This is a genomic window from Vulcaniibacterium gelatinicum, from assembly GCF_008033445.1.
Lineage (GTDB): Bacteria > Pseudomonadota > Gammaproteobacteria > Xanthomonadales > Xanthomonadaceae > Vulcaniibacterium_B > Vulcaniibacterium_B gelatinicum.
Map to the genome: position 1 here is coordinate 1 of NZ_VNKO01000014.1, position 83,341 is coordinate 83,341.

Below are 83,341 nucleotides of genomic sequence, written 5' to 3' on the forward strand. Positions count from 1 at the left end.
CGCGCCGATCGCGGCGCCGCCGCCGGCGCGGGCCGAGGCGGCGCCGCGCGGCACCAGCCGCCTGCGCCAGCGGATCGAGCCCACGCTCGGGAGGACCGCATGAGCGCGCGCCCGGTCATGATCCTTGCCGGCGGCACCGGCGGCCACATCTTCCCGGGCCTGGCGGTGGCGCGCGCGCTGCGCGCGCGCGGCGTGGAGGTGTGCTGGCTGGGCGCGGAAGGGGCGATGGAGACGCGGCTGGTGCCCGGCCATGGCCTGGTCCTCGACACCATTCCGGTGCGCGGCGTGCGCGGCAAGGGCGTGCGCGCGCTGCTCGCGCTGCCGGTGCAACTGATCGGCGCGGTGCGCGCGGCGCTGCGCGTGCTGCGCGCACGCCGGCCGGCGGCGGTGGTGAGCTTCGGCGGCTACGCCGCGGGCCCGGGCGGGCTGGCGGCGCGGCTGCTCGGCCTGCCGCTGCTGGTGCACGAGCAGAACCGCGCGCCGGGCCTGACCAACCGGGTGCTGGCGCGGCTCGCGCGGCGCGTGCTCACCGGCTTCCCCGGCACCTTCGCGTCCGGCGTGGAGGAGGTGGTCGGCAACCCGGTGCGCGAGGAGATCGCGGCGGTGCCGCCGCCGTCGGTGCGCTTCGCCGGCCGCGACGCCGGCAGCCTGCGCCTGCTGGTGCTCGGCGGCAGCCAGGGCGCGCGCGCGCTCAACGCCGCGGTGCCGCAGGCGCTGGCGCAGCTGCGCGAGCTGCGCATCGAGGTCCGCCACCAGTGCGGCGAGGCGCTGCGCGCCGAGGCCGAGGCCGCGTACGCGCAGGCCGGCGTGCAGGCGACGATCGAGCCGTTCATCGCCGACATGGCCGGCGCCTACGCCTGGGCCGACTTCGTGGTCTGCCGCGCCGGCGCGCTGACCCTGGCCGAGCTGTGCGCGGTCGGCGTCGGCAGCGTGCTGGTGCCGTTCCCGCAGGCGGTGGACGACCACCAGACCCGCAACGCCGAATACCTGGTCGAGCGCGGCGCCGCGCGCCTGCTCAGGCAGGACGAAACCCTGGCCGCGCGCCTGCGCGCCGCGCTCGCCGAGATCGTCGCCGACCCCGCCACGCGCCGCGCCATGGCCGAGGCCGCGCGTGCGCTCGCCCGCCCCGACGCCGCCGCGCGCGTCGCCGCCGCCGTCCTCGAGGAGACCGCATGAGCCCGCTGCATCCGCGCCGCCTGATGGCCACCGGCGACCTCGCCAAGGCCTACCCGCGCGTGCACTTCATCGGCATCGGCGGGGTCGGCATGAGCGGCATCGCCGAGGTGCTGTGCACGCTCGGCTACCAGGTTTCCGGTTCCGACAGCGCCGACAACGCGGTCACCCGCCGGCTGGCCTCGCTCGGCGTCACCGTGCACCGCGGCCACGCCGCGGCCAACGTGCTCGACGCCGACTGCGTGGTGGTCTCCAGCGCGATCCGGCCGGACAACCCGGAGCTGCTCGAGGCCCGCGCCCAGCGCATCCCGATCGTGCCGCGCGCGGAGATGCTGGCCGAGCTGATGCGCTTCAAGCGCGGCATCGCGGTGGCCGGCACCCACGGCAAGACCACCACCACCTCGCTCACCGCGAGCGTGCTCGGCGAGGGCGGGCTCGACCCCACCTTCGTGATCGGCGGCAAGCTGCTCGCCGCCGGCGCCAATGCGCGCCTGGGCGGCGGCCAGTGGCTGGTGGCCGAGGCCGACGAGAGCGACGGCAGCTTCCTGCGCCTGAACCCGGCGGTGGCGATCGTCACCAACATTGACGCCGACCACCTGGAGAACTACGGCGGCGACTTCGCCAAGGTCCAGGCCGCGTTCGCCGAGTTCCTGCACCGGCTGCCGTTCTACGGCCTGGCGGTGCTGTGCGTGGACGATCCGGAAGTGGCCGCGCTCGCCGCCGACACGCCGCGCCACGTGATGACCTACGGCTTCGCGCCGCAGGCCGACGTGCGCGCCGAGGACGTGCGCCAGCAGGGCGCGCGCATGCACTTCACCCTGTGCCTGCCGGACGGCACGCGCACCGCAGTCGAGCTGGCGCTGCCCGGGCGCCACAACGTGCAGAACGCGCTCGCCGCGGCCGCGGTCGGCTGGCAGCTCGGAGTCCAGCCTGCGGCGATCGCGCGCGCGTTCGCCCAGTTCGCCGGCATCGGCCGCCGCTTCAACCTGCTCGGCGAGCTGACCACGCCGAAGGGCGCGCGGGTGCAGCTGGTGGACGACTACGGCCACCACCCGGCCGAGCTCGAGGCGGTGTTCGCCGCCGCGCGCGGCGGCTGGCCCGAGCGGCGCCTGGTGGTGGCGTTCCAGCCGCACCGCTACACCCGCACCCGCGACCTGTTCGACGACTTCGCCGCGGTGCTGTCCTCCGTGGACACGCTGGTGCTGACCGAGGTCTATCCCGCCGGCGAGGCGCCGATCGCCGGCGCCGACGCGCGCTCGCTGGCGCGCGCGATCCGCGCCCGCGGCCGCATTGATCCGATCGTGGTCGGCGGCCCCGGCGAACTCGTCCATGTGTTGCCCGACGTGCTGCAGGACGGCGACCTGCTGCTGCTGATGGGCGCCGGCGACATCGGCCAGGTCGCGCAGCAACTGGCCGCGCAGGGGTTCGAAGGAGCAGGCCGGTGAGCAACGCATTCCCGCCGCCGCGCATCGCCGATCCGGCCGCCTTCGGCCGGGTCGCGGTGCTGATGGGCGGCACCAGCGCCGAGCGCGAGGTCTCGCTCGACTCCGGCCGCAACGTGCTCGCGGCGCTGCGCGCGCGCGGCGTGGACGCGCATGCGGTGGACGGCATCCCGGCCCTGGTCGCGGCCCTGGTCGAGCGCCGCTTCGACCGCGTGTTCAACGTCCTCCACGGCCACCATGGCGGCGGCGAGGACGGCGTGCTGCAGGGCCTGCTCGAGGCCTTCGGCGTGCCCTACACCGGCTCGGGCGTGCTCGGCAGCGCGCTGAGCATGGACAAGATCCGCACCAAGCAGGTCTGGCTCAGCCTGGGCCTGCCCACGCCGCGCTACGCGCGCCTGCGCAAGGGCGACGACGTGCATGCCGCGGCGCGCGCGCTGGGCCTGCCGGTGATCGTCAAGCCGGCATGCGAGGGCTCCAGCGTCGGCGTCTCGCGCGTGTTCGACGAGGCCGGGCTGGAGGACGCGGTCGAACTGGCCGCGCGCTACCCGGGCGAGCTGCTGATGGAGCAGCTGATCGTGGGCGACGAGCTCACCGTCGGCATCCTCGGCCAGACCGCGCTGCCCTCGATCCGGATCGTGCCCAAGGGCGAGTGGTACGACTACCACGCCAAGTACGTCGCCGAGGACACCCAGTACCTGTGCCCGGGCCTGGAGGGCGCGGACGAGGCCGGGATCCGCCGCCTCGCGCTCGATGCCTTCGTCGCCGCCGACTGCCGCGGCTGGGGCCGGGTGGACGTGATGCGCGACCGCGCCAGTGGCCGGCTGTACCTGCTCGAGATCAACACCGCGCCCGGCATGACCAGCCACTCGCTGGTGCCCAAGGCCGCGGCCCAGCTCGGGATCGGCTTCGAGGAACTGTGCTGGCGGATCCTGGAACAGACCGTGGAGGTGGAGCGGCCGTGAACGCGCTGCTGCGCATCCTCGCGTGGATCCTGGCGCTGGCGCTGGTGGCGCTGCCGGTCGTGGCCGTGGTCAACGGCTGGATCGGCGCCGAGCGCTGGCCGCTGCGCACCCTGCGCGTGCACGGCCGCCTCGAGCGCGTGGACGAGGCGCGGCTGCGCGCGGCGGTGCTGCCGTACGCGCGAGGCGGGTTCTTCGCCGTGGACCTGGCCGGCGCGCAGCGCGCGGTGGCGCAGCTGCCGTGGGTCGAGCGCGCCGAGGTGCGCAAGCGCTGGCCGGACGTGATCGAGGTGACGGTGAGCGAACACCGTCCGTTCGCGCGCTGGGGCGCGGACCGGCTGCTGTCCGAGCGCGGCCGGCTGTTCCCGGCCCGCGGCGTGGCGGTGCCCGCGGACCTGCCGCGCTTCGACGCGCCGCAGGCGCGCATCGCCGAGGTGGTCGCGCTGTACAACGAGGCGCGCACCCTGTTCGCGCCGAGCGGCCAGGACGTGCGCGCGGTGACGCTCGACCGCCGCGGCAGCTGGTCGCTCACCCTCTCCGGCGGCACCGAGGTCGTGCTCGGCCGCGACGACGCGCGCCTGCGCCTGGCCCGCTTCGCGCGCCTGCTGCCGCGGCTGCTGGCGCAGGAACCGCGCCTGCTGGTCCGCGCCGACCTGCGCTACACGAATGGCTTCGCGCTGGCCTGGACCGCGCGCCCCGACCCCGACCCTGCCGCGCCGCGCGCGGCAGGCAGCAGTACCCAGGAAGGACAGGCATGAACCGCAAAGGCGACAAGTCGCTGATCGTCGGCCTCGACATCGGCACCTCGAAGGTGACCGCGCTGGTCGGCGAGTACACCCCCGGCGCGCCGATCGAGGTGATCGGCATCGGCTCGCACGAATCGCGCGGGCTCAAGCGCGGCGTGGTGGTGGACATCGAATCCACCGTGCAGTCCATCCAGCGCGCGATCGAGGAGGCCGAGCTGATGGCCGGCTGCGAGGTGCGCTCGGTGTACGCCTCGATCACCGGCAGCCACGTGCAGTGCCGCAACTCGCAGGGCATCGCCCCGATCCGCGACGGCGAGGTCACCTGGGCCGACCTCGACCGCGTGCTCGAGGCGGCCAAGGCGGTGGCGATCCCGGCCGACCAGAAGATCCTGCACGCGATCCCGCGCGACTACGTGCTCGACGATTCGCAGGAGGGGATCCGCAACCCGGTCGGCATGACCGGTGTGCGCCTGGAGGTGCACGCGCACCTGGTGGTGTGCGCGCAGTCGGCCGCGGCCAACATCACCAAGTGCGTGCAGCGCTGCGGGCTGCAGGTGGACGACCTGATCCTGGCCTCGCTCGCCTCCAGCACTGCCGTGCTCACCCCCGACGAGCGCGAGCTCGGCGTGGTGCTGGTGGACATCGGCGCCGGCACCACCGACATCGCGGTGTTCGTGCACGGCGCGATCGCGCACAGCGCCAGCCTGCCGATCGCCGGCGACAAGGTCACCGAGGACATCGCGCACATGCTGCGCACGCCCACCCCGGAGGCCGAGCAGATCAAGGTCCGCTACGCCTGCGCGCTGGCGCAGCTGGCGACGGCGGAGGAGAGCATCCAGGTCCCGAGCGTCGGCGACCGCCCGCCGCGGCGCCTGCCGCGGCACTCGCTCGCGCAGGCGGTGCAGGCGCGCTACGAGGAGATCTTCGAGATGGTGCAGGCCGAGCTGCGCCGTTCCGGCTTCGAGCCGCACGTGCGCGCCGGCATGGTGCTCACCGGCGGCGCCGCGAAGATGGAAGGCGTGGTCGAACTGGCCGAGGAGATGCTGCAGATGCCGGTGCGGGTGGGCATCCCGCAGCACGTCACCGGCCTGGGCGAGGTGGTCGGCAACCCGGTCCACGCCACCGGCGTGGGCCTGCTGCTGATGGGCAGCCAGATCGAGCACCCGCGGCGGCCGTCGCTCGCCGGCGGGCGCGCGGGCAGTTTCTGGAACCGGCTGAAGAACTGGTATCGCGGCGAGTTCTGAGGCTGCATCGCGCGCACGGAGGCGGGCGGCGGAAGCGGAAGGACGGCGGAGACGGAGACAGGCAGGGCAACGGGCGACACCCCGATTCACACGAGCAAGACATAACAACGGAGGACACGGACATGGCGCATTTCGAACTGGTAGAGAAGATGGCCCCGAACGCGGTCATCAAGGTCATCGGCGTGGGCGGCGGCGGCGGCAACGCGGTCGCGCACATGGTCAGCAGCAGCGTGGACGGCGTGGAGTTCATCACCGCCAACACCGATGCCCAGGCGATCAAGAACTGCGGCGCCAAGCTGCAGCTGCAGCTCGGCGCGAACGTGACCAAGGGCCTGGGCGCCGGCGCGAACCCCGAGGTCGGCCGCCAGGCCGCGCTCGAGGACCGCGAGCGGATCACCGAGGCGCTGTCGGGCGCCGACATGGTGTTCATCACCGCCGGCATGGGCGGCGGCACCGGCACCGGCGCGGCGCCGGTGGTGGCGCAGCTGGCCAAGGAGATGGGGATCCTGACGGTGGCGGTGGTGACCAAGCCGTTCCCGTTCGAGGGCCGCCGGCGCATGCAGGTGGCGCTGAAGGGCATCGAGGAGCTGAGCCAGCACGTGGACTCGCTGATCACGATCCCGAACGAGAAGCTGATCACCGTGCTCGGCCGCAACGCGACCATGATCCAGGCCTTCCGCGCCGCCAACGACGTGCTGCTCGGCGCGGTGCAGGGCATCGCCGACCTGATCGTGCGCCCGGGCCTGATCAACGTGGACTTCGCCGACGTGCGCACGGTGATGAGCGAGATGGGCCTGGCGATGATGGGCACCGGCAGCGCGCGCGGCGACGACCGCGCCCAGGCCGCGGCCGAGGCCGCGATCCAGAACCCGCTGCTCGACGACGTCAACCTGGCCGGCGCGAACGGCATCCTGGTCAACATCACCGCCGGCCCGGACTTCACCATGGCCGAGTTCGACGAGATCGGCCGGGTGGTGGACCAGTTCGCCAGCGAGGACGCCACGGTGGTGATCGGCACCGTGCTCGACCCGGACATGCAGGACATGGTCAAGGTCACCGTGGTCGCCACCGGCCTGAACCGCGCCGCTGTGCGCCAGCCGGCGCGCGGCACGGAGCGCGAGTTCGGCGAGGCGCGCCGACCGCAGGTGCAGCTGATCAACACCCAGGCGCGGCGCGACGGCACCACCGGCATGCTGCTCGACCGCGTGGACGCGCAGACGCCGGCGATGCCCAGCATCGCCAGCGGGCTGCGCAGCCGCAGCGCCGAGCCGGCGGCGACACCGGCCGCCGAGCTGCCGGCGGATTACCTGGACATCCCCGCGTTCCTGCGTCGCCAGGCCGACTGACCCTCCGGCCTCCCCCGCGCCGGGGGAGGCGATCCGCGCCTTCCCCCGCCTGCGGGGGAGGGACGGGGTGGGGCCCGTCGTCCGTCCTCCTCTTCCCGCCGGCCGGCCCGGGCCGGCGGGACTTTCCGGCCGGTCCGGCGCAAGCCGGCCGGCCGCTTTCCTTTCCCCCGCAGGGGCATGCCGCCCCTTCCGTTCAGGTTCAGCCAGCCGCGTGCTAGGCTGTGCCGCCGTAGTGTCCGGTTCAGGCGCGGCGTCCCGTCGTTCCGCCGGTTCTGCGTTTTCGTTTTCGTCCCCGTTCGTCGTCGTCCGGAATCCGCCCCGACCCGATGCTGCGCCAGCGCACCCTCAAGAACGTGATCCGCGCCACCGGCGTGGGCCTGCACAGCGGCGAGAAGGTCTATCTCACGCTGCGCCCGGCCCCGGCCGACACCGGTATCGTGTTCCGGCGGGTGGACCTCGACCCGGTGGTCGAGATCCCGGCCAGCGCGGCCCTGGTCACCGAGACCATGCTCTGCACCGGCCTGTCCTGCGCCGGCGCCAAGGTGATGACGGTCGAGCACCTGATGTCGGCGCTGGCGGGGCTGGGTGTGGACAACGCCTACGTCGAGCTGTCGGCGCCCGAGGTGCCGATCATGGACGGCTCGGCCGGCCCGTTCGTGTTCCTGCTGCAGTCGGCGGGCATCGCCGAGCAGCACGCGCCCAAGCGCTTCATCCGCGTGCGCCGGCCGGTGGAGGTGCGCGAGGGCGACAAGCTCGCCCGCTTCACCCCGCACGACGGCTTCCGGATCGGCTTCACCGTGGTGTTCGACCATCCGGCGATCCCGCCCTCGCAGTCGCGCGCCGAAATCGAGTTCTCCACCGCCTCCTACGTCAAGGAGGTCAGCCGCGCCCGCACCTTCGGCTTCATGCGCGACCTGGAGTTCATGCGCGAGCGCAACCTGGCGCTGGGCGGCTCGATGGACAATGCGATCGTGCTGGACGAGTTCCGGGTGCTGAACGAGGACGGCCTGCGCTACGCCGACGAGTTCGTGCGGCACAAGATCCTGGACGCGGTCGGCGACCTGTATCTGGCCGGCCGCCCGATCATCGGCGCGTTCGAGGGCTACAAGTCCGGCCACGCCCTCAACAACAAGCTGGTGCGCGCCCTGCTCGCCGACGCTGCGGCGTGGGAAGAGGTCACCTTCGACGACCCCGCGGCCGCGCCCGTGGCCTACGGCCTGCCGATCCCGGCCTGAGCCGGCGCGCCCGGCCCGCTTCCGGGCCACCCTCGCTCTCCTGAATACGCGCGGCCATCCGGCTGGGGCTCACATTGGTGAGCATTCTGTGAAACCGGCCGAATATTTAACAAAAAATTAACGATAGCCTGCTGCCGGTTTAACGAAATCCGGGGAGGGGGCCGGTAGCATGCCCGCTCGGCTCGTGACGGCCGGGTTGAGGGAAACGCGGTTCCCCGTCGTCACCGGCCAACTCAGGAGTCGTCTTGCGATCCCCCGGACGGGGGATCTTCCAGGGACGCCATGGCATCGCGCAGGGCATCGCGCGCTGCCGCCGACCGCGGGCCGGGCAGGGGATCGGTCCGTTCCGGCCGGAATGCCGGAGCGGTCGCCACCTTGGCGACCACATCGGTCACGTCGAGCCCGAGGGAACGGGCGGCGTCGAGCACCTCGGGTGCGGCCAGCCGCAGTTTGGCGCGCCACACCGGAGACTCGACGACGAACACGAGCCTGCCACGGCTGAAGTTGGCCAGCCGCGCATGCGCGGCCAGCGGCGGCGGCAGGCAGGGGCGCAACTTGCGGTCCAAGGCGTCGAGCCAGAGCGCGCGACGCAAGGGGTCGAACGCGGCATCGCCGAACAGCGCATCGAGCGCTGGACGTGCGGTCGCGGGGGACTTCCCGCCGGGCCTGGAACCTGACATCGCAATGACCTTCGAATTCGAACCACACAATACGCGCAGCCGCCTGTCCCTGCTCGGCCGGCGCGTCCACGCCCTGCTCCTGGCCCGACCGCTGGCCGCCTTCACGGCCGTGCTGGGCTGCGGCCTGGCGCTCGGCGCGGCGGCGCACGCCGCCTACGGCACGGCCGAGAACGCGCTGCTGCGCGCCGAGCTGGCCCGCCAGCAGGGCGAGCTGCGCGAGGTGCGCGAGGGCGCGCAGCGCGAGATCAACGCCCTGGCCGCGCGCGTGGGCGAGCTGCAGGCCCAGGCCAACCGCCTGAACGCGCTCGGCGAGCGCCTGACCCGGATGGGCCAGCTGGCCGAGGGCGAGTTCGACTTCGACCAGCCGGTGCCCACCGGCGGTGCCGGTCCGGTGCGCGACATGCCGCCCGGGCAGCTGGTCGCCGACCTCGAGGACGTGGAGCGCCAGTTCGCGGCCTCGGGCAAGCAGCTCTCGGTGCTGGAGGCGCTGTTGTTCGACCGCGAGCTCGACCGCAGCGCCGTGCCCTCGCGCGCGCCGATCAACAGCTACATCACCTCCGGCTACGGCGGCCGCGCCGACCCGATCCGCGGCGGCCGCCAGTTCCACAAGGGCCTGGACTTCGAGGCCGACGTGGGCGACCCGGTGTTCGCGGTCGCCGACGGCGTGGTCAGCTACGCCGGCCCGCGCGCCGGCTACGGCATCACCGTCGAGGTGGACCACGGCAACGGCTACGTCACCCGCTATGCGCACAACTCGCGCCTGAGCGTGCGGGTGGGCGACCTGGTCCGCAGCGGCCAGGAGATCGCCAAGGCCGGCTCCACCGGCCGCTCCACCGGCGCCCACGTCCATTTCGAGGTCTGGGAGCACGGGCGCGCGGTCGACCCGCGCAAGTTCCTCGGCCAGCGGCAGACGCGCGGCTGAGGGCCGCGCCGCGGGGCGCGGCCGGCCGGGCTTGATACCCCGGGGCCGCGTCTCCACGTACAATCCCGCGTTGCCGTGAAAGGGCGCCGTGCGCCCTTTTTTATTGCCAGGGCGCGCGCCCACCCGACCTTCCGCACCGGATCCGAAATGCTCAACAGCCTGCTCACCCGCGTCTTCGGCAGCCGCAACGAACGCCTGCTGCGCCAACTCGGCGTCGTGGTCAAGAAGATCAACGCCCTCGAGCCGCAGATGATGGCGCTGTCGGACGAGGCGCTCCAGGCCAGGACGCAGGAGTTTCGCGAGCGGGTGGCCGGCGGCGAGTCGCTGGACAAGCTGCTGCCGGAGGCCTTCGCCGTCTGCCGCGAGGCCAGCCGCCGCGTGCTCGGCATGCGCCACTACGACGTGCAGCTGATCGGCGGCATGGTCCTGCACATGGGCAAGATCGCCGAGATGCGCACCGGCGAGGGCAAGACCCTGGTCGCCACGCTGCCGGTGTACCTCAACGCGCTCGAGGGCAAGGGCGTGCACGTGGTCACCGTCAACGACTACCTCGCCCGCCGCGACGCGGCCTGGATGGGCAGGCTCTACAACTGGCTCGGCCTGTCGGTGGGCGTGGTCTACCCGGGCATGCCGCACTCGGACAAGAAGGCCGCCTACGCCGCGGACATCACCTACGCCACCAACAACGAGATCGGCTTCGACTACCTGCGCGACAACATGGCGCTGTCGAAGGAGGACCGGTTCCAGCGCGGCCTGCACTTCGCGATCGTGGACGAGGTGGACTCGATCCTGATCGACGAGGCGCGCACCCCGCTGATCATCTCCGGCCCGGCCGACGAGTCGCCCGAGCTGTACATCAAGGTCAACCGGATCGTGCCCTTGCTGACCCGGCAGCAGGTCGAGGACGGCCCCGGCGACTACTGGGTGGACGAGAAGGCCAAGCAGGTGCACCTGTCCGAGGCCGGCCAGGAGCATGCCGAGGAGCTGCTGCGCCGCGCCGGCGTGATCGCCGCCGACGACGGCCTGTACGCCGCGCACAACATCCACGTGGTCCACCACCTCAACGCCGCGCTGCGCGCGCACGCGCTGTACCACCGCGACGTGGACTACATCGTCCGCGACGGCGAGGTGATCATCGTGGACGAGTTCACCGGCCGCACCCTGCCGGGGCGGCGCTGGTCCGACGGCCTGCACCAGGCGGTGGAGGCCAAGGAAGGCGTGCCGGTGCAGCGCGAGAACCAGACGCTCGCCTCGATCACCTTCCAGAACCTGTTCCGCATGTACCGCAAGCTCGCGGGCATGACCGGCACCGCCGACACCGAGGCCTACGAGTTCCAGAGCATCTACGGCCTGGAGGTGGTGGTGATCCCGACCCACCGCCCGATGATCCGCGTGGACCACCCGGACCAGGTGTTCCTGAACAAGGCCGGCAAGTACCGCGCCGTGCTCGCCGAGATCCGCGACTGCTACCAGCGCGGCCAGCCGGTGCTGGTGGGCACCACCTCGATCGAGGTGTCGGAGCTGCTCAGCGCGGAGCTGAAGAAGATCGGCATCCCGCACGAGGTGCTCAACGCCAAGCAGCACGAGCGCGAGGCGCAGATCGTGGCCAACGCCGGCCGGCCCGGGGCGGTGACCATCGCCACCAACATGGCCGGCCGCGGCACCGACATCGTGCTCGGCGGCTCGCTCGAGGCCGACCTGGCCGCGCTCGGCCCCGACGCCGGCGACGAGGAGCGCGCCCGCGTGCGCGCCGAATGGCAGCAGCGCCACGAGCAGGTCAAGGCGCTGGGCGGCCTGCACATCATCGGCACCGAGCGGCACGAGAGCCGCCGCATCGACAACCAGCTGCGCGGCCGCTCCGGCCGCCAGGGCGACCCGGGTTCCTCGCGCTTCTACCTGTCGCTCGAGGACAACCTGATGCGCATCTTCGCCGCCGACTGGGTGCAGCGGGTGATGGCGCGGATGGGCCTGAAGGAGGACGACGTCATCGAGAGCGGGCTGGTGACCAAGCAGATCGCCAACGCCCAGCGCAAGGTCGAGGCCTACAACTTCGACATCCGCAAGAACCTGCTCGACTACGACGACGTCAACAACGACCAGCGCAAGGTCATCTACCAGCAGCGCAACGAGCTGCTCGAGGCCGACAGCGTCAAGGAGAACATCGACGGCATCCGCGAGGACGTGGTCGCCGACCTGGTGGCGCGCTTCGTGCCGCCGGACTCGGTGGACGAGCAGTGGGACCTGGCCGGGCTGGAGGGCGCGCTGCTGGAGGAGTTCGGCCTGGCGCTGGATCTGCGCAGGCTCGCCAGCGAGCGCACCGAGCTCGACGCCGAGCAGATCGCGCGGCACGTGCAGGACGCGGTGGCGGAGCTGTTCGCCGCCAAGGAGGCGCAGATCGGCGCCGAGAACATGCGCCTGCTGGAAAAGCACATCATGCTCAACGTGCTCGACCAGAACTGGAAGGAGCACCTGGCGCGGATGGACTACCTGCGCCAGGGCATCCACCTGCGCGGCTACGCGCAGAAGCAGCCCAAGCAGGAGTACAAGCGCGAGGCGTTCGAGCTGTTCGGCGAGATGCTGGAGAAGGTCAAGCGCGACGTGATCGGCCTGCTCGCCCGGGTGCGGATCCGCAGCGAGGAGGAGATCGCCCGCGCCGAGGCCGAGGAACGCGCCCGCGCCGAGGCGATCGCGCGGCAGATGCAGTACCAGCACGCCACCGCCGGCGGCTTCGGCGCCGACGAGGAGGCCGCGCAGCCCGACTACGCCGGCGAGATCCCGCGCGTGGGCCGCAACGACCCGTGCCCGTGCGGCAGCGGCAAGAAGTACAAGCACTGCCATGGGCAGTTGGCCTGACCCAGGGCCGGCCATCTCCCGCCCCGGTTCCGTCCCGCAGCCGGGGTCGGGCGATGCGAGTCTCCCCATCGTCCAGGTCGTCGCCGGCGTCATCACCGACGCCCGCGGCCGGATCCTGCTGGCCCGCCGCACCGAAGGCCGCGACCTGGCCGGGCTGTGGGAATTCCCCGGCGGCAAGCGCGAGGGCGACGAGAGCCCGGAGGCGGCGCTGGCGCGCGAGCTGCACGAGGAACTCGGGATCCGGATCGAGCCCGGCCCGCCGCTGATCGCCGTCCCGCACCGCTATCCGCACAAACGCCTGCGCCTGGACGTGCGCCGCATCGCCGCCTGGCGCGGCACCCCCCGGGGGCATGAGGGCCAAGCCCTGGCCTGGGTGCCGCCGCACCAGTTGCCACGCTATCCGATGCCGCCGGCCGACGTGCCGGTGGTGGCGGCGCTGCTGCAGCCGGACCGCTATCTCGTCACCCCGCCGCCGGGCGCCGACCCCACGGCGTGGCTCGCCGCACTCGAGCGCGCGCTGCTCGCCGGCATCCGCCGGGTGCAGTTGCGCGCGCCCGGCGCCGAGCCGCAGGCCTGGGCGGCGTTGGCCGCGCGCGCCGTCGCCCTGTGCCGGGCCCACGGCGCGGAGGTGCTGGTGAACGGCGATCCCGTCCTGGCCCGCCAGCTCGGCGCCGGCCTGCACCTGCGTGCGGCGCAGCTGGACGATTTCGACCGCCGCCACTGGCCGGCGGCGCTGCCGCTCGCCGCCTCCTGCCACGACCTCGAGGAACTGCGCCGGGCCGAGGCCCTGCGCTGCGACTTCGCCGTGCTTGGCCCGCTCGCCCCGACCGCCAGTCACCCGGGCGCGCACCCGCTCGGCTGGGAGGGCTTCGCCCGCCTGCGTGAGGAGGTAGTGCTGCCGCTGTATGCGATCGGCGGCCTGGGCCCGGCCGACCTGGCCGCGGCGCGCGCCCATGGCGCGCAGGGCATCGCCGCGATCCGCGCGCTGTGGCCGGCGGGCTGAAGCCCGCCCCTAGTTCGTCGCCGCCTGCGCCGCGGCCAGCCTCCGGTAGCGCGCGTCCAGCGCCGCCACGTGCGCCTCCAGCGCCTCGAGCGGGCCGTCGTTGACGATCACGTCGTCGGCGATCGCCAGCCGCTGCGCGCGCCCGGCCTGCGCCGCCAGCATCCGCAGTGCCAGCGCCCGGTCGGCGCCGTCGCGGCGCATCAGCCGCTCCAGTTGCGCCTCCTGCGGCGCGTCCACCACCAGCACCCGGTCGAGGAAGCGGTAGGCCTCCGGCGCGTCGGTCTCGGCCAGCAACGGGATCGCCGCGATCGCATACGGCCCCGGCGCCGCCGCGCAGCGCGCGCGCAACGCCTCGCGGATGCGCGGATGCAGCAGCGCCTCCAGCCGCTTGCGCGCCTGCGGATCGGCGAACACCCGCGCGCGCATCGCCGCCCGGTCCAGGCGGCCGTCGGCACCGAGCACCTCCGGTCCGAACGCGGCCACCACCTCGGCCAGTGCCGGTTGCCCAAGCTCGACCACCTCGCGGGCGAGCACGTCCGCATCCACCACCACGATCCCGCGCGCGGCGAAGCGCTCGGCCACCGCGCTCTTGCCCGAGGCGACACCCCCGGTCAGGCCGACGACGAAGCCGGCCATCGCCTAGCCGCGGATCCCGGCCAGGCGCAGGTAGCCGTCCACCAGCACCTCGCCCCAGAAGAAGGTGATCCAGCCGGCGATCGCCAGGAACGGCCCGAACGGGATCGGCGTGGCGCGGTCGCGGCCACGCACGGCGAGCCAGATCGAGCCGACGATGGCGCCGACCAACGAGGAGATGAGGATGGTCGGGATCACCCCGTTCAGCCCCACCCACGCGCCGATCGCGGCCAGCAGCTTGAAGTCGCCATGGCCCATGCCGTCCTTGCCGGTGAACTGCTTGTACACCCAGTACACCGACCACAGGCTCAGGTAGCCCGCCATCGCCCCCAGCACCGCGGGCTTGAGCGGCATGTACAGGTTCTCGATGCCGGCGATGATGCCCAGCCACATCAGCGGCAGGGTCAGCTGGTCCGGCAGCAGCCGCGTGCGCAGGTCGATGCCCGCCAGCGCCACCAGGAAGCCGCTGAGCACGATCGCGCCGAACCCCTGCCAGCCGAAGCCGAACCGCCACACGCTGGCCAGCACCAGCAGCATGGTCAGCAGCTCCACCAGCGGGTACTGCACCGAGATCGGCGCCTTGCAGGCGCGGCAGCGCCCGCGCAGCGCCAGCCAGCTCAGCACCGGGATGTTCTCGTACCAGCTCAGCCGGTGCTTGCAGTGCGGGCAGTGCGAGGGCTCGACCACGATCCCCGGCGGTGGCGGGTCGTAGATCTCCGGCTCGCCCAGGATCTCGCGGCTGTCGCGCTTCCACTGCCACTCCAGCCGGCGCGGCAGGCGCAGGATCACGACGTTGAGGAAGCTGCCGAGCAGCAGCCCGAGTCCGGCCGCGGCGGGATAGCCGAGGCCGGGATGCTGGTCCAGGAACGCCATGCGGGAGACTTACATCGCCGCCGCGAGCTTGAACACCGGCAGGTACATGCCGACGACCATCGCGCCGACCACGATGCCGATGAAGATCATGATCACCGGCTCGATCAGGCTGGACAGCGCGTCCACGGCGTTGTTGACCTCCTGCTCGTAGAACTCGGCGACCTTGAACAGCATGGTGTCGAGCGCGCCCGCCTCCTCGCCGATCGCGGTCATCTGCATCACCATGTGCGGGAACAGGTTGACCTGCTTCATCGCCATGTTGACCTGGTAGCCCACGGCCACGTCGTCGCGGATGCGGTGCACCGCCTTCTCGTACACGGTGTTGCCGGTGGCGCCGGCCACCGTGTCCAGCGCCTCGACCAGCGGCACGCCGGCCTTGAAGGTGGTGGCCAGGGTGCGCGAGAAGCGCGCGATGGCGGCGTTGTGCATGATCTGGCCGAGGATCGGCAGGCGCAGGATCAGGCGGTCCAGGAAGTGCGAGAAGGCCATCGAACGCTTCTTGAACCAGATGAAGGCGCCGATGGCGGCCATGAGGCCGAGAAACACCGCCCACCAGTAGGCGATCATGAAGTCGGAGGCGGCGATGATCATCTTGGTGAAGGCCGGCAGGTCGGCGTTGAAGGCCTTGAACACCTGCTGGAACTGCGGCACCACGAACACCAGCAGCACCGCGCTGACCAGGATCGCCACCGCGATCACCACCGCCGGGTAGAAGAGCGCCTTCTTGATCTTGCCCTTGAGGGACTCGATGTCCTCCTTGTAGCTGGCGATGGTGTCCAGCACCGTCTCCAGCACGCCGGCCGACTCGCCGGCCTTGACCAGGTTGCGGTACAGTTCGTCGAACTGGACCGGGTGCTTGGCGATCGCCTCGGACAGGGACGTGCCGCTCTCGATGTCCAGGCGCAGGCTGTCCACCATCTCCTTCATCCTGGGGTTCTTGTTGCCGCCGGCGATGATCTCCAGCGCGGTCGTGATCGGCACGCCGGACTTCATCATCGTCGCCAGCTGGCGGCTGAAGATGGCGATGTCCTTGGGGCTGATCTTGCGCCCCGCGCTGCCGAACAGCGGCTTGGGCTTGGGCTTGACCACGGTGGGGGTGATGCCCTGGCGGCGCAGCTCGGCGCGCAGCAGGCTGGCGTTCTTGGCCGCCTGCTCGCCCTTCATCTTCATGCCACGCTTGTCGGTGCCTTCCCAGACGAAGGTCACCAACTGCACGCCGAGGCGCGGGGGATGGGCGGGGGTCGCAGCGGCCTTCTTGACGGCGGGGCGGGTGGCGGCCATGGCTCAGTCCTTGGTCACGCGGTTGATTTCGGCGAGGCTGGTGATGCCGTTCTTGACCTTGAGCAGGGCGGACTGGCGCAGGTCGCGCACGCCGGCGCGCTGCGCCGCCTCGGCGATCTGCAGCGCGCTGCCGCCCTCCAGGATGATGTGCTGGATTTCCTCGGTCATCGGCATCACCTGGTAGATGCCGGTGCGGCCCTTGTAGCCTTCGGTGCAGTCGGCACAGCCGACCGCCTCGTAGATGGTCAGGCCGGCGCGGATCTCGTCGGTGGTGAAGCCCTCGGCCAGCAGCGCGTGCTCGGGCAGCTGCACCGGCCGCTTGCAGTCGTGCAGGCGCCGGGCCAGGCGCTGGGCGATCACCAGGGTCACCGAGGAGGTGATGTTGTACGGCGCCACGCCCATGTTCATCAGGCGGGCGATGGTCTGCGGCGCGTCGTTGGTGTGCAGGGTGGACAGCACCATGTGGCCGGTCTGCGCGGCCTTGATCGCGATCTCGGCGGTCTCCAGGTCGCGGATCTCGCCGACCATGATCACGTCCGGGTCCTGGCGCAGGAACGCGCGCAGCGCGGCGGCGAAGGTCATGCCGCGCTTGACGTTCATCTGCACCTGGTTGATGCCCGTCATGCGGATCTCGACCGGGTCCTCGACCGTGGAGATGTTGCGCTGCTCGTCGTTGAGGATGCCGAGCGCGGTGTACAGCGACACGGTCTTGCCCGAGCCGGTCGGGCCGGTTACCAGCACCATGCCGTAGGGCTTGCGGATGGCCTCCAGGAACAGCTGCTTCTGGTCCTCCTCGTAGCCCAGCTTGTCGATGCCGAGCCTGGCCGCACCGCTGTCCAGGATGCGCAGCACCACCTTCTCGCCGAACAGGGTGGGCAGGGTGCTGACACGGAAGTCGATCTGCTTGGTCTTGCTCAGGTTGAGCTTGATGCGGCCGTCCTGCGGCACCCGCTTCTCGGCGATGTCGAGCTGGGCCATCACCTTCAGGCGAGCGGCGATCCGGGCCTGCAGCTTGACCGGCACCTTGGCCACCTGCTTGAGCAGGCCGTCGATGCGCAAGCGCACCCGGTACTCGGTCTCGTAGGGCTCGAAGTGGATGTCGGAGGCGCCGCGCCGGATCGCGTCCACCAGCACCTTGTTGATGAACTTGACCACCGGGGTGTCGTCGCCCTTGGCGTCAACGCCGGAGTCGCCGCCCAGGTCCTCCTCGCCGCCGGTGACCTCCAGGTTTTCCAGGCCATCCTCGTCGGCCATGGACTCGGCCAGGGCGTCGGCGCTGGCCAGCCACTGGTCCAGGGCCCGGGCGATCTTGTCCTCGTCCACCAGGATCGGTTCCACCGTCAGGTTGGTGTGGAACTTGATCTCGTCCAGGGCGTGGGTGTTGGTGGGGTCGGTGACGCCGACGAACAGGCGCCCGCCGCGCCTGAACAGCGGCAGCACGTTGTGCTTGCGGACCAGCTCCTCGCTGACCAGCTTGATCGCCGAGGCGGACGGGTCCAGGGCCGTGACGTCGAAGATCGGCATGCCGAACTCGATCGAATTGGCCGCGGCCAGCGCCGCCGGGCTGACCAGTTTCCTCTCCGCCAGGAACAGGGCCAACGGCTTGCGCTCGCGGGTCGCGGCCTCCATGGCCTCGCGGGCGACGCTTTCCTCGAGTGCGCCGTCCAGCACCAGACGCCGGGCAATGCCGGTAATGCCCACCAGATTGGCGGTCGCGACGGTTCCCAATGCCATGTCCAAGCTTCCCCTCTACCCGAATGTAACGCAAAGCCGCATGTACGCGAACGGACAGGCGTCGCTTTTCCGGCCCCGGGCCTTCACGTACGCTTCGGCGGGAGAGGGGAGGGGCGATGCGGATATCGGTGATCCTGCCGGCCAGGAACGAGGCGGAGGGCCTGCGGCGGACCCTGCCCGCCCTGCGCGCCGTCCTGCCGGAAGCCGAGGTGATCGTGGCGGACGACGGCTCCACCGACGCCACCGCCCAGGTGGCCGCCGCCGCGGGCGCCCGGGTCCTCTCCGCCCCCTACCCGATGGGCAATGGCGCGGCGATCAAGCGCGGCGCCCGGGCCGCCACGGGCGAGGTGCTCGTATTCATGGATGCCGACGGCCAGCACGACCCCGCCGACATCCCGCGCCTGCTGGCCCCGCTCCAGGCCGGCTACGACATGGCCGTGGGCGCCCGCGACCGCGCCGGCCAGGCCAACGCCGGCCGCGGCCTGGCCAATGCCTTCTACAACCGGCTCGCCAGCTGGATGACCGGCCACCGCATCGCCGACCTCACCTCCGGCTTCCGCGCCGTCCGTGCCGACCGTTTCCGCGAGTTCCTGCACCTGCTGCCCAACGGCTTCAGCTACCCCACCACCTGCACCATGGCGTTCTTCCGCAGCGCCTACCCGGTGGCCTACGTCCCGGTCACGGTCTCCCCGCGGGTGGGCACCGCCAGCCACATCCGCCCGCTGCGCGACGGGGTCCGCTTCCTGCTGATCATCTTCAAGATCGCCACGCTGTATTCGCCGTTGAAGCTGTTTGCGCCGGCCGGGTTCGGGTTCTTCCTGCTCGGGGCGGGCTACTACAGCTATACCTTCGCGACCGAGGGGCGGTTCACCAACATGAGCGCGCTGCTGCTGAGCGCGGCGGTGATCGTGTTCCTGATCGGGCTGGTGTCGGAGCAGATCACCAACCTGACCTACCGGCGCGATGTCTGAAGAGGGAGCGCGCATCCTGTTGGTGACCCGCAATTTTCCGCCGTTGCGGGGGGGGATGGAGCGCCTCAACCAGCGGCTGCTGCAGGGGCTGGCAGTGCACCATCCGGTGTTCCTCGTGGGCCCGGATGGATGCGGCGCGCATGCGCGCGCGGCAAGCGGAGTGCAAACCGTGCCCGCCGCGCCGTTGTGGCGCTTTCTTCCGGCATGCCTGCTTGCTGCGCTCCGCAGCGCGAGCCGGCATGGGCCGGACATCGTGCTGGCAGGCAGCGGCCTGACCGCGCCGATCGCCTGGCTCGCCGCGAGACGGGCGGGCGGTCGCAGCGCCGTGTACCTGCACGGTTTGGACATCATCGCGCCCAGCGCGGTTTATCAGGCCTTGTGGCTGCCGATGATCCGAAGGTGCGATCGCGTCATCGTCAACAGCCGCAACACGCGCGATCTGGCGGTCGCCCGTGGCGTGCCTGCCGAGCGCGTGTGCGTCGTGCACCCCGGCACCGATCTGCCGATGGCCGATCCTTCGGCCCGGCGCCGGTTCCGCGAGATCCATCGGCTTGGCGAGGCGCCCGTGCTGCTGTCGGTCGGGCGTCTTACCGCACGCAAGGGGCTGGTCGAGTTCGTGCGCGAGGTGTTCCCGCTGGTCCTGCAGCGGCATCCGGATACCCGCCTGGTCGTGGTTGGAGACGATCCTGTGGACGCGCTGCATGGCGGGGGCGCCGGCGGCCGCCGCGCCCTCGAAGCCAGTGCCGAACAGGTAGGCGTCCGCCATGCCCTGTTGTGCCTCGGCACATGCAGCGATGGCGAGCTCTCGGATGCCTACTCGGGCGCCGATGTGCATGTGTTTCCGGTCCGTTCGACGCCGGGCGATGTCGAGGGCTTCGGCATGGTCGCGATCGAAGCGGCGGCGCATGGCGTGCCGACCGTGGCCTATGCCGTGGGCGGCGTGTCGGATGCCGTGGCCGATGGCCAGAGCGGAACGCTGGTGGCTCCGAACGACGGCCATGCGTTCGCAGCCGCGGTCCTGGAGTGGCTCGCGCACGGCAGCCAGGCGGCCGCCGGCTGCCGGCGCTTCGCCTCCGGTTTTTCATGGGCGAGATTCGACAGCGAGCTTCGCGAGGCGTTGGCCATCACCGCATCGGCGCGCCAGCGGGCCTGAACCCGGGCATCTCGCGCGGACGGCTCACGCCCTGCCGGTGGTTTCGGCCTCGCAGGTGCCGACCAGGTAGCTGATCGCAGTCAGGAACCTCACGATGGCGAAGCCGGCGGGCCATGGCATCGCCCCGCGGGCTTCCATCCAGTCGAACCAGCGGGCGGCATGCCCGAGGACGGGGGCGAACAGCCGGGCAGGCATCTTCAAGCGGCGATGCAGCCGTGCATCAATCGAGGCGTAACCGAGCTTGCGATAGGCATCCGGGTGCTGCGTTGCGAACAGCCATGCGCTTTCCCGGCCGCATTGCCGCATCTTGTTCGACACCGAAAGCATGGAAACCCTGTCCAGGTGGCGAACCGTGGCATCGTGCGTCCAGGCGATGTCGCCGACTTCGGCCAGCCGCACCAGCAGGTCCCGGTCTTCGAAGCCGTAATGGCGGTAGCGCGGGTCGAAGCCGCCGACGCTGCGCAGCGCGCTCGTTCGGACCATCAGGTTTTGTGTGGAGCCGGTGTACGGCACGCCTCGTTCGTGCAGGCGCCGTCGCCGCTCCGACGCGGCGCGCTGGTAGCGGTCCCAGAAGCCGCCGTCGGTGCCGATCACCGGCCCCGTGCTCGCCACGCAGCCCTGTCTCAGGCTGTGCAGGTGCCGATCGAGGAAATCGGCTTCGACCGGTTCGCAATCGCAGTCCAGGAACATGATGGCCTCGCCCCGGGCCGCAGCGATCCCCTCCTGCCGCGCGGAGGACCGGCCGCGGTTTTCCTGCAATTCGATCAGCCGCACGCCTTCTGGCAGACAGGCACGCAGCCTCTCCGGGGTGTCATCCCCGGACCCGTCGTCAACGACGATGATCTCCGTGGCGGGATTGCCGGCAGACAGGGCCAGGATTCTGGCGGCTGCATTCAACGCGCGGTCCGCGTCCCGATAGACCGGAATCACGACGCTGAGGCGGGCGATCGGACTAGGTGCGGCCATCGCTGCGTGTGACGCGAAGTCTTGTGAACAGTTCGAGATGGCGGCCGGCCACCGCACCCAGTTCGAAGTTCGATTCGACGAGCCGACGGCAGGCCGCCCCCATCGCCGCGAGGCGGTCGGGGGGAGTGTCGAGGGCCTGCCTCAGGGCAGCTCGCAGCGAGGCCACGTCTTCCGGCGGCACGACCCAGCCACATTCGGCGTCAATGTAGCGGTCCAGGCCCTGGCACCTGCTGAGGAGCAGCGGCAGCCCCCGCTCCATCGCTTCCAGGCCGGCGTTCGACATGCCCTCGTACCGGGAGGGCAGCAGGAACAACTCGGCCCCGGCCAGCGCATCGCCGATCGCCTCCGGGGGCAGGCTGCCGACGAAGCGTATCCGCCCATGCCAGGGCGAGGCTCTGGCCATCGCCTCCAGCCTGTCCCGCTCCGGCCCGTCGCCGATGATGTGGATTTCCGGCCCATGTTCCGCAACCGGGATCCCCGCCAACGCCTCGATGAGCACATCCACCGCTTTTTGCGGCGTCAGCCGGCCGACCAGCACCCAGATCCGCCGGTCGTTCCTGCGCGGCGCCAGCGGGCGCACGGGGATGCCATTCGGAATGGTGGTGAAGTTGCGGCCGCTGAACCCGTTGGCGGTGAGTTCGGCGGCCAGGCCGGGCGCGATGAGATTGATGGCGTCAACGTGCCGGTCGAGCAACCGGACGATCCGGCGCCATCCCGGTACCGAGCGCAGGTGCGCGACGTCGCCGACTCCGCCAACGTTCGCGGGGGTCGCCACCACCGGGCAAGGCAGCAGATGCATCGCCTTGAGCAGCGCTGCCGTCGCCGCCGCCTCGCCCAGGAACCGGCAGTAGACCACGTCGGCCCAGCTCCGCATCCGCAGCAGCAGGACCGCCAGGGACAGAAAGTAGGACAACCCGCGCAGCCAGCGCCCGCTGCCATGGATGGTGCCGATGCGCGCGACCTGGATGCGATGCGCGCCGATCTCGACTTCCGCAGCACCCATCCTGCGGCCGATGCAGCGCACTTCGTGGCCGGCATCGAGCCAGGCATTGATCAGGCGGCATGCCTGCATCTCGGCACCGCCGCGAACGAAATGAGGCAGGTCGGAAATGACCAGGATGCGCATCAGCCTTCCACACCGAAGCGGCGCGCCCACGACAGGTACATGAGCACGCGCCACAGGATGTAGCCGGCATCCAGGTCGCCGGCCTGGTGCAGGCGCCACACCGTCCGCAGCCGATGGCCGTCCATTGCCGCGTCCAGGGAGGCCGGTCGTTCGGCCAGCAAGGATTCGGCCCAGTCTCGCAGGGCGCCGCGCAACCATTGGTCAATCGGCGGGGCGAAGCCCTGCTTCGGCCGGTCGAGCAAGGCCCTGGGCATATGCCGGTAGGCCACCTCGCGCAGCACGCGTTTGCCAATTTCCCGGTTGACCAGGTCGCGGTCGCGAAGGCGCCATGAGAATTCGACGACCGCCGGGTCGAGCATCGGAACGCGCGTTTCCAGGCTGGCTGACATTGATGCGCGGTCCACCTTCATCAGAATGTCGTTGGGCAGGTAATCCCGCTGGTCCGCCAGAAGCAGTTGACGCAAGGGCGAATGAGGGTGCCCGACGTCGGCAGCATCGGGATCGCAAGTCAGCTCGGACAACAGCCCCCAGTCGGGGCCGCCGATCTGCGACCGGCGCAGCGCTTCCAGATGCGTGCCCAGGTGACGGGCCGCGAGCTTGGCCAGGCGCATGCCCGCGTTCCCGGCGGGAATCGGGGGATGCGATCTGGCCAGGCGTTCCAGCAATGCCGAAAACCGCAGTCGCGCGGCGTTCGGCAGGTGCCTTTGCACCCGCCAATAACGCAGGATCGCAGGATAACGGGTATAGCCTGCGAACAACTCGTCGCCGCCGTCTCCGGTGAGCGCCACCGTCACATGCCTGCGCGCCAGACGCGAAACGAGCAGCGTCGGTATCTGCGACGGGTCTGCCAGCGGCTCGTCGAACAATTCTGGCAGGTCGGGCACGAGAGCCAGGGCCTCGCGGTCGCCGACGTACTGCTCGTGATGATCCGTGCCCAGGTGCCGGGCCACCGCGCGTGCGTGTGCGGCCTCGTCATGGGCAGGATCGTCGAATCCGATGGAGAACGTGCGGACCGGCCTGCTGCTGTGCCGCTGCATCAGCGCCACCACCAGCGACGAGTCGAACCCGCCGGACAAGAACGCTCCAAGCGGGACGTCGGCCACCATTTGCCGCTCGACCGCGCCGGACAGCAGGCGCTCGAGTTCGTTCGCGGCCGCGGTGAGCGGCCCGGCCCATGGCGTCTGCTGCCCGCGTTCCGCGACTTGATCTAGGCGCCAGTAGGCCTCCAGCCTGGGCGCGATCTCGCCCCATGCCCTCGGGGCCTGAAGGTCGTGCGCGTGCAGCCTCAGCATGCAGCCGGGCGGGAGCCTGTACACGTCCCGAACCATCGCGCCATGACCCGAGTGATAGCCCAGGTGGAGGAACTCGGACAGCGCGCGTGGATCCACCCTGGGCGCCCAGCCCGGATGGGCGGCCATGGCCTTGAGTTCGGAGGCGAACACGAAATCCGCCCCGATCCAGCCGAAGTACAGGGGCTTTTCCCCCATCCGGTCGCGGGCGAGGGTAAGGCTGCGGTCGCGCCTGTCCCACAGGGCGAATGCGAACATGCCGTGTGCCTGCTCGAGTGCGTGGGGCAGGCCCCAGGCCTCGATCGCGGCCAGCAGTACCTCGGTGTCGGAATGGCCGCGCCAGGGCGGTGAGGCGCGCTCCGCCTCCAGTCGGGCGCGAAGATCGGTGTGGTTGTAGATCTCGCCGTTGTAGACGAGCACGTAACGGCCGGTGGCAGAAACCATCGGCTGATGCCCCGCCGGCGAGATGTCGATGATGGACAGGCGCAGGTGCCCGAGGGACAGGCCGACCTCGGGATCCGCCCACAGTCCGCGGTCATCCGGGCCTCGATGGGCAATGCGCTCCAGCATCGCGGGCAGCACGTCCTGTGCCGCGAGCGAGCGAGAGAACAGGCCGGCCAACCCGCACATCAGTTCACATCCGCCATGACGGGCCGTTCGCAGCGGGCGTCCACGCCGTCGCTCCCTCGGTGATGACGATGCTGGTTGCGCCGAGGTCGGCCACCTCGGTCGGCCGGCTGCGCATCCGGCGAAGCGGCGAACGATTCGTGGGATCCACCAGTCTCGACAGGTCCGGGTTCATGATGCTCGGCGGCTGGCGCGCGTTCAGGAGTGGCTGTGGAGGGGCATGGCCGTTCGTGGCCCGAGATGCATCGGATCGAGCACTTCGAGATAGCGATCCACGATCTTTCCGAGTTCGAACCTGGCCAGGTGCTCGCCCGGGCTTGGGAAGGTCAACGTGCCGTCGAGAACCGCGAGCATCTGCCGGGCAAGGCTGTCGACGTCGCCGACAGGAACGATCGCGCCCAGGCGGCCGCCATCCAGGATCATGGCCACGGCATCCGAGCTGCAGGTGCTGACGATGGGGCAACCGTTCTGCAGTGCCTCCAGATGCACGTTGGGGAATCCTTCGTGTCGTGAACTGGATACGAACAGCCGGGCGCGCCGCATCCATGAGTGCGGGTCGTCGGAGTAACCCGGGAGCGCGACGTCTCGCGCCACCCCCAACGACTCCGCAAGCGACATCAGGGCCTGTCGTTCGGACCCTTCTCCGAGGATCACCAGGCGCGCTGAACGCTGCGCGCGTACCTGCGCGAAGGCGCGGATCAGGAGCGGGAAGTCCTTTTGCGGCTCGAGCCGCCCGCAGCCGAGGATCAACGGCGGGTCGCCGGTGTCCGCAGGGGCGCGCACGGGCGGATCGTCCCCGGGGAGGCTGGGATTCGGAATGACATGGATCTTCGACCGCGGGACTCGTGCTGCTTGCGCGATGTGGACGGCCAGGTCGTCGGACAGCGCGATCACGGCGTCGGCGCGGCCGTACAGCGAGCGCAATGCAGCGGCATTGACCATGGTGGTGAGCAACGACGGCGCCATCACCTCCTCGGCAGTCCAATTCGCCTCCCGTACCACGCAGCGCGTGGCCTTTCCGGCGAGGCGGCAGGCCAGCAGCGCTGCCAGGTTGGCTGCGAAGACCGACGACAACAGGACTTGCGGGCGCTCCCGGCGCAGATAGGACGCCAGCGCCGGTACTGCATGCAGCGGCTTGGCCCGACCGAGCGGGCGGTGGCGGACGCCGGCCGGGATACGGTTCTCCCAATGCCCGCCGGGCTGGGCGGTCACCACTTCGCAGCGGTAGCCGCGTTCGGCCAGCGCGCCGGCGATGGCCAGCAGCACCCGCTCGGCGCCACCGGCCGACAACCTGGGCAAGAAGATGCTGATGAGTGGCGAGGACATCGGGACAGGCTGCCAAAAAAGTCCGCGGTTCACTTGCCAAAGGGTCGTTTTCTGCCGGTGAACACCAGGGTTTGATCCCGGGTCAGCAGGCTGATGGCCACGAGTTGGTTCCTGATCCAGGCGAGCAGACGCCTTGGCAGGCCGAGGTCGGTCGTGTTCATGAAGGCCTGGCGATAGACGTGCAGATCGCGAAAGCGGTTTTCCAGGGTGGCATGGATCGCGGGAATGTCGAACGATCGGACGTGCCCGACCTTGTGGAAGACCTTGCCACAGTCAGGGCAGACGACCATGGATTGATCGAGGTCTTCCTTGTAGGGAACCGTCCCGAGGATCAGGCCATCGTCCTTGAGCACGCGCCTGATCTCGTCGAGGCCGCGGTCGAGCGTGTCATCGTCGAGGTGCTCGAGCACCTCGGACACGACGACCACGTCCACGCATGAATCGCGCAACGGGATCGCCTGGATCAGGCCGGTGACCGCATTGCGTCCGCCGCATGCGCGGGCCAGCGAGGCCGTGTCGGGATCCAGGCTGATGACCTCGTGGCCCAGCCCGGAGGCCAGCGCATCGAACTGGCCGGAGCCCACGCCGATATTGAGCACCGTGGATGCGGCCGGCAGTTTGCGGGCCAGGTGGAACAGCCGCGTGGCCGCGCCCGAGAACGATTCCGGGTGCTGGGTCTGGAAGTAATGCCAGATCCTGCCTTGCTTCATGCTCTCCCCACGGCGCGCCGGTGGCGATGGCGGTACAGGGCGATGCCGCCCGCGGCCACGACCAGGAGGTCGGTGGTTCCCAGCACGATCACCGCCCCCCAGGCCGAGAATACAGGGATTGCCGCCAACAACGCCCCGATCGAGGCCACTGCGGCCGACACTTCGATGCGGTTGCGGATCCGCTGCAAGTCGCTGGTGGTCAGGAGCGCGAGGGTCACTTGCCGCAGGCATGCCGCCACAAGCACCAGGCTCAATCCGCGCAGCAGGTCAACGGACGGCCGGAACTGTGTGCCCAGGAGCCAGGGCGCCAGCGGGGCGAGCAGCCAGAGCAGGATGGCCATCGGCAGGGCGTAAGCCAGGGCGGCGAGGACGAGCATGCGCGCGCCATGCGGCCGGCCGGTGGCCGCCGAGGAGCGGAACAGCCGCGGCACCGCGGCCAGCATCAGGGCGCCCACGGGCACCGCCGCGGCCTGCATGATCCTGTGCGCGGCCGCGTAGTGGCCGGTTTCCGCCGCGCCTGCCGAACGCAGCAGGATGGTCTTGTCCACTTCGCTGCCGACGGCGCTCGTCACGCCGGGCAGGACGTAGGGCAGGCCTTGGCGCAGATACCACAGGTCGGACCAGCGTGGCCGGGCGCAGCCATGGGGGGAGGCCACGGCATGCGCCGCCAGCGATGCGCAGAGCATCCCGCCCAGATAGAGCAGGGCGAAGCCGGTGATCGAGTCGTAGTCCAGCAGCAGCAGCGCCAGGGTCACGACCAATCGAACCGCCGGCGGCAGCGAAAGCAGCGCGCCGAACGCACCCATCCTCTCCTGCGACTGCAGCCGGTAGACCAGCGGCATCACGGCCGGCGCGGCGACCAGCTCGGCGAAGGCGAGCGCCGCGAGCGCGTCGGCCGGAACCTGGTCGCCGAGCAGCCAGACGCCAAGCGGCCAGGCCAGCAGGAAGGCGGCCAGGCCGGTGGCCAGATACACCGTGCGCGTTTGCGCGTAGACATCGGCCCCGGCACGGGCATCGCGGACACTGTCGCGCACCAGCGCCATGCCGGTGCCCATGCCGACGAATTGCGCGCAGGCGACGAACAGGGCGATGGTGCCGGCCAGCACACCGTAGCCATCGGCGCCGAACAGGCGTGCCAGGGCGACCAGATTCAGGGCCTGCAGGGCGATTCGCCACAGGTTCCATGCCACCGTGCAGGCGGTATTTCTGGCCAAGCCGCCCGGGCGCCACGCCAGCGCCCTGGCGAGCATCGTTTGCAACGTCATGCGGGCCCGCGCCTCCGGAATCATCGTTATGCTACGGCATTGGCTGTGCGGGCTCCTCCCGCGATTGCGCCCATGAACTTCCGACAGCTGGCTTACGGGTTGCTGAGTTATGTACCGGGCGCCGCTGACGCGCTGGTCGGAGCCACCGGCGGGACGTGTTCGGCGGATTATTGCTATTGCGTCTGGCTCAGGCACCTGGTCCTGGCACGCACGGGCGGCATGTCCGGGTTCCCGGCCGTGGTCGCGGAACTGGGGCCCGGGGACTCCATCGGCGTCGGGTTGGCGGCCTTGATATCCGGCGCCGAGCGGTACGTGGCACTGGATGCCGTGCCGCATGCCCGAGCATCGCGCAATCTGCAGATCTTCGACGAGCTGGTGCACCTCTTCCGGATGCGGGCACCGATCCCCGGGTTGGACCGGTTTCCGGAGATGCTGATCGGCCTGCCTTCGCTGGACTTTCCGCGCGACGTCCTGACCGACGCGCATATGGAGCGCGCGCTGGCGCCGGAGAGGATCGCGTGGTTGCGGCAGGTGGTGGCAGGCGCGGTGACCTCACCCTGCCTGGAGTACCACGCCCCCTGGAATCAGGTCGAGGAGCGCCACGCCGGGAGCGTGGATTTCCTGCTCTCCAATGCGGTGATGGAGCATGTGAACGATCTTGCCGACGCCTACCGTGCCGTCTGCCGTTGGCTGCGCCCGCAGGGCCATGCCAGCCATCAGATCGACTTCCGTTCACATGGGCTGTTCGCTGCCTGGGACGGGCACTGGGCCTGCCCGGATTGGCTCTGGGCGTTGTTCGTGGGCAGGCGGCCGTACCTGCTCAATCGGGAGCCGCTGTCCACGCACCTCCGTTTGTCGGAGGCGGCGGGCCTCGAGCTTGGCAAGCTGGTGACCGTGACGAGAGCGCCGGTTTCGCGCCGATTGGCAAGGCGCTTCCGCAACCTGTCGCCCGAGGATCGCGTGACCTGCGGCGCTTACCTGCTGGCTCGACGCGCATGAGACAGCCGGCCCGGGGCAGCCAGCCTCGACGGATGTGCGCCCGTCATCGCGGCGCAGCCGCCGCGGCACGATTCCGCCGTTCGGTGGCGATGAACCCCTTGATTTCCGCAATGCGGTAGCCGATCGGGAGGCCGTGAACCGCGGCGCGGCGTTCCAATTCCGACACTGCTGCCGCCGCCTGTTCCATGCGTCCGGCGTTCAGTTCCATGTACGCCAGGTCGAACAGGGCCTCGATGCCGCGCGGATTGGCCGTCGCGGCGCGCCGGTACCATGTGGCCGCCAGGGGCTCGTTGCCCTGTCTGCGGGCGACATAGGCGCGATACAGCCCGTAGCGCTCGGCGAGTTGCCCGTCTCCGGCGATCCGGGCCTTCAGGTAGCCCAGCTCCAGCAGCTTGCCGGCTTGGTCGGCTTCCAGTCCGTCGCAACGACCGGTGCTGTATTCCGCGGTCATGAAGCGCAGGTAGTCGGCGGCGCGCTCATCGTCCGGCTTGGTGCGCATGTCGGCGGCGATCGCCGCCCAGTCAACGGGATGGCCGGGGCGCGTGCACTGCTTGGCGGCATCCAGCAACAGCGTCCAGGTCTGGCCCTGGCGCAGCCGCTTGATCCGCTCGGTGAGCTCGTCGGCGCCGGGGGCGCCGATGCTGATGCGGCGGGACGCTTCGCCGAGCAGGGCGCGGAAGGAATCCGGGTGGTGGCGATACTCGGTCACGGTGAAGAGGTCGGCGCTCGACCAGGTATGGGCGCGATGAAGCGTGAGGCCGAACAGCGCCAGCAGGGGGATGGCCCATGCCGGGCGCGGGATGAAGGCGGCGCGCCGGGCTAGCCAGGCGGCGGCGACGGACACGCCGAGGGCGGGGCCGAACAGCGCAAGGTAATTGCGGTGCTCGTAGACCATCTCCAGCGGGAGCAGGGTTGACTCCAGCGCGTGCGCGGCCAGGAACCACAGCACGGTGAAGGCGAGGACGGGCCGCTGCTTCCGCTGCCAGAGTGCCACGCCCACCGCGATCCCCCAGGCGGCGACGGCTAGCCAGGCGGTGATGTCGGCCGGGCCATGGACGGGGTAGTCGTCGAGGTACAGCCCCATCCAGGGCAGATAGGGCACGAAGAAGAGCCGCAGGTAAAACCACAGCACGGTCGCCTGCGTCAGCAGGCGCTCGCCGGGCCCGAAGGCGCGCGCGACATAACCGCCCAGCACGAAGTCCGGGAACAGCGCGAGGATCGCCGCGCCGGCGAGCAGGGGCGCGAGCACCCCCGCCCACAGGAACGCGCGCAATGCGGGGGCGGCGAGCGGTTCGGGAGGGCGACGCGCCCACCAGAGGAAGATCAGCACCGCGCCCAGCAGGGGGACGAGGGCTCCGTTCTCTTTCGAGGCCAGCGCGAGTGTGGTGAAGGCCACGTAGCCGCTTGCCGCCAGTCCCGCGCGACGCCAGGAGAAGTCGCCCGAATTGAGCCAGCGCGCCAGGCACCACAGCGCGGCGAAGGTGAACAAGGCCGACAGCTGGGCCATCCGCTGCACCACGTAGAGCACCGTGCTGACTTGCAGGGGATGGAGGAGCCAGAGGGCGGCGGCGCCCAACGCCACGCCACGACGGCCAGCGGGCGTGGACTCCACGCGCAGCAACGCCAGCACTTCCAGCGCCAGCAGGAAGACCAGCCAGCCGCACAGGCCGTGGATGACCAGGTTGGTCAGCTTGTAGCCCCAGGGATCCAGCCCGCCTGTCCAGTAGTTCGCGGCGAAGCTCAGGTTGGACAGCGGCCGCCGCAGCAATCCGGACTCGTTGCGCACGGCGACATCCAGGGCTGCGTCCAGCGTGGCCGGCCCGACCCGGACTTGCGGGATGTTCGCATAGTCGTCGTGCAGGAACGGGCCGTCCAGCCCGGGCAGGAACGCCGCCAGGCAAGCGAGGATGAGCAGCAGCGGCAGGAGCGGGGCGAGCAGGCGGCGCATGCGCGGAGCTTACAAAAGGAAGCCCCGGCGAACCGGGGCTTCCGGGTGCTGCTGGTGTTACGAGGGTGTTACGAGCGGCAGGTCGCCGGCAGGTACTTGACCGCAGTGGCGGCGGTGCTGCCGGCCTTGCAGCGCCAGTCCACGTCCGAGGACGCGGTCACGGTCGGCGACAGCTGCGGCTGGATCGGCGTCACGGTCGAGCCGACCGCGGTCTCGTCCACGTCAATGTCGAAGCGGCCGCCGCTGTAGTTCAGGTAGCCATTGCAGTACTTGGTGTTGAAGTCGGAAGCATTCGCGATGGACGCGAAGGCGGACGGATAGCGGCCGTTGGAGATGCGGAACTCGCTGACGGCCAGCTTGACCGGCGCGGCGCCGTTGACACATTCGCCGACCTTGGCGCGGACGGTGTAGTCCTGATACGCCGGGATGGCGATGGCGAGCAGGATGCCGAGGATCGCGATGACGATCATCAGCTCGATCAGGGTGAAGCCTTGCATCTTCTTCATGGTGGTACCCCTTGATGAACAGCGTTAGCTAACGTGGAACCCGGGGTACGTCCCCCCGGGTTGCCGCTCCCCGGCGGCGTGTGGGCTGCCGGATGTGTGCTCCGGCTGCAGGGATAGGTTACGCAATCCCCGTGCCAGCGAGGCCATGGGGGTGAATCGTGATGGTGCCCGGATCCGAACCGTGACCGCCACGCGCATTTGCCCCTGCCTTCCCGGGCGCGATCGGCCGATCAGGTCAGGAAGTGACTCGAATCGTCACTGTGGCGGCTCGGGCAGGCGTCCGGCGAGGTCCGGCCAGGGATCCACGGGAATGGCCCGGAGCACTTCGCCGGTGCGCGCGTCCACGAGCATGGTAGCGCGGCCACGTCGGGCGACGATGGGCAGGTAGCGCACCGAGGCCGGGGCGCGCCCGAGCGCGCGGGCCGCGGCTTCGATGGCCCGTGCCGTCTCGGGGTAGGTGTCCTGCAGGGCATCCGGCGGCTGGCCGGCGCGGGCGAGGTCGCGGGCAACGGCGCCGTAATCGGCATAGTGGCGTGGCTTGCGGTGCAGGTCCTTGCCCGCCAGTCCTTCCATGATTGCCTGAAGCCGCTCTTCCGGCGTCACCGGCAGGGTGGCACCGACCAGGCGTGGCCCGGTGAGGCTCAGGGTGTGGAATTCGGGCTTGCGGCCGCGAATCAGGTCGGCCGGATCGAGTTCGTCGGCCAGGACCAGTTCGAAGCGGTCGAGCAGGCCGACCAGGAACACCGGCCGCGTCTGCCACATCATCCACAGGCCGTAGCCGAGCGCCGCCACTTGCAGCAGCGCGATCACCCCGAGGTCGAACTTCAGGTGCTTCTTGCCCGGCTTGAACACGAGCAGGGTGAGCAGCGGTCCGACGATGCCGGAGATCACGGCGGTGACGGCGAACAGGCGCACGGCGCCGGCGGCCTCCCACAGCCCGCGCGGATACCAGGTAGCGGCGAGTGTGAGGGCGAGGGCGGTGAACACCAAGGCGGTGATGCCCAGGTGCAGCACGAAGGCTTTCCAGCGTGTCATGCGGTGTGGTTCCCGGTGCGAGGCCAGAGGCTAACCCATGCCGCGCGGCTTGCGGCGCGGCCGCGCGTGCGCGGGCAGGCGCGTGTCCGGCTCAGTCGATCCCCAGCTTCTTCAACTTGTACCGCAACGCCCGGAACGTGATCCCCAGCTGCGCGGCGGCCTTGGTCTTGTTGTAGCGGTTGTCCTCGAGCGCCTGGAGGATGGCGTTGCGCTCGATCTCCTCGATGTAGCTGGGCAGGGCGGTGGTGAGGCTGTCGCGGGGGTCGGCGGTGCGGGGGTCGGGCAGGACCGGGACCGCGGGGCGGGGGGCGGGGGCCGCCGCGGTGGCGGGCACGGCCGGGGCGCGTTCGGGCAGGTGCAGGTCGCTGGCCTCGATGCGGTCGCCGTCGGCGAGGGCCAGGGCGCGCTCGAGCACGTTCTCCAGTTCGCGCACGTTGCCGGGGAAGGGGTAGTTGCGCAGGGTGGTCAGGGCCTCGGGGGTCAGCGCCGGCGCGGGCCGGCCCTGGGCCAGGGCCAGGCGGCGCAGGATCGCGTCGGCCAGGGCGGGCAGGTCCTCGCCGCGCTCGCGCAGCGGCGGGACGTGCAGTTCGATCACGTTGATGCGGTAGTACAGGTCGTGGCGGAAGCGGCCTTCGGCCACCAGCGCCGACAGGTTCTTGTGCGTGGCCGAGAGGATGCGCACGTCCACCGGCACCTCGGTGTTGGCGCCGACCGGGCGCACCGACTTCTCCTGGATCGCGCGCAGCAGCTTGACCTGCATCGGCAGCGGCAGCTCGGCCACCTCGTCCAGGAACAGGGTGCCGCCGTCGGCGGCCTGGAACAGGCCGGGCTTGTCGGCGTGGGCGCCGGTGAAGCTGCCCTTCTTGTGGCCGAAGAACTCGCTTTCCATCAGTTCGGCCGGGATCGCGCCGCAGTTGACCGGCACGAACGGGCCGGCCGCGCGCGGGCCCTGCTCGTGGATGGTGCGGGCGACCAGTTCCTTGCCCACGCCGGACTCGCCGGCGATGTACACCGGGGCCTGGCTGCGGGCGACCTTGGCGATGGTCTGCTTGAGTGCCTGGATCGCCGGCGAGGTGCCGATCAGGCGGGTGGCGAGGGCGTCGGCGCCGGCAGAGCCGCTGCGGCGGCGTTCGCCCAGGTCGAGCGCGTGCTTGACCAGGCCGCGCAGCACGTTCAGGTCCACCGGCTTGCTGACGAAGTCGAAGGCGCCGGCCTTGAGCGCCTCCACCGCGGTCTCGACCCGGCCGAAGGCGGTGATCATGGCCACCGGAGTGTTGGGGTGCTTCTGGCTGATCTCGGCCACCAGCTCGATGCCGCTGCCGTCGGGCAGGCGCATGTCGGTCAGGCAGAAGTCGTAGTGGCGGCTCGCGAGCTGGGCGCGGGCCTCGGCCAGGGTGGCGGCGGTGTCGGTGCGCAGGCCCATGCGGCCGAGGGTGAGCACCAGCAGTTCGCGGATGTCGCGTTCGTCGTCAACGATCAGGGCGCTGCGGGTTTCAGTCATCCGTTCACCTTAGCGCGGCGGGGCGGGGCGGGCCAACCCGGCGCCGGGGCGGCGATCAGCCCGGCAGCAGCGAATGCGGGGCCGGCAGGCGGATGCGGAAGCAACTGCCGCCGCCGGGAACCGGGACGTAGTCCAGGCTGGCCTGGTTGGCGTGGCACAGCTCGCGGGCGATGTAGAGCCCCAGGCCGGTGCCGTGTCCGGAGGTGGTGAAGAAGGGGCGGAACAGTTGCGGCACCACCGCCTCGGGGATGCCGGGGCCGCGGTCCATGACGTCTATCTGCGGGCCGTTCTCGGCGCCCACGCGCAGGGTCACCCGCGCCGGCTCGCCGGGCAGGCGGCCGTAGGTGAGAGCGTTGTGCACCAGCGCGGTCAGCACCTGGTGCAACTGGCGCGGGTCGGCCAGGGCGGTGACCGAGGGCACCGCCGCGGCCACCTGCAGGGTGTCGTTCTCCAGCGGGTGGCCGGCGCGGTAGTCCTCGACGAAGCGGCGCACGAACCCGACCAGCTCCACGTGCTCGGGCTGCGCCGGTTCGCGCCGGGCCAGGCCGAGCACGTTCTCGACGATGCCGTTCATGCGCTGGGTCTGCTGGTGCACGATCTCGAGCAGGCGCCGGTCGGCGTCGCGGATGTCCTGCGATTCCTCCAGCAGCTGGGTGGCGTAGCTGATCGCGGCGAGCGGGTTGCGGATCTCGTGCGCCAGGCTGGCCGAGAAGCGGCCCAGGGTGGCCAGGGTCATGGTCTCGGCGCGGCGCGAGAGCAGCGAGGTGTCGTCCAGGAACACCAGGGTCTGGTCCGAGTCGGCGAGCAGGCGGGTGAAGCGGGGCACCACATCCGGCAGGTCGGGCGCGAGCCGCAGCGGCGTGGTGTCCGAGAGCCCGTCGCGGCGCCAGCGTTCCAGCCGCCGCGCCAGCTCCGGCGCGGCCAGGTCGAGCGGGGCGCGCGCGGCGTCCTTGCCCAGCAGCAGCATCGCCGCCTCGTTGGCCAGGCGGATCTGGTTGTCGCGGTCCACCAGCAGCACGCCGGTGCGCATGCGGCGGATGATCAGTTCGCTGACCTCGGCCAGGTTCGCCGCCTCGGCGCCGCGCCGTTCGGCCAGCGCCTGCGAGGAGCGCATCTGCCGGCCGAGCAGATGGGTGAGCGTGGCCACCGCGAGGTAGCTGACCGCGAACATCAGCAGCTCCGCCAGCGGGCGCTCGGCGGCGTTGTGCGCCAGCCGCGTCCAGATGTGCTCGCCGATCAGCGCCGCCGCGGCCACACCGGCCATGCCCAGCCCCTGCCGCAGCGGCAGCAGCAGCGCGGCGGCGCCGACGTTGAACAGCAGCATCATCGCGATGCCCGAGCCGGAGTCGGGCAGGGCGTGCACGGCCAGGGTCGCGGCGACGATGTCGGCGGCGATGCCCCACTGCGCCTGCGTCTCCAGCCGGCCGCGGCGGCCGGTGAGCAGCAGCCCCAGCGCGGCCAGCAGGTAGCCGGTGGCGACCACGCGGCCGAGCAGGGGGTGCTGCGGTTCGCCGACCAGCGCACCGGCGGGGCCGAACAGCACCAGCGCCAGCAGCGCCGCCTCCAGCACCCGGTACAGGGTGAAGAAGTACAGCTCGCGGCGCAGCGCGTCGTGGAGGCCGGCGGGAGTGGAGGAGCGCGGCACGCGGTGGTCCGGTGAGGGCGTGGGGCCAGTATGCCAACAGCCCCGCTTCCGGCCCGTCCCCGGCCGCTTTTGCCCGCGTAGACCGCATCGGCGACAATACCGCCCCCCTTCGCGCCGCCCGGCCGGACCTCCGGCCCGATCGCACGCGCGGGCTTTCCTTCCCCTTGCTGGTGACGCATGAACTTCCACGAATATCAGGCCAAGCAGTTGTTCGCCGAATACGGCATCGCGGTGCCGCCGGGGCGCGTGGCGCGCACGCCGGAGGAGGCCGTGGACGCGGCCAAGGCCATCGGCGGCGATTTCTGGGTGGTGAAGGCGCAGATCCACGCCGGCGGCCGCGGCAAGGCCGGCGGCGTCAAGCTCGCCCGCAGCCTGGACGAGGTGCGCGAGCATGCCAAGGCGATGCTCGGCACGCGCATGGCCACCTACCAGAGCGCGGGCCGCGCGCTGCCGGTGGATGCGGTGCTGGTGACCCAGGCCACCGACATCGCCAAGGAGCTGTACCTGTCGGTGCTGGTGGACCGCGCGAGCAAGAGCATCACCTTCATCGCCTCGAGCGAAGGCGGCGTGGAGATCGAGAAGACCGCGGAGGAGAACCCCGACGCGATCCGCACCCTGCACATCAACTACGTGCAGGGCCTGCAGCCGTACCAGTGCCGCGAGATGGGCTTCGGCCTGGGCCTGAACGCCAAGCAGGTGACCCAGCTCACGAAGATCATGCTGGGCCTGTACAAGCTGTTCAACGACAAGGACCTGTCGCTGGTCGAGCTCAATCCGCTGGCGATCCTCAAGAACGGCGACCTGGCCGTGCTCGACGGCAAGGTCAACTCCGACGACAACGCCACCTTCCGCCACCCCGAGCTGGCGGCGATGCGCGACATCCGCCAGGAGGACGAGACCGAGGTGCTGGCCAGCCAGCACGACCTCAACTACGTGACCATGGACGGCAACATCGGCTGCATGGTCAACGGCGCCGGCCTGGCGATGGCGACGATGGACGTCATCAAGCTCAACGGCGGCGCGCCGGCCAACTTCCTCGACGTCGGCGGCGGCGCCAACCGCGAGCGCGTCACCGAGGCCTTCAAGCTGATCCTGCGCGACCCGGACGTGAGGGCGATCTTCGTCAACATCTTCGGCGGCATCGTCCGCTGCGACATGATCGCCGAGGGCATCATCGCCGCGGTCAAGGAAGTGGACGTCAAGGTGCCGGTGGTGGTGCGCCTGGAAGGCACCAACGTGGATGCGGGCAAGGCGCTGCTGAAGAACAGCGGCCTGGCGATCATCCCCGCCGACGACATCAACGACGGCGCGAAGAAGGCCGTCGCCGCGGCGCAGCAGGCCGCCTGATCCCGCAACCGCAGGGCGGGCCGCGGCCCGCCTCCAGAATGAAGACGCGGCGGGCCAGGCCCGCCCCACAGGACTTCGAACCATGTCGGTACTCGTCAACAGCAGCACCCGTGTCATCGTCCAGGGCTTCACCGGCCAGCAGGGCACCTTCCACGCCGAGCAGATGCTCGAGTACGGCACCAAGGTGGTCGGCGGCGTGACCCCGGGCAAGGGCGGCACCGAGCACCTCGGCCTGCCGGTGTTCAACACCGTGGCCGACGCGGTCGCCGAAACCGGCGCCGACGCCTCGGTCATCTACGTGCCGCCGGCGTTCGCGGCCGACGCGATCCTGGAGGCGGCCGACGCCGGCATCCGGGTCATCGTCGCCATCACCGAGGGCATCCCCGTGCTCGACATGCTGCGCGTGAAGAACGTGCTGCGCGGCTACGACGACGTGGTGCTGATCGGCCCCAACTGCCCGGGCATCATCACCCCGGGCGAGTGCAAGATCGGCATCATGCCGGGCCACATCCACAAGCCGGGCAAGGTCGGCATCGTCTCGCGCTCGGGCACGCTCACCTACGAGGCGGTCAAGCAGACCACCGACGTCGGCCTGGGCCAGTCCACCTGCATCGGCATCGGCGGCGACCCGATCCAGGGCATGAACTTCGTGGACGCCCTCAGGCTGTTCCAGGACGACCCGCAGACCGAGGGCATCATCATGGTCGGCGAGATCGGCGGCAGCGCCGAGGAGGAGGCCGCCGAGTTCATCGCCGAGTACGTGACCAAGCCGGTGGTCGGCTTCATCGCCGGCGCCTCGGCGCCCGCGGGCAAGCGCATGGGCCACGCCGGTGCGATCGCCTCCGGCGGCAAGGGCACCGCCGCGGGCAAGTTCGCCGCGCTGGAGCAGGCCGGCGTGACCACGGTGAAGTCGCCCGGCGACCTCGGCGCGGCGATCGCACAGCGGCTCAAGGGCTGAACCCGCGCCGCCCGCCTGATGCAAGGGCCGCCTCCGGGCGGCCCTTGCGTTCTTGTGTGCTCCCGCTCCAGTCCGGTCCGGCGCAGCGCGCCGGGCGTTCGCATGACCTGCGCGGCGGGGCCGCGCAAGCGGGGAGGCTGCCATGCATCTTCCGGGCTGATCTCCTTCCCCCGCTTGCGGGGGAAGGTCGGGATGGGGGCGCGGCATTTCCCGATATCCGCTGCTCTCGTTCACCCTCCACTCTTCCTGCATATCCGAGAGGACTGGAGCCGCAACGCATGCGCAGGGGTCGGAAACGGGATGTCGCGCGCGGACTGCGTCGTGCGATGACGGATGCCGAGCGATCGCTGTGGAGGCATCTGCGCCAGCGACAGGTGCTTGGGCACAAGTTCCGGCGACAACATCCGATCGGTCCCTGCATCGCGGATTTCGTTTGCCTGGAAGCCACACTGGTCGTGGAAGTGGATGGCGGCCAGCACATGGGCAGCGACGGTGATCGGCGACGTGATGCGCATTTGCGCAAGCGGGGATTCCGGGTGCTGCGGTTCTGGAATGACGAGGTGCTGGGGAATGCCGATGGTGTCTGGTGGGCGATTGCGGTAGCGCTGTCGGGGCACGAGAACTTCCATATCTCGTGTTGACCATCGGCGATGCCCCCTCTATCTTGTGGTCGTCGCTGGTGCCGACCCCGCCAGGGGAAGGCTGAAATGGGAATCCGGTGCGGCCTGTCGCCCCCAAGGGGCGGGGCCAATTCCGGAGCTGCCCCGCAGCGGTAACCGGGAACGACCCGCGTCATCAGGCACTGGCCAGGCACACGGCCGGGAAGCGACGCGCAGTAGGCCAGGCGGCACCCGCCGCTCCGCCCGGAAGCCCGAAGACCTGCCGCGACCGGACGTCGTGCCGACGTCCGCCTGGCCAGGCGTTCCTCGCGGGAGGACGCGGTCGCAGCGCGGGCGGGGGCCGTCCGCGTTCCGTCCTTGCCTGCCGCGCGCAACGCCGGCTCGCCCGAGGGGGCGAGGGCCGGTGCTCGCGCGGCGGAGCTTCGGGCTCGCCGCGTGTCGCGCCGCTTTCGCTTCCTCTCCACCCATCTGGAGAGGACAGCCGCATGCATTCCCTGACCGAAACCGACCTGGCGCAGGCCGTCCGGCGCGACGCCGGCGCGCCCGCGCCCGAACCGCGCGCCGCGCCATCCGCGTTCCAGCTGACCCCGCCGCACGCGCCGGCGACCATGACCGTCACCAAGCGCGACGGCCGCCGCGAGCCGGTGGACGTGAACAAGATCGTGCGCGCGGTGCAGCGCTGGGCGTTCGGGCTCGACGAGATCGACCCGATGCGGGTGGCGCTCAAGACCATCGCCGGCATCTACGACGGCGCCACCACCCGCGAGCTGGACGAGCTCTCGATCCGCACCGCCGCCGCCTTCACCGCCGAGGAGCCGCAGTACGCGCGTCTGGCCGCGCGCCTGCTCGGCGCCTATATCGACAAGGAGGTGACCGGCCTGGGCGTGCATTCGTTCTCGCAGTCCATCGCCCTCGGCCACGAACTGGGCCTGATCGGCGACCGCGTGCGCGAGACGGTGCAGGCCCATGCGCGCAAGTTCAACGACGCGGTGGATCCGGCGCAGACCCTGCGCTTCGAATACTTCGGCCTGCGCACCCTGTACGACCGCTATCTGCTGCGCCATCCGCACCGGCGCTGCGTGATCGAGACCCCGCAGCAGTTCTTCATGCGCATCGCGGTGGCGCTGGCCGAGACCCCGACCGAGGCGCTGGAGCTGTACCGGCTGATGTCCTCGCTCGACTACCTGCCGAGCTCGCCGACCCTGTTCAACGCCGGCACCCGCCACGAGCAGTTGTCCTCGTGCTTCCTGCTCGACTCGCCGCAGGACACGCTGGCCGACATCTACGCCCGCTACGGCGAGGTCGCGCAGCTGTCCAAGTTCAGCGGCGGGATCGGCCTGTCGTACTCGCGCGTCCGCGCGCGCGGGGCGCTGATCCGCTCCACCAACGGCCGCAGCAACGGCATCGTGCCGTGGCTGAAGACCCTGGACGCCTCGGTGGCCGCGGTGAACCAGGGCGGCAAGCGCAAGGGCGCGGCCTGCATCTACCTGGAGACCTGGCACGCCGACATCGAGGAATTCCTGGAGCTGCGCGACAACACCGGCGACGAGATGCGCCGCACCCATCACCTGAACCTGGCCAACTGGGTGCCGGACCTGTTCATGCGCCGGGTGGAGGCCGACGCGCCGTGGTCGCTGTTCGACCCGGGCACGGTGCCGGAGCTCCCGGACCTGTGGGGCGAGGCCTTCGAGCGCGCCTACGAGCAGGCCGAGCGCCAGGGCCTGGCGGTGAAGACGCTGCCCGCGCGCGAGCTGTACGCGCGGATGATGAAGACCCTGGGCGAGACCGGCAATGGCTGGATGACGTTCAAGGACGCCGCCAACCGCACCTGCAACCAGGTCGGCCCGGGGCGCGTGGTGCACCTGTCGAACCTGTGCACCGAGATCCTGGAGGTGACGTCGCGGGACGAGACCGCGGTGTGCAACCTCGGCTCGATCAACCTCGGCCAGCACCTGCGTACCGACGAGGACGGCAAACCCGCCTTCGATTTCGATCGCCTGGCCGAGACCGTGCGCATCGCGGTGCGCCAGCTCGACCGGGTGATCGACCTCAACTTCTATCCGATCGAGTCGGCGCGCCGCTCCAACCTGCGCTGGCGGCCGGTGGGGCTGGGGGTGATGGGCCTGCAGGACGTGTTCTTCCGGCTGCGTCTGCCGTTCGACTCGGCCGAGGCGCTGGCGCTGTCGTCGAAGATCGCCGAGCGCATCTACCGCCATGCGCTGGAGACCTCGTGCGAGCTGGCCGAACGGCACGGCCCGCACCCGGCCTTCGCCGAGACCCGCGCCGCGCAGGGGCTGCTGCAGTTCGACCTGTGGGGCGTGGCGCCGGGCGAGCCGGAGGCGTGGGCGGCGCTGAAGGCGCGCATCGCCCGCCACGGCCTGCGCAACTCGCTGCTGGTGGCGATCGCGCCCACCGCCACCATCGCCTCGATCGCCGGCTGCTACGAGTGCATCGAGCCGCAGGTGAGCAACCTGTTCAAGCGCGAGACGCTTTCCGGCGATTTCCTCCAGGTCAACCGCTACCTGGTGGAGGAACTGAAGAAGCTGGGCCTGTGGACCGCGGAGGTGCGCGATGCGATCAAGCTCGCCGAAGGCTCGATCCAGGACGTGCCGGGCATCCCCGACGCGCTCAAGGCGATCTACCGCACCGCGTGGGAGCTGCCGCAGAAGGCGCTGATCGACCTGGCCGCCGCGCGCGGGCCGTACCTGGACCAGTCGCAGTCGCTGAACCTGTTCATGGAGAGCCCTAGCATCGGCCGGCTCTCGTCCATGTACATGTACGCGTGGAAGCGCGGCCTGAAGACCACCTACTACCTGCGTTCGCGTCCGGCCACGCGCATCGCCAAGGCCACGGTGGGCGCGGCGGCCACGCCGCGGCAGGCGCTGGCCTGTTCGCTCGAGAACCCGGAAAGCTGCGAGGCCTGCCAGTAGCCGACGGCCACGACGTTCCATGCGGCGCGGGGTGCCAGGACGGCCCCGCACAGGACGTGCCCCGCGCCGCTCCCTGTTTTTTCCCGCGGAGATCCCGATGGCACCGCACCTGCTCGACCCCGGCTTCGAACTCACCCTGCGGCCGATGCGCTACCCGCAGTTCTACGAGATGTACCGCGCCGCGATCCGCAACACCTGGACCGTGGAGGAGATCGACTTCGGCATCGACGTCAACGACCTGCGCCACAAGCTGGCCCCGGCCGACCGGCACCTGGTCGAACGGCTGGTGGCGTTCTTCGCCACCGGCGACTCGATCGTGGCCAACAACCTGGTGCTGAACCTGTACCAGCACGTCAACGCGCCCGAGGCGCGCATGTACCTGTCGCGGCAGCTGTTCGAGGAGGCGCTGCACGTGCAGTTCTACCTGACCCTGCTGGATGCCTACATCCCCGACCCGGCGCGCCGCGCCGAGGCGTTCGCCGCGGTGGAGAACATCCCCTCGATCCAGGCGAAGGCGGCGTTCTGCTTCCGCTGGATGGACTCGATCCGGGAGCTGCAGCGGCTGGAGACGCCGGCGCAGCGGCGCGCGTTCCTGCTCAACCTGATCTGCTTCGCCTGCTGCATCGAGGGCCTGTTCTTCTTCGCCGCCTTCGCCTATGTCTGGTTCCTGCGCTCGCGCGGGTTGCTGCCGGGGCTGGCGGCGGGCACCAACTGGGTGTTCCGCGACGAGTCCGGGCACATGGCCTTCGCCTTCGAGGTGATCCGCACCGTGCGCGCGGAGGAGCCGGGGCTGTTCGACGCGGGGATGGAGCGCGAGGTGCGGGCGATGCTGCACGAGGCGGTGGCGGTGGAGGCCGCGTTCGCCGACGACGTGCTCTCGGGCGGGCCGCTTCAAGAAGGCGTGCTCGGGCTGTCGCCGGCCGAGATGCGCCAGTACCTGCAGTACGTGGCCGACCTGCGCCTGGCCGCGCTCGGGCTGGCGCCGGAGTTCGGCGCGCGCAACCCGTTCCCGTTCCTGGACCTGCAGGACGTGCAGGAGCTGACCAACTTCTTCGAGCGGCGGGTGTCGGCCTACCAGGTCGGGATCGGCGGCGAGGTGGCGTTCGAAGAGGCGTTCTGAGGGCGGGTACACTGCGCGCCTGGTGGTCTGACAGAGGTACCGCATGACGCTCCGCATCGCCCTGGCGCAGTTCGATTTCCCGGTGGGGGCGGTGGCGTCCAACGCCGAGCGGATCGCGGCGATGATCGGGCAGGCGCGCGACGAGTTCGGCGCCGACCTGGTGGTGTTCCCGGAGCTGGCGCTGTCGGGCTATCCGCCGGAGGACCTGCTGCTGCGGCCGGCGTTCCTGGCCGACTGCGAGGCGGCGATGCGGCGCATCGCCCCGGCCGCGCGCGGCATCACCGCGGTGGTCGGCTGGCCGCAGGCGGCCGGCGCGATCGTGTACAACGCCGCCAGCGTGCTGCAGGACGGGCGCATCGCCCACACCTACCGCAAGCGCGAGCTGCCCAACTACGCGGTGTTCGACGAGCGCCGCTACTTCGACGTGGACCCCGACCGCGAGGACTGCGTGTTCGAGGTCGAGGGCACGCCGGTCGGGTTGCTGATCTGCGAGGACCTGTGGTTCCCCGAGCCGCTGGCCGGCACGGTGCGCGCCGGGGCGCAGCTGGTGGTGGTGCCCAACGCCTCGCCGTTCGAGCGCGACAAGCACGCCCAGCGCGACCGCCTGCTGGCCGAACGTGCCGGCGAGAGCGGGGCGGCGATCGCCTACCTGAACCTGGTCGGCGGCCAGGACGCACTGGTGTTCGACGGCGCCTCGGTGCTGGCCGACGGCGACGGCACCGTGCACCCGGCCGCGGCCGCGTTCCTGGACCAGTGGCTGGTGGCCGACTTCGATCCGGCCACGCGCCGCTTCGCGCCGGTGCAGTGGATCGTGGACGGCGACGAGAGCCGCGACGCGCTGGCCTGGCGCGCGGTGGTGCGCGGGCTGCAGGACTACTGCCGCAAGAACGGCTTCGACAAGGTCTGGCTCGGGCTGTCGGGCGGGGTGGACTCGGCGCTGGTGCTGGCGCTGGCGGTGGACGCGCTCGGCGCCGACCACGTCACCGCGGTGCGGCTGCCCTCGCGCTACACCGCGGCGCTGTCCAACGACCTGGCCGAGGCGCAGTGCCGCACGCTCGGCGTGCGCCTGCTGACGGTGCCGATCGAGCGGCCGTTCCAGGGCTTCCTGGACGCGCTGGCGGAACCGTTCGCGGGCCGGCCGGCGGACGTGACCGAGGAGAACCTGCAGTCGCGCTGCCGCGGCGCGATCCTGATGGCGCTGGCCAACAAGTTCGGCGGGCTGCTGCTGACCACCGGCAACAAGAGCGAGTACGCGGTCGGCTACGCCACCATCTACGGCGACATGTGCGGCGGCTACGCGCCGCTGAAGGACCTGTACAAGACCGAGGTGTACGCGCTGGCGCGCTGGCGCAACACGGTCGGCGGCACGCCGGTGATCCCCGAGGGCGTGATCGTGCGCCCGCCGTCGGCGGAGCTGCGCGAGAACCAGACCGACCAGGATTCGCTGCCGCCCTACGACGTGCTCGACGCGATCCTGCTCCGGCACGTGGACCAGGAGCAGTCGCGCGAGGAGATCGTGGCCGCCGGCTTCGACGCCGCCACCGTGGACAAGGTGCTGCGGCTGGTGCGGATCAGCGAGTGGAAGCGGCACCAGGCCGCGCCGGGGCCGAAGGTGTCGCGGCGCGCGTTCGGGCGCGAGCGGCGCTATCCGATCAGCAACGGCTACGCCGGCTGAGGCGCGGTGATCGGCACCGCGCGGCCGCTGACGCGGATGCCGCCGCGTGCGCCGATGCCGACCGTGAGCAGGCTCGGCCGGCCCATGTCCTCGCCCTGCACGATGGTCACCGTCGCCGGCGGCGTCACCAGCCCGAGCGTGCGCAGGTAGGCGCCGAACGCGGCCGCGGCCGCGCCGGTGGCCGGGTCCTCGACCACGCCGCCGACCGGGAACGGATCGCGGGCGTGGAAGCGCACCGGCGTCTCGCGCCAGACCAGGTGCACGGTGGTCAGGTCGTGGGCCAGCATCGTCGCCTGCAGCGCGGCGAAGTCGTAGTCGAGCCGGCGCAGGCGCTCGCGGGTGCGCGCGGCCAGCACCAGGTGGCGTGCGCCGGCGTAGGCCACCCGCGGCGGCAGCGCGGGATCGAGTTCGTCGGCGTGCCAGCGCAGGGCCGCCAGGGCCGGTGCGAGCAGCGTGTCCGGGGCCGGCTCGACATGCGGTTCGACGCTGGTCAGGGTCGCGCGGGTGCGGCCGTCCTCGCGCGTGGTTTCCACCAGGACCTCGCCGTTGCGGGTGCGAAAGCGGAGCAGGCCAGGGCCCTCGCGCTCGGCGATCGCGACCGCGGCGGCGATGGTGGCGTGGCCGCAGAACGGCACTTCCGCGAGCGGGCTGAAGTAGCGCACGTCGTGGATGCCGTCGCCCTGCGGGCAAAGGAAGGCGGTTTCCGAATAACCGAGTTCGGCGGCGATGGCGCGCATCGCGGCCGCGTCCAGGCCGGTGGCGTCGGGCACCACGCCGGCGGGGTTGCCGCCGTCGGCGCGTTCGGTGAAGGCGGCGTAGCGCAGGATCTCGGGCATCGCGCGGCGTTCCGGATGGGGGCAGGGCGATGCTACAGACGACGATGCCGCCCGGAGGCGGCATCGGCGGTACCACTGTGTTGCGCGACCGGGCTCAATCCATGTCGAGGGCCGACTTCTCGCCCGCGAACGGGTTGAGCTTGCGCCAGTTCGACGGGTAGTCCGGCCAGTCGCCGGCCAGCCAGGGGTGGTTCGGCGCGTTCTGCTCCAGCACCCGGCGCGCGTCCGCGGCCAGGGTCTGGTTGCCCAGGCGGGTGTAGGCCTCGGCCAGCACCGCCACCGCGTCGTTCTGGTGTTCGCTCTGCGGGTAGGTCTCGAGCAGGTAGGTGGCGCGGTTGGCCGCCGCCACCCAGGCGCCGCGGCGCAGGTAGTACAGCGCGGTTTCCAGTTCGTGGCGGGCGAACATGTTGCGCAGCGTCACCATGCGCTGGCGCGCGTCGGCGGCGTAGCGGCTGTTGGGGTAGCGCTCGGCGACGATGGAGAAGTCGTTGTAGGCCTGCTGCGGCGTGGCCAGGTCGCGGCGGCTGGCGTCCAGGCGCCAGACCCGCTGCAGGAACACCGTGTCGCGGCTGGCGTTGGTCAGCCCGCGCAGGTAGTACATGTAGGCGATGTGGCGGTGGGTGGGGTAGGTGCGGATGAAACGGTCGATGGTCGAGACCGCGTCGTCGTGGCGGCCGCGCTTGTATTGCGCGTAGGCCATCTCGATCAGCGCCTGCTCGGCGTACGGCCCGTAGGGGTACTGGGCGATCAGGCGCTTGAATTTTTCCTCGGCGCTGGACCAGTTGCGCCCGCGCAGCGAAGCGTGGGCCTCCTCGTAGAGCTGTTCCACCGCCGCGTTCTCGGGTGCTTCCTCGCCGCGGAAGAAGTTCTTGATCCGCGCGCAGCCGCTCGTGGCCAGGATCGCGGCGAGCAGCAGCAACAGCAGGGAACGGGAGGCGGAGCGTGGGGTCATGGACGGGTCTGGCGCGGCGGGCCGGAGTGCGGCCGGGAACGGCGGATAATAGCAGCCCCATTCCCTCGGCCCGTTTCCGTGCCCGGGCCGGCCGTTTTCCGGATCCCGGGCCAGCGCCTGCCATGACCGACCCTGCCGCCGCGCGCACCGCGCGCGTTCCCGATGCCGCCGCCGGCCGCCGTTTCGACGCGGTGCTGGCCGAATTGTTCCCGGAATACTCGCGCTCGCGGCTGGCGGCGTGGATCAAGTCGGGCGATGCCCGCCTCGACGGCCGCGCGGCGCGGCCGCGCGATCCGGTGCGCGGCGGCGAGACGGTGACCCTGGTCGAGGTGCTGGAACCGCAGACCGAGGCGCCGGCGCAGGACATCCCGCTCGACCTGCTGTACGAGGACCCGGCGCTGTTCGTGGTCAACAAGCCGCCGGGCCTGGTGGTGCATCCCGGCGCGGGCAATCCGGCCGGGACCCTGGTCAACGCGCTGCTGCACCGCGACCCCGGCCTGGCCGCGCTGCCGCGCGCCGGCATCGTGCACCGCCTCGACAAGGACACCTCCGGGGTGATGGTGGTGGCGCGCACGCTGCCGGCGCACGCCGCGCTGGTGGAGCAGCTGTCCGCGCGGCAGGTGCACCGGCAATACCTGGCGATCGTGGTCGGGGCGCTGGTCGCCGGCGGCACCGCGAACGCGCCGATCGACCGCCACCCGCGCGACCGCCTGCGCATGGCGGTGCGCGAGGACGGGCGCGAGGCGGTCACCCACTTCCGTCTGCGCGAGCGCTTCCGCGCCCACACCCTGCTCGAATGCCGGCTGGAGACCGGGCGCACGCACCAGATCCGCGTGCACATGGCGCACCTGCGGCACCCGATCGTCGGCGATCCGCTGTACGGCGGGCCGCTGAAGCTGCCCAGGGGTGCGACGCCGGAGCTGGTCGAGGCGCTGCGCGGGTTCCGGCGCCAGGCGCTGCACGCGGAAGTGCTGGAGTTCGCCCATCCGCTCACCGGCGCACCGGTGCGCTGCAGCGCGCCGGTGCCGGAGGACATGCGCCGGCTGATCGCGCTGCTGCGCGCCGACGCCAGGGCCGCGGAGGCCGCATCGTGAGCGCGGCCGACACCGGCGCGATCCTGCGCGCGGACTGGCCCGCGCCGCCGGGGGTGGTGGCGTTCACCACGCTGCGGCACGGTGCGGGCGTGTCGCAACCGCCGTTCGACAGCTTCAACCTCGGCCTGCGCAGCGGCGACGAGCCCGAGGCCGTGCGGCGCAATCGCGCCGAACTGGCCGCACGCTTCGGCCTGCCGGCGCCGCCGCACTGGCTGCGGCAGGTGCACGGCACGCAGGTGCTGCGCCTCGGCGCGGAGGCCCCGGCGGAGCCCGAGCCCGAGGCCGATGCCGCAGTCACCGACGCGGCCGGCACCGTGCTCGCCATCCTCACCGCCGACTGCCTGCCGGTGGTGTTCGCGGCCGTGGACGGCAGCGAGGTCGGCGCCGCCCATGCCGGCTGGCGCGGGCTGGCCGCGGGCGTGCTCGAGGCCACCGTCGCCGCGCTGCACACGCCGCCTGCCCGCCTGCGCGCCTGGCTGGGTCCCGCGGCCGGGCCGCAGGCCTACGAGGTCGGCGAGGAGGTGCGCGCGGCGTTCCTGGCCCGCGATCCGCGCGCGGCGACGGCCTTCGTCGCCACCCGCCCCGGCCACTGGCGCGTGGACCTGTACGCGCTGGCGCGGCAGCGGCTCGCCGCGGCCGGCGTGACCGACGTGCACGGCGGCGGCCTGTGCACGATCTCCGACCCGGCGCGCTTCTTCTCCCACCGCCGCGACGCCCGCACCGGGCGCATCGCCACGCTGGTCTGGCGCGCCGCGCGCTGAGCGCGCACGTCGGCGGCGAAGTTCAGCGCTGCAACAACGCGACCACCTGCGCCTGCGCCTCGCGCGCCAGGGCCTGGCGTGCGTCCGGCGACCGCCCCGCGGTTTCGATCGGTGTGCCGAACCGCACCCGGATCACCCCCGGCCGCACCCGGAAGCCCGCCGGCGGCAGCACCGCGCCGCTGCCCGCGATCGCCACCGGCAACACCGGCACGCCGGCTTCCAGGGCCAACTGGAACGGCCCCGTCTTGAACGCCCCCACGCGCCCGTCGCGGCTGCGCGTGCCCTCCGGGAACGCGCACAGCGTCTCCCCCTGCCGCAGCCGCTCCACCACCGCCAGCAGGCTGCGCCGCGCCGCGCGCGGATTGGCCCGGTCCAGGAACACCATCCCCATCGCCCGCGCATACCAGCCCACGAACGGCACCCGCTGCATTTCCTGCTTCTGCACGAAGCGCAGCGGCACCGGCACCGCGCGGAACAGCGCGCAGATGTCGATGATGGACTGGTGGTTGGCCACCAGCACCATCGGCCGCGACCAGTCCACCGCGTCCGCGCCTTCCACCACCAGGCGCGCACCCGCCCCGCGCAGCAGCCCCGGCGCCCACAGCCGCGAGGCCATCCGCAGCGGCAGGGTGCGCCGTCGCGTCAGCACCAGCACCAGCAGGGCCAGACTGATGCCGCCCGCGGTCCACAGCAGCGTGAACAGCAGTTGCAGCGCGTTGAGCAGGGGCCAGCCCAGGCGCGCGAGCGGCGCGGCGCGGGGAGCCAGGTCGGTGACGCTCATGCACACGGGGACGCGACGGCCACGGCGGCCGGAAGGGCGGCAAGGATAGCGGCCCCGGCCCGGGCCGGCCTTGTATTCAGCTTCGGCGCCCGCATTTTCGCCCTGTCGCCGGCCGCCGGCCGGCTTCCGCCACCGGAGACCGTGCATGCGCATGGACAAGCTCACCACCCGCTTCCAGCAGGCGCTCGCCGACGCCCAGTCGCTCGCCGTGGGCCGCGACCACAACCTGATCGAGCCGGTGCACCTGCTGGTCGCCCTGCTCGACCAGCAGGGCGGCAGCGCGCGCCCGCTGCTGGCCCAGGCCGGGGTCAACCTGCCGCTGCTGCGCGAGCGCCTCGGCGAGTTGCTGGAGAAGCTGCCCAAGGTCTCCGGCCAGGCCGGCAGCGTCGCCGTCGGCAACGACCTGGCCCGCCTGCTCAACCTCACCGACAAGCTCGCCCAGCAGCGCGGCGACGCCTACATCGCCAGCGAACTGTTCCTGCTCGCCGCGCTCGAGGACGGCGGCGAGGCCGGCCGCGCGCTCAAGGCCGCCGGCGCGACGAAGCCCAAGCTCGAGGCCGCGATCGAGGCCATGCGCGGCGGCGAGAAGGTGCAGAGCGAGAACGCCGAGGACCAGCGCCAGGCGCTGGAGAAGTACACCGTGGACCTCACCCGCCGCGCCGAGGAGGGCAAGCTCGACCCGGTGATCGGCCGCGACGAGGAGATCCGCCGCGTCATCCAGGTGCTGCAGCGCCGGACCAAGAACAACCCGGTGCTGATCGGCGAGCCCGGCGTGGGCAAGACCGCGATCGTGGAAGGGCTCGCCCAGCGCATCGTCAACGGCGAGGTGCCCGAGGGCCTGCGCGGCAAGCGCGTGCTCGCCCTCGACATGGGCGCGCTGATCGCCGGCGCCAAGTACCGCGGCGAGTTCGAGGAGCGGCTCAAGGCCGTGCTCAACGACCTGGCCAAGAACGAGGGCCAGATCATCCTGTTCATCGACGAGCTGCACACCATGGTCGGCGCCGGCAAGGCCGAGGGCGCGATGGACGCCGGCAACATGCTCAAGCCCGCGCTCGCCCGCGGCGAGCTGCACTGCATCGGCGCCACCACCCTGGACGAGTACCGCAAGTACGTGGAGAAGGACGCCGCGCTGGAGCGCCGCTTCCAGAAGGTGTTCGTCGGCGAGCCGAGCGTGGAGGACACCATCGCCATCCTGCGCGGCCTGAAGGAGCGCTACGCCGTGCACCACGGCGTGGAGATCACCGACCCGGCGATCGTCGCCGCGGCCACGCTCTCGCACCGCTACATCGCCGACCGCCAGCTCCCGGACAAGGCGATTGACCTGATGGACGAGGCCGCCAGCCGCATCCGCATGGAGATCGACTCCAAGCCCGAGGAGCTCGACCGCAAGGAGCGCCGCCTGATCCAGCTCAAGATCCAGCGCGAGGCGCTGAAGAAGGAGAAGGACGAGGCGTCGCGGCAGCGGCTCGCCGACCTCGAGGCCGAGATCGCCGCGCTCGAGCGCGAGTACAACGATCTCGAGGAGGTGTGGAAGGCCGAGAAGGCGACCTTGCAGGGCGCGACCAAGATCAAGGAGCAGATCGAGCAGGCCCGGCTCGAACTCGAGGCCGCGCAGCGTCGGCAGGACTACGCGCGCATGAGCGAGATCCAGTACGGCCGCATCCCCGAACTCGAGAAGCAGCTCGCCGCCGCACAGGAGGCCGAGCGCAAGGGCTTCCGGCTGCTGCAGGACAAGGTCACCGCCGAGGAGATCGCCGAGGTGGTCTCGCGCTGGACCGGCATCCCGGTCAGCAAGATGCTCGAGGGCGAGCGCGAGAAGCTGCTGAAGATGGAGGAGGCGCTGCACGCGCGCGTGGTCGGCCAGGACGAGGCGATCAAGGTGGTGTCCGATGCGATCCGCCGCTCGCGCGCGGGGCTGTCGGATCCGAACCGCCCGATCGGCAGCTTCCTGTTCCTCGGCCCCACCGGCGTCGGCAAGACCGAGCTGTGCAAGGCGCTCGCCGAGTTCCTGTTCGACACCGACGAGGCGATGGTGCGCATTGACATGAGCGAGTTCATGGAGAAGCACTCCGTGGCCCGCCTGATCGGCGCCCCGCCGGGCTACGTCGGCTACGAGGAGGGCGGCTACCTCACCGAGGCGGTGCGGCGCCGGCCGTACAGCGTGATCCTGCTCGACGAGGTCGAGAAGGCGCACCAGGACGTGTTCAACGTGCTGCTGCAGGTGCTCGACGACGGCCGCCTCACCGACGGCCAGGGCCGCACGGTGGACTTCCGCAACACCGTGATCGTGATGACCTCCAACCTCGGCTCGCAGCTGATCCAGGAGTTCGGCGGCGACGACTCGCCGGAGGCCTACACGCAGATGAAGGCTGCGGTGATGGGCGTGGTGCAGGCGCACTTCCGCCCCGAGTTCATCAACCGCCTCGACGAGATCGTGGTGTTCCATCCGCTGGACAAGGCGCAGATCCGCGAGATCGCCCGCATCCAGCTGCGCCGCCTGGAAAGTCGCCTGGCCGAGCGCGGGATGAAGCTGGCGGTCACCGACGCGGCGCTGGCCCTGCTCGCCAACGTCGGCTTCGACCCGGTGTACGGCGCGCGCCCGCTCAAGCGCGCGATCCAGCAGCAGCTCGAGAACCCGCTCGCCCAGCGCATCCTGGCCGGCGAGTTCGGCGCCGGCGACACCGTGCAGGTGGATGCCGAGGGCGGGCAGCTGGTGTTCCGCAAGGGCTGAGCGTGAGCGGCCCTCGCCGACGGCCGGCGCCTCTCGTCCGGAGCACGTGGCCGTGGCGCGCGCTGCGCTTCCGGCTGCGCGGCGCGAACAGGCATACTTTCATGCCTGGAATCGCCGCAGCGGGGCTGCCGGGTGTCCGACCTTGAATTACACCAGCTCCGGCACCGGCTGCACGAGGCCGAACAGGCGCTGGAGGCCGCCGAGCGCCGGCTGAGCGAGGCCGCGCTGCAACGGCGCCGGCTGGCCCAGCGTCTGGCGGAGGTGCAGGAGGCCGAGCAGCGCCGGATCTCCGCCGAACTGCATGACCGGATCGGCCAGGACCTGGCCGCGCTCGGACTCAACCTCGGCCTGATCGCCAGCCCGCGTCTGGACCGGGCGGCGATCGACGCGCGCGTGCACGACTCCCGCCAGTTGCTGGAGCGGGCCAGCGCGGTGCTGCGCAACCTGATCGCCGAACTGCGGCCGGTGGCGCTGGACGAATACGGGCTGTTCGCCGGCCTGCGCGCCCTGGGCGAGGACGTGGAGCGGCGCACCGGCCTGCAGATCGCGGTGCAGGGCGTCGAACCGGCGCCGCGGCTGCCGGCCGAAGTGGAGACCGCGCTGTTCCGCATCGCCCAGGAGGCCCTGACCAACGTGGCCAAGCACGCGCGCGCCTCGGCGGTGGAATTGTCGCTGCGGGCCGTGGCCGACGGCGTGCGCCTGCGCATCGCCGACGACGGTTGCGGTTTCGATCCGGCCGTGCGTGCGCGCGGCCCGCGCCGGCACTGGGGCATGGAAGTGATGCGCGACCGCGCCGAATCGGTGGGCGCGCGCATGCTGGTGGACGCGGCGCCGGGCCACGGCACCCGCATCGAGGTGGAATGGGAGGCGACGGCATGAGCGTGCGCGTCCTGCTCGCCGACGACCATGCCGTGGTCCGCGACGGCCTGCGCGCGCTGCTGGCCACCGAGCCCGGGATCGAGGTGGTCGGTTGCGCCGCCGACGGCCGCGAGGCGCTCGCCGCCGCCGCGGCGCTGCGCCCGGACGTGGTGGTGATGGACATCAACATGCCCGGCTTCAACGGCATCGAGGCCACCCGCGACCTGTGCGCCGGGCCCGGCGGGCCGAAGGTGCTGATCCTGTCCATGCACGGCAGCTCCGAGCACGTGTTCCGCGCCCTCCAGGCCGGCGCTGGCGGCTACGTGCTCAAGGAGGCGGCCGGGGCCGAGGTGGTGGACGCGGTGCGCGCGGTCGCCGCCGGGCGGCGCTACCTCAGCCGTTCGGTGGCGGAAACCGCCCTGCAGGCGTTCCTGGTCGAAGGCCGGCGCAGCCGCAGCCCGCTCGAAAGCCTCAGCGCCCGCGAGCGCCAGCTGCTGCAACTGGTGGCGGAAGGGCGCAGCAACCAGGAGATGGCCGGCCTGCTCTCGCTCTCGGTCAAGACCGTCGAGACCTACCGCAGCCGCCTGATGCAGAAGCTCGGCGTCAACGACGTCGCCGCGCTGGTCCGGTTCGCGCTCGACCACGGCCTGGCCTGATCCGCGCGCCCGACAGGGGCCGATCAAGTTTTCCCGACAGCGCCCGCCGCCGGCTCGGCGCAGCATCACGGGATGGCTGTCGATGTACCGCTTTCCATGCCCCGTCTGCTGCTGCTCTGGCATCCGCACCTGATGTTGCGAGACGCGCTCCACGACTGGCTCCTGCATGAATTCGGCGACGCGGTCGCGGTCGGTGTGGCCGCCGATCCGGTGGATCTGCTGGAGCAGGCCCGCACCCGCGCGCCCAGTGCGGTGCTGGTGGACGTGGACGCGCTGCACGGCGTCGGGCTCACCCTGCTGCGTTCGCTGCAGCAGTTGGCCTCGCCGCCGCCGACGGTGGCGATGAGCGTGTACCAGAGCGACGAGGTCCGGCAGGCCGCCGCCGAGGCCGGGGCTCGGGCCTGCGTGTGCCTGATGCAGCCCGACGAGGGCCTGCGCCTGGCGTTGGCGCCGCTGCTGCTCGGCGCCGCGCCCTGACCGGCCGCGCCGGTACAATCGCGCGGTGATCGCCTTCCGCAATTTCGCCCTGCGCCGGGGCGAACGCCTGCTGCTGTCCGACGTGGACCTGACCCTGCACGCCGGCTGGCGCGTGGGCGTGGTCGGGCGCAACGGCGCCGGCAAGTCCTCGCTGTTCGCGGCGCTGACCGGCGCGCTGGAACCCGATCGCGGCGACCTGGAACTGCCGGGCAGGGCGCGCATCGCCAGCGTGGCCCAGGAAACCCCGCCGCTGCCCGATCCCGCGCTCGACTTCGTCCTCTCCGGCGACCGCGAAGTGCACGCCGCGCTGCAGGCCGAGGCGAACGCGTTCGCGAACGAGGACTGGGAGGCAGTCGCCGCCGCGCACCAGCGGATCGAGGCCCTGCACGGCTACGACGCGACCGCGCGCGCCGGTCGCCTGCTGCATGGCCTGGGCTTTCCGCCCGAGACCCACGGCCGGCCGGTGGCCGAGTTCTCCGGCGGCTGGCGCGTGCGCCTGAACGTGGCCCGCGCGCTGATGACCCCGAGCGACCTGCTGCTGCTCGACGAGCCCACCAACCACCTCGACCTCGACGCGGTGGTGTGGCTCGAGGACTGGCTGCGCCGCTATCCCGGCACGCTGCTGGTGATCTCGCACGACCGCGAGTTCCTCGACAACGTCGTCACCCACGTCCTGCACCTGCACGACGGCCGCGCGAAGCTGTACGCGGGCGACTACACCGCGTTCGAACGCCAGCGCGCCGAGCAGTTGCGCCAGCAGCAGATCGCCCACGAGAAGGAACAGGCCGAGCGCGCCCACCTGCAGGCGTTCATAGACCGCTTCAAGGCCAAGGCCAGCAAGGCGCGCCAGGCGCAGTCGCGGATGAAGCGGCTGGCCAAGCTCGCCGGCACCGAGGCGGTGCGGGTCGAGCGCGCGCTGCGGATCGCGTTCCCGGCGCCGGCGCGGATCCCGCATTCGCTGCTGTCGCTGCGCGAGGCGGATGCGGGCTACCCCCTTCCCGACTCCTCTCCGGCCGCGGCGGCGGAGCAGGGCGGGGGCATCGTGATCCTGCGCCAGGCCAGCCTGGTCCTGCAGGCCGGCGACCGCCTCGGCCTGCTCGGCCCCAACGGCGCCGGCAAGTCCACCCTGGTCAAGTCGCTGGTCGGCGAGCTGCCGCTGCTCGCCGGCGAGCGCCAGGCGCACCCCGACCTGCGCATCGGCTACTTCGCCCAGCACACGCTGGAATCGCTGCGCCCGGAGGCCTCGCCGCTCGACCACCTGCGTCCGCTCGCGCCCGAAGCGCCCACCCAGGAACTGCGCGACTTCCTCGGCCAGTGGAACTTCCCCGGCGACCGCGCGTTCGAGCCGGTGGCCGACTTCTCCGGCGGCGAGAAGGCGCGCCTGGCGCTGGCGATGATCGCGTGGAAGCAGCCGAACGTGCTGCTGCTCGACGAGCCGACCAACCACCTCGACCTCGACATGCGCGAGGCGCTGGCCGAGGCGCTGGCCGACTTCGACGGCGCGATCGTGCTGGTCTCGCACGACCGGCACCTGCTCGGCCTGACCTGCGAGCGCTACCTGCGCGTGGCCGACGGCCGCGTGGAGCCTTTCGACGGCGACCTCGACGACTACGCCGCCTGGCTGCGCGGCCGCACCGCCGACGCGCGCGCCGAGGCCCGCGCCGACCGGCGCGAGGCCGCGCCGCCGGCCGCGCCGCCGCCGGCGAAGAAGCCGGCCAAACCCAACCCGCACAAACTGGCCAAGCTCGAAGCCCGCGTGGCCGAGCTCGAAACGCGCCTGCGCGCGCTGGACACCGCGCTCGCCGACCCGGGCCTGTACGCCGACGGCGGCACGCGCGCCGCCGAACTCGGCCGCGAACAGGCGGCGCTGCGCGCCGAGCTCGACCGCGCCGAAGCGGAGCTGCTGGCGCTCTACGACGCCGCCTGACGCGTCACCACCCGAACCCCACGCCCGCGCCGACGCTGCTGTCGCCGCCGCTGAAGGCGCCGCCGATGGTGACCGCGGCGCGTTCGCCAAGGGCGCGCTGGTAGCCGACCGAGAGCGCTTTCTCGCCCTCCTGGTAGCCCACGCCGACGGCGATGCGGTTGCGGGTGCGGATGCCGGCGGCGCTGGCGGTCATGTGGGCCATGGCGCTTTGCATGGCGCCGGAGCGGTGCAGGCGGCGGTCGGTCTGGTCCAGGCGGGTCCAGACGTCGGCCTGGAAGGCGTCCCACTGGCTGCTGAGGGTGGCGAAGCGGGTGTCGGTGTAGGCGTTGGCGCTGGCCAGGGTGCGGGTGTCGCCGGCGTCGGCGTAGCCGCGGGCGCTGGCGAGGGTGCGGGCATCGCCGGTGTCGGCATAGCTCTGGGCACTGGCCAGTGTGGCCGCATCCCCGGCGGTCATGTCGGCGCGGATGGCGGTCTCGCGGGCGTCGGTATAAGCCTTGGCCTCGCCCACGGCCACGGCGGTGGCGCCGGCGACCTTGCTGTCGGTGTAGGCATTGGCGGCGGCCAGGGTGGCGGCGTCGCCGGCGGCCATGTCGGCGCGGATCGCGGCCTCGCGGGTGTTGGTGTAGGCGTTGGCGCTGCTGAGGGTGGCGGCGTCGCCGGCCTGCATCTGCCCCAGGTTGACCGCATCGGTGGCCTGGGTGCCGGCGGCGACGTTGGTGATCTGGCGTTCGTTGCCGGCGCTGCCGACGGAGAGGGTGTTGGCGCGGTCGGCGATGGCGCCTGCGCCGATGGCGGTGCTGTTGTCGGCGGTGGCCTGGGACTGGTAGCCGAAGGCGGACGAATTGGCGCCACTGGCAATGTTTTGGTAGCCGAAGGCGGAGGCGTTGGTGCCGCTGGCAGTGTTGTTGAAGCCGAAGGCGGAAGAGCGGGAGGCGATGGCGCGGTTGCCTATCCCAAAGGCAGTGGCATCGATGCTGCTGGCTGTGTTGCCGTAGCCGAAGGCGGCGGCGTAGTCGCCGCTGGCGGTGTTGAGGAAGCCGAAGGCGGTGGCATTGCTGCCGCTGGCCTCGTTGGCGTAGCCGAAGGCGGAGGCAGCTACGCCGCTGGCCTGGTTGGAGTAGCCGAAGGCGGAAGCGCCGGTGTTACTGGCGATGTTCTGGGAGCCGAAGGCGGAAGCCTGTGTGCCATTGGCGATGTTGCTGTAGCCGCAAGCAAAGGCCTCGACTCCGGGAGCCAAGCTGTTCCCGGTCAGTTCGTGCGTGCCCGGATCGCCGTCGTTGTGTTCACAGGTCGTGCCGGCCAGGGCCGCGCCCGGCGCGGCGGCCAGCAGCGCCGCGAGCAGGACGCGGCGCGTGGTGTGGATCTGTCGCATGTTCGATTCCCCTGTTCCCGGTGTGGACCACGCGCAGGACAGGGCGCCGCGCGCCCCCTGCGCGGGGGGCGGCCGGTGCGTGCGCACCAACCGCTCCGATCCGGGACAACGGATCGCCGCCCCCGCCGCGGTCAGGGGGCGCATGTCGCGCGGTCGCGCGCGCCGGGGCTAGTCCTTCAGGAAGTACTCCACTGTCGTCACCACCCGCACCGTCTTGACCTGCGGGCTGCCCTGGTCGCGGTCGGTGATCGAGACCACGCCCTGGTTGGCGGTGCGGATCCCGCCCAGGCGCGCGCCGGAGTCCTTGGCGAACTGCTCGGCCGACCGGCGCGCGTTGGCGGTGGCCTCGGCGATCAGCGCCGGCTTGATCTCGTTGAGTCTGGTGTATTCGAACTGCGGGCCGCCGAACTCGCCCTCGTGGCCGCCCAGCAGCACCCCGCGCCCGATCAGTTCGCCGCTGCGGCGCAGCGCCGCCAGCGCCTCGGCGACGCGGTTGGTGCGCAGGGTCACGGTGGTCGAGTAGCGGTAGCGCTCCGGCGGACGGTTGTCGCCGAAGGCCCAGGCCCAGCGGTCCTCCAGCCGCGGCGGCGAGACCACGATCTCCTCCGCCTTGAACCCGGCGCGCAGGAAGAAATCGCGGATCACCTGCGTGTTCGCGTCCAGCCGCCGCTGCACGTCGGCCAGGTCGTTGCCGCTGACCGTGTGCGGCAGCGGCCACACCACCAGGTCGGCGTCCACGATCCGCTCCGCCGAGCCCTTCACGGTGACGAAGCGGTCCTGGGTCTTCAGCCGCGCCATGCCCTGCGCGGCCAGCCAGCCGGCCCCGACCAGGCCGAGCGCGAGCAGGAGGGCGGCGAAGGCGGAACGGGCGGGCGAGGGGGTCATGGCGCGGCTCCGTGCGGGGGAGGGCCTAGCCTAGCGCGCCCCGTCCGGCTTGAAATCCGCCGCGCAGCCCCCAGACTGGCGCCCGGTCTTTCGCAGTCCCGACGCCCGCCATGCCGATCTACGCCTTCGCCTGCGCCGCCTGCGGCCACAGCTTCGACCGCCTGCAGAAGCTCTCCGACCCCGACCCCGCCGCCTGCCCGGATTGCGGCGCCGACGCCGTCCGCCGCCAGGTCACCGCGCCGGCCTTCCGCCTCGCCGGCGGCGGCTGGTACGAGACCGACTTCAAGAAGGACGGCGAAAAGAAGCGCAACCTGGTGGACCAGGGCGGCGACAAGCCCGCCGACGGCGCGAAGTCGGGCGAGAGCAAGTCCGAGTCCAAGCCCGCCGCGGCGGCCGTGACCGCCTGAGCCGCCGCCGGTTCCGGGCTCCGCCCGGGGCCGTGCGGGCCGTCCGGCCGGCTAGAATGGCCGGCTTTCCGGCCCGCGCCGGAACTCGAACGCTCCGGAGCCCCCATGCGCACCCATTTCTGCGGCCTCGTGGACGAGGCCCTGATCGGCCAGACCGTGACCCTGTGCGGCTGGGCCGACGTCGCCCGCAACCTCGGCGGCCTGGTCTTCCTCGACCTGCGCGACCACGAGGGCATCGTCCAGATCGTCGCCGAACCGTCGGACGCGCCCGGCAACGCCGAAGTGCTCGCCGCCGCCGCGCACGTCCACTACGAGGACTGCCTGCGCGTCACCGGCACCGTGCGCCGGCGCCAGAGCGTCAACGACAAGCTCCGCACCGGCCGGGTCGAGGTGGTGGCGACCAGGATCGAGGTGCTCAACAAGGCCGAGCCGCTGCCGTTCCACGCCCACGAGAACCCGGGCGAGGACATCCGCCTCAAGTACCGTTACCTCGACCTGCGCCGCCCCGAGATGCAGCGCATGATGCGCACCCGCATCCGGCTGGTGCAGGCGCTGCGCCGCTGGCTGGACGCGCGCGGCTTCCAGGACATCGAAACGCCGATCCTGACCAAGGCCACGCCCGAGGGCGCGCGCGACTTCCTGGTGCCGGCGCGCATGCATCCGGGCGAGTTCTACGCGCTGCCGCAGAGCCCGCAGCTGTTCAAGCAGATCCTGATGATGGCGGGCTTCGACCGCTACTACCAGATCGCGCGCTGCTTCCGCGACGAGGCGCTGCGCGCCGACCGCCAGCTCGAATTCACCCAGCTCGACATGGAGTTCGCCTGGGTCACCGAGCGCGACGTGCAGGACACCGTCGAGGCGCTGATCCGCGACGTGTTCCGCGAGGTGATCGGGGTCGAGCTCGCCGATCCGTTCCCGCGCATGACCTATGCCGAGGCGATGCGCCGCTACGGCTCGGACAAGCCCGACCTGCGCATCGCGCTCGAGCTGGTGGACATCGCCCACCTGGTCAAGTCGTGCGAGTTCAAGGTCTTCACCGACTGGGCCAACCACGAGGACGGCCGCGTGATCGCACTGCGCGCGCCGGGCGGGGCGCAGTTCTCGCGCAAGCAGCTCGACGACTACGCCGCGCACGCCGCCAAGTTCGGCGCCAAGGGCCTGGCGTGGATGAAGGTCGAGGACGCCGGCAAGGGCCGCGAGGGCATCAGCTCGCCGATCGCCAAGTTCCTGGACGATGCGACCCTGGCCGCGATCGTGCAGGCCGCGGGCGCGGCGAGCGGCGACGCGATCTTCTTCGGCGCGGCCAGCTACAAGGTGGCCAGCGACTTCATGGGCGCGCTGCGCCTGAAGCTCGGCCGCGACCTGGGCCTGGTCGAGGACGGCTGGAAGCCGCTGTGGGTCACCGACTTCCCGATGTTCGAATGGGACGAGACCGAGGGGCGCTTCGTCGCCCTGCACCATCCGTTCACCGCGCCGGCGGTGGATGACATCGAGGACCTGCGCGCGAACGCGCGGACCGCGGTCTCGCGCGGCTACGACATGGTGCTCAACGGCAACGAGATCGGTGGCGGCTCGATCCGCATCCACCGTTCGGACATGCAGAGCGCGGTGTTCGAGCTGCTTGGCATCGGCAAGGAGGAGGCCGAGCTCAAGTTCGGCTTCCTGCTCGAGGCGCTGCGCTACGGCGCCCCGCCGCACGGCGGCATCGCCTTCGGCATTGACCGCATCGCCGCGCTGATGGCCGGCACCGAGTCCATCCGCGACGTGATCGCCTTCCCCAAGACCACCACCGCGCAGTGCCCGATGACCGGCGCGCCCTCGCCGATCCCGGACGAGCAGCTCGCCGAGGTGCACGTGCAGGTGCGGCCGAAGGCGTGATGCATGGCCGAGCCATGACCCACGTCATCCGCCGCGCCACGCCAGACGATGCCGCCACGCTGGCGGCGCTCGGTGCGCGCACCTTCACCGAGACCTTCGGCCATCTGTATCCGGAGGAGGACCTGTGCGCGTTCCTGGAGGAGAGCCACGCGCCGCAGGCCTACGCGCGGTGGCTGGCCGATCCGGCGTATGCGCTGTGGTTGGCACAAACCGCTGACGGCGAGGCGATCGGCTACGCCCTGGCCGGCCCCTGCGGCCTGCCGCATCCGGACGTGCGCCCGGGCGACGGTGAACTGAAGCGGCTGTACGTGCGCGCCGGCCACCAGGGCGGCGGGCTCGGCGCGCGGCTGTTCGAACAGGCCCAGGCCTGGCTCGAGCGCGACGGCCCGCGCACGCTGTGGATCAGCGTCTGGAGCGAGAACTTCGGCGCACAGCGGTTCTACGCCCGCTACGGCTTCGCCAAGGCGGGCGAGTACGAGTTCCCGGTCGGTCGCGTGCGCGACCGCGAGTTCATCTTCCGGCGCGGGTGAAAATCGGGGTCAGAGTACATTTCGCTCTGATTTTCACGGCATCGGACTGCGACACTGGGCGAAATGTACTCTGACCCCGATTTCCCTTCGCGCGTGATCCTGGTGCACGGCCTGTGGATGCCGGCGCTGGCGATGCACTGGCTGGCAGGGAGGCTGCGCGAGGCCGGGTTCGCGCCGGAGACCTTCGGTTACGCCTCGGTCGCCGGCGGCCCGGAGCATGCGGCGCCGCGGCTGCGGGCGCAGATCGGGGAGCGGCCGGCGCACATCGTCGCCCACAGCCTGGGCGGGCTGATCGCGCTGCGCGCGCTGTGCGAGGACGGCGCGCCGCCGGTGCCGCGCGTGGTCTGCCTGGGCTCGCCGCTGCGCGGCAGCGCCGCCGCCGCGCGCCTGCCGCTGCACCACTGGCTGCTGGGCCGCAGCGCCGCGCTGCTGCGCGAGGGCCTGCCGTGCTGGCAGGGGCGGGCGGAGGTCGGGGTGGTCGCCGGGCGCCTGCCGCTGGGCCTGGGCGCACTGCTGGGCCACTTCGACGGCCCGCACGACGGCACCGTGGCGGTGGACGAGACCCGGCTGCCGGGCCTGGCCGACCACGTCGTGGTCCCGGCCAGCCACAGCGGCCTGCTGTTCTCGGCCGAGGCCGCGGCCCAGGCCGCCGCCTTCCTGCGCGAGGGCCGGTTCCGGCACGCCGCGGCGTCCGCGGCGGGCTGAGCCGGGCCGGGCGCCGGCGCGCCGCTTGCTATCATTTCCCGTCGTTTTTCCCTGGGTCGTCACGCCATGGCCGGCCATTCCAAATGGGCCAACATCCAGCACCGCAAGAACGCGCAGGACGCCAAGCGGGGCAAGATCTTCACCAAGCTGATCCGTGAAATCTCGGTCGCCGCGCGCAGCGGCGGCGGCGATCCCGCCGGCAACCCGCGCCTGCGCGCGGCGGTGGACAAGGCGCTGTCGGCCAACATGGCCAAGGACAGCATCGAGCGCGCGATCAAGAAGGCCACCGGCGAACTCGAGGGCGTGGCCTACGAGGAAGTGCGCTACGAAGGCTATGCGCCCGGCGGCGTGGCGGTGATCGTGGACTGCCTGACCGACAACCGCGTGCGCACCGTGGCCGACGTGCGCCACGCCTTCAGCAAGTTCGGCGGCAACCTCGGCACCGACGGCTCGGTGGCGTTCATGTTCCGCAAGCTCGGCGTGCTCAGCTTCGCCCCCGGCGCCGACGAGGCGCGCATCACCGAGGCGGCGATCGAGGCCGGCGCCGACGACGTGGTGGCGTATCCGGAGGACGGCTCGGTGGACGTGCTGACCGCGCCGGAGCGGTTCGAGGCGGTGAAGGCGGCGATGGTCGCCGCCGGGCTGACCCCCGACCAGGCCGAGGTCACCTACCGCGCCGACAACGAGGTGCGCGTGACCGGCGAGACCGCGCAGCAGGTGCTCAAGCTGCTCGACTGGCTCGAGGACCTGGACGACGTGCAGAACGTGTACTCGAACGCGGACCTGCCGGAAGAAGCGTATGCCTGAGGCGGCGGCCGGCGCGCGATGACCCGCATCCTCGGCATCGATCCGGGCTCGCAGCGCACCGGCATCGGCGTGATCGACGTGGACGCCGCGGGGCGCTGCACGTTCGTGCACGCGCAGGCGCTGGTGCTGCTCGAGGCCGCCGACTTCCCGGCGCGCCTGGGCCTGCTGTGCGAGGGGCTGGACGCGCTGCTCGACGCCTGGCGGCCGCAGGAAGTGGCGATCGAGACCGTGTTCATGGACAAGAACGCCACCTCCGCGCTCAAGCTCGGCCATGCCCGCGGCGCGGCGCTGGCCACGGTGGTGCGCCGCGGCCTGCCGGTGCACGAATATCCGCCGCGGGTGATCAAGCAGTCGCTGGTCGGGCGCGGCGCGGCCGAGAAGGCCCAGGTGCAGCACATGGTGCGGCTGCTGCTCGACCTGCAGGGCGAGCGGCTGCAGGCCGACGCCGCCGATGCGCTGGCCGTGGCCCTGACCCACGCGCACATGAGCGCGACCGCGAAGCGTGCCGGCGCGAGCGTGGCCGCGCTGCGCCGCCGCTGAAGGGGGGACGACGATGATCGGACGCCTGAAGGGGATCCTCGCGCACAAGCAGCCGCCATGGCTGGTGGTGGACGTGCACGGCGTGGGCTACGAGCTCGAGGCGCCGATGAGCACCTTCTACGACCTGCCCGAGCTCGGGCGCGAGGTGGCGCTGTTCGTGCACTACGCGCAGAAGGAGGACAGCGTGGCGCTGTACGGCTTCCTGCGCGAGGCCGAGCGACGGCTGTTCCGCGACCTGCAGAAGGTGTCCGGGATCGGCGCGCGGATCGCGCTGGCGGTGCTCTCCGGGGTGAGCGTGGACGAGTTCGCGCGCCTGGTGCAGGCCGGCGACGTCACGGCGCTGGCGCGCATCCCCGGCATCGGCAAGAAGACCGCCGAGCGGATGGTGGTGGAGCTGCGCGACCGCGCCGCCGGGCTGGCCGGCGCGGGCGCCGCGACGGCCGCCGCCGGCGTGCCGGCCGATCCGCAGTCCGAGGCGGCCATCGCCCTGCAGCAGCTCGGCTACAAGCCGGCCGAGGCCGCGCGCATGGCGCGCGAGGCCGCCGCGGCCGGCGACGACGCCGCCGCCATCATCCGAAAGGCGCTAAAGTCCGCGCTCCGTTGAGCGCCCCGGCACCCGCGATCCCAGGAAGGCCCATGGCCAACACCGCAACCGCCAGCGCCAACGGCGCACAGGGACATGGCCAGATCGGCCTGTTCGGCCTGATCGTCGGCGCGATCGGCGTCGTCTTCGGCGACATCGGCACCAGCCCGCTGTACACGCTGAAGGAGGCGTTCTCGCCGCACTACGGCCTCACCGCCGACCACGACACCGTGCTCGGCATCCTCTCGCTGGTGTTCTGGGCCCTGATGCTGGTGGTCACGCTCAAGTACGTGACCATCATCATGCGCGCCGACAACGAGGGCGAGGGCGGCATCATGGCGCTGATGGCGCTGGCCGAACGCACCTTCGCCAAGGGGTCGCGTTCGGCGTACCTGGTCGGCATCGTCGGCATCTTCGGCGCCTCGCTGTTCTTCGGCGACGGGGTGATCACGCCGGCAATCTCGGTGCTGTCGGCGGTGGAAGGGCTGGAGGTGGTGGCGCCGGAGCTGCACGACTGGATCGTGCCGGTCACGGTGGCGGTGCTCGCGGCACTGTTCATGACCCAGCGTTACGGCACTGCCAAGGTCGGCAAGGTGTTCGGGCCGGTGACGTCGCTGTGGTTCCTCTCGCTGGCGGCGCTGGGCGTGCTCAACATCCTGCACGAACCCGAGGTGCTCGAGGCAGTCAACCCGTGGTGGGCCGTGCGTTTCTTCGCCGAGCACAGCTGGCACGGCATCTTCATCCTCGGCGCGGTGGTGCTGGCGGTCACCGGCGGCGAGGCGATCTACACCGACATGGGGCATTTCGGCGCCAGGCCGATTCGCTGGGCCTGGTATTTCTTCGTACTGCCGTCGCTGATGCTCAACTACCTGGGCCAGGGCGCGCTGGTGCTGGAGGATCCGGCCGCGATCCGCAACCCCTTCTACATCGGCGTGCCGGAGTGGGGCCGGATCCCGATGATCGTGCTGGCCACCGCGGCTACCGTGATCGCATCGCAGGCGGTGATCACCGGGGCGTATTCGGTGGCGCGCCAGGCGATGCAGCTGGGCTACATCCCGCGCATGCAGATCCGGCATACCTCCGAGGCGACCATCGGCCAGATCTACATCCCGGCGATCAACTGGGCAATGATGGTGGTGGTGATCCTGCTGGTGCTGGGCTTTGGCAGCTCGTCCGCCCTGGCCACCGCCTACGGAATCTCGGTGTCGGCGACGATGCTGATCGACACCCTGTTGCTGGCGATCGTGGCGCGCGCGCTGTGGCCGCGCTGGCGGGTGTGGGTGCTGCCGTTGTGCGTGCCGTTCCTGTTCATCGACGCGGCGTTCGTCACCGCCAACGGCGCCAAGATCCTGCAGGGCGGCTGGTTCCCCGTGGTGCTCGGCATCGTGCTGTTCACGCTGCTGCGCACCTGGCGCCGCGGGCGGCTGCTGCTGCAGGAGGAGATCCGCAAGGAGGGCATCCAGCTCGACACGTTCCTGCCGGGGCTGATGCTGGCGCCGCCGGTGCGGGTGCCGGGCACGGCGGTGTTCCTGACCGCGGACAAGACGGTGGTGCCGCATGCGCTGCTCCACAACCTCAAGCACAACAAGGTACTGCACGAGCGCAACGTGTTGTTGACGGTGGAGACGCTGAACGTGCCGTACGCGCCGCAGGACAAGCGGCTGAAGATCGAGTCCATCGGCGAGAACTTCTATCGGGTGCTGGTGCGGTTCGGTTTCATGGAGACGCCGGACGTGCCGTTGGCGTTGATGCGCAGTTGCGACCAGGGCGGGATCCATTTCGATCCGATGGACACGACCTACTTCGCCAGCCGGGAGACGGTGGTGCCGGCGCGCCGCAAGGGCATGCCGATCTGGCGCGACCGGCTGTTCGCGTTCATGCACCGCAACGCGGCGCCGGCCACCGGCTTCTTCCGCATTCCCGGCAACCGGCTGGTGGAGCTCGGCGCGCAGGTCGAGATCTGAGGTCTTCCTTTCCTCCCTCCCGCGCTTGCGAGGGTGGGCCGGGGGCTCTTCCGCAGGGCCGCGGCGCAGGGCCGCAGGCCCGGAGCGGGGCACGCCGTGAACCCGTCCCTGGAGCTTGTCGGCGGCTTCCCTGCCGCCGACAGTCCCGCTCCGGGCCTGCGGCCCTGCACCGCGGCTCGCGGTGTCGTGGCCATCGCCGCGGCGGCTGCCGTTCGCCGCGCCGCCATGCGAACATGCGCGCATGAACGACCCCCGCATCGTCTCTCCCGCCGCCACCCGCGAGGAGGAGGCCGTCGAGGCCTCGATCCGTCCGCGGCGCCTGGACGAATACCTGGGCCAGCAGCCGGTGCGCGAGCAGATGCGCATCTACATCGAGGCGGCCAAGGGCCGCGGCGAGGCGCTGGACCACGTGCTGATCTTCGGCCCGCCGGGGCTGGGCAAGACCACGCTGTCGCACGTGATCGCCAACGAGCTCGGGGTGGGGCTGCGCATCACTTCCGGGCCGGTGATCGAGAAGGCCGGCGACCTGGCCGCGCTGCTGACCAACCTGCAGCCGCACGACGTGCTGTTCGTGGACGAGATCCATCGCCTCTCGCCGGTGGTCGAGGAGGTGCTGTACCCGGCGATGGAGGATTTCCAGATCGACATCATGATCGGCGAGGGGCCGGCCGCGCGTTCGATCAAGCTGGACCTGCCGCCGTTCACGCTGATCGGCGCGACCACGCGCGCGGGGCTGCTGACCGCGCCGTTGCGCGACCGTTTCGGCATCGTCCAGCGCCTGGAGTTCTACAGCGCCGAGGAGCTGACCCGGATCGTGCGCCGCTCGGCGCAGATCCTCGGCATCGCCTGCGCGGCGGAGGGCGCGGCCGAGATCGCGCGCCGTTCGCGCGGCACGCCGCGCATCGCCAACCGGCTGCTGCGGCGGGTGCGCGACTACGCCCAGGTGCGCGCCGACGGGGCGATCACGCGCGAGGTCGCCGACGCCGCGATGGCGATGCTCAAGGTGGATCCGGAAGGCTTCGACGAGCTCGACCGGCGCCTGCTCGGCACCATCATCGAGGCCTTCGACGGCGGCCCGGTCGGGGTGGAGTCGCTGGCCGCGGCGCTGTCGGAGGAACGCGGCACGCTCGAGGACGTGATCGAGCCGTACCTGATCCAGCAGGGCTTCCTGGTGCGCACCGCGCGCGGGCGCATGGCCACGCCGAAGGCGTACCGGCACCTGGGGCTGATGCCGCGCGGTGCGGAAAAGGGGTCGGAAAAGGCGGAAAAGGGGTCAGAGTGAATTTCGTTCGAAATTCACTCTGACCCCTTTTCCCTTTTCCCCCCTTTCCTTTTCCTTTTCCTTAACGCATGTTCAGCCATCCGGTCCGCATTTACTGGGAAGATACCGACGCCGGCGGCGTCGTGTACCACGCACGCTACCTGGCTTTCCTCGAGCGCGCGCGCACCGAGTGGATGCGCGCGCACGGGCACGGCCAGGAGTGCCTGCGCGCGGAGCACGACCTGCTGTTCGCGGTGCGGGCGATGCGGATCGAGTTCCGCGCGCCGGCGCGGCTGGACGACGCGCTGGAGGCGACGGTGGCGCTGCGCGAGTGCCGTCGCGCCAGCCTGGTCATCGCCCAGGAGATCCGCCGCGACGGCGTCCTGCTGCTCGATGCGCAGGTCCGCATCGCCGCGCTGTCGGCCACCGGCTTCCGGCCGCGGCCGATCCCGCAACCGCTGTACGACGCATTGCAAGCCCTGGTGGAGAACGACGCATGACGCCGCTGTTGATGCTGCAGACCACGGTCGAGGCGCTGCCCGAGGAGACCCCGGCGCAGGCCACCGAGCTCGCCGCGCAGGCCGCCACCGGCGCCGCGGCGGCGGGCGGCCACGGCATCGACCTGTGGCAACTGGTGCTGCACGCCAGCCTGCCGGTGCAGCTGGTGATGCTGCTGCTGCTGTTCGCCTCGGTCGCCTCGTGGGTGATCATCTTCCGCAAGAAGCGCGTGCTCGACCGCGCCGAGCGCGAGGCCGACGGCTTCGAGGAGCGGTTCTGGTCCGGCACCGAACTCTCGCGCCTGTACGCCAACGCCACCGAGCGCGGGCGCACGCCGGTCGGGATGGAGGCGATCTTCGAGGGCGGCTTCCGCGAGTTCAACCGCATCCGCCAGCGCCGCGGCGTGGACGCGCGGATCCAGCTCGAGGGCGCGCAGCGCGCGATGCGCGCCACCACCGCGCGCGAACTCGACGGCCTGGAGCACAACCTCGAGTTCCTGGCCAACGTCGGCTCGATCAGCCCCTACGTCGGCCTGTTCGGCACGGTGTGGGGAATCATGCTCTCGTTCCAGGGCCTGGCCAACGTGAAGGAGGCGACCATCGCCACCGTCGCCCCCGGCATCTCCGAGGCCCTGGTCGCCACCGCGATGGGCCTGTTCGCGGCGATCCCCGCGGTCTGGGCCTACAACCGCTTCGCCACCAAGGTCGAGCGCCTGTCCTCGCGCTACGACGCCTTCGCCGAGGAGTTCGCCTCGATCCTGCAGCGCCAGGCGCACGCGGACGAGCCCTGAGCCTGCCGGAGGAACCGCCATGCCCGCCGCCAGTGCCCGCCGCCACCGCAAGCGGCGCCTCAAGGCCGAGATCAACGTCGTCCCCTACATTGACGTGATGCTGGTGCTGCTGATCATCTTCATGGTCACCGCGCCGCTGCTCAACCTCGGCACCGACATCCAGCTGCCCGAGTCGCACGCCAAGTCGCTGGTGGTGCCGAAGGAGCCGGTGGTGGTGAGCCTGTACGCCGACGGTCGCTACGCGCTGATGATCGAGCGAGACAACCGCGAGGTCGGCGCCGAGGAACTGACCGCCAAACTCGGCGCGCTGCGCCGGCAGAACCCGCAGCTGACCGTGCTGGTGCGCGGCGACCGCGACGCCAGCTACCAGACCATCATGGCCGGCATTGACCTGATCAACGCCGCCGGGGTGAGCAAGGTCAGCCTGATCAGCCTGCCCGCGGAGGGCCGCGACTAAAGATGCGCGAGACCCGTGCCGACACTGCGCAGGCGCTGCTGCTCTCGCTGGCCCTGCACGCGCTGCTGTTCGCCCTGGCCGTGCTCGGGCTGTGGTGGACGCGCGAGCGCGCGCCGGTGTCGGCCGCCGGCTCGCCGGTGGAGGCGGACTTCGTGTCGTTCGAGGCCCTGCCGGCGCAGGCGCGGCGCGCGCTCGCGCAACCGCCGCGGCCGCCCGAACCGCCGGCCGAGGATGCCGCGCCGCCGCCGCAGCCGCGCCCCGAGCCCGCGCCGCAGGAGGCTCCGGTGCCGCCGCAGCCGCAACCGCAGGAGCGGCTGCCCGAGCCCGACACCCGCGAGCAGGAGCGGGTGCGCGCCGACGCCATCTCGCGCGAGACGCGCGAACGCGAGCAGGAGGAGCGGCGCCGGCAGGAGCAGGTGGACCTGACCGAGCGCGAGCGCCAGGAGGAAGCGCAGCGTCGCCAGCGCCTATCGGAGATGGAGCGCGAACGCCTGCAGCAGCTCGCCGACATCCGCCGCCGCCGCGAACAGGCCGCGCGCGAGGCGCGCCTGGCCGAGGAGCGCCTGCGCCAGCTCGCCGACTACCAGGCCCGCAACGCGGCCGAGGCCGCGGCCCAGGCCGATGCCAGCGCCAGCGCCGCGCCGCGCGGCAACGAGGGCCTCGACCGCGATCTGCTCGCGCGCTACCAGGCCGCGCTGCAGGAGGCCATCGCGCGCAACTGGACGCGCCCGGAGACGGTGCCGCTGGGCCAGCGCTGCCAGCTGATCATCAAGCAGATCCCCGGCGGGCAGGTGATCGAGGTGCAGGTCGCGCCGAGCTGCCCCTATGACGAACTCGGCCGGCGCTCGGTCGAGGCCGCGGTGCTCAAGGCCCAGCCGCTGCCGTACGCGGGCTTCGAACGCGTGTTCGCGCGCGTGCTCACGCTCAACTTCGAGGCGCGCGATTACTGATGCCCAGGCCGCCGAGTCCGTTTCCGTTCATCCTTGAGCCGCCGTTCACGGTCAAGCTGGAAGACTCGCCCGTTCACGCAAGGATCCGCCGATGACCCGAGCACCGTCCCGCCTGGCCATCCTGCTGTTCCTGTTCTGCTGGCTGCTCCTGCCGCTGGCCGCGGCCGCGCAGGAGCGCGGGCTGGAGATCGACATCGTCGGCGGCCACGCCGCCGCGCTGCCGATCGCGGTCGTGCCGATGCCCTACCAGGGCGCGGGCGCGGCGCCGCAGACCGACGTGGCCGCGGTGATCCGCGCCGACCTCGACCGCTCCGGCCAGTTCCGGACCCTGCCCGAGCGCGACCTCATCGAGCGCCCGACCCGCGGCAGCGAGGTCAGCTACCCGACCTGGCGTGCGCTGAAGCAGGACTTCCTCGTCGTCGGCCGCGTGCTCGACGCCGGCGACGGCGGCTACCGGGTGGAGTACGAGCTGTTCGACGTGGCCAAGCAGCAGCGCCTGCTCGGCTTCGCCCTGACCGCGCGCGCGAACGCGCTGCGCGACGTGGCCCACCAGATCGCCGACGCGATCTACGAGAAAATCCTCGGCGTGCGCGGCGCGTTCTGGACCCGCATCGCCTACGTCACCGCGGTCGGCACCGGCAAGGGCGCGCGCTACGCGCTGGTGGTGGCCGACGCCGACGGCTACAACCCGCAGACCATCGTGCGCTCGTCCGAGCCGCTGCTGTCGCCGGCGTGGAGCCCGGACGGGCGCAAGCTGGCCTATGTCAGCTTCGAGCGCGGCAACTCGGCGATCTACATCCAGGACGTGGGCACCGGCGCGCGCGAGCTGGTGGCGAGCTTCCGCGGCATCAACGGCGCGCCGAGCTTCTCGCCCGACGGCCGCCGCCTCGCGCTCACCCTCTCGCGCACCGGCAACCCCGAGATCTACGTGATGGACCTCGGTTCCCGCGCGCTGACCCGGATCACCGATCACTTCGCGATCGACACCGAGCCGGTCTGGAGCCCGGACGGCGGCACCCTGTACTTCACCTCCGACCGCGGCGGCCGGCCGCAGATCTACCAGGTGCCGGCCGGCGGCGGCAGCGCCAGCCGCGTGACCTTCGAGGGCAGCTACAACGCGCGGGCCACGGTGTCCTACGACGGCAAGAAGCTCGCGGTCGCGCAGGGCAGCGGCAACACCTACCGCATCGCGCTGCTGGACCGCAGCCTCGGCAGCCCGCGCTGGACCCTGCTCTCGCCCGGTTCGCTCGACGAGTCGCCGAGCTTCGCCCCCAACGCGAGCATGGTGCTGTATGCCGCGCGCGAGGGCGGCCGTGGCGTGCTGTATGCGGTCTCGGCCGACGCGCGTGTACGCCAGCGTCTGGTGCTGGCCGAGGGCGACGTGCGCGAACCCGCCTGGGGCCCGTACCGTCAGCCCCGCTGAATGCGGTTAGACTGCCGCGGCTGCCTGCCCTGTTTTTGCTGTGTCCGAAAGAAAAGACGAGGAACGACGACGATGAACGCCACCACCCGCCTGCTGCTCACCGCCCTGCTCTGCACCGCCGCCGTGGCGTGCACCAAGAAGGTCAAGGAAACCCCGCCGTCCGAGCCCGCGCCCACGCCGACGCCGGCGACCGAGCCCGCTCCGGCCCCGTCCGGCCTGTACACCCCGGAGGACCTGGACACCGACGCCTGCCTGCGCCAGCGCGTGATCTACTTCGACTTCGACCAGGACGTGCTGCGGCCGGAGTTCCAGGCGGCGATGGCCTGCCATGCCAAGTACCTGCGCGACCGTCCTTCGGCGCGCATCACCCTGGAAGGCCATGCCGACGAGCGCGGCAGCCGCGAGTACAACCTCGGCCTGGGCGAGCGCCGCGGCAACTCGGTGTCCTCGGCCCTGCAGGCCAACGGTGGCTCGGCGAGCCAGCTGACCGTGGTCAGCTACGGCGAGGAGCGCCCGACCTGCACCGAGTCCAACGAGGACTGCTGGCAGCGCAACCGCCGGGTCGAGATCATCTACACCGCGAAGTGACCGGGTGACCGGGACGCTGCCGGCATGAAGACCCTTCCGCACCGCGCACCGTTCCGCTTCGCCTGCGCGTTCGCCGCGGCGGCCCTCGTGGCCGCCGCGCCGGCCGCGGCGCAGCGGGCCAGCCTGGCCGAACGCGTGGCCGCGCTCGAGGCCCGCGCGGCCGCGGACAACGGCAACGTCGAGCTGGTCAACCAGATCACCCAGCTGCGCAGCGAGGTGCAGGCGCTGCGCGCCCAGGTCGAGGAGCTGCAGCACCAGCTGCAACAGCTGCAGCAGAGCGGCAAGAGCCAGTACCTGGACCTCGACAGCCGCCTGCAGCGGCTCGAGGGCGGGACACCGGCGCCGGCCGCGCCGGCGGCAGCGGGGCAGGGCGGGAGCCCGGCCGCACCGGCCGCCGCGACCGGCGCGCCCGCCGAGCGCCCGCCGGCGGTGTACGGCGACCCGGGCAAGCTGGCCCAGGCCGCCGACGAGCGCAGCGCCTACGAGGCCGCGTTCGCGATCCTGCGCGCCGGCCGCTATGCCGAGGCGGCCTCCGCCTTCCACGAGTTCCTGCAGGCCCATCCGGGCGGCAGCTACGCGCCCAACGCGCTGTACTGGCTGGGCGAGAGCTACTACGTCACCCAGAACTACGCGCTCGCCCTGGAGCAGTTCCAGGCCCTGTTGCAGCGCTATCCGACCCACGACAAGGCCCCCGGCGCGCTGCTCAAGGTCGGCCTGTCGCAGTACGGCCTGCGCGACCTCGACGCCGCCGAGGCGACCCTGCGCCAGGTGATCGCCCGCTACCCCGGCACCGACGCGGCCCGCACCGCCGAGGACCGGCTGCGCGCGATCCTGCTGACCCGGGTGCGCTGAGGGCCTGTTTTTCAGGCCCTCGGCTTTTCACAGGCTCTGAGCCGGCGCGGGACCGTGTCGCGGTAAAATCCCGTCCATGCACGCCATCGTCGCCGATGCGGCCGCCGCGTCGGCCGAGCGGCTCAAGCTGACCGAGATCTTCCTGTCCCTGCAGGGCGAGGCCCGCGACGTGGGCCGCCCGACCGTGTTCGTGCGCCTGACCGGCTGCCCGCTGCGCTGCGGGTACTGCGACACCGCCTACGCCTTCCACGGCGGGCAGTGGTGGACGCTGGACGCGATCCTGGCCGAGGTCGCCCGGCTCGGCGCGCACCACGTCTGCGTCACCGGCGGCGAGCCGCTGGCGCAGAAGCGCTGCCTGGTCCTGCTGCGGCGGCTGTGCGACGCCGGCCACGACGTCTCGCTGGAAACCTCCGGCGCGCTCGACATCGGCGCGGTGGACCCGCGCGTGTCGCGGGTGGTGGACGTCAAGACCCCGGGCTCGGGCGAGGCGCACCGCAACCGCTGGGAGAACCTGGCGCTGCTGACCCCGCGCGACCAGGTCAAGTTCGTGCTCTGCGACCGCGCCGATTTCGACTGGGCGCGCGCGGTGCTGGCCGAACACCGCCTGTCCGAGCGCTGCGAGGTGCTGTTCTCGCCCAGTCACGGCCAGCTCGCGCCGCGCCAGCTCGCCGACTGGATCGTGGCCGAGCGGGTGCCGGTGCGCTTCCAGGTGCAGCTGCACAAGCTGCTGTGGGGCGAGGAGCCGGGGCGATGAAGCCGGCGGTGGTGCTGCTGTCGGGGGGCATGGACTCGGCCGTGGTGCTGGCGATCGCGCGCGCGCAGGGCTTCGCCTGCCACGCGCTGAGCGTGCGCTACGGCCAGCGCCACACCTCCGAGCTGGACGCGGCCGCGCGGGTCGCGGCCCTGCTCGGCGCGGTCGAGCACAAGACCGTGCAGGTGGACCTGCGCAGCATCGGCGGCTCGGCGCTGACCGACGACATCGCGGTGCCGGTGGATTCCGACGGGCACGTGATCGGCGCGGGGATCCCCGTCACCTACGTGCCGGCGCGCAACACCATCATGCTCGCGGTCGCGCTCGGCTGGGCCGAGGTGCTCGGCGCCACCGACCTGTTCTGCGGCGTCAACGCGGTGGACTACTCCGGCTATCCGGACTGCCGCCCGGAGTTCATCGCCGCCTTCGAGCGGCTGGCGAACGTGGCCACCAAGGCCGGGGTGGAGGGCGCGGGCTTCCGCGTGCACGCGCCGCTGCTGCGGATGTCGAAGGCGGAGATCGTGCGCGAGGGCCTGCGCCTGGGCGTGGACTTCGCCCACACCGTGTCCTGCTACCAGGCCGACGCCGCGGGCCGCGCCTGCGGGCACTGCGACGCCTGCCGCCTGCGCGCGGCGGGATTCGCCGCCGCCGGGGTGGCGGATCCGACGCGGTACGTGGTTCCGGGCGCGTGAGTTAAAATGCGCGCCCGCACCGGGCCGTTAGCTCAGTGGTAGAGCAGCTGGCTTTTAACCAGTTGGTCGTAGGTTCGACCCCTACACGGCCCACCACTTTCCGGTCAGCGGTCTCGCCCACCCCTCACGCCGCCACCGCGGCCTCGTCCTCCAGCACCGCCAGCACCTCGCGGCCGTAGCGTTCGAGCTTGCGCGCGCCGAGGCCGGGGATGTCCGCGAGCGCGGACAGGTCCGCCGGGTGCGCCTCGGCGATCGCGCGCAGGGTGCTGTCGTGGAAGATCACGTAGGCGGGCACGTTCTGCGCGCGGGCGGCGTCGGCGCGCCAGGCGCGCAGGCGTTCGAAGCGGGCGCGGGCGGCGCCGTCCAGCGCGGCTCCGGGGGCGGGGGCGGTGCCGCGCGCGTCGCGTTCGCGGCGGCGCGGCGGCTTCGGCGGATCGGCGCGCAGCCACAGCGTGTGCTCGCCGCGCAGCACCGCGGCGCTGGCGGGGGTCAGGTGCAGGGCGCCGTGGCCGGCGAGGTCGGCCTCGAGCAGGCCGGCGGCGACGAGCTGGCGGAACACGCTGCGCCACTGTTTCGCGTCGAGCTCGGTGCCGATGCCGTAGGTGCTCAGCCGCTCATGGCCGAACTGGCGCACCTTGGCGGTGTCGGCGCCGCGCAGCACGTCGATCAGGTGCGCGGCGCCGAAGCGCTGGCCGGTGCGCCACACGCACGAGAGCGCCTTCTGCGCGGCGACGGTGCCGTCCCAGCGCTGTGCGGGGGTCAGGCAGTTGTCGCAGTTGCCGCAGCCGCCGGGGTGCGCCTCGCCGAAATGGCCGAGCAGGATGCGCCGGCGGCATTCGGTGGATTCGCAGTAGCCGAGCAGGGCGTCGAGCTTGCGATGCTCGAGCCGCTGCCGTTCCTCGCCCGCTTCGGATTCGCCGATCATCCGCCGCAGCAGCACCGCATCGCCCAGGCCGTAGGCGAGCCAGGCCTCGGCCGGCTCGCTGTCGCGGCCGGCGCGGCCGGTTTCCTGGTAGTAGCCTTCCAGCGACTTGGGCAGGTCGAGGTGGGCCACGAAGCGCACGTCGGGTTTGTCGATGCCCATGCCGAAGGCGATGGTGGCCACCATGATCAGGCCGTCCTCGCGCAGGAAGCGGCGCTGGTGCCCGGCGCGCGTGGCCGCGTCCAGGCCGGCGTGGTAGGGCAGGGCGGGGATGCCGTGCGCGGCGAGCTCCGCGGCGACCGTCTCGACCTTGCGCCGCGACAGGCAGTACACGATCCCGCTCTCGCCGGCGTGCTCGTCCAGGAACGCGCGCAGCTGGCGGCGGGCGTCGTGCCGGGGCACGACGGTGTAGCGGATGTTCGGGCGGTCGAAGGAGCTGACGAAGCGCCGCGCCCGTTCCAGCCCGAGCCGTTCGACGATCTCTTCGCGGGTGGGGACGTCGGCGGTGGCGGTGAGCGCGATCCGCGGCACCTGCGGCCAGCGCTCGTGCAGCACGGTCAGCTCGCGGTACTCGGGGCGGAAGTCGTGGCCCCATTGCGAGACGCAGTGCGCCTCGTCGATCGCGAACAGGGCGATCGTGGCGCGATCGAGCAGGCCCAGGAAGCGCGGGGTGAGCAGGCGTTCGGGCGCCACGTACAGCAGGTCGAGCGTGCCCTCGAGCAGGTCGCGCTCGACCTGCGCCGCCTGCGCCGCGTCGAGGGTCGAGTTCAGGTACGCCGCGCGCACCCCGAGCTGGCGCAGCGCCTCGACCTGGTCCTGCATCAGCGCGATCAGCGGCGAGACCACGATCGCGGTGCCCTCTCGCAGCAGCGCCGGCAGCTGGTAGCACAGCGACTTGCCGCCGCCGGTGGGCATGAGCACCAGCGCGTCGCCGCCGGCGGCCACGTGGGCCACGACCTGCGCCTGCTCGCCACGGAAGTGCTGATGACCGAAGACGTGGCGGAGCGTGGCGAGGGCGGCGTCGTGCATGCCGCTAGGGTAGCAGCCGGGACGCGGCCGGCCGTCGGACATCGCCGCGGCGGCGGGGCGGCGGATGCCGCGCGCCGGTCACTGCAGCAGCGAGCGCAGCATCCAGGCGTACTTCTCGTGGATCTGCAGGCGCTGCGTCATCAGGTCCACGGTCGGGTCGTCGCCCGCATGCTCGGCGGTCTTGAGCACCTTGCGCGCGGTGCGGCACACCGCCTCGTTGCCGACCACGAGCTGGCGCACCATCTCGCGCCAGTCGGCGGTGTCGGTCAGTCCCGGTTCCTCGGCGATCGAGGTCAGCCGCGCGAATTCCGCATACGAGCCCGGCGCGTTGAAGCCCAGCGCCCGGATCCGCTCGGCGACTTCGTCCAGCGCGCCCCACTGCTCGGTGTACTGGGCCTCGAACATCGTGTGCAGGGTGTTGAACATCGGCCCGGTGACGTTCCAGTGGAAGTTGTGGGTCTTCAGGTACAGGGTGTAGGCGTCGGCGAGGAAGCGCGACAGGCCCTCGGCGATCTTCCTGCGGTCGCCGGCGGAGATGCCGATGTCGATCGCCGGGGCGCCTGCGCCGGCAGGGCTGGCGGACGGCTTGGACGCGGACTTGGCCATGGACGTGGCTCCGTTTGCGGGGTTTGGCGGTCAAAATAGCGATTGCGGCCGTGCAGGCCAAGTGAATCCTTCCGAACGATGCCATCGACGTCCTCTATCGAGGCGCGCGCCCGCGACGAGCTGCGCCGGGCCCGCGCCGCGATCGCCGCCGCGCTCAGCCGCGACCACGGGCGCCTGCACGCGCTGTGGTCGCGCTGGAACGCCGCGCCGGCCGATGCGCGGGCGCGCGAGGCCTTCGCCCAGGCCCTGCAGGCCTCGCTGGCGGCGCGCGAGGCACGGGCCGCGGCGCTGCCGCAGGCGCCGGTGGATCCGGCGCTGCCGATCGCGGCCGAGGCCGAACGCATCGTCGAGCTGATCCGCGCCCATCCGGTGGTCGTCGTCGCCGGCGAGACCGGCTCGGGCAAGACCACCCAATTGCCCAAGCTGTGCCTGGCCGCCGGCCGCGGCGCCGCCGGCATGATCGGTTGCACCCAGCCGCGCCGCATCGCCGCGCGCGCGGTGGCGCGGCGGGTGGCGGAGGAACTGCAGGTGCCGCTCGGCGGCGCGGTCGGCTGGCAGGTGCGCTTCACCGAGCAGGTGGCCGAGGACACCGTGGTCAAGTTCATGACCGACGGCATCCTGCTGGCCGAGATCGCCTCCGACCGCTGGCTCTCGCGCTACGACACGATCATCGTGGACGAGGCGCACGAGCGCAGCCTGAACATCGACTTCCTGCTCGGCTACCTCAAGCGCCTGCTGTCGAAGCGGCGCGACCTCAAGCTCGTGGTCACCTCCGCGACCATCGACACCGAGCGTTTCGCCGCCCACTTCGGCGCCGCGCCGGTGGTGGCGGTGGAAGGGCGCGGGCATCCGGTGGAGGTGCGCTGGCGGCCGCTGGAAGGCGAGGGCGGGAGCGAAGGCGAGGGCAGCGTGCTCGACGGCATCGTCGCCGCCTGCGACGAGATCGTGCGCGAATCGCGCCTGGGCGACGTGCTGGTGTTCCTCCCCGGCGAGCGCGAGATCCGCGACGCGCACCGCGCGCTGGAGCGGCGCAAGTACCGCCACACCGAGATCCTGCCGCTGTACGCGCGGCTGTCGGCGCGCGACCAGGACCGCGTGTTCAATCCCGGGCCGCAGCGGCGGATCGTGCTCGCCACCAACGTCGCCGAGACCTCGCTCACGGTGCCGCGCATCCATTACGTGGTGGACCCCGGGCTGGCGCGGATCAAGCGCTACAGCCCGCGGCTCAAGCTCGACCGCCTGCACATCGAGCCGATCAGCCAGGCCAGCGCCGACCAGCGCAAGGGCCGCTGCGGCCGGATCGCGCCCGGGGTGTGCTACCGGCTGTACGCGGAGGCCGAGTTCGCCGCGCGGCCGCGCTACACCGATCCGGAGATCCGCCGCGCGGCGCTGGCCGGCGTGATCCTGCGCATGCTCGCGCTGGGGCTGGGCAGGATCGAGGGCCGTGTTTCGGCTCTGCCGAAACGCGCATCCGGGCAGGCCCTGGAAGGGGATGCCCGGATCATCGAGAGTTTCCCATTTCTGGAGCCGCCCGAACCGCGCGCGATCGCCGACGGCTGGCAACAGCTGGCCGAACTCGGCGCGGTGGACGGCGAGCGCCGCCTGACCCCGATCGGCCGCACCATGGCGCGGCTGCCGGTGGACGTGAAGCTGGCGCGCATGCTGGTCGCGGCGCAGGCGCACGGCTGCGTGCGCGAGATGCTGGTGATCGCCGGCTTCCTCGGCATCCAGGATCCGCGCGAACGCCCCGCCGACGCGCGCGGCGCGGCCGACGCCGCGCACGCGCAGTTCGCCGACCCGAAGTCGGAGTTCGTCGGCATCCTCAAGCTGTGGGACGCCTACCGCGCCGCGCACGAGGAGCTGACCCAGTCGCAGCTGCGCAAGTGGTGCGAGCGGCATTTCCTCGGCTTTTTGCGCATGCGCGAGTGGCGCGAGCTGCACCGGCAGCTGAAGCTGCTGTGCGAGGAACTCGGCTGGGAGGTGGAAGGCGGGAAGGAGGGCGCGTCCTACGCCGCCCTGCACCGCGCGCTGCTGGCCGGCCTGCCCACCCAGCTCGGCCAGCGCCTCGAGCGCGGCGTGTACGAGGGCCCGCGCGGACGCAGGTTCCAGCTGTTCCCGGGTTCGACCCTGGCGGCGAAACCGCCGCCGTGGGTGCTCTCGGCGACCCTGCTCGAGACCGAGAAGGTGTGGGCGCTGACCAATGCCGCGATCGAACCGGAATGGGCGATCGCCGAGCTGCCGCACCTGCTCGCGCGCCGCCAGCACGACCCGCGCTGGTCGCGCACCCAGGGGCGGGTGATCGGCAGCGAGCAGGTCAGCCTGTTCGGCCTGGTGCTGGCGCCGAAGCGGCCGATCCACTACGGCGCGCTGTATCCGGAGGAGGCGCGGCAGATCTTCGCCCGCGACGCGCTGGTGACCGGCGAGATCAACACCCGCTGCGCGTTCCTGGCGCGCAACCTCGCCACCCTGGCCAGGGCCAAGGAGGAGGAGGCCAAGCGCCGCCGCGCCGGCCTGGTGGTGGACGAGGAATGGCAGGCGCGGTGGTACCTCGACCGCCTGCCGCCGCACGTGCACAACGCGCAGGCGCTCGAGGCCTGGTACGCGAAGCTGCCGGCCGAGGCCCGCGCCGCGCTGGAATGGTCGCTGGACGACCTGCTGGTGGGGCAGGCCAGCGAGGCCGCGCGCTTCCCGCCGTACCTGCCGCTGGGCGAGGCGCGGCTGGCGGTGCGCTACCGCTTCGAACCGGGCGCGCCGGACGACGGCATGACCGTGGTGGTGCCGCTGCACCTGCTCAATGCGCTCGATCCGGCGCGGCTGTCGTGGCTCGCGCCCGGCTTCGTCGAGGACAAGGCCGCGGCCCTGATCCGCACGCTGCCGAAGGCGCTGCGCCGCAATTTCGTGCCCGCCCCCGAATTCGCACGCGCCTTCGCCGAGGCGTACCCGCAGCCGATGGCGGACGCGATCGAGGGCGAGCTGGCGCGCTTCCTGCAGCGCCTCACCGGGGTGGCGCTGTCGCCAACCGAGTTCGACCCGGCCGCGCTGGAGCCGCACCTGCACGCCAACCTGCGCCTGCTCGACCGCGACGGGCGCACGGTGCTGGCCGAATCGCGCGACCTGGCCGGGCTGCGCGCGCAGTTCGGCGCGCGCGCCGCGGCCGCGTTCGCCGCGCGCGCGGCCGAAGGACTGGCCCGGAGAGGGCTGACCGCGTTCCCGGACACCGCGATCCCCGAGATCGTGCCCGGTGCGGGCGGTGTGCCGGCGTATCCGGCGCTGCACGACGAGGGCGACAGCGTCTCGCTGTCGGTGCACGCCGACCGCGCCGAGGCGCAACGCCGCCATCCCGCCGGCGTGCGCCGCCTGCTCGCCCTGACGCTGGCCGACCGCCTGCGCCAGGCGCGCAAGCAGTTGCCGGTGTCGCCGAAGACCGAGCTGCTGTACGCGGCGATGGGAAATGGGGGAAATGGGGTCAGAGACCTTTTCCCTCGCGGGAAAAGGTCTCTGACCCCATTTCCCCCGCGAGGGAAAAGGTCTCTGACCCCATTTCCCCCCATTTCCCCCCTGCGCGCCGACCTGGTGGACGGCGCCTTCGCCGCGCTCACCGCCGAGGGCCTGGACACCATCCGCGATCCGGCCGCGTTCGCCGCGCGCCGCGAGGCGCTGGCCAGGGGCTTGTTCCCGGAGGCGGTGGCGCGCCTGCGGCAGGCCGAAACCATCCTGGCGCTGGTGGCCGAGGTGCGCGCGCGACTGGAAGCGCCGCTGATCGGCTGGGCCAGCGGCAACCTCGACGACATGCGCGCGCACCTGGCCGCGCTGACGCCGCCGGGATTCCTGCGCGACACCCCGGCCGAGCTGCTCGCCGAATACCCGCGCTACCTCAAGGCGCTGGCCGTGCGCGCCGAACGCGCGCTGCGCGACCCGGCGCGCGACCAGGCGCGCATGCTCGAACTGCGCCCGTTCGCCGAGGCGCTGGCCGCGGCGGAAGCGGAGGGCCACGCCGGCGACCCCGGCTGGCAGGCCTTCCGCCGCGACCTGGAGGAACTGCGCGTGTCGCTGTTCGCGCAGGAACTGGGCGCCAGGGGCGGCGTGTCGGTGAAGAAACTGGCCGCGCGCCTGGCCCAGTTGCAGCAGCGATGAGCGGGCGCGACGGCGCTATTTGATCCGCTTGACCTTTGCGGTCGGGCCATATCCCTCGATCTGCAGATACCACACACCCCCGACCAGTGACGGCTTGAGCCGCACCTTCGGATTGTCCAGGCGCACGCCAGGGAGCGAGGCAGGCTCGACCTGCTTCCAGACCTGGCCGTTCTCGAGCGTATACACCCGCTTCATTTCAAAGCCGCGGAACGGGCCGACCAGGCGGCTTTCGATTGGGTCGTCGTCACGGAAGAGCAGCCGCCCGCTGCGTGTCCGCTCCGTGTCGAGTCGTTGCCGTTCCTGCGCCACGGCCTGGCTGGTTTCGGCGTCCAGCTTGCGCCCCAGCCAGGCGTTCAGATTGGCCAGTTCTTCCGGCGTGAGCTTGTCCAGACCGGCGGCCTTGAACTGCTCCGGCGTCATCTCCTGTTCGATCGGACGGTTGCCCTGCTGCGCGGACAGCGGCAGGGCCAGGGCGGCGAGCAGGAGCAGGGTGACGGTGCGCAGGCGGGCCATCGGGGTGTTCCTCGTCGGGGACCGCGGCTAGTGTAGTCGGATGCCCGGTGCCGATCGCCCGTCCTGACCCCGTGTCCGCCCCCGCCCTGCCACCCGCCGCCGAAGACAGCCTGCCGACGCTGCTGGCGCGTCCGCCTGCCGACGCGATCGCCGAGCCGTTGCGCCAGGCGATGCTCGAGGCCGGCGCGACGGCGTTCGAGGGCGCGCCGGATCCGCCGCGGATCCTGGCCGATACCCTCGACGCGCTGGCCCGGCTCGGCGCCGACGGCGAGGTCGCCGCGGCGGCGGTGCTGCACGCGCTGCCGGCGCTGCGCGAACGGCTCGGCGAGCGCGTGCTGCGCGAGCACCCCGGCGTGGCCGCGCTGCTGGAAGGCCAGCGCGCCGCGGCCCAGGTCTGGCAGTTGCACGCGGCGCAGCGCGACGGCGGCAACAGCGAGGGCCTGCGCCGGCTGCTGCTGGCGATCGTGCGCGACCTGCGCGTGGTGCCGATCCTGCTCGCCCGCCACCTGGCCCGGCTGCGCGCCGCCGGCGCCCTGCCCGAGCCGCAGCGGCGCGCGCTGGCGCAGCTGGCGCGCGACATCCTCGCCCCGCTCGCCAACCGGCTCGGCATCTGGCAGTTGAAGTGGGAACTCGAGGACCTCGCCTTCCGCCATCTCGAGCCGGACACCTACCAGCGCATCGCCCGCCTGCTCGACGAGAAGCGCGCCGACCGCGAACGCTACATCGAGCAGGTCAAGCGCGTGCTGCGCGAGGCGCTGGCCGCGCACGGCCTGCGCGCCGAGGTCGCCGGCCGGCCGAAGCACATCTACAGCATCTGGAAGAAGATGCAGAAGAAGGACGTGCCGATCGGCGAGCTGTACGACCTGCGCGCGGTGCGGGTGCTGGTGGACGACGTGCCGGCCTGCTATGCCGCGCTCGGCGTGGTGCACGCGACCTGGACCCCGATCCCGAGCGAGTTCGACGACTACATCGCCCGACCCAAGCGCAACGACTACCGCTCGCTGCACACCGCGGTGATCGGCCCGGAGGGCAAGACCCTGGAGGTGCAGATCCGCACCCACGAGATGCACCGCCAGGCCGAGCTCGGCGTGGCCGCGCACTGGAAGTACAAGGAAGGCAAGGGCGGCGCCGATCCCGCGCTGGAGAAGCGCATCGCCTGGATGCGGCAGCTGCTGGAAGCGCCGCCGGGCGAGGAGGGCGGGCTGCTGCGCGAGCTCGACAGCGAGCTGGCCGAGGACCGGGTGTACGTGCTCACCCCGAAGGGCGAGGTGCTCGACCTGCCGCAGGGCGCGACCCCGCTCGATTTCGCCTACCACGTGCACACCGAGGTCGGGCACCGCTGCCGCGGCGCCAAGGTCAACGACCGCATCGTGCCGCTCAACCACGTGCTGCGCAGCGGCGACCGGGTCGAGATCCTGACCGGCAAGGTGGCCGAGCCGCGCCGCGACTGGCTGCTGCCGGCGAACGGCTTCCTGGCCAGCGCGCGCTCGCGCGAGAAGGTGCGCAACTGGTTCCACAGGCTCGACCGCGCCCGCAACCTGCAGGCCGGGCGCGAGCTGCTCGAACGCGAACTCAAGCGCCTCGGCCTGGCCCACGCCGACCTCGCCCCGGCGCGGGAGAAGTTCCACGCCGCCAGCGACGAAGACCTGATGGTGATGATCGCGCTCGGCGACGTCGGCCCGCACCAGGTCGGCCGCGCCCTGCTCGAGCACGAGCGTGCGCAGCAGGCGCCGCCGGCGGAAGCCGTGCCGGCGCGGCGCGCGCCGCCGCCCAAGCAGGCCCGGTTCACGGTCGAGGGCGTGGGCAACCTGCTGGTGCAGATCGCGCGCTGCTGCCAGCCGCTGCCGGGCGAGGCGATCGTCGGCTACCTCACCCGCGGCCGCGGCGTGTCCGTGCACCGGCCCGATTGCGCCGCGTTCCTGCGCCTGTCGGCGGCGCAGCCGCAGCGGGTGCTGCCGGTGGAGTGGGGCGCGGCCGGCGGCGGCCACGAGGCGGACGTGGCGCTGGTCGCGCTCGACCGCAAGTGGCTGCTCAAGGACCTCACCAACCTGATCGCGCAGGAGGGCGCACACGTGGCCGCGATCAACAGCGCCGCCGAGCGCGACAGCGGCCGGGTGCACCTGCGGCTGCGGCTGCGGGTGAAGGACTTCGGCCAGCTCAGCAGCCTGCTCGGAAAGCTCGCCGCGTTGCCGGGCGTGGAATCGGCGCGGCGCGCGACCTGAGGCGATGCACGCAGGCCACCGTCCGTCGTCCCCGCCCGATCGCGCGGCCTGGCGCCGGCATGCGCCGTGGCTGGTCGCCGGCCTGGTGGCGGCCGTGCTCGCGCTGCTGTTCGTCTTCCGCGAACCGATCGGCGACCGGCTGTGGCCGCGGGCGCGCGCGCAGGCGCTGGTCGAGGCCGGCGAGGCGGCGCTGGCGCAGGGGCGGTTGAGCGCGGCGGACGGCAGCGGCGCGCGCGAGCTGTTCGAGGCCGCGCTCGCGCTCGACCCCGACCGCGACGAGGCCCGGCGCGGCCTGCAGCGCGTGGGCCGGGCCGCGTTGGCGCAGGCGCGCCGCGCGCTGGCGGCGCAGCGTTTCGCCGAGGCGCAGGCGCAGCTGCAACTGGCGCGGGCGCTGGCGGTGCCGCGCGCGCAGGCCGATGCGCTCGCCGAGGAACTGCGCCGGCGCGAGGCGGCCGTGGCCGGCATCGAGGGCATGCTGGCCCGCGCCGCGGCCCTGCGCGCCGCCGGCCGGAGCGTGCAGGCGCTGGACCTGTACCAGCGCGTGCTGGCGTTGCAGCCGCGGCGCACCGACGCCCTGGAAGCGCGCGAGGACCTGCTGGCCGACCTGCTGCAGCGCGCGCGCCGCGCTGCGGCCGACGGTGCGCTGGCCGAGGCCGCGGCGCTGGTGGCGCAGGCCGAGCGCTACGACGCCGGCCACATGGACCTGCCCGACACCCGCGCGCAGCTGGCCCGTGCCGCGGATGCCGCACGCACGCGTGCCGCCGCGATGGAGCGTCGTGGCCGCCTGGACGAGGCCGCGGCGGCCTGGCGCGAGGTGCTCGCGGTGCACGCCGACGATGCCGAGGCGCGCGCCGGGTTCGAACGCATCCTGCTCGCGCATGCGGCCCGCAGCGAGCGACTGGCCGCGGATTTCCGCTTCGCCGAAGCAACCCAGGCGCTGGCCGCGGCGCGGGCGCTGGACCCCCGCCATCCGGCGGTCGCGCACGCGGACGAACGCCTGGCCCAGGCGCGCGCCCGCGCGGCGCGCCTGGCGCCGCAGCGCGGCCCGGCGGTCGCGCGCCGGGTGCG

Annotated in this window: 72 protein-coding genes, 1 tRNA gene and 1 riboswitch; of the genes, 48 read left to right on the forward strand and 25 right to left on the reverse strand. The window is 71.8% G+C overall.

Annotated elements, in window-relative coordinates:
• Positions 1-99: 99 nt before the first annotated feature.
• The 7 genes from murG to lpxC all read left to right on the forward strand — a co-directional run bounded on the left by murG (position 100) and on the right by lpxC (position 8,145).
• Positions 100-1,176 carry an undecaprenyldiphospho-muramoylpentapeptide beta-N-acetylglucosaminyltransferase gene (gene murG / locus FPV26_RS09090; RefSeq protein ID WP_147653570.1) on the forward strand — a complete coding sequence of 359 codons (1,077 nt, stop codon included), beginning with the start codon at positions 100-102 and terminating at the stop codon, positions 1,174-1,176.
• The gene (gene murC, locus FPV26_RS09095) at positions 1,173-2,618 is read left to right on the forward strand and encodes a UDP-N-acetylmuramate--L-alanine ligase (RefSeq protein ID WP_147653571.1); all 1,446 of its coding nucleotides are present in this window, start codon (positions 1,173-1,175) and stop codon (positions 2,616-2,618) included. The genes murG and murC overlap by 4 nt, the downstream gene beginning before the upstream one ends.
• Entirely contained in the window at positions 2,615-3,577 is a 963-nt protein-coding gene (locus tag FPV26_RS09100; protein WP_147653572.1) for a D-alanine--D-alanine ligase, read from the forward strand. The genes murC and FPV26_RS09100 overlap by 4 nt, the downstream gene beginning before the upstream one ends.
• Positions 3,574-4,332: a cell division protein FtsQ/DivIB gene (locus tag FPV26_RS09105; protein WP_147653573.1), complete on the forward strand. Its 759-nt coding sequence runs from the start codon at positions 3,574-3,576 to the stop codon at positions 4,330-4,332. The genes FPV26_RS09100 and FPV26_RS09105 overlap by 4 nt, the downstream gene beginning before the upstream one ends.
• The gene (gene ftsA / locus FPV26_RS09110) at positions 4,329-5,564 is read left to right on the forward strand and encodes a cell division protein FtsA (RefSeq protein ID WP_147653574.1); all 1,236 of its coding nucleotides are present in this window, start codon (positions 4,329-4,331) and stop codon (positions 5,562-5,564) included. Before FPV26_RS09105 ends, ftsA begins: the two co-directional genes overlap by 4 nt.
• 122 nt (positions 5,565-5,686) lie before the next feature.
• Positions 5,687-6,910: a cell division protein FtsZ gene (ftsZ, locus tag FPV26_RS09115; protein ID WP_147653575.1), complete on the forward strand. Its 1,224-nt coding sequence runs from the start codon at positions 5,687-5,689 to the stop codon at positions 6,908-6,910.
• A 326-nt stretch (positions 6,911-7,236) separates the two neighbouring features.
• Positions 7,237-8,145 (forward strand): UDP-3-O-acyl-N-acetylglucosamine deacetylase, encoded by a 909-nt coding sequence (gene lpxC / locus FPV26_RS09120; protein WP_147653576.1) that lies wholly within the window; start codon positions 7,237-7,239, stop codon positions 8,143-8,145.
• Between the two features lie 233 nt (positions 8,146-8,378).
• On the opposite strand, the gene FPV26_RS09125 is transcribed toward lpxC, so the two are convergent.
• Positions 8,379-8,825 carry a DciA family protein gene (locus FPV26_RS09125; RefSeq protein ID WP_147653577.1) on the reverse strand — a complete coding sequence of 149 codons (447 nt, stop codon included), beginning with the start codon at positions 8,823-8,825 and terminating at the stop codon, positions 8,379-8,381.
• 4 nt (positions 8,826-8,829) lie between these two features.
• On the opposite strand from FPV26_RS09125, the gene FPV26_RS09130 reads away from it, so the two are divergent.
• The 3 genes from FPV26_RS09130 (at position 8,830) to FPV26_RS09140 (ending at position 13,603) form a co-directional block, all read left to right on the forward strand.
• Positions 8,830-9,747 carry a peptidoglycan DD-metalloendopeptidase family protein gene (locus FPV26_RS09130; RefSeq protein ID WP_147653578.1) on the forward strand — a complete coding sequence of 306 codons (918 nt, stop codon included), beginning with the start codon at positions 8,830-8,832 and terminating at the stop codon, positions 9,745-9,747.
• Positions 9,748-9,894: 147 nt separating this feature from the next.
• The gene (secA, locus tag FPV26_RS09135) at positions 9,895-12,600 is read left to right on the forward strand and encodes a preprotein translocase subunit SecA (protein ID WP_147653579.1); all 2,706 of its coding nucleotides are present in this window, start codon (positions 9,895-9,897) and stop codon (positions 12,598-12,600) included.
• The gene (locus tag FPV26_RS09140) at positions 12,584-13,603 is read left to right on the forward strand and encodes a Nudix family hydrolase (protein WP_147653580.1); all 1,020 of its coding nucleotides are present in this window, start codon (positions 12,584-12,586) and stop codon (positions 13,601-13,603) included. The genes secA and FPV26_RS09140 overlap by 17 nt, the downstream gene beginning before the upstream one ends.
• 9 nt (positions 13,604-13,612) lie before the next feature.
• Here FPV26_RS09140 and coaE read toward each other — a convergent pair whose 3' ends face one another.
• From coaE to pilB, 4 genes are read right to left on the reverse strand one after another with little or no spacing between them, the layout of a single operon-like run.
• Positions 13,613-14,239: a dephospho-CoA kinase gene (gene coaE / locus FPV26_RS09145; RefSeq protein WP_147653581.1), complete on the reverse strand. Its 627-nt coding sequence runs from the start codon at positions 14,237-14,239 to the stop codon at positions 13,613-13,615.
• 3 nt (positions 14,240-14,242) lie between these two features.
• A complete protein-coding gene (locus FPV26_RS09150) occupies positions 14,243-15,109 on the reverse strand; it encodes a prepilin peptidase (protein WP_147653582.1) in 867 nt (288 codons plus the stop codon).
• Positions 15,110-15,118: 9 nt separating this feature from the next.
• The gene (locus FPV26_RS09155) at positions 15,119-16,390 is read right to left on the reverse strand and encodes a type II secretion system F family protein (RefSeq protein WP_147653583.1); all 1,272 of its coding nucleotides are present in this window, start codon (positions 16,388-16,390) and stop codon (positions 15,119-15,121) included.
• Between the two features lie 3 nt (positions 16,391-16,393).
• Positions 16,394-18,118 (reverse strand): type IV-A pilus assembly ATPase PilB, encoded by a 1,725-nt coding sequence (pilB, locus tag FPV26_RS09160; RefSeq protein ID WP_147653636.1) that lies wholly within the window; start codon positions 18,116-18,118, stop codon positions 16,394-16,396.
• A gap of 122 nt (positions 18,119-18,240) precedes the next feature.
• Here pilB and FPV26_RS09165 point away from each other — a divergent pair, with 122 nt between their 5' ends.
• Together FPV26_RS09165 and FPV26_RS09170 are read left to right on the forward strand one after the other, a co-directional pair.
• Positions 18,241-19,095, forward strand: a complete 855-nt coding sequence (locus FPV26_RS09165; RefSeq protein WP_147653584.1) for a glycosyltransferase family 2 protein — start codon at positions 18,241-18,243, stop codon at positions 19,093-19,095.
• Positions 19,088-20,248 carry a glycosyltransferase family 4 protein gene (locus FPV26_RS09170; protein WP_147653585.1) on the forward strand — a complete coding sequence of 387 codons (1,161 nt, stop codon included), beginning with the start codon at positions 19,088-19,090 and terminating at the stop codon, positions 20,246-20,248. The genes FPV26_RS09165 and FPV26_RS09170 overlap by 8 nt, the downstream gene beginning before the upstream one ends.
• A gap of 24 nt (positions 20,249-20,272) precedes the next feature.
• On the opposite strand, the gene FPV26_RS09175 is transcribed toward FPV26_RS09170, so the two are convergent.
• From FPV26_RS09175 to FPV26_RS09200, 7 genes are read right to left on the reverse strand one after another with little or no spacing between them, the layout of a single operon-like run.
• Positions 20,273-21,214 (reverse strand): glycosyltransferase family 2 protein, encoded by a 942-nt coding sequence (locus tag FPV26_RS09175; protein WP_147653586.1) that lies wholly within the window; start codon positions 21,212-21,214, stop codon positions 20,273-20,275.
• Complete coding sequence (locus tag FPV26_RS09180) at positions 21,201-22,340, reverse strand: glycosyltransferase family 4 protein (RefSeq protein ID WP_147653587.1); 1,140 nt, start codon at positions 22,338-22,340, stop codon at positions 21,201-21,203. Before FPV26_RS09180 ends, FPV26_RS09175 begins: the two co-directional genes overlap by 14 nt.
• Entirely contained in the window at positions 22,340-24,259 is a 1,920-nt protein-coding gene (gene asnB / locus FPV26_RS09185; RefSeq protein WP_147653588.1) for an asparagine synthase (glutamine-hydrolyzing), read from the reverse strand. Before asnB ends, FPV26_RS09180 begins: the two co-directional genes overlap by 1 nt.
• A 4-nt stretch (positions 24,260-24,263) precedes the next feature.
• Positions 24,264-24,431 (reverse strand): hypothetical protein, encoded by a 168-nt coding sequence (locus tag FPV26_RS12650; protein WP_181952613.1) that lies wholly within the window; start codon positions 24,429-24,431, stop codon positions 24,264-24,266.
• A 23-nt stretch (positions 24,432-24,454) separates the two neighbouring features.
• Entirely contained in the window at positions 24,455-25,582 is a 1,128-nt protein-coding gene (locus FPV26_RS09190; protein ID WP_147653589.1) for a glycosyltransferase, read from the reverse strand.
• 29 nt (positions 25,583-25,611) lie between these two features.
• Positions 25,612-26,292, reverse strand: a complete 681-nt coding sequence (locus tag FPV26_RS09195; protein ID WP_181952614.1) for a class I SAM-dependent methyltransferase — start codon at positions 26,290-26,292, stop codon at positions 25,612-25,614.
• On the reverse strand, positions 26,289-27,581 hold the full coding sequence (locus tag FPV26_RS09200) for a lipopolysaccharide biosynthesis protein (protein ID WP_181952615.1): 1,293 nt from the start codon (positions 27,579-27,581) through the stop codon (positions 26,289-26,291). Before FPV26_RS09200 ends, FPV26_RS09195 begins: the two co-directional genes overlap by 4 nt.
• A 48-nt stretch (positions 27,582-27,629) precedes the next feature.
• Between FPV26_RS09200 and FPV26_RS09205 the strand changes: the two genes are divergently transcribed.
• Positions 27,630-28,556 (forward strand): methyltransferase domain-containing protein, encoded by a 927-nt coding sequence (locus FPV26_RS09205; protein WP_147653637.1) that lies wholly within the window; start codon positions 27,630-27,632, stop codon positions 28,554-28,556.
• A gap of 43 nt (positions 28,557-28,599) precedes the next feature.
• Here the strand turns inward: FPV26_RS09205 and FPV26_RS09210 are convergent, their stop codons facing one another.
• From FPV26_RS09210 to FPV26_RS09230, 5 genes are all read right to left on the reverse strand, one after another.
• Positions 28,600-30,504, reverse strand: coding sequence for a tetratricopeptide repeat protein (locus FPV26_RS09210; RefSeq protein WP_147653592.1), 1,905 nt, complete (start codon positions 30,502-30,504; stop codon positions 28,600-28,602).
• 68 nt (positions 30,505-30,572) lie between these two features.
• Positions 30,573-31,010: a pilin gene (locus tag FPV26_RS09215; RefSeq protein WP_147653593.1), complete on the reverse strand. Its 438-nt coding sequence runs from the start codon at positions 31,008-31,010 to the stop codon at positions 30,573-30,575.
• Positions 31,011-31,265: 255 nt separating this feature from the next.
• Positions 31,266-32,045 (reverse strand): TfpX/TfpZ family type IV pilin accessory protein, encoded by a 780-nt coding sequence (gene tfpZ / locus FPV26_RS09220; RefSeq protein WP_147653594.1) that lies wholly within the window; start codon positions 32,043-32,045, stop codon positions 31,266-31,268.
• A 91-nt stretch (positions 32,046-32,136) separates the two neighbouring features.
• Complete coding sequence (locus FPV26_RS09225) at positions 32,137-33,546, reverse strand: sigma-54-dependent transcriptional regulator (RefSeq protein ID WP_147653595.1); 1,410 nt, start codon at positions 33,544-33,546, stop codon at positions 32,137-32,139.
• Positions 33,547-33,601: 55 nt separating this feature from the next.
• A complete protein-coding gene (locus tag FPV26_RS09230) occupies positions 33,602-35,191 on the reverse strand; it encodes a sensor histidine kinase (protein WP_147653596.1) in 1,590 nt (529 codons plus the stop codon).
• A gap of 177 nt (positions 35,192-35,368) precedes the next feature.
• On the opposite strand from FPV26_RS09230, the gene sucC reads away from it, so the two are divergent.
• The 6 genes from sucC (at position 35,369) to FPV26_RS09260 (ending at position 43,841) form a co-directional block, all read left to right on the forward strand.
• Positions 35,369-36,538 (forward strand): ADP-forming succinate--CoA ligase subunit beta, encoded by a 1,170-nt coding sequence (gene sucC / locus FPV26_RS09235; RefSeq protein WP_147653597.1) that lies wholly within the window; start codon positions 35,369-35,371, stop codon positions 36,536-36,538.
• 82 nt (positions 36,539-36,620) lie between these two features.
• Positions 36,621-37,496 (forward strand): succinate--CoA ligase subunit alpha, encoded by an 876-nt coding sequence (gene sucD, locus FPV26_RS09240; RefSeq protein WP_147653598.1) that lies wholly within the window; start codon positions 36,621-36,623, stop codon positions 37,494-37,496.
• A gap of 278 nt (positions 37,497-37,774) precedes the next feature.
• Positions 37,775-38,137 (forward strand): DUF559 domain-containing protein, encoded by a 363-nt coding sequence (locus tag FPV26_RS09245; RefSeq protein ID WP_147653599.1) that lies wholly within the window; start codon positions 37,775-37,777, stop codon positions 38,135-38,137.
• 18 nt (positions 38,138-38,155) lie between these two features.
• Positions 38,156-38,397, forward strand: a riboswitch (cobalamin riboswitch).
• Between the two features lie 327 nt (positions 38,398-38,724).
• Positions 38,725-41,046: a ribonucleoside-diphosphate reductase subunit alpha gene (locus tag FPV26_RS09250; protein ID WP_147653638.1), complete on the forward strand. Its 2,322-nt coding sequence runs from the start codon at positions 38,725-38,727 to the stop codon at positions 41,044-41,046.
• A gap of 97 nt (positions 41,047-41,143) precedes the next feature.
• Positions 41,144-42,166 (forward strand): ribonucleotide-diphosphate reductase subunit beta, encoded by a 1,023-nt coding sequence (locus FPV26_RS09255; RefSeq protein WP_147653600.1) that lies wholly within the window; start codon positions 41,144-41,146, stop codon positions 42,164-42,166.
• A gap of 43 nt (positions 42,167-42,209) precedes the next feature.
• Entirely contained in the window at positions 42,210-43,841 is a 1,632-nt protein-coding gene (locus FPV26_RS09260) for an NAD+ synthase (protein ID WP_147653601.1), read from the forward strand.
• Here FPV26_RS09260 and FPV26_RS09265 read toward each other — a convergent pair.
• On the reverse strand, positions 43,829-44,677 hold the full coding sequence (locus FPV26_RS09265; protein ID WP_147653602.1) for a PhzF family phenazine biosynthesis protein: 849 nt from the start codon (positions 44,675-44,677) through the stop codon (positions 43,829-43,831). The genes FPV26_RS09260 and FPV26_RS09265 overlap by 13 nt on opposite strands.
• 94 nt (positions 44,678-44,771) lie before the next feature.
• A complete protein-coding gene (locus FPV26_RS09270) occupies positions 44,772-45,629 on the reverse strand; it encodes an outer membrane protein assembly factor BamD (RefSeq protein WP_147653603.1) in 858 nt (285 codons plus the stop codon).
• 122 nt (positions 45,630-45,751) lie between these two features.
• On the opposite strand from FPV26_RS09270, the gene rluD reads away from it, so the two are divergent.
• Positions 45,752-46,723, forward strand: coding sequence for a 23S rRNA pseudouridine(1911/1915/1917) synthase RluD (gene rluD, locus FPV26_RS09275; RefSeq protein WP_147653604.1), 972 nt, complete (start codon positions 45,752-45,754; stop codon positions 46,721-46,723).
• Positions 46,720-47,484: a peptidoglycan editing factor PgeF gene (pgeF, locus tag FPV26_RS09280; RefSeq protein ID WP_246109254.1), complete on the forward strand. Its 765-nt coding sequence runs from the start codon at positions 46,720-46,722 to the stop codon at positions 47,482-47,484. The genes rluD and pgeF overlap by 4 nt, the downstream gene beginning before the upstream one ends.
• Before the next feature lie 22 nt (positions 47,485-47,506).
• Here pgeF and FPV26_RS09285 read toward each other — a convergent pair whose 3' ends face one another.
• Positions 47,507-48,265 carry a lysophospholipid acyltransferase family protein gene (locus tag FPV26_RS09285; protein WP_147653605.1) on the reverse strand — a complete coding sequence of 253 codons (759 nt, stop codon included), beginning with the start codon at positions 48,263-48,265 and terminating at the stop codon, positions 47,507-47,509.
• A gap of 145 nt (positions 48,266-48,410) precedes the next feature.
• On the opposite strand from FPV26_RS09285, the gene clpB reads away from it, so the two are divergent.
• The 5 genes from clpB to FPV26_RS09310 all read left to right on the forward strand — a co-directional run bounded on the left by clpB (position 48,411) and on the right by FPV26_RS09310 (position 54,914).
• On the forward strand, positions 48,411-50,996 hold the full coding sequence (gene clpB / locus FPV26_RS09290) for an ATP-dependent chaperone ClpB (protein WP_147653606.1): 2,586 nt from the start codon (positions 48,411-48,413) through the stop codon (positions 50,994-50,996).
• A 132-nt stretch (positions 50,997-51,128) separates the two neighbouring features.
• Entirely contained in the window at positions 51,129-51,875 is a 747-nt protein-coding gene (locus FPV26_RS09295; RefSeq protein WP_147653607.1) for a sensor histidine kinase, read from the forward strand.
• Positions 51,872-52,510 carry a response regulator gene (locus FPV26_RS09300; RefSeq protein WP_147653608.1) on the forward strand — a complete coding sequence of 213 codons (639 nt, stop codon included), beginning with the start codon at positions 51,872-51,874 and terminating at the stop codon, positions 52,508-52,510. The genes FPV26_RS09295 and FPV26_RS09300 overlap by 4 nt, the downstream gene beginning before the upstream one ends.
• 96 nt (positions 52,511-52,606) lie before the next feature.
• Positions 52,607-52,987: a response regulator gene (locus FPV26_RS09305; protein ID WP_181952616.1), complete on the forward strand. Its 381-nt coding sequence runs from the start codon at positions 52,607-52,609 to the stop codon at positions 52,985-52,987.
• Between the two features lie 25 nt (positions 52,988-53,012).
• On the forward strand, positions 53,013-54,914 hold the full coding sequence (locus FPV26_RS09310) for an ABC-F family ATP-binding cassette domain-containing protein (RefSeq protein ID WP_147653610.1): 1,902 nt from the start codon (positions 53,013-53,015) through the stop codon (positions 54,912-54,914).
• 4 nt (positions 54,915-54,918) lie between these two features.
• Here FPV26_RS09310 and FPV26_RS12930 read toward each other — a convergent pair whose 3' ends face one another.
• Positions 54,919-56,286 carry a YadA-like family protein gene (locus FPV26_RS12930; RefSeq protein WP_147653611.1) on the reverse strand — a complete coding sequence of 456 codons (1,368 nt, stop codon included), beginning with the start codon at positions 56,284-56,286 and terminating at the stop codon, positions 54,919-54,921.
• A gap of 168 nt (positions 56,287-56,454) precedes the next feature.
• The gene (locus tag FPV26_RS09320; RefSeq protein ID WP_147653612.1) at positions 56,455-57,171 is read right to left on the reverse strand and encodes an SIMPL domain-containing protein; all 717 of its coding nucleotides are present in this window, start codon (positions 57,169-57,171) and stop codon (positions 56,455-56,457) included.
• Positions 57,172-57,281: 110 nt separating this feature from the next.
• Between FPV26_RS09320 and FPV26_RS09325 the strand changes: the two genes are divergently transcribed.
• The 19 genes from FPV26_RS09325 (at position 57,282) to FPV26_RS09415 (ending at position 72,943) form a co-directional block, all read left to right on the forward strand.
• Positions 57,282-57,578: an FmdB family zinc ribbon protein gene (locus FPV26_RS09325; RefSeq protein ID WP_147653613.1), complete on the forward strand. Its 297-nt coding sequence runs from the start codon at positions 57,282-57,284 to the stop codon at positions 57,576-57,578.
• A gap of 105 nt (positions 57,579-57,683) precedes the next feature.
• Positions 57,684-59,456, forward strand: coding sequence for an aspartate--tRNA ligase (gene aspS / locus FPV26_RS09330; RefSeq protein WP_147653614.1), 1,773 nt, complete (start codon positions 57,684-57,686; stop codon positions 59,454-59,456).
• Positions 59,457-59,470: 14 nt separating this feature from the next.
• Positions 59,471-59,986: a GNAT family N-acetyltransferase gene (locus FPV26_RS09335; protein WP_147653615.1), complete on the forward strand. Its 516-nt coding sequence runs from the start codon at positions 59,471-59,473 to the stop codon at positions 59,984-59,986.
• Positions 59,987-60,049: 63 nt separating this feature from the next.
• Positions 60,050-60,691, forward strand: coding sequence for an esterase/lipase family protein (locus FPV26_RS09340; RefSeq protein ID WP_147653616.1), 642 nt, complete (start codon positions 60,050-60,052; stop codon positions 60,689-60,691).
• A 66-nt stretch (positions 60,692-60,757) separates the two neighbouring features.
• Entirely contained in the window at positions 60,758-61,498 is a 741-nt protein-coding gene (locus tag FPV26_RS09345; protein WP_147653617.1) for a YebC/PmpR family DNA-binding transcriptional regulator, read from the forward strand.
• An 18-nt stretch (positions 61,499-61,516) separates the two neighbouring features.
• Positions 61,517-62,038: a crossover junction endodeoxyribonuclease RuvC gene (ruvC, locus tag FPV26_RS09350; RefSeq protein WP_147653618.1), complete on the forward strand. Its 522-nt coding sequence runs from the start codon at positions 61,517-61,519 to the stop codon at positions 62,036-62,038.
• Positions 62,039-62,051: 13 nt separating this feature from the next.
• Positions 62,052-62,642, forward strand: a complete 591-nt coding sequence (ruvA, locus tag FPV26_RS09355) for a Holliday junction branch migration protein RuvA (protein WP_147653619.1) — start codon at positions 62,052-62,054, stop codon at positions 62,640-62,642.
• A 32-nt stretch (positions 62,643-62,674) separates the two neighbouring features.
• A complete protein-coding gene (locus FPV26_RS09360; RefSeq protein ID WP_147653620.1) occupies positions 62,675-64,585 on the forward strand; it encodes a potassium transporter Kup in 1,911 nt (636 codons plus the stop codon).
• A 241-nt stretch (positions 64,586-64,826) separates the two neighbouring features.
• Entirely contained in the window at positions 64,827-65,867 is a 1,041-nt protein-coding gene (ruvB, locus tag FPV26_RS09365) for a Holliday junction branch migration DNA helicase RuvB (protein WP_147653621.1), read from the forward strand.
• 68 nt (positions 65,868-65,935) lie between these two features.
• Positions 65,936-66,346, forward strand: coding sequence for a tol-pal system-associated acyl-CoA thioesterase (gene ybgC / locus FPV26_RS09370; protein WP_147653622.1), 411 nt, complete (start codon positions 65,936-65,938; stop codon positions 66,344-66,346).
• The gene (gene tolQ / locus FPV26_RS09375) at positions 66,343-67,134 is read left to right on the forward strand and encodes a protein TolQ (RefSeq protein WP_147653623.1); all 792 of its coding nucleotides are present in this window, start codon (positions 66,343-66,345) and stop codon (positions 67,132-67,134) included. Before ybgC ends, tolQ begins: the two co-directional genes overlap by 4 nt.
• A gap of 19 nt (positions 67,135-67,153) precedes the next feature.
• A complete protein-coding gene (locus FPV26_RS09380) occupies positions 67,154-67,591 on the forward strand; it encodes an ExbD/TolR family protein (RefSeq protein ID WP_147653624.1) in 438 nt (145 codons plus the stop codon).
• A gap of 2 nt (positions 67,592-67,593) precedes the next feature.
• On the forward strand, positions 67,594-68,541 hold the full coding sequence (gene tolA, locus FPV26_RS09385) for a cell envelope integrity protein TolA (protein ID WP_147653625.1): 948 nt from the start codon (positions 67,594-67,596) through the stop codon (positions 68,539-68,541).
• A 91-nt stretch (positions 68,542-68,632) separates the two neighbouring features.
• On the forward strand, positions 68,633-69,964 hold the full coding sequence (gene tolB, locus FPV26_RS09390) for a Tol-Pal system beta propeller repeat protein TolB (RefSeq protein WP_147653626.1): 1,332 nt from the start codon (positions 68,633-68,635) through the stop codon (positions 69,962-69,964).
• A gap of 72 nt (positions 69,965-70,036) precedes the next feature.
• Positions 70,037-70,552 (forward strand): peptidoglycan-associated lipoprotein Pal, encoded by a 516-nt coding sequence (gene pal / locus FPV26_RS09395; protein ID WP_147653627.1) that lies wholly within the window; start codon positions 70,037-70,039, stop codon positions 70,550-70,552.
• 24 nt (positions 70,553-70,576) lie between these two features.
• Positions 70,577-71,404, forward strand: a complete 828-nt coding sequence (gene ybgF / locus FPV26_RS09400) for a tol-pal system protein YbgF (RefSeq protein ID WP_147653628.1) — start codon at positions 70,577-70,579, stop codon at positions 71,402-71,404.
• Positions 71,405-71,480: 76 nt separating this feature from the next.
• Complete coding sequence (queE, locus tag FPV26_RS09405; RefSeq protein WP_147653629.1) at positions 71,481-72,158, forward strand: 7-carboxy-7-deazaguanine synthase QueE; 678 nt, start codon at positions 71,481-71,483, stop codon at positions 72,156-72,158.
• Positions 72,155-72,847 (forward strand): 7-cyano-7-deazaguanine synthase QueC, encoded by a 693-nt coding sequence (gene queC / locus FPV26_RS09410; protein ID WP_147653630.1) that lies wholly within the window; start codon positions 72,155-72,157, stop codon positions 72,845-72,847. Before queE ends, queC begins: the two co-directional genes overlap by 4 nt.
• A 21-nt stretch (positions 72,848-72,868) precedes the next feature.
• Positions 72,869-72,943 (forward strand) — tRNA-Lys (locus FPV26_RS09415).
• A 28-nt stretch (positions 72,944-72,971) separates the two neighbouring features.
• Here the strand turns inward: FPV26_RS09415 and recQ are convergent.
• Together recQ and FPV26_RS09425 are read right to left on the reverse strand one after the other, a co-directional pair.
• Positions 72,972-74,798: a DNA helicase RecQ gene (recQ, locus tag FPV26_RS09420; RefSeq protein WP_147653631.1), complete on the reverse strand. Its 1,827-nt coding sequence runs from the start codon at positions 74,796-74,798 to the stop codon at positions 72,972-72,974.
• Positions 74,799-74,876: 78 nt separating this feature from the next.
• Positions 74,877-75,404 (reverse strand): Dps family protein, encoded by a 528-nt coding sequence (locus FPV26_RS09425; protein ID WP_147653632.1) that lies wholly within the window; start codon positions 75,402-75,404, stop codon positions 74,877-74,879.
• A gap of 78 nt (positions 75,405-75,482) precedes the next feature.
• On the opposite strand from FPV26_RS09425, the gene FPV26_RS09430 reads away from it, so the two are divergent.
• Positions 75,483-79,538, forward strand: a complete 4,056-nt coding sequence (locus tag FPV26_RS09430; protein WP_147653633.1) for a DUF3418 domain-containing protein — start codon at positions 75,483-75,485, stop codon at positions 79,536-79,538.
• Between the two features lie 15 nt (positions 79,539-79,553).
• On the opposite strand, the gene FPV26_RS09435 is transcribed toward FPV26_RS09430, so the two are convergent.
• Positions 79,554-80,051 (reverse strand): hypothetical protein, encoded by a 498-nt coding sequence (locus FPV26_RS09435; RefSeq protein ID WP_147653634.1) that lies wholly within the window; start codon positions 80,049-80,051, stop codon positions 79,554-79,556.
• A gap of 170 nt (positions 80,052-80,221) precedes the next feature.
• Here FPV26_RS09435 and FPV26_RS09440 point away from each other — a divergent pair, with 170 nt between their 5' ends.
• Both FPV26_RS09440 and FPV26_RS09445 read left to right on the forward strand, forming a co-directional pair.
• Entirely contained in the window at positions 80,222-82,273 is a 2,052-nt protein-coding gene (locus FPV26_RS09440) for a RelA/SpoT family protein (protein WP_147653640.1), read from the forward strand.
• A gap of 4 nt (positions 82,274-82,277) precedes the next feature.
• Positions 82,278-83,341, forward strand: a 1,064-nt coding sequence (locus tag FPV26_RS09445) for a hypothetical protein (protein WP_147653635.1), incomplete at its 3' end; no start/stop codon positions are given.

Excerpts from the sequence above, each read along its gene's own strand:
- aspS (WP_147653614.1), top strand. The coding sequence starts at position 57,684 with ATGCGCACCCATTTCTGCGGCCTCGTGGACGAGGCCCTGATCGGCCAG.
- coaE (WP_147653581.1), bottom strand. The coding sequence starts at position 14,239 with ATGGCCGGCTTCGTCGTCGGCCTGACCGGGGGTGTCGCCTCGGGCAAG.
- tfpZ (WP_147653594.1), bottom strand. The coding sequence starts at position 32,045 with ATGACACGCTGGAAAGCCTTCGTGCTGCACCTGGGCATCACCGCCTTG.
- ybgF (WP_147653628.1), top strand. The coding sequence starts at position 70,577 with ATGAAGACCCTTCCGCACCGCGCACCGTTCCGCTTCGCCTGCGCGTTC.
- ruvB (WP_147653621.1), top strand. The coding sequence starts at position 64,827 with ATGAACGACCCCCGCATCGTCTCTCCCGCCGCCACCCGCGAGGAGGAG.
- FPV26_RS09320 (WP_147653612.1), bottom strand. The coding sequence starts at position 57,171 with ATGACCCCCTCGCCCGCCCGTTCCGCCTTCGCCGCCCTCCTGCTCGCG.
- ybgC (WP_147653622.1), top strand. The coding sequence starts at position 65,936 with ATGTTCAGCCATCCGGTCCGCATTTACTGGGAAGATACCGACGCCGGC.
- FPV26_RS09300 (WP_147653608.1), top strand. The coding sequence starts at position 51,872 with ATGAGCGTGCGCGTCCTGCTCGCCGACGACCATGCCGTGGTCCGCGAC.
- ftsZ (WP_147653575.1), top strand. The coding sequence starts at position 5,687 with ATGGCGCATTTCGAACTGGTAGAGAAGATGGCCCCGAACGCGGTCATC.
- tolA (WP_147653625.1), top strand. The coding sequence starts at position 67,594 with ATGCGCGAGACCCGTGCCGACACTGCGCAGGCGCTGCTGCTCTCGCTG.
- FPV26_RS09200 (WP_181952615.1), bottom strand. The coding sequence starts at position 27,581 with ATGATTCCGGAGGCGCGGGCCCGCATGACGTTGCAAACGATGCTCGCC.
- FPV26_RS09245 (WP_147653599.1), top strand. The coding sequence starts at position 37,775 with ATGCGCAGGGGTCGGAAACGGGATGTCGCGCGCGGACTGCGTCGTGCG.
- lpxC (WP_147653576.1), top strand. The coding sequence starts at position 7,237 with ATGCTGCGCCAGCGCACCCTCAAGAACGTGATCCGCGCCACCGGCGTG.
- FPV26_RS09270 (WP_147653603.1), bottom strand. The coding sequence starts at position 45,629 with ATGACCCCACGCTCCGCCTCCCGTTCCCTGCTGTTGCTGCTGCTCGCC.
- sucC (WP_147653597.1), top strand. The coding sequence starts at position 35,369 with ATGAACTTCCACGAATATCAGGCCAAGCAGTTGTTCGCCGAATACGGC.
- FPV26_RS09130 (WP_147653578.1), top strand. The coding sequence starts at position 8,830 with ATGACCTTCGAATTCGAACCACACAATACGCGCAGCCGCCTGTCCCTG.
- FPV26_RS09165 (WP_147653584.1), top strand. The coding sequence starts at position 18,241 with ATGCGGATATCGGTGATCCTGCCGGCCAGGAACGAGGCGGAGGGCCTG.
- FPV26_RS09170 (WP_147653585.1), top strand. The coding sequence starts at position 19,088 with ATGTCTGAAGAGGGAGCGCGCATCCTGTTGGTGACCCGCAATTTTCCG.
- FPV26_RS09140 (WP_147653580.1), top strand. The coding sequence starts at position 12,584 with ATGGGCAGTTGGCCTGACCCAGGGCCGGCCATCTCCCGCCCCGGTTCC.
- FPV26_RS09265 (WP_147653602.1), bottom strand. The coding sequence starts at position 44,677 with ATGCCCGAGATCCTGCGCTACGCCGCCTTCACCGAACGCGCCGACGGC.
- rluD (WP_147653604.1), top strand. The coding sequence starts at position 45,752 with ATGACCGACCCTGCCGCCGCGCGCACCGCGCGCGTTCCCGATGCCGCC.
- FPV26_RS09175 (WP_147653586.1), bottom strand. The coding sequence starts at position 21,214 with ATGGCCGCACCTAGTCCGATCGCCCGCCTCAGCGTCGTGATTCCGGTC.
- FPV26_RS09205 (WP_147653637.1), top strand. The coding sequence starts at position 27,630 with ATGAACTTCCGACAGCTGGCTTACGGGTTGCTGAGTTATGTACCGGGC.
- FPV26_RS09380 (WP_147653624.1), top strand. The coding sequence starts at position 67,154 with ATGCCCGCCGCCAGTGCCCGCCGCCACCGCAAGCGGCGCCTCAAGGCC.
- FPV26_RS09325 (WP_147653613.1), top strand. The coding sequence starts at position 57,282 with ATGCCGATCTACGCCTTCGCCTGCGCCGCCTGCGGCCACAGCTTCGAC.
- pal (WP_147653627.1), top strand. The coding sequence starts at position 70,037 with ATGAACGCCACCACCCGCCTGCTGCTCACCGCCCTGCTCTGCACCGCC.
- ruvA (WP_147653619.1), top strand. The coding sequence starts at position 62,052 with ATGATCGGACGCCTGAAGGGGATCCTCGCGCACAAGCAGCCGCCATGG.
- sucD (WP_147653598.1), top strand. The coding sequence starts at position 36,621 with ATGTCGGTACTCGTCAACAGCAGCACCCGTGTCATCGTCCAGGGCTTC.
- FPV26_RS09155 (WP_147653583.1), bottom strand. The coding sequence starts at position 16,390 with ATGGCCGCCACCCGCCCCGCCGTCAAGAAGGCCGCTGCGACCCCCGCC.
- murC (WP_147653571.1), top strand. The coding sequence starts at position 1,173 with ATGAGCCCGCTGCATCCGCGCCGCCTGATGGCCACCGGCGACCTCGCC.
- FPV26_RS09250 (WP_147653638.1), top strand. The coding sequence starts at position 38,725 with ATGACCGTCACCAAGCGCGACGGCCGCCGCGAGCCGGTGGACGTGAAC.
- FPV26_RS09305 (WP_181952616.1), top strand. The coding sequence starts at position 52,607 with ATGCCCCGTCTGCTGCTGCTCTGGCATCCGCACCTGATGTTGCGAGAC.
- clpB (WP_147653606.1), top strand. The coding sequence starts at position 48,411 with ATGCGCATGGACAAGCTCACCACCCGCTTCCAGCAGGCGCTCGCCGAC.
- FPV26_RS09440 (WP_147653640.1), top strand. The coding sequence starts at position 80,222 with ATGCTCGAGGCCGGCGCGACGGCGTTCGAGGGCGCGCCGGATCCGCCG.
- FPV26_RS09150 (WP_147653582.1), bottom strand. The coding sequence starts at position 15,109 with ATGGCGTTCCTGGACCAGCATCCCGGCCTCGGCTATCCCGCCGCGGCC.
- FPV26_RS09340 (WP_147653616.1), top strand. The coding sequence starts at position 60,050 with ATGTACTCTGACCCCGATTTCCCTTCGCGCGTGATCCTGGTGCACGGC.
- FPV26_RS09195 (WP_181952614.1), bottom strand. The coding sequence starts at position 26,292 with ATGAAGCAAGGCAGGATCTGGCATTACTTCCAGACCCAGCACCCGGAA.
- tolQ (WP_147653623.1), top strand. The coding sequence starts at position 66,343 with ATGACGCCGCTGTTGATGCTGCAGACCACGGTCGAGGCGCTGCCCGAG.
- FPV26_RS09425 (WP_147653632.1), bottom strand. The coding sequence starts at position 75,404 with ATGGCCAAGTCCGCGTCCAAGCCGTCCGCCAGCCCTGCCGGCGCAGGC.
- queE (WP_147653629.1), top strand. The coding sequence starts at position 71,481 with ATGCACGCCATCGTCGCCGATGCGGCCGCCGCGTCGGCCGAGCGGCTC.
- FPV26_RS09180 (WP_147653587.1), bottom strand. The coding sequence starts at position 22,340 with ATGCGCATCCTGGTCATTTCCGACCTGCCTCATTTCGTTCGCGGCGGT.
- FPV26_RS09430 (WP_147653633.1), top strand. The coding sequence starts at position 75,483 with ATGCCATCGACGTCCTCTATCGAGGCGCGCGCCCGCGACGAGCTGCGC.
- FPV26_RS12650 (WP_181952613.1), bottom strand. The coding sequence starts at position 24,431 with ATGAACCCGGACCTGTCGAGACTGGTGGATCCCACGAATCGTTCGCCG.
- FPV26_RS09125 (WP_147653577.1), bottom strand. The coding sequence starts at position 8,825 with ATGTCAGGTTCCAGGCCCGGCGGGAAGTCCCCCGCGACCGCACGTCCA.
- murG (WP_147653570.1), top strand. The coding sequence starts at position 100 with ATGAGCGCGCGCCCGGTCATGATCCTTGCCGGCGGCACCGGCGGCCAC.
- FPV26_RS09285 (WP_147653605.1), bottom strand. The coding sequence starts at position 48,265 with ATGAGCGTCACCGACCTGGCTCCCCGCGCCGCGCCGCTCGCGCGCCTG.
- queC (WP_147653630.1), top strand. The coding sequence starts at position 72,155 with ATGAAGCCGGCGGTGGTGCTGCTGTCGGGGGGCATGGACTCGGCCGTG.
- FPV26_RS09215 (WP_147653593.1), bottom strand. The coding sequence starts at position 31,010 with ATGAAGAAGATGCAAGGCTTCACCCTGATCGAGCTGATGATCGTCATC.
- FPV26_RS09260 (WP_147653601.1), top strand. The coding sequence starts at position 42,210 with ATGACGCTCCGCATCGCCCTGGCGCAGTTCGATTTCCCGGTGGGGGCG.
- FPV26_RS09210 (WP_147653592.1), bottom strand. The coding sequence starts at position 30,504 with ATGCGCCGCCTGCTCGCCCCGCTCCTGCCGCTGCTGCTCATCCTCGCT.
- ruvC (WP_147653618.1), top strand. The coding sequence starts at position 61,517 with ATGACCCGCATCCTCGGCATCGATCCGGGCTCGCAGCGCACCGGCATC.
- FPV26_RS09225 (WP_147653595.1), bottom strand. The coding sequence starts at position 33,546 with ATGACTGAAACCCGCAGCGCCCTGATCGTTGACGACGAACGCGACATC.
- FPV26_RS09435 (WP_147653634.1), bottom strand. The coding sequence starts at position 80,051 with ATGGCCCGCCTGCGCACCGTCACCCTGCTCCTGCTCGCCGCCCTGGCC.
- secA (WP_147653579.1), top strand. The coding sequence starts at position 9,895 with ATGCTCAACAGCCTGCTCACCCGCGTCTTCGGCAGCCGCAACGAACGC.
- FPV26_RS09255 (WP_147653600.1), top strand. The coding sequence starts at position 41,144 with ATGGCACCGCACCTGCTCGACCCCGGCTTCGAACTCACCCTGCGGCCG.
- ftsA (WP_147653574.1), top strand. The coding sequence starts at position 4,329 with ATGAACCGCAAAGGCGACAAGTCGCTGATCGTCGGCCTCGACATCGGC.
- FPV26_RS09335 (WP_147653615.1), top strand. The coding sequence starts at position 59,471 with ATGACCCACGTCATCCGCCGCGCCACGCCAGACGATGCCGCCACGCTG.
- tolB (WP_147653626.1), top strand. The coding sequence starts at position 68,633 with ATGACCCGAGCACCGTCCCGCCTGGCCATCCTGCTGTTCCTGTTCTGC.
- FPV26_RS12930 (WP_147653611.1), bottom strand. The coding sequence starts at position 56,286 with ATGCGACAGATCCACACCACGCGCCGCGTCCTGCTCGCGGCGCTGCTG.
- FPV26_RS09360 (WP_147653620.1), top strand. The coding sequence starts at position 62,675 with ATGGCCAACACCGCAACCGCCAGCGCCAACGGCGCACAGGGACATGGC.
- asnB (WP_147653588.1), bottom strand. The coding sequence starts at position 24,259 with ATGTGCGGGTTGGCCGGCCTGTTCTCTCGCTCGCTCGCGGCACAGGAC.
- FPV26_RS09190 (WP_147653589.1), bottom strand. The coding sequence starts at position 25,582 with ATGTCCTCGCCACTCATCAGCATCTTCTTGCCCAGGTTGTCGGCCGGT.
- recQ (WP_147653631.1), bottom strand. The coding sequence starts at position 74,798 with ATGCACGACGCCGCCCTCGCCACGCTCCGCCACGTCTTCGGTCATCAG.
- FPV26_RS09345 (WP_147653617.1), top strand. The coding sequence starts at position 60,758 with ATGGCCGGCCATTCCAAATGGGCCAACATCCAGCACCGCAAGAACGCG.